115 protein-coding genes, 1 tRNA gene and 1 other RNA gene (2 of these 117 cut by a window edge) are annotated in these 110,856 nt (G+C 66.4%); 44 read left to right on the forward strand and 73 right to left on the reverse strand.

The features are described from left to right. The 3 genes from clpA to aceA form a co-directional block, all read left to right on the forward strand. Positions 1–1,012 carry the end of an ATP-dependent Clp protease ATP-binding subunit ClpA gene (clpA, locus tag P7F68_RS00310; protein ID WP_002938229.1) on the forward strand. It extends 1,262 nt beyond the left edge of the window, so 1,012 of the gene's 2,274 nt are visible here — the last part of the coding sequence; its start codon lies beyond the left edge, outside the window; its stop codon occupies positions 1,010–1,012. Between the two features lie 135 nt (positions 1,013–1,147). Next, complete coding sequence (gene rraA, locus P7F68_RS00315) at positions 1,148–1,627, forward strand: ribonuclease E activity regulator RraA (protein WP_002938230.1); 480 nt, start codon at positions 1,148–1,150, stop codon at positions 1,625–1,627. Positions 1,628–1,955: 328 nt separating this feature from the next. Beyond that, a complete protein-coding gene (aceA, locus tag P7F68_RS00320) occupies positions 1,956–3,269 on the forward strand; it encodes an isocitrate lyase (protein ID WP_002924505.1) in 1,314 nt (437 codons plus the stop codon). A 104-nt stretch (positions 3,270–3,373) separates the two neighbouring features. Here the strand turns inward: aceA and P7F68_RS00325 are convergent, their stop codons facing one another. After that, entirely contained in the window at positions 3,374–3,931 is a 558-nt protein-coding gene (locus P7F68_RS00325) for a Spy/CpxP family protein refolding chaperone (protein WP_277829721.1), read from the reverse strand. 211 nt (positions 3,932–4,142) lie between these two features. On the opposite strand from P7F68_RS00325, the gene P7F68_RS00330 reads away from it, so the two are divergent. Continuing rightward, on the forward strand, positions 4,143–4,907 hold the full coding sequence (locus P7F68_RS00330; RefSeq protein WP_002924509.1) for a response regulator: 765 nt from the start codon (positions 4,143–4,145) through the stop codon (positions 4,905–4,907). Then, a complete protein-coding gene (locus P7F68_RS00335) occupies positions 4,904–6,235 on the forward strand; it encodes an ATP-binding protein (RefSeq protein ID WP_277829725.1) in 1,332 nt (443 codons plus the stop codon). The genes P7F68_RS00330 and P7F68_RS00335 overlap by 4 nt, the downstream gene beginning before the upstream one ends. Here the strand turns inward: P7F68_RS00335 and P7F68_RS00340 are convergent. Together P7F68_RS00340 and glpK are read right to left on the reverse strand one after the other, a co-directional pair. Further along, positions 6,187–7,803: a glycerol-3-phosphate dehydrogenase/oxidase gene (locus P7F68_RS00340; RefSeq protein ID WP_277829726.1), complete on the reverse strand. Its 1,617-nt coding sequence runs from the start codon at positions 7,801–7,803 to the stop codon at positions 6,187–6,189. The two genes, P7F68_RS00335 and P7F68_RS00340, sit on opposite strands and share 49 nt — an antisense overlap. Further along, a complete protein-coding gene (gene glpK / locus P7F68_RS00345; protein ID WP_277829728.1) occupies positions 7,776–9,272 on the reverse strand; it encodes a glycerol kinase GlpK in 1,497 nt (498 codons plus the stop codon). Before glpK ends, P7F68_RS00340 begins: the two co-directional genes overlap by 28 nt. 131 nt (positions 9,273–9,403) lie before the next feature. Between glpK and P7F68_RS00350 the strand changes: the two genes are divergently transcribed. The 3 genes from P7F68_RS00350 (at position 9,404) to P7F68_RS00360 (ending at position 11,588) form a co-directional block, all read left to right on the forward strand. Then, complete coding sequence (locus tag P7F68_RS00350) at positions 9,404–10,246, forward strand: DMT family transporter (protein WP_277829730.1); 843 nt, start codon at positions 9,404–9,406, stop codon at positions 10,244–10,246. Between the two features lie 108 nt (positions 10,247–10,354). Next, complete coding sequence (locus P7F68_RS00355) at positions 10,355–10,723, forward strand: SpoIIAA family protein (protein WP_002924517.1); 369 nt, start codon at positions 10,355–10,357, stop codon at positions 10,721–10,723. A gap of 10 nt (positions 10,724–10,733) precedes the next feature. Next, positions 10,734–11,588, forward strand: a complete 855-nt coding sequence (locus P7F68_RS00360; protein ID WP_277829732.1) for a sulfurtransferase — start codon at positions 10,734–10,736, stop codon at positions 11,586–11,588. 42 nt (positions 11,589–11,630) lie between these two features. On the opposite strand, the gene murI is transcribed toward P7F68_RS00360, so the two are convergent. After that, positions 11,631–12,443 carry a glutamate racemase gene (gene murI / locus P7F68_RS00365; RefSeq protein WP_002938248.1) on the reverse strand — a complete coding sequence of 271 codons (813 nt, stop codon included), beginning with the start codon at positions 12,441–12,443 and terminating at the stop codon, positions 11,631–11,633. A 40-nt stretch (positions 12,444–12,483) separates the two neighbouring features. Further along, a complete protein-coding gene (gene tyrS / locus P7F68_RS00370; RefSeq protein ID WP_277829736.1) occupies positions 12,484–13,683 on the reverse strand; it encodes a tyrosine--tRNA ligase in 1,200 nt (399 codons plus the stop codon). A 90-nt stretch (positions 13,684–13,773) separates the two neighbouring features. Between tyrS and P7F68_RS00375 the strand changes: the two genes are divergently transcribed. After that, positions 13,774–15,096, forward strand: coding sequence for a M23 family metallopeptidase (locus tag P7F68_RS00375; protein ID WP_002938251.1), 1,323 nt, complete (start codon positions 13,774–13,776; stop codon positions 15,094–15,096). A gap of 82 nt (positions 15,097–15,178) precedes the next feature. On the opposite strand, the gene erpA is transcribed toward P7F68_RS00375, so the two are convergent. The 4 genes from erpA to rplM form a co-directional block, all read right to left on the reverse strand. Then, entirely contained in the window at positions 15,179–15,529 is a 351-nt protein-coding gene (gene erpA, locus P7F68_RS00380; RefSeq protein WP_002924524.1) for an iron-sulfur cluster insertion protein ErpA, read from the reverse strand. Positions 15,530–15,622: 93 nt separating this feature from the next. Next, a complete protein-coding gene (gene argC, locus P7F68_RS00385; RefSeq protein WP_277829739.1) occupies positions 15,623–16,660 on the reverse strand; it encodes an N-acetyl-gamma-glutamyl-phosphate reductase in 1,038 nt (345 codons plus the stop codon). Between the two features lie 196 nt (positions 16,661–16,856). After that, the gene (rpsI, locus tag P7F68_RS00390; RefSeq protein WP_002924528.1) at positions 16,857–17,249 is read right to left on the reverse strand and encodes a 30S ribosomal protein S9; all 393 of its coding nucleotides are present in this window, start codon (positions 17,247–17,249) and stop codon (positions 16,857–16,859) included. Positions 17,250–17,260: 11 nt separating this feature from the next. Beyond that, the gene (gene rplM / locus P7F68_RS00395) at positions 17,261–17,689 is read right to left on the reverse strand and encodes a 50S ribosomal protein L13 (RefSeq protein ID WP_002924531.1); all 429 of its coding nucleotides are present in this window, start codon (positions 17,687–17,689) and stop codon (positions 17,261–17,263) included. Between the two features lie 626 nt (positions 17,690–18,315). On the opposite strand from rplM, the gene P7F68_RS00400 reads away from it, so the two are divergent. Continuing rightward, positions 18,316–18,735, forward strand: coding sequence for an OsmC family protein (locus P7F68_RS00400; RefSeq protein ID WP_270068285.1), 420 nt, complete (start codon positions 18,316–18,318; stop codon positions 18,733–18,735). Positions 18,736–18,775: 40 nt separating this feature from the next. Here P7F68_RS00400 and coq7 read toward each other — a convergent pair whose 3' ends face one another. The 3 genes from coq7 to P7F68_RS00415 form a co-directional block, all read right to left on the reverse strand. After that, positions 18,776–19,396, reverse strand: coding sequence for a 2-polyprenyl-3-methyl-6-methoxy-1,4-benzoquinone monooxygenase (gene coq7 / locus P7F68_RS00405; protein WP_277829743.1), 621 nt, complete (start codon positions 19,394–19,396; stop codon positions 18,776–18,778). Continuing rightward, positions 19,396–19,926 (reverse strand): CNP1-like family protein, encoded by a 531-nt coding sequence (locus P7F68_RS00410; RefSeq protein WP_277829744.1) that lies wholly within the window; start codon positions 19,924–19,926, stop codon positions 19,396–19,398. The genes coq7 and P7F68_RS00410 overlap by 1 nt, the downstream gene beginning before the upstream one ends. A gap of 101 nt (positions 19,927–20,027) precedes the next feature. Continuing rightward, complete coding sequence (locus P7F68_RS00415; RefSeq protein ID WP_002938255.1) at positions 20,028–20,594, reverse strand: RNA pyrophosphohydrolase; 567 nt, start codon at positions 20,592–20,594, stop codon at positions 20,028–20,030. Between the two features lie 170 nt (positions 20,595–20,764). Between P7F68_RS00415 and P7F68_RS00420 the strand changes: the two genes are divergently transcribed. After that, on the forward strand, positions 20,765–22,513 hold the full coding sequence (locus P7F68_RS00420; RefSeq protein WP_002938258.1) for a proline--tRNA ligase: 1,749 nt from the start codon (positions 20,765–20,767) through the stop codon (positions 22,511–22,513). A gap of 17 nt (positions 22,514–22,530) precedes the next feature. Next, positions 22,531–23,187 (forward strand): lytic transglycosylase domain-containing protein, encoded by a 657-nt coding sequence (locus P7F68_RS00425; protein ID WP_002938261.1) that lies wholly within the window; start codon positions 22,531–22,533, stop codon positions 23,185–23,187. A gap of 28 nt (positions 23,188–23,215) precedes the next feature. Here P7F68_RS00425 and P7F68_RS00430 read toward each other — a convergent pair whose 3' ends face one another. Beyond that, positions 23,216–23,812 carry a bactofilin family protein gene (locus P7F68_RS00430; protein ID WP_002938264.1) on the reverse strand — a complete coding sequence of 199 codons (597 nt, stop codon included), beginning with the start codon at positions 23,810–23,812 and terminating at the stop codon, positions 23,216–23,218. Positions 23,813–24,183: 371 nt separating this feature from the next. Between P7F68_RS00430 and P7F68_RS00435 the strand changes: the two genes are divergently transcribed. From P7F68_RS00435 to P7F68_RS00450, 4 genes are all read left to right on the forward strand, one after another. Next, a complete protein-coding gene (locus tag P7F68_RS00435; protein WP_277829745.1) occupies positions 24,184–25,599 on the forward strand; it encodes a sensor histidine kinase in 1,416 nt (471 codons plus the stop codon). A gap of 157 nt (positions 25,600–25,756) precedes the next feature. Continuing rightward, a complete protein-coding gene (locus tag P7F68_RS00440; RefSeq protein ID WP_002938272.1) occupies positions 25,757–26,104 on the forward strand; it encodes a hypothetical protein in 348 nt (115 codons plus the stop codon). Beyond that, on the forward strand, positions 26,101–27,522 hold the full coding sequence (locus P7F68_RS00445; protein WP_002938275.1) for a sigma 54-interacting transcriptional regulator: 1,422 nt from the start codon (positions 26,101–26,103) through the stop codon (positions 27,520–27,522). The genes P7F68_RS00440 and P7F68_RS00445 overlap by 4 nt, the downstream gene beginning before the upstream one ends. Next, positions 27,519–27,701, forward strand: coding sequence for a hypothetical protein (locus tag P7F68_RS00450; RefSeq protein WP_002924553.1), 183 nt, complete (start codon positions 27,519–27,521; stop codon positions 27,699–27,701). The genes P7F68_RS00445 and P7F68_RS00450 overlap by 4 nt, the downstream gene beginning before the upstream one ends. A gap of 25 nt (positions 27,702–27,726) precedes the next feature. Here the strand turns inward: P7F68_RS00450 and tldD are convergent, their stop codons facing one another. The 3 genes from tldD to P7F68_RS00465 all read right to left on the reverse strand — a co-directional run bounded on the left by tldD (position 27,727) and on the right by P7F68_RS00465 (position 34,070). Beyond that, on the reverse strand, positions 27,727–29,172 hold the full coding sequence (gene tldD, locus P7F68_RS00455) for a metalloprotease TldD (RefSeq protein WP_002924560.1): 1,446 nt from the start codon (positions 29,170–29,172) through the stop codon (positions 27,727–27,729). Positions 29,173–29,248: 76 nt separating this feature from the next. Continuing rightward, positions 29,249–30,100, reverse strand: a complete 852-nt coding sequence (locus P7F68_RS00460) for a carbon-nitrogen hydrolase family protein (RefSeq protein ID WP_277829746.1) — start codon at positions 30,098–30,100, stop codon at positions 29,249–29,251. Between the two features lie 49 nt (positions 30,101–30,149). Next, positions 30,150–34,070, reverse strand: a complete 3,921-nt coding sequence (locus P7F68_RS00465) for a YhdP family protein (RefSeq protein ID WP_277829747.1) — start codon at positions 34,068–34,070, stop codon at positions 30,150–30,152. A 127-nt stretch (positions 34,071–34,197) separates the two neighbouring features. Here P7F68_RS00465 and glnE point away from each other — a divergent pair, with 127 nt between their 5' ends. The 5 genes from glnE to P7F68_RS00490 all read left to right on the forward strand — a co-directional run bounded on the left by glnE (position 34,198) and on the right by P7F68_RS00490 (position 40,928). Continuing rightward, a complete protein-coding gene (gene glnE, locus P7F68_RS00470; protein ID WP_277829748.1) occupies positions 34,198–36,903 on the forward strand; it encodes a bifunctional [glutamate--ammonia ligase]-adenylyl-L-tyrosine phosphorylase/[glutamate--ammonia-ligase] adenylyltransferase in 2,706 nt (901 codons plus the stop codon). A gap of 140 nt (positions 36,904–37,043) precedes the next feature. Beyond that, entirely contained in the window at positions 37,044–38,573 is a 1,530-nt protein-coding gene (locus P7F68_RS00475) for a CYTH and CHAD domain-containing protein (protein WP_277829749.1), read from the forward strand. Positions 38,574–38,679: 106 nt separating this feature from the next. After that, positions 38,680–39,132 carry a SixA phosphatase family protein gene (locus P7F68_RS00480; RefSeq protein WP_002938286.1) on the forward strand — a complete coding sequence of 151 codons (453 nt, stop codon included), beginning with the start codon at positions 38,680–38,682 and terminating at the stop codon, positions 39,130–39,132. Between the two features lie 187 nt (positions 39,133–39,319). Then, complete coding sequence (locus P7F68_RS00485; RefSeq protein ID WP_002924588.1) at positions 39,320–39,895, forward strand: DUF2062 domain-containing protein; 576 nt, start codon at positions 39,320–39,322, stop codon at positions 39,893–39,895. Positions 39,896–39,947: 52 nt separating this feature from the next. Further along, positions 39,948–40,928, forward strand: a complete 981-nt coding sequence (locus tag P7F68_RS00490; protein WP_002924592.1) for a hypothetical protein — start codon at positions 39,948–39,950, stop codon at positions 40,926–40,928. On the opposite strand, the gene mnmA is transcribed toward P7F68_RS00490, so the two are convergent. From mnmA to P7F68_RS00505, 3 genes are all read right to left on the reverse strand, one after another. Continuing rightward, positions 40,918–42,039, reverse strand: a complete 1,122-nt coding sequence (gene mnmA / locus P7F68_RS00495) for a tRNA 2-thiouridine(34) synthase MnmA (protein WP_269745240.1) — start codon at positions 42,037–42,039, stop codon at positions 40,918–40,920. The two genes, P7F68_RS00490 and mnmA, sit on opposite strands and share 11 nt — an antisense overlap. Next, positions 42,029–42,679, reverse strand: coding sequence for a hypothetical protein (locus P7F68_RS00500; RefSeq protein ID WP_386041711.1), 651 nt, complete (start codon positions 42,677–42,679; stop codon positions 42,029–42,031). Before P7F68_RS00500 ends, mnmA begins: the two co-directional genes overlap by 11 nt. 83 nt (positions 42,680–42,762) lie before the next feature. Continuing rightward, positions 42,763–43,215, reverse strand: coding sequence for an NUDIX hydrolase (locus P7F68_RS00505; protein ID WP_277829755.1), 453 nt, complete (start codon positions 43,213–43,215; stop codon positions 42,763–42,765). 172 nt (positions 43,216–43,387) lie between these two features. On the opposite strand from P7F68_RS00505, the gene P7F68_RS00510 reads away from it, so the two are divergent. The 4 genes from P7F68_RS00510 to P7F68_RS00525 all read left to right on the forward strand — a co-directional run bounded on the left by P7F68_RS00510 (position 43,388) and on the right by P7F68_RS00525 (position 46,162). Continuing rightward, complete coding sequence (locus tag P7F68_RS00510; protein ID WP_002924600.1) at positions 43,388–44,308, forward strand: branched-chain amino acid transaminase; 921 nt, start codon at positions 43,388–43,390, stop codon at positions 44,306–44,308. A gap of 23 nt (positions 44,309–44,331) precedes the next feature. Then, positions 44,332–44,532: a zinc-finger domain-containing protein gene (locus P7F68_RS00515; protein WP_002924602.1), complete on the forward strand. Its 201-nt coding sequence runs from the start codon at positions 44,332–44,334 to the stop codon at positions 44,530–44,532. A 161-nt stretch (positions 44,533–44,693) separates the two neighbouring features. Beyond that, entirely contained in the window at positions 44,694–45,122 is a 429-nt protein-coding gene (locus tag P7F68_RS00520; RefSeq protein WP_277829761.1) for a YybH family protein, read from the forward strand. Beyond that, a complete protein-coding gene (locus tag P7F68_RS00525) occupies positions 45,119–46,162 on the forward strand; it encodes a hydrolase (protein WP_277829763.1) in 1,044 nt (347 codons plus the stop codon). The genes P7F68_RS00520 and P7F68_RS00525 overlap by 4 nt, the downstream gene beginning before the upstream one ends. Here the strand turns inward: P7F68_RS00525 and rfbC are convergent. Next, the gene (gene rfbC, locus P7F68_RS00530; protein WP_002924608.1) at positions 46,153–46,698 is read right to left on the reverse strand and encodes a dTDP-4-dehydrorhamnose 3,5-epimerase; all 546 of its coding nucleotides are present in this window, start codon (positions 46,696–46,698) and stop codon (positions 46,153–46,155) included. The genes P7F68_RS00525 and rfbC overlap by 10 nt on opposite strands. Beyond that, complete coding sequence (gene rfbA, locus P7F68_RS00535; RefSeq protein ID WP_277829766.1) at positions 46,698–47,582, reverse strand: glucose-1-phosphate thymidylyltransferase RfbA; 885 nt, start codon at positions 47,580–47,582, stop codon at positions 46,698–46,700. Before rfbA ends, rfbC begins: the two co-directional genes overlap by 1 nt. Before the next feature lie 124 nt (positions 47,583–47,706). On the opposite strand from rfbA, the gene P7F68_RS00540 reads away from it, so the two are divergent. Next, positions 47,707–49,104 carry a phosphomannomutase/phosphoglucomutase gene (locus P7F68_RS00540; RefSeq protein WP_002938309.1) on the forward strand — a complete coding sequence of 466 codons (1,398 nt, stop codon included), beginning with the start codon at positions 47,707–47,709 and terminating at the stop codon, positions 49,102–49,104. 93 nt (positions 49,105–49,197) lie between these two features. Further along, a complete protein-coding gene (locus P7F68_RS00545; RefSeq protein ID WP_277829771.1) occupies positions 49,198–50,067 on the forward strand; it encodes an HDOD domain-containing protein in 870 nt (289 codons plus the stop codon). A 55-nt stretch (positions 50,068–50,122) separates the two neighbouring features. Here the strand turns inward: P7F68_RS00545 and P7F68_RS00550 are convergent, their stop codons facing one another. Beyond that, positions 50,123–52,345, reverse strand: coding sequence for a UvrD-helicase domain-containing protein (locus P7F68_RS00550; RefSeq protein ID WP_277830543.1), 2,223 nt, complete (start codon positions 52,343–52,345; stop codon positions 50,123–50,125). 317 nt (positions 52,346–52,662) lie between these two features. Between P7F68_RS00550 and P7F68_RS00555 the strand changes: the two genes are divergently transcribed. The 9 genes from P7F68_RS00555 to P7F68_RS00595 all read left to right on the forward strand — a co-directional run bounded on the left by P7F68_RS00555 (position 52,663) and on the right by P7F68_RS00595 (position 61,425). Beyond that, entirely contained in the window at positions 52,663–53,004 is a 342-nt protein-coding gene (locus P7F68_RS00555) for a hypothetical protein (protein ID WP_002938315.1), read from the forward strand. 219 nt (positions 53,005–53,223) lie between these two features. Next, positions 53,224–55,851 carry a leucine--tRNA ligase gene (gene leuS / locus P7F68_RS00560; RefSeq protein WP_277829774.1) on the forward strand — a complete coding sequence of 876 codons (2,628 nt, stop codon included), beginning with the start codon at positions 53,224–53,226 and terminating at the stop codon, positions 55,849–55,851. Between the two features lie 12 nt (positions 55,852–55,863). Beyond that, entirely contained in the window at positions 55,864–56,424 is a 561-nt protein-coding gene (locus P7F68_RS00565; protein WP_277829776.1) for an LPS-assembly lipoprotein LptE, read from the forward strand. A gap of 25 nt (positions 56,425–56,449) precedes the next feature. Continuing rightward, the gene (gene holA, locus P7F68_RS00570) at positions 56,450–57,460 is read left to right on the forward strand and encodes a DNA polymerase III subunit delta (RefSeq protein ID WP_277829779.1); all 1,011 of its coding nucleotides are present in this window, start codon (positions 56,450–56,452) and stop codon (positions 57,458–57,460) included. Positions 57,461–57,559: 99 nt separating this feature from the next. Then, positions 57,560–58,837 (forward strand): glutamate-5-semialdehyde dehydrogenase, encoded by a 1,278-nt coding sequence (locus P7F68_RS00575; RefSeq protein WP_277829781.1) that lies wholly within the window; start codon positions 57,560–57,562, stop codon positions 58,835–58,837. A gap of 32 nt (positions 58,838–58,869) precedes the next feature. Continuing rightward, a complete protein-coding gene (locus P7F68_RS00580; RefSeq protein ID WP_277829783.1) occupies positions 58,870–59,376 on the forward strand; it encodes a methylated-DNA--[protein]-cysteine S-methyltransferase in 507 nt (168 codons plus the stop codon). Beyond that, positions 59,373–60,302, forward strand: coding sequence for a site-specific tyrosine recombinase XerD (xerD, locus tag P7F68_RS00585; protein ID WP_002924631.1), 930 nt, complete (start codon positions 59,373–59,375; stop codon positions 60,300–60,302). The genes P7F68_RS00580 and xerD overlap by 4 nt, the downstream gene beginning before the upstream one ends. 75 nt (positions 60,303–60,377) lie before the next feature. Then, positions 60,378–60,866 carry a Cys-tRNA(Pro) deacylase gene (gene ybaK, locus P7F68_RS00590; RefSeq protein WP_002938325.1) on the forward strand — a complete coding sequence of 163 codons (489 nt, stop codon included), beginning with the start codon at positions 60,378–60,380 and terminating at the stop codon, positions 60,864–60,866. 196 nt (positions 60,867–61,062) lie between these two features. Continuing rightward, positions 61,063–61,425 (forward strand): H-NS histone family protein, encoded by a 363-nt coding sequence (locus P7F68_RS00595; RefSeq protein WP_002924637.1) that lies wholly within the window; start codon positions 61,063–61,065, stop codon positions 61,423–61,425. Between the two features lie 217 nt (positions 61,426–61,642). Here the strand turns inward: P7F68_RS00595 and P7F68_RS00600 are convergent, their stop codons facing one another. Further along, positions 61,643–62,017, reverse strand: a complete 375-nt coding sequence (locus P7F68_RS00600; protein WP_002938326.1) for a dihydroneopterin aldolase — start codon at positions 62,015–62,017, stop codon at positions 61,643–61,645. Between the two features lie 150 nt (positions 62,018–62,167). Between P7F68_RS00600 and plsY the strand changes: the two genes are divergently transcribed. Next, positions 62,168–62,779 (forward strand): glycerol-3-phosphate 1-O-acyltransferase PlsY, encoded by a 612-nt coding sequence (gene plsY, locus P7F68_RS00605; protein WP_198291757.1) that lies wholly within the window; start codon positions 62,168–62,170, stop codon positions 62,777–62,779. Between the two features lie 29 nt (positions 62,780–62,808). Here plsY and tsaD read toward each other — a convergent pair whose 3' ends face one another. Continuing rightward, complete coding sequence (gene tsaD / locus P7F68_RS00610) at positions 62,809–63,843, reverse strand: tRNA (adenosine(37)-N6)-threonylcarbamoyltransferase complex transferase subunit TsaD (RefSeq protein WP_002938328.1); 1,035 nt, start codon at positions 63,841–63,843, stop codon at positions 62,809–62,811. A gap of 135 nt (positions 63,844–63,978) precedes the next feature. Between tsaD and rpsU the strand changes: the two genes are divergently transcribed. From rpsU to P7F68_RS00630, 4 genes are all read left to right on the forward strand, one after another. Beyond that, positions 63,979–64,191 (forward strand): 30S ribosomal protein S21, encoded by a 213-nt coding sequence (gene rpsU, locus P7F68_RS00615; RefSeq protein ID WP_002924646.1) that lies wholly within the window; start codon positions 63,979–63,981, stop codon positions 64,189–64,191. 136 nt (positions 64,192–64,327) lie between these two features. Continuing rightward, positions 64,328–66,193, forward strand: coding sequence for a DNA primase (dnaG, locus tag P7F68_RS00620; RefSeq protein WP_277829796.1), 1,866 nt, complete (start codon positions 64,328–64,330; stop codon positions 66,191–66,193). A 48-nt stretch (positions 66,194–66,241) separates the two neighbouring features. Next, positions 66,242–68,239 (forward strand): RNA polymerase sigma factor RpoD, encoded by a 1,998-nt coding sequence (gene rpoD / locus P7F68_RS00625; RefSeq protein ID WP_002924650.1) that lies wholly within the window; start codon positions 66,242–66,244, stop codon positions 68,237–68,239. 16 nt (positions 68,240–68,255) lie between these two features. Then, positions 68,256–68,334 (forward strand) — tRNA-Ile (locus P7F68_RS00630). Between the two features lie 182 nt (positions 68,335–68,516). Here the strand turns inward: P7F68_RS00630 and P7F68_RS00635 are convergent. The 48 genes from P7F68_RS00635 to P7F68_RS00870 all read right to left on the reverse strand — a co-directional run bounded on the left by P7F68_RS00635 (position 68,517) and on the right by P7F68_RS00870 (position 107,406). Next, positions 68,517–69,095, reverse strand: coding sequence for a hypothetical protein (locus P7F68_RS00635; protein WP_002928450.1), 579 nt, complete (start codon positions 69,093–69,095; stop codon positions 68,517–68,519). 20 nt (positions 69,096–69,115) lie between these two features. Continuing rightward, the gene (locus P7F68_RS00640) at positions 69,116–69,637 is read right to left on the reverse strand and encodes a hypothetical protein (RefSeq protein ID WP_277829804.1); all 522 of its coding nucleotides are present in this window, start codon (positions 69,635–69,637) and stop codon (positions 69,116–69,118) included. Beyond that, positions 69,634–71,622 carry a hypothetical protein gene (locus P7F68_RS00645; protein WP_277829806.1) on the reverse strand — a complete coding sequence of 663 codons (1,989 nt, stop codon included), beginning with the start codon at positions 71,620–71,622 and terminating at the stop codon, positions 69,634–69,636. The genes P7F68_RS00640 and P7F68_RS00645 overlap by 4 nt, the downstream gene beginning before the upstream one ends. 25 nt (positions 71,623–71,647) lie before the next feature. Then, on the reverse strand, positions 71,648–72,034 hold the full coding sequence (locus tag P7F68_RS00650; RefSeq protein ID WP_277829808.1) for a hypothetical protein: 387 nt from the start codon (positions 72,032–72,034) through the stop codon (positions 71,648–71,650). Between the two features lies 1 nt (position 72,035). Further along, positions 72,036–72,293: a hypothetical protein gene (locus P7F68_RS00655; RefSeq protein WP_277829810.1), complete on the reverse strand. Its 258-nt coding sequence runs from the start codon at positions 72,291–72,293 to the stop codon at positions 72,036–72,038. Further along, the gene (locus tag P7F68_RS00660) at positions 72,290–75,742 is read right to left on the reverse strand and encodes a hypothetical protein (RefSeq protein WP_277829812.1); all 3,453 of its coding nucleotides are present in this window, start codon (positions 75,740–75,742) and stop codon (positions 72,290–72,292) included. The genes P7F68_RS00655 and P7F68_RS00660 overlap by 4 nt, the downstream gene beginning before the upstream one ends. Further along, the gene (locus P7F68_RS00665) at positions 75,742–79,284 is read right to left on the reverse strand and encodes a tape measure protein (RefSeq protein WP_277829814.1); all 3,543 of its coding nucleotides are present in this window, start codon (positions 79,282–79,284) and stop codon (positions 75,742–75,744) included. Before P7F68_RS00665 ends, P7F68_RS00660 begins: the two co-directional genes overlap by 1 nt. A gap of 65 nt (positions 79,285–79,349) precedes the next feature. Further along, positions 79,350–80,318: a tyrosine-type recombinase/integrase gene (locus tag P7F68_RS00670; protein ID WP_277829816.1), complete on the reverse strand. Its 969-nt coding sequence runs from the start codon at positions 80,316–80,318 to the stop codon at positions 79,350–79,352. A 33-nt stretch (positions 80,319–80,351) separates the two neighbouring features. Then, positions 80,352–82,772 carry a hypothetical protein gene (locus P7F68_RS00675; protein WP_277829819.1) on the reverse strand — a complete coding sequence of 807 codons (2,421 nt, stop codon included), beginning with the start codon at positions 82,770–82,772 and terminating at the stop codon, positions 80,352–80,354. Positions 82,773–82,786: 14 nt separating this feature from the next. Beyond that, positions 82,787–83,584: a phage tail tube protein gene (locus P7F68_RS00680; RefSeq protein ID WP_002928431.1), complete on the reverse strand. Its 798-nt coding sequence runs from the start codon at positions 83,582–83,584 to the stop codon at positions 82,787–82,789. Between the two features lie 3 nt (positions 83,585–83,587). After that, positions 83,588–83,773 (reverse strand): DUF7210 family protein, encoded by a 186-nt coding sequence (locus P7F68_RS00685; protein WP_277829821.1) that lies wholly within the window; start codon positions 83,771–83,773, stop codon positions 83,588–83,590. Beyond that, positions 83,764–84,249: a phage tail terminator protein gene (locus P7F68_RS00690; protein ID WP_277829822.1), complete on the reverse strand. Its 486-nt coding sequence runs from the start codon at positions 84,247–84,249 to the stop codon at positions 83,764–83,766. Before P7F68_RS00690 ends, P7F68_RS00685 begins: the two co-directional genes overlap by 10 nt. Continuing rightward, complete coding sequence (locus P7F68_RS00695; RefSeq protein ID WP_277829824.1) at positions 84,246–84,668, reverse strand: gp436 family protein; 423 nt, start codon at positions 84,666–84,668, stop codon at positions 84,246–84,248. Before P7F68_RS00695 ends, P7F68_RS00690 begins: the two co-directional genes overlap by 4 nt. A gap of 5 nt (positions 84,669–84,673) precedes the next feature. After that, positions 84,674–85,051: an HI1506-related protein gene (locus P7F68_RS00700; RefSeq protein WP_157354518.1), complete on the reverse strand. Its 378-nt coding sequence runs from the start codon at positions 85,049–85,051 to the stop codon at positions 84,674–84,676. A gap of 5 nt (positions 85,052–85,056) precedes the next feature. Beyond that, positions 85,057–86,076 carry a Mu-like prophage major head subunit gpT family protein gene (locus P7F68_RS00705; protein WP_002928422.1) on the reverse strand — a complete coding sequence of 340 codons (1,020 nt, stop codon included), beginning with the start codon at positions 86,074–86,076 and terminating at the stop codon, positions 85,057–85,059. 25 nt (positions 86,077–86,101) lie between these two features. Beyond that, positions 86,102–86,512, reverse strand: a complete 411-nt coding sequence (locus P7F68_RS00710) for a hypothetical protein (protein WP_277829833.1) — start codon at positions 86,510–86,512, stop codon at positions 86,102–86,104. 1 nt (position 86,513) lies between these two features. Continuing rightward, positions 86,514–87,551, reverse strand: a complete 1,038-nt coding sequence (locus P7F68_RS00715; RefSeq protein WP_277829835.1) for a phage protease — start codon at positions 87,549–87,551, stop codon at positions 86,514–86,516. A 346-nt stretch (positions 87,552–87,897) separates the two neighbouring features. After that, positions 87,898–88,446 carry a phage virion morphogenesis protein gene (locus tag P7F68_RS00720; protein WP_277829836.1) on the reverse strand — a complete coding sequence of 183 codons (549 nt, stop codon included), beginning with the start codon at positions 88,444–88,446 and terminating at the stop codon, positions 87,898–87,900. Positions 88,447–88,550: 104 nt separating this feature from the next. Beyond that, positions 88,551–89,807, reverse strand: a complete 1,257-nt coding sequence (locus tag P7F68_RS00725) for a phage head morphogenesis protein (RefSeq protein ID WP_277829839.1) — start codon at positions 89,805–89,807, stop codon at positions 88,551–88,553. After that, positions 89,807–91,441, reverse strand: a complete 1,635-nt coding sequence (locus P7F68_RS00730; protein WP_277829841.1) for a DUF935 domain-containing protein — start codon at positions 91,439–91,441, stop codon at positions 89,807–89,809. The genes P7F68_RS00725 and P7F68_RS00730 overlap by 1 nt, the downstream gene beginning before the upstream one ends. Then, positions 91,438–91,740: a hypothetical protein gene (locus tag P7F68_RS00735; protein ID WP_277829843.1), complete on the reverse strand. Its 303-nt coding sequence runs from the start codon at positions 91,738–91,740 to the stop codon at positions 91,438–91,440. The genes P7F68_RS00730 and P7F68_RS00735 overlap by 4 nt, the downstream gene beginning before the upstream one ends. Beyond that, positions 91,740–93,389 carry a phage terminase large subunit gene (terL, locus tag P7F68_RS00740; RefSeq protein WP_277829845.1) on the reverse strand — a complete coding sequence of 550 codons (1,650 nt, stop codon included), beginning with the start codon at positions 93,387–93,389 and terminating at the stop codon, positions 91,740–91,742. Before terL ends, P7F68_RS00735 begins: the two co-directional genes overlap by 1 nt. Continuing rightward, positions 93,370–93,840, reverse strand: coding sequence for a hypothetical protein (locus P7F68_RS00745; RefSeq protein WP_277829847.1), 471 nt, complete (start codon positions 93,838–93,840; stop codon positions 93,370–93,372). Before P7F68_RS00745 ends, terL begins: the two co-directional genes overlap by 20 nt. Positions 93,841–93,856: 16 nt before the next feature. Continuing rightward, positions 93,857–94,357: a DUF1804 family protein gene (locus P7F68_RS00750; RefSeq protein WP_277829849.1), complete on the reverse strand. Its 501-nt coding sequence runs from the start codon at positions 94,355–94,357 to the stop codon at positions 93,857–93,859. Further along, positions 94,357–94,632: a hypothetical protein gene (locus P7F68_RS00755; RefSeq protein WP_002930567.1), complete on the reverse strand. Its 276-nt coding sequence runs from the start codon at positions 94,630–94,632 to the stop codon at positions 94,357–94,359. Before P7F68_RS00755 ends, P7F68_RS00750 begins: the two co-directional genes overlap by 1 nt. Further along, positions 94,629–95,027 carry a hypothetical protein gene (locus P7F68_RS00760; RefSeq protein WP_002930566.1) on the reverse strand — a complete coding sequence of 133 codons (399 nt, stop codon included), beginning with the start codon at positions 95,025–95,027 and terminating at the stop codon, positions 94,629–94,631. Before P7F68_RS00760 ends, P7F68_RS00755 begins: the two co-directional genes overlap by 4 nt. Beyond that, entirely contained in the window at positions 95,024–95,554 is a 531-nt protein-coding gene (locus P7F68_RS00765) for a hypothetical protein (RefSeq protein ID WP_277829856.1), read from the reverse strand. The genes P7F68_RS00760 and P7F68_RS00765 overlap by 4 nt, the downstream gene beginning before the upstream one ends. Continuing rightward, positions 95,551–96,066 (reverse strand): glycoside hydrolase family protein, encoded by a 516-nt coding sequence (locus P7F68_RS00770; RefSeq protein WP_002930563.1) that lies wholly within the window; start codon positions 96,064–96,066, stop codon positions 95,551–95,553. The genes P7F68_RS00765 and P7F68_RS00770 overlap by 4 nt, the downstream gene beginning before the upstream one ends. A 293-nt stretch (positions 96,067–96,359) precedes the next feature. Next, entirely contained in the window at positions 96,360–96,569 is a 210-nt protein-coding gene (locus P7F68_RS00775; RefSeq protein ID WP_002930562.1) for a hypothetical protein, read from the reverse strand. A 3-nt stretch (positions 96,570–96,572) separates the two neighbouring features. Next, positions 96,573–97,247 carry a BRO-N domain-containing protein gene (locus P7F68_RS00780; protein WP_277829862.1) on the reverse strand — a complete coding sequence of 225 codons (675 nt, stop codon included), beginning with the start codon at positions 97,245–97,247 and terminating at the stop codon, positions 96,573–96,575. Positions 97,248–97,477: 230 nt separating this feature from the next. Beyond that, positions 97,478–97,930, reverse strand: coding sequence for a DUF4124 domain-containing protein (locus P7F68_RS00785; protein WP_277829864.1), 453 nt, complete (start codon positions 97,928–97,930; stop codon positions 97,478–97,480). Positions 97,931–98,000: 70 nt separating this feature from the next. Continuing rightward, positions 98,001–98,453: a Mor transcription activator family protein gene (locus P7F68_RS00790; protein WP_002930552.1), complete on the reverse strand. Its 453-nt coding sequence runs from the start codon at positions 98,451–98,453 to the stop codon at positions 98,001–98,003. After that, complete coding sequence (locus tag P7F68_RS00795; protein ID WP_277829866.1) at positions 98,453–98,914, reverse strand: phage protein GemA/Gp16 family protein; 462 nt, start codon at positions 98,912–98,914, stop codon at positions 98,453–98,455. The genes P7F68_RS00790 and P7F68_RS00795 overlap by 1 nt, the downstream gene beginning before the upstream one ends. A 163-nt stretch (positions 98,915–99,077) precedes the next feature. After that, the gene (locus P7F68_RS00800; protein WP_277829868.1) at positions 99,078–99,368 is read right to left on the reverse strand and encodes an HU family DNA-binding protein; all 291 of its coding nucleotides are present in this window, start codon (positions 99,366–99,368) and stop codon (positions 99,078–99,080) included. A gap of 135 nt (positions 99,369–99,503) precedes the next feature. After that, positions 99,504–99,740, reverse strand: a complete 237-nt coding sequence (locus P7F68_RS00805) for a hypothetical protein (protein WP_277829870.1) — start codon at positions 99,738–99,740, stop codon at positions 99,504–99,506. After that, positions 99,737–99,874: a hypothetical protein gene (locus P7F68_RS00810; RefSeq protein ID WP_277829872.1), complete on the reverse strand. Its 138-nt coding sequence runs from the start codon at positions 99,872–99,874 to the stop codon at positions 99,737–99,739. Before P7F68_RS00810 ends, P7F68_RS00805 begins: the two co-directional genes overlap by 4 nt. Next, positions 99,874–100,371 carry a host-nuclease inhibitor Gam family protein gene (locus tag P7F68_RS00815; RefSeq protein WP_277829874.1) on the reverse strand — a complete coding sequence of 166 codons (498 nt, stop codon included), beginning with the start codon at positions 100,369–100,371 and terminating at the stop codon, positions 99,874–99,876. Before P7F68_RS00815 ends, P7F68_RS00810 begins: the two co-directional genes overlap by 1 nt. A 1-nt stretch (position 100,372) precedes the next feature. Further along, positions 100,373–100,828: a hypothetical protein gene (locus P7F68_RS00820; protein WP_157354553.1), complete on the reverse strand. Its 456-nt coding sequence runs from the start codon at positions 100,826–100,828 to the stop codon at positions 100,373–100,375. After that, positions 100,825–101,745: a hypothetical protein gene (locus P7F68_RS00825; protein ID WP_277829880.1), complete on the reverse strand. Its 921-nt coding sequence runs from the start codon at positions 101,743–101,745 to the stop codon at positions 100,825–100,827. Before P7F68_RS00825 ends, P7F68_RS00820 begins: the two co-directional genes overlap by 4 nt. Continuing rightward, positions 101,745–101,990, reverse strand: a complete 246-nt coding sequence (locus P7F68_RS00830) for a hypothetical protein (RefSeq protein ID WP_277829882.1) — start codon at positions 101,988–101,990, stop codon at positions 101,745–101,747. Before P7F68_RS00830 ends, P7F68_RS00825 begins: the two co-directional genes overlap by 1 nt. Beyond that, the gene (locus tag P7F68_RS00835; RefSeq protein ID WP_002930532.1) at positions 101,983–102,327 is read right to left on the reverse strand and encodes a transcriptional regulator; all 345 of its coding nucleotides are present in this window, start codon (positions 102,325–102,327) and stop codon (positions 101,983–101,985) included. Before P7F68_RS00835 ends, P7F68_RS00830 begins: the two co-directional genes overlap by 8 nt. Continuing rightward, positions 102,324–102,950: a hypothetical protein gene (locus tag P7F68_RS00840; RefSeq protein ID WP_037984714.1), complete on the reverse strand. Its 627-nt coding sequence runs from the start codon at positions 102,948–102,950 to the stop codon at positions 102,324–102,326. Before P7F68_RS00840 ends, P7F68_RS00835 begins: the two co-directional genes overlap by 4 nt. After that, positions 102,940–103,164 carry a hypothetical protein gene (locus P7F68_RS00845; protein WP_002930528.1) on the reverse strand — a complete coding sequence of 75 codons (225 nt, stop codon included), beginning with the start codon at positions 103,162–103,164 and terminating at the stop codon, positions 102,940–102,942. Before P7F68_RS00845 ends, P7F68_RS00840 begins: the two co-directional genes overlap by 11 nt. Then, the gene (locus P7F68_RS00850; protein WP_157354551.1) at positions 103,164–103,910 is read right to left on the reverse strand and encodes an AAA family ATPase; all 747 of its coding nucleotides are present in this window, start codon (positions 103,908–103,910) and stop codon (positions 103,164–103,166) included. The genes P7F68_RS00845 and P7F68_RS00850 overlap by 1 nt, the downstream gene beginning before the upstream one ends. A 15-nt stretch (positions 103,911–103,925) precedes the next feature. Then, positions 103,926–106,232 carry a DDE-type integrase/transposase/recombinase gene (locus P7F68_RS00855; protein ID WP_277829892.1) on the reverse strand — a complete coding sequence of 769 codons (2,307 nt, stop codon included), beginning with the start codon at positions 106,230–106,232 and terminating at the stop codon, positions 103,926–103,928. Next, positions 106,225–106,548 carry a hypothetical protein gene (locus P7F68_RS00860; RefSeq protein WP_002930525.1) on the reverse strand — a complete coding sequence of 108 codons (324 nt, stop codon included), beginning with the start codon at positions 106,546–106,548 and terminating at the stop codon, positions 106,225–106,227. The genes P7F68_RS00855 and P7F68_RS00860 overlap by 8 nt, the downstream gene beginning before the upstream one ends. Then, positions 106,541–106,987 (reverse strand): hypothetical protein, encoded by a 447-nt coding sequence (locus P7F68_RS00865; RefSeq protein ID WP_002930524.1) that lies wholly within the window; start codon positions 106,985–106,987, stop codon positions 106,541–106,543. The genes P7F68_RS00860 and P7F68_RS00865 overlap by 8 nt, the downstream gene beginning before the upstream one ends. 23 nt (positions 106,988–107,010) lie before the next feature. Continuing rightward, on the reverse strand, positions 107,011–107,406 hold the full coding sequence (locus tag P7F68_RS00870; RefSeq protein WP_277829895.1) for a helix-turn-helix domain-containing protein: 396 nt from the start codon (positions 107,404–107,406) through the stop codon (positions 107,011–107,013). 348 nt (positions 107,407–107,754) lie between these two features. Between P7F68_RS00870 and P7F68_RS00875 the strand changes: the two genes are divergently transcribed. Continuing rightward, complete coding sequence (locus P7F68_RS00875) at positions 107,755–108,297, forward strand: phage repressor protein (RefSeq protein WP_277829897.1); 543 nt, start codon at positions 107,755–107,757, stop codon at positions 108,295–108,297. Positions 108,298–108,622: 325 nt separating this feature from the next. Here P7F68_RS00875 and ssrA read toward each other — a convergent pair. Further along, positions 108,623–108,950, reverse strand: a transfer-messenger RNA (tmRNA) gene (gene ssrA / locus P7F68_RS00880). Between the two features lie 180 nt (positions 108,951–109,130). Between ssrA and P7F68_RS00885 the strand changes: the two genes are divergently transcribed. After that, complete coding sequence (locus P7F68_RS00885) at positions 109,131–110,375, forward strand: nitronate monooxygenase (protein WP_002924652.1); 1,245 nt, start codon at positions 109,131–109,133, stop codon at positions 110,373–110,375. A gap of 86 nt (positions 110,376–110,461) precedes the next feature. Next, positions 110,462–110,856, forward strand: the 5' end (the start) of a protein-coding gene (locus P7F68_RS00890) for an HD domain-containing phosphohydrolase (protein ID WP_002942966.1). The gene runs 685 nt beyond the window's last position; 395 of the gene's 1,080 nt are visible here — the first part of the coding sequence; the start codon lies at positions 110,462–110,464; the stop codon falls past the right edge of the window.

Genomic DNA, 110,856 nt, shown 5'->3' on the forward strand with positions numbered 1-110,856 from the left:
GAAGAAGACCATCGGCAAGAACGAGATCGAGGAGATCGTCGCCAAGATCGCCCGTATTCCGCCCCGAACCGTGTCCAATGACGACAAGACCGCACTCAAGACACTCGAGCGCGACCTCAAGAACGTCGTCTTCGGTCAGAACGCCGCGATCGAGGCGCTCGCCAAGGCGATCAAGATGTCGCGTTCCGGCCTGGGCAACCCTCAGAAGCCCATCGGCTCCTTCCTGTTTTCCGGCCCCACCGGCGTCGGCAAGACCGAGGTTGCCCGTCAGCTCGCCTATACCCTGGGCATCGAGCTGGTGCGCTTCGACATGTCGGAATACATGGAGCGCCACGCAGTCAGTCGCCTGATCGGCGCCCCCCCGGGCTACGTCGGCTTCGACCAGGGCGGCCTGCTCACCGAGCAGATCACCAAGAAACCGCACTGCGTGCTGCTGCTCGACGAGATCGAGAAAGCCCACCCGGACATCTACAACATCCTGCTGCAGGTCATGGACCATGGCACGCTAACCGACAACAACGGCCGCCAGGCGGATTTCCGCAACGTGATCGTCATCATGACCACCAACGCGGGCGCCGAGGCTATGCAGAAATCGGTGATCGGCTTCTCCGCCAAACGTGAGGCGGGCGACGAGATGAACGAGATCAAGCGCATGTTCACGCCGGAGTTCCGTAACCGGCTCGACGCCATGATCTCGTTCAAGGCGCTCGACAACGGCATCATCCTGCGCGTGGTCGACAAGTTCCTGATGCAGCTCGAGGCGCAGTTGCACGAGAAGAAGGTCGAGGCCCACTTCAGCAACGAGCTCAAGGCCTGGCTCGCCGAGAAGGGTTTTGATCCGCTCATGGGCGCACGGCCGATGGCACGCCTCATCCAGGACACGATCCGCTCCGCCCTGGCCGACGAGTTGCTGTTCGGACGCCTGGTCAATGGCGGCAAGGTCACCATCGATCTCGATGACGACGACAAGGTGAAGCTCGTGTTCGAAGAGACCGAGACGGCAACGGCCTGATCGACACCGCCGCCCCCTCGGCAAGGACTGCGAGGCCGCTCCGGTAACGGGGCGGCCTCGCTTTTTTGTATATGATGCCGCCCGGAATGCAGCCTGCGCTGCCTCGCCCACCTGACACTTCTCCCGGGAGCTAGCATGAACATCCAGACAGCCGATCTCTGCGACACCCACGGCGACGCGCTTTCAGTGGTCGCACCGATGTTCTCGTCCTACGGCGGACGAAAGTCGTTCGGCGGCCAGATCGCCACCCTCAAGCTGTTCGAGGACAATTCCTTCGTACGCAAGGCAGTGGACAGCCCCGGCGCCGGCCGCGTCCTCGTTGTAGACGGTGGCGCGTCGATGCGCTGCGCCTTGGTGGGCGACCAGCTCGCCGAGCTTGCGGTGAAGAACGGCTGGGCAGGCATCATCGTGTACGGCTGCATCCGTGACTCGGCCGCGATCGGCCAGATGGATCTCGGCGTATTCGCGCTCGGCACCCACCCGCGCAAGACGGTAAAACGTGACGTCGGCGAGGTCGACGTCCCCGTCACCTTCGGCGGCGTCACCTTCGTACCCGGTCACCATGTCTATGCGGATGAGGACGGAGTCGTCCTGTCGCCAAACGCCCTGCTTTGAGCACTGAGTGAGCCGCCTCCTGACTGAGGCGGCTCACAAGCACCTCGAATCGACTTGCAGCGCAACACAGGACGGACGTGAACCCATTTCACTGTACCGATCTTCTTTTCACATCACGAAACATACATCACAACGCACTGTATTTAAAGTATAAATTTTTTTCTTATGTCTTATATAAGACATATTGCTGCTGCGCAGAATGCCGCCTATACTTCCACTCCATCTGCACGGCCCTTTCTCCCTCGAAGACGCCCGCAGTCCGGATAGGAGCCCGGTGCCTGAGCCGGCCCCCGATGGTTGAACCCTTCTGCTCTCTAAAGGAAGCATCATGACTCTGACCCGCGAACAGCAAATCGCCGCCCTCGAAAAAGACTGGGCTGAAAACCCCCGCTGGAAGGGCGTCAAGCGCGGTTACACCGCCGCCGACGTGGTCCGCCTGCGCGGCAGCCTGCAGCCCGAGTACACCCTGGCCCAGCGTGGCGCCAAGGTGCTGTGGGAGAAGGTCAACGGCGGCGCCAAGAAGGGTTACGTGAACGCCTTCGGTGCCATCACCGCCGGTCAGGCCATGCAGCAGGCCAAGGCTGGCCTGGAAGCCGTGTATCTGTCCGGCTGGCAGGTCGCCGCCGACGGCAACACCTCCGAAACCATGTACCCGGACCAGTCGCTGTACGCCTACGACTCGGTGCCGACCATGGTTCGCCGCATCAACAACACCTTCAAGCGCGCTGACGAGATCCAGTGGTCGCGTGGCATCAACCCGGGCGACGAAGGCTTCATCGACTACTTCCTGCCGATCGTGGCCGACGCCGAAGCCGGTTTCGGCGGCGTGCTGAACGCCTTCGAACTGATGAAGAACATGATCGCCGCGGGTGCCGCAGGCGTTCACTTCGAAGACCAGCTGGCTGCTGCCAAGAAGTGCGGCCACATGGGTGGCAAGGTGCTGGTGCCGACCCGTGAAGCCATCGAGAAGCTGATCTCCGCGCGTTTCGCCGCCGACGTGATGGGTGTGCCCACCCTGATCCTGGCCCGTACCGATGCCGAAGCCGCCAACCTGATCACCTCCGACTACGACGCCAACGACAAGCCCTTCCTCACCGGTGAGCGCACCCAGGAAGGCTTCTACCGCGTCAAGAACGGTCTGGAGCAGTCCATCTCCCGTGGCGTGGCCTACGCCCCCTACGCCGATCTGGTGTGGTGCGAAACCGGCGTGCCCGATATCGGCTTCGCCCGCGAATTCGCCCAGGCCGTGCTGGCTGCCTGCCCGGGCAAGCTGCTGTCGTACAACTGCTCGCCGTCCTTCAACTGGAAGAAGAACCTCAACGACTCGCAGATCGCTTCCTTCCAGGAAGAGCTGTCGGCGCTGGGCTACAAGTACCAGTTCATCACCCTGGCCGGTATCCACGTCAACTGGTACAACACCTTCAAGTTCGCCCACGCTTACGCTCGCGGCGAAGGCATGAAGCACTACGTCGAGATGGTCCAGGAGCCGGAATTCGCTGCTCGCGAAATGGGCTACACCTTCGTGTCCCACCAGCAGGAAGTCGGCACCGGTTACTTCGACGAAGTCACCACCGTGATCCAGGGTGGTTCGTCCTCGGTCAAGGCGCTGACTGGCTCGACCGAAGAAGAGCAGTTCCACTAAAAGGCCGTGCGCGCCCGGCGCCCTCGCGGCTCCGGGCAGGCATGACGAGAAGGCCACCGCACTCGCGGTGGCCTTCTCGCTTCTGCCGCAGGGTGACCGAATCTTCAGCCGCGTCCCGGTCCCATGCCGCTACCGTCACGCGGACCGCCATGCATGCCCCCTTTCATGCCACGCTCGCCCTTGCGCCCCATCTTCTCGAACTCGGCATCGAAAACGGTCTTCTGCGCATCGCTCAGGCTTGCATAGAACGTCTCGACCGACTTGCGCGCTTCGGCCAGTTCGACCTGGCGCAGCTTGCTCATCTCTTCCATGCGCTGCATGCGCTCGATCGCCGTCTTCGGCGGCTCGGTAGCGCGACGCTCTGCCATCTGGCTTGCCATGCGCTCGGCGCGCACCTTCATGTCGTTCTTGAAGGTGACAAATGCCGGCTTTTGCTCTGCGGTGAGTGCAAGTGCAAGCTCAAGACGAGCCATGTGCAGCTCGGCACGCTCGGTCATCCGCGCCTTCATCTGCTCAGGCGCCATCTGTGACCAGCCGGCCTTGCCGCCGCGGGGACCGTCCCCCATGCACTGCCCGCCTCCCCAGGCCAGGGCGGCGGTCGTTCCAAGCGCACCGGTCGCGATGAGGGCAGCGGCAAGCGAGTTCTTGATCCAGGTCTTCATGATTAATCTCCAATCAGGTTCGGGAAGGGACTTGCCCTTCTGAGGGCGCCCATCCGTTCGGGCGACGGAGCCATTACAGCACCCGCGTGTAAGCGGCGTTTGTCCAGGCACCGGGGTTTTGCAGCCTCATGTCTCAGAGGCCGGAGCAGATACGCTGGGATACAAAACGAAGCGCCCGAGACCTTAAGATGCGCGCATTGGAGAAGCCAAGATGAGCCAGCAAGACCATATCCTGATCGTCGACGACGACCGCGACATCCGCCACCTGCTTGCCGATTACCTCGAGAAACAGGGCTTGCGCTGCACCACTGCCGCCGACGGACGCGAGATGAAGGCCGCGCTCGAACAACACCGCATCGACCTCATCGTGCTCGACGTGATGATGCCCGGCGACGACGGCCTGACGCTGTGCCGCAACCTGCGCGCGGGCGGTGGGGCGCATGCCGGCACCCCCATACTGATGCTGACCGCGCGCGGCGAGGACATGGACCGCATCATCGGCCTGGAGATGGGCGCTGACGACTACCTGCCCAAGCCCTTCGTGCCACGCGAACTGCTCGCGCGCGTGCGCTCCGTGCTGCGCCGGACCCGCGCACTGCCGCCCAATCTCGACGCATCGCCTCCCGCCAATGCGCGTGCGCTGCACTTTGCCCACTGGCAACTCGATACGGTCAACCGCCACCTCGTCGACGCTGACGGCACCGTGGTGCCCCTGTCCGGCGCAGAGTACCGGATGCTCAGCGTGTTCCTGTCTCACCCGCAGAAAGTGCTGTCGCGCGACCAACTGATGGAACTTACTCAGGGGAGAGAGGCCGACATCTTCGATCGCTCGATCGACCTGCTGGTAAGCCGGCTACGCCAACGCCTGGGCGACAACGCCCGCGAATCGAGCATCATCAAGACCGTGCGCAACGAAGGCTACGTGCTCGCGACCGAGGTAAGCATCGCCGCCGGCACGACGAGCACAAAGGCATGAAGATGCCTTGGCCGCGCAGCCTCTTCGCCCGCCTGATGCTGATCTGGCTGGTGGGCATGACGCTGGTGCTTGCGGTCAGCCTTGCGCTGTTCGTCGGCGAGCGCGAGCGCATCGGACGCAGCGCCCTGTTCGAGGGCATTGCCCAGGAAATAGCTGCCGCGGCCGACCTGCTCGACCGCATGTCGCCCCCCGAGCGCGAACGCTGGATCGACGAGTTCGGCCGCCGCCGCCTGCGACTGAGCCTGCGGCCCGTCAGCGACGATCGACTGCGGTCACTGGCTACCGACCACCCCTTGCACCTTGCCCTGCGCACGGCCATGCCTGACCGCCCGTTCTCCATCCTCACCGTGTCCAGGGGCGACCGACCGCACCCGATGCTGCTTGTCAGCCTGCAGCTTCGCGACGGCGGCCACGTCCAGGTGCGCCTTCCCAACATCCCCCCCGCGCCGCCGCTCCACACCCCTCAGCCCGGACGCCTGTTCGCAGCCTTGGCTGCGCTCATCGTCGGCGTCGGCCTGCTGACATGGCTTGCCGTCCGTCTCGCAACCCGTCCGCTGTCGCGCATGGCCGCCGCCGCGCGCGCACTCGGCGAAGACCCCGCACGCGCGCCCATGGACACGCGCGGCCCGACCGAGGTGGCGCAGGCGGCCACGGCCTTCAACCAGATGCAGCAGCGCATCGCCGAACACGTTACCGAGCGCACCCGCATTCTTGCAGCCATCTCACACGACCTGCAGACACCGATCACCCGCCTGAGACTGCGCGCGGAGATGGTCGACGACGAGGCCCTGCGCAGCCGCATCCAGTCAGACCTCGACGCGATGCAGGGCCTGGTGCGCGAGGGCCTGGCCTATGCCCGCAGCCTGGACGAACGCGCACCGGCACAAGCCGTCGAACTCCTGCCGCTGCTCCATGCCCTGGCCGAGGACGCCCGGGACATGGGCTGGACGGTCAATGTCCCCGACTCGCCCGGTGTCCGTGTGGAAGCCAACCCTTCGGCCTTGCGTCGGGCGCTGTGGAACTTGATCGAGAACGGTATCAAGTTCGGCGGCACGGTCGACATCGCACTCACCAGACACCCATCAGGCGCCTCTGCCAGAGTCGCCATCGCCATCCGCGACCATGGCCCGGGCTTGCCAGAAGCGGAGCTGGAGAAGGTGTTCGAAGCCTTCTACCGTACAGAGGCCTCGCGCAACCGCGAAACCGGTGGCACCGGACTCGGCTTGGCCATCACCCGCAACCTGCTGCATGGTCAGGGTGGCGAGGTCAGCTTGCACAATCACCCCGATGGCGGGCTGGTCGCCACTGTGGCGCTGCGCGCCCTGTAGCAGGCCGCCAGCGCTTCGAAGGCGCTCCGCTCGGCATCCGTACGGGCCTGGCTCCAGCCCCGCTGCCGCGCCATGACTGCAGCCACGCCGGGCGCGGCACGACGTGCTGCCTCGGCATCCAGGAACAGGCAGCGACTGCGTCGGGCCAGTACGTCCTCCACCCCAAGCGCCAACCCGGCTCGCACGGCATGACGCACCTCTTCGGCAGACGGCACGAAGGGCGATGCGCAGACGCCGTCCTCAGCCCCCAAAGCCGCCTCCCCGTGCATATCTGGCCGCCACAGCCCACCGCTGTCGAGTCTCAGCCTGTCGGTGACGGAGGGTCGATGGGCGAAGCCCGCGACCTCCTCGGCCACGTCTACGGCATGCTCGGCCATGCTGCGGTAAGTCGTCCACTTCCCGCCCAGGACGCTGACCAGCCCGTGCTCCGACACATCGACCCGATGCTCACGCGACAGGCTACCGGTAGCGGCCACGGCACCACCTCCGAGCAGGGGGCGCAGGCCGACGAAAACGCTGCGCACGTCCGCGCGCGTCGGCGCGCGTCGCAGGTAGCGTCCGACCGTCTCGAGCAGGAAGTCGATCTCGCCCGCCATCGGCTCGGGCTCCTCAGGCAGGTCGTCACGCGGGGTGTCGGTGGTGCCGACGAGGACCCTGCCCTGCCAGGGGATGAGGAAGACCACCCGGCCGTCATCGGTATGCGGCAGGAGCACCGCGTCCGCTCCGGACAGGAAGTCCGCGTCGATCACGATATGGACGCCCTGGCTCGGACGCAGCTGCTGCGGCGCATCGGGCCTGAGCATGCGCATCACGTTGTCGGACCACACGCCGGTGGCATTGATCACCGCGCGCGCGCCCAGCCGATACGTTCGCCCGCTCTCCCGCTCACGTACGGTGAGGCCGCCTATCCTGCCGCCATCGAGCGCGAACGATTCGAGCGCGCAGTGATTGAGCACCAGCGCGCCATGCAGGATGGCTGTGCGCGCGAGCGCAACGGCGAGCGCCGCGTCGTCGAACTGCGCGTCCCAGTAAGCAACGCCACCCAGCGCCCGCTCCGCGCGCAAGGTGGGCATGGCCGTGCGGACATCGGCCGCGGACATGAGCCTGCAGCGCCCAAGGCCGTCGGCGCCGGCGAGCAGGTCGTAGAGACCAAGGCCGAGCCCCATCCACGCCCGCTCGCTCCAGCGCTGCGTCGGCACAACGAAACGCAGCGGGTGCACCAGGCCTGCGGCATTGCGCAGCAGGCGCCCGCGCTCGACGAGCGCCTCGCGCACCAGCGCCAGCCTGCCCTGGGCCAGGTAGCGCACGCCGCCATGAATGAGCTTGCTCGACCGCGAACTGGTGCCGGCCGCAAAGTCACGCGCCTCGACAAGCAGGATGGAGTACCCACGCGCGGCCGCGTCCAGTGCACAGCCGAGGCCGCTCGCACCGCCGCCGATGACCACGAAGTCCCAGGTCGACGATGCGTTCATCCTGGCGAGCAATGACGCGCGTACGAAGACCTCTCCGTTTTCGCGCGACTGCGTGTACCCCACCCCGCTCAGCTCCCCGCCCAGCCGCGCGCGCATGTAACCGCGCGCGCCCAGCGCGCACGCGCCGCACCGCGGCGGTCCGCCCCCCAACGCGGCTCGAAGCGACGGTCGAGCCGCCACCCAGCCTCGATCTCGTGGGCATCCGCCCACAGCCCGCAGCCGAGCGCCGCCAGACAGGCTGCACCGTAGGCTGTGGTCTCGAGCAGGCGAGGACGCAGCACCGGTACGCCGAGCAGGTCGGCCTGCATCTGCATGAGCAGGTCGTTGGCCGCCGCCCCGCCATCGACGCGCAGTTCGCACAGGGGCGCGGCACCGTCCCGCGCCATGGCCTCGACCAGGTCGGCGGTCTGCGCGGCAATGGCCTCGAGCGCAGCCCGTGCGATGTGCGCTGCCCCGCTGCCGCGCGTCAGCCCGAGCAGGGTGCCGCGTGCATTCGCATCCCAATACGGCGCCCCCAGGCCGGTGAAGGCCGGCACCATCACCACCCCGCCGCTGTCGGCCACGCTGGCAGCGAGAGCCTCGACCTCGTCCGAGCGGCGTACGATCCCGAGCCCGTCGCGCAGCCACTGCACGATCGCCCCGCCCATGAACACGCTGCCCTCCAGGGCGTAGCAGACCCCGCTCCCCCCGACCCCCGACCAGCCCACCGTGGTCAGCAGGCGGTTGCGCGAGGCCACTGCATGCGCGCCGGTGTTCATCAACAGGAAGCACCCCGTACCGTAGGTGTTCTTGGCCATGCCCGGTGCAAGGCAGCCCTGACCGATCGTCGCCGCCTGCTGGTCACCGGCAATGCCGGCGATCGGGATCGCGGCTCCGAACACGCGGGCATCTGTTTCGCCGCATACGCCACTGCTCGCCACCACCCTGGGCAACAACGGGGCGGGGATGCGGAAGCGCTCGAGCAGCACGGGGTCCCAGTCCAGGGTGTGGATGTTGAACAGCAGCGTGCGCGCGGCATTGCCGGGGTCGGTCAAATGCAGCCGGCCGCCGGTAAGATGCCAGACCAGCCAGCTGTCGATGGTACCGAAGGCCAGCTCACCCCGCTCCGCACGCGCACGCGCGCCGGGCAGCGTATCGAGCAGCCAGGCGAGCTTGGTCGCCGAGAAGTAGGGATCGAGCTCGAGGCCGGTGCGCGCGCGCAGGTCGTCCGCCCAGCCCTGGGCGCGCAGGCGTTCGCACTCGGCGGCCGTGCGCCGGTCCTGCCACACGATTGCCGGCGCCAGTGCGCGGCCACTGGCGCGCTCCCACAGCACGGTCGTCTCGCGCTGGTTGGCGATGCCGATCGCCGCCACCTCGCCGGCCCGGATACCGGCGTTGGCGAGCGCCTCGCGCGCACAGTCGAACTGGGTGCGCAGGATGTCCTGGGCATCGTGTTCGACGCGGTCGGGCGCCGGAAAATGTTGAACGAACTCGGCCTGCGCCACGCCGCGTACCCGGCCCCCCGCATCGAACACCATCGCCCGCGAGCTCGTCGTCCCCTGGTCCAGGGCAAGGAGATATGCCATGTCGCCTCCGCACGCTAGGTTTGCCGTCACCCCTGGCTGACAGACTAACCCCGCTGCGCCAAGGCGACCACCCCGGGAAAGCCACGATATGGTTCAATGCGCCACCGTATCGCTGCAGCGCAACACCCGCCATGCCCGCCATCTGGATGATCGTCTCCTGCTTCCTGTTCGCCTGCATGGGCGTGTGCGTGAAGCTCAGCTCGGGCAGCTTCTCGACCGGCGAGATCGTGTTCTACCGCGGCGCAGTCAGCATGCTGATGATGGTGGCGCTGGCGGCCCTGCAGGGGCAGCGCCTGACCACGCCGCACTGGCGCATGCACCTCTCGCGCAGCCTGTCGGGTTCGCTCGCACTGTGCTGCTACTTCTTCGCCATCGGCTTGCTGCCGCTGGCCACGGCGGTCACGCTCAACTACACCTCGCCGATCTTCGTCGCCCTGTTGCTGGCTGCTTTTTTCGGCGAACGCCTGCGCTGGCCGGTCCTGCTTGCAGTGCTGGTCGGCTTTGCCGGCGTCGTCATCCTGCTGCGCCCCACCCTGCAACCGGCGCAGTGGCTGGGCGCCGCCGCAGGCCTGGGTTCGGGTGCAGTCGCCAGCCTCGCCTACATCAGCGTACGTGAGCTCGGACGCGTGGGCGAACCGGAGGTGCGAACGGTATTCTGGTTCTCACTCACCACCACGCTGATCGGCCTCGGCTGGGCCCTGGCCAGCGGCGTGCACCGCCCTGACGGCATGCAGTTGCTGACCTTGCTCGGCGTCGGCGTGTTCGGCGGCCTTGCCCAGCTGGCAATGACGCGCTCGTACCGCTTCGGCCGCACCGTGGTGTCAGCCAACCTGAGCTACGCAACGGTCGTGTTTGCGAGCCTGTTCGGCATGCTTTTCTGGGGCGAACTGATGCCGCCCTCCTCGTGGCTGGCGATCGCACTGATCATCTCGAGCGCCATACTCATCTCGTTCGCCACCCGCAAGGCGCGCTGAACACGGCAGCGAGACTCGCAAGGCCCCATCCGCGCGCCGTCACGATTGAGCCCGGGCCTGCTCGGGACTATAGTTGAGCCATCCCCGAGCCATAGCAAGGAGGCAGTGATGATCAACACCGAGCATACCGACAAGATGGTGGCAGTCGCCGTCTTCGGCGAATTCACGCTGGCCGACTACAAGGAATTCGAGGAACTGGTCAATTACAAGATCCAGTTCTCCGGCACGGTCGACCTGCTCTTCGACCTGCGTGAGATGGCAGGCTTCACCCTCGACGTGGCCTGGGAGGAGATCAAGTTCTCGCGCCAGCATGCGCACGATTTCCGCCGTATCGCAGTGCTGACCGAGGACCAGTGGCTGACCTGGAGCGCCTGGGTCTCGCAGCTCTTCGTCGATGCCGAGGTGCGTGTCTTCGACGATGAAGGCGAGGCGCGCGCCTGGCTGGAGGCAGATGCAGCCGCAGAAGCGGCTTCCTGACCGCCGTGCAATGAACGCGTCGTATTCGACCCTGATCGGGGCGCTCGACCTGGCTCAACGCCTGCACGACCCTGACTGGGTGGTGTTCGACTGCCGCTTCGACCTTGCCAACCCGGCATTCGGCCACCAGGCCTACCTCGATGGTCATGTGCCGGGAGCCTTCTTCCTCGACCTCGACGACGACCTGTCGAGCACGAAGACCGGACGCAACGGCCGCCACCCCCTGCCAGATCCGGCCCGGCTGGCCGCCAGGCTGGCCGCATGCGGCGTCTCGAACCACAGCCAGGTGGTGGCCTACGATGACGCAGGCGGCATGTTCGCCGCCCGCCTGTGGTGGCTGCTGCGCTGGCTGGGCCACCACCGCGTGGCTGTTCTCGACGGCGGCCTTCAATCCTGGCTGAGCCTCGGCCAGCCCCTGGACAGCACCCTGCCCGAAGCGCAACAGCGTACCTATACCCTGTCGCTGCGCTCGGAGCGCGTGGACGCCGACTACGTCCTCGAACACCTTGGCAGCGCAGATATGGTGCTGATCGACGCGCGCAGCCCGGACCGTTTCCGCGGCGAGAACGAGGCGCTCGATCCGGTGGGAGGCCATATCCCGGGCGCGATCAATCGCTTCTTTCGCGACAACCTCGACAGCAAGGGCTGCTTCAAGCAGCCGTCCGTGCTACGCGAAGAGTTCGGCGCGCTGCTCGGCGCCCACGGACCGCGACAGGTGGTCCACCAATGCGGGTCTGGGGTGACCGCGTGCGTCAATGCTCTCGCAATGGAGGCGGCAGGCCTGCCCGGCTCGCGCCTGTATGCCGGATCGTGGAGCGAGTGGTGTGCGGACCCCAGCCGACCGGTAACGCGCGGCAGCGCTTGATGCCGAAGCCATGCCTGCGCAGGCGGGCGGACATCGCATCTTTCACCAGTCGACCTTCTCCACCGCGCCGAGCGAGCGCCCGAGAAAACGCTCGCCAATGGTCTGGAAGCGCAGCGGCACGTCGCTGACGACAAACCGATACCCCGCGCGCGCGCCGGCACTGCGCATCAGGCCTGCCTGCTGCAGGCGCTCGGCCGCGAGTTCGGCGGTGGTCACCGCCGAATCGATGAGGCGCACCGACGGGCCCGCGACATCTCGCAACAGCGGCTTGAGCAAGGGATAGTGGGTGCAGCCAAGGACCAGGCTGTCGACCTCTTCCGCCAGCACAGGCCGCAGGTACTCCTGCGCCGTCAGCCGCGTCACCTCGTGGTCCAGCCAGCCCTCCTCGACCAGCGGCACGAACAACGGGCAGGCCTGGGAATACACGCGCACCGAACTGTCGAGCTCGTGCATGCGCCGAGCGTAGGCATTGCTGTTGATCGTCGTCGGCGTGCCGATGACGCCGATGCGGCGCCCCGTCGAGCTCGCCACCGCCGCACGCGCGCCGGCCTCGATTACATCCAGCACCGGGACGCTGCCCGCGAGGCGATGCACCACCTCGGCCGCCACCGCCGCCATCGTGTTGCAGGCGATGATCAGCATCTTGACCTCGCGCTGGAGCAGGAACTCGGTGATCTGTGCCGTGAAGTGCTCGATGGTGGCAACCGACTTCACGCCGTAGGGCACGCGCGCCGTATCGCCGAAGTACACGATGCTCTCCAGCGGCAGGCGCTCCATCAAGGCGCGCACCACGGTCAAGCCACCGACCCCGGAGTCGAACACGCCGATCGGACGCGCAGCCTCAGGCTTGCTCAAAAGCGTGCTCCAGCTGCGGCCACGGCGCGGTACGCGCGGCTCACGACAACACGACCGACGCGAACTTGCGCTTGCCGACCTGCAGCACCACCGCTTCTCCCGCACGCAAGACCAGCGCCTTGTCCTCGGCACGCTCACCGTTGATGCGCACCCCGCCCTGGCCGATCATGCGCATCGCTTCGGACGTGGTGGCGGTCAGCCCCGCCTGCTTGAGCACCTGGAACAGCGGCATGCCGTCAGCGCCGACGCTGACATTGACCTGCGGGATGTCGTCGGGGATCGCGTTGCGCTGGAAGCGCGCCTCGAAGTCGGCCAGCGCCTCGTCAGCCGCGCGCTGGCCATGGAAACGAGCGACGAACTCCATCGCCAGCATCACCTTGACGTCACGCGGATTGCGCCCGCCGTCCACGTCGGCGCGCAGTTGCGCGATCTCGGCACTGGAGCGGAAGGACAGCAGATCGTAATACCGCCACATCAGCGTGTCGGAAACCGACATGGTCTTGCCGAAAATCTCCTTCGCCGGTTCGGCAATGCCAATGTAGTTGCCGAGCGACTTCGACATCTTGTTGACGCCGTCCAGGCCCTCGAGCAGCGGCACCATCACCACGCACTGCGGCTCCTGGCCGTAGTGCTTCTGCAGTTCGCGCCCCATCAGCAGGTTGAAGCGCTGGTCGGTTCCGCCCAACTCCACGTCTGCCTTCATCGCCACCGAGTCGTAGCCCTGGCACAGCGGATAGAGGAACTCATGGATCGCGATCGGCTGGTTGTTGCCATAGCGGCGCGCGAAGTCGTCGCGCTCGAGCATGCGCGCCACGGTCTGCTGCGAGGCCAGGCGGATCATGCCTGCAGCGCCGAGATCGTTCATCCACGCCGAATTGAAGCAGATCTCGGTGCGCTCGGGATCGAGGATCTTGAACACCTGGTCCTGATAGGTCCTGGCGTTCTCCATGATCTGCTCACGGGACAGCGGCGGACGCGTGGTGTTCTTGCCGCTGGGGTCGCCGATCATGCCGGTGAAGTCGCCGATCAGGAACTGGACCTGGTGGCCGAGCTCCTGGAAATGGCGCAGCTTGTTGATCAGGACCGTGTGACCAAGATGCAGGTCGGGGGCAGTCGGGTCGAAGCCAGCCTTGACCCTCAGCGGGCGGCCGCTCTTGAGCTTCTCGACCAGCTCGGCCTCGATCAGCAGTGCATCGGTACCGCGCTTGATCAGCTCGATCGCCGCCTGGACATCAGTCATTCAATTTCTCCAAAAATACCTTCCCGAACAAGGGTATTAGTTTGCTAAACTTCGGCAAATTTTTTTCGCCCATTCCAGCGGACAGCGCTCATGAAGGCCAGAAAGACCCGAATTCTAGCCGATCTACCGGCCCAGCTCCTTCTTCGCCCCCGCAGCTGGCTCCTCGCCGGCATCACCGGGGCATCGCTGCTCGGTGTTGTGGCTGCGACCGCAGTTGCACCGGGCAGCGACACGGCCGACATCCAGTTCGCGCGCGTGGTCGAAAGCCTGCCCGCGCCGGTTGCAGTGATCGAAGCGGAGAACGACCTCCCCTTCGTGTACAGCGAGCGCATCCAGGCCGGAGACACCCTGCAGTCCATTTTCAGCCGCCTGCATATCGACGACGCCGAGGCACTCGCACACCTCTCGGCCTCGGCAGAGGGCAAGCAGGCCGTGCGCCAGTTGCGCGCCGGGCGCTCGGTCACCGCCATCGTATCCCCCGATGGCCGCATCGCATCATTCAGCGTGCCGATGGGCAACAGCGGCACGCAGCTGGTGCTCGAGCGCAACGATCAGGGGCTTGCCTTGCGGGAGTCCAGCGGGGAAACCCAGGTCACGATGACGGAGATGCGTTCAGGCACGATCACGCACTCCCTGTTCGGCGCCACCGACGCGGTCGGCCTACCCGACAACGTCGCCACCCAACTGGCGACGATCTTCGGCACCTGGATCGACTTCCATACCGACCTGCGCAAGGGGGATCGCTTCAACGTCATTTACGAAGCGATCTACGAAGAAGGCAACCCTGTTCGCGCTGGCCGCATCGTCGCCGCCGAATTCATCAACAAGGGCGAGCGCCACGCCGTCGTCCTCCACCGCGGCCCGAGCGGCAAGGAGCAGTACTACAGCGACGACGGCCGCAGCCTCCAGCAGGGCTTCCTGCGCTCACCGCTGGAATTCTCGCGCGTGAGCTCGAGCTTCGGCCGCCGCCTGCATCCGATCCACCGCAGCTGGCGAAACCACAACGGCACCGACTTTGCCGCACCGACCGGCACTCCGATCAAAGCCACCTCGGACGGCACCGTCGAGTTTGTCGGCAGCCAGCGCGGCTTTGGCAACCTCATCGTGCTCAAGCACCGCAACGGCATCACCACCCACTACGCCCATCTCAATGGTTTCGCCAAGGGCCTGAGCAAAGGCCAGCCAATCAGCCAGGGCGACCTGATTGGCTATGTCGGCTGCACTGGGTGGTGCACCGGCCCCCACCTTCACTACGAGGTGCACATCAACAAGGTGCCGCAAGATCCGATGACCGTGGCGCTGCCGATGGCAGACACGCTGAATGCGCGCGAACTCGCCGCCTTCAAGCGCGACACCGCGCCGCTGCGCAATCGCTTCGCCCTGCTCAACTACGAGCTTGCCAGCGCTGAATGAATGCTGGATGCAGCCCGCGCGCGGGCTGCAAAATAAAACGGGGCGCCGCGGCGCCCCGTTTTTATTCTGCAGTACCTACGTCTCACGCCGAGAAAGACGAACCACAGCCGCAGGTGCTGGTCGCATTCGGGTTGCGGATGACGAACTGCGAACCTTCAAGACCTTCGGTGTAGTCGATCTCTGCACCGATGAGATACTGATAGCTCATGGCGTCGATCAACAGCATCACGCCGTTCTTCTCATAGGTCGTATCGTCCTCGTTCACTTCCTCGTCGAAAGTGAAGCCGTACTGAAAGCCCGAGCAGCCACCGCCCGAGACGAAGACGCGCAGCTTGAGCTGCGGATTGCCCTCTTCCTCGATCAGCTCGCGGACCTTGTTCGCTGCGCTATCGGTGAAGACCAGGATATCGGGGGTTTCAACTTCTGCGCTCATGTTTTCTCCTCTGTTGGGGGGTGTGCCGCGAATGATGCGCTCTTCGCGACGCTACCGTGCAAATCGGATCGTCGTCCGAATACCAAGTTCCCGTCAAGGGCTGACGGGAACGATGTCCAGGCCGGCGTCCTCGTCGAAGCCGAACATGATGTTGAGGTTCTGCACCGCCTGCCCGGCCGCACCCTTGACCAGGTTATCGATGACCGATAGCACCACCACGGTGTCACCACCCTGCGGCCGATGGACGGCAATCCGACACAGGTTCGACGCACGCACGGAGCGGGTTTCAGGATGGCTGCCCGCCGGCATCACGTCGACGAAAGCCTCGCCCGCATAGCGCCGCTCGTACAGCCCTTGCAGGTCAGATGCATCGACACCCGGCTTGAGCCGCCCGTACAAGGTGGCATGGATGCCACGGATCATCGGCGTCAGATGCGGCACGAAGGTCAGGCCGACCTGCTGCCCAGCCGCGAGCGAGAGGCCCTGACGGATCTCGGGCAGATGGCGATGACCCGGCACGCCGTAGGCCTTGAATGAATCCGCTGCCTCGGGCAGCAGGGTATGCACCTCGGCCTTGCGCCCCGCGCCCGACACGCCCGACTTGGCATCGGCGATCAAGTGACCGATATCGATGAGCCCCGCCTCGACCAGCGGCAGAAAACCCAGCTGGACAGCAGTCGGGTAGCACCCCGGGTTGGCCAGCACGCGCGCACTGCGAATCTGCTCGCGATTGACCTCCGGCAATCCATACACCGCCTCGGCGACGAGTTCAGGCGAGGCATGATCCATCCCGTACCACTTCTGCCACTCGGCAACATCGCGGATACGAAAATCCGCCGCCAGATCGATCACACGCACACCCGCGGCGACGAGCTCCGCAGCCTGCTTCATTGCAATGCCGTTCGGCGTGGCAAAGAAGACCGCATCGCACTTCTCGAGGCCCGCATCCTGCGGCGTGACGAACTTGAGACTCACCCGACGACGCAGACTGGGGAACATGTCCGACACGGCCATGCCGGCCTCGCCACGCGAGGTGATCGCCGTGAGCTCCACCCCTGGATGCCGCGCCAGCAGACGCAGCAGCTCGACGCCGGTATATCCGGTACCGCCAACGACTCCAACCTTGATCATGCTTGCTCCTCGCAACGAAAGACCTCAGGGCCGGATTATCGCACTGCCGGCTGCGGTGCGCGCATGCCTGACGACGTCACAACGTCCGGCCAAGCTCTTCCCGAAGCCCCTTCACCGGACAGGGTCAAGCATGCCGCAGAAAGCACAAAAGCCGCCCCATGGGGCGGCTCCTGCAGACACGGCGACAAAAAGACGATCAGCGCTTCGAGAACTGCTTCGCGCGGCGCGCCTTGCGCAGACCGACCTTCTTACGTTCGACTTCACGAGCATCGCGAGTTACGAAGCCTGCTGCACGCAGATCACCCTTGAGCTCGGCGTTGTAGTCAACCAAGGCACGGGTGATGCCGTGGCGCACAGCACCAGCCTGACCCGACTCGCCACCGCCGGTGACATTCACCATGATGTCGAAACGGCCTTCGTTGCCGGTGAGGATCAGCGGCTGGCGCACGATCATGCGACCGGTTTCACGCGAGAAAAACTCGTCGACCGGCTTGCCATTCACGACGATGTTGCCGGTACCCGGCTTGATGAACACACGAGCGACCGCGGTCTTGCGGCGGCCGGTACCGTAGTTGTAAGTCACAGCCATTGTCGGCTCCTTCAGATCTCGAGAACTTGCGGCTGCTGAGCGGTATGCGGATGCGACGGCCCCGCATAGCACTTCAGCTTCTTCAGCATGGCGTAGCCCAGCGGGCCCTTCGGCAGCATGCCCTTCACCGCCTTTTCGAGCACACGCTCGGGGAAGCGCTGCTGGAGCTTGGTGAAGTTGGTTTCGTAGATACCGCCCGGGTAACCCGAGTGACGGTAGTACTTCTTGTCCTGCGCCTTGTTACCGGTCACGCGCAGCTTGTCGACGTTGACAACGACGATGAAGTCGCCGGTATCGACGTGCGGGGTGTAGATAGCCTTGTGCTTGCCACGGAGGCGACGGGCGACTTCGGCGGCGAGACGGCCAAGCACCTTATCCGTGCCGTCGACAACGAACCAGTCGCGCTTGACCTCGTGCGGCTTGGCGGAAAACGTCTTCATGTGAATCCTCGATCTTTGTCGGGCCCTTGGATTTGGCCGTCAAACGGAAAGCTCGCAATCCTAATGCGAACATGGCCCGCGTGTCAATCTCAACTTGCAGATTGACGCGAGCGCAACAAGCAAAAAAAACGCAGTCCGCTAGGACTGCGTTAAATCCACACCAAAGGAGGAGGGTGGAGGAGACACCATTTGGATCGGCGCGTCGTCTTCGATGCCGCGTCAGCGATCCGACTGAGGCGAATTATGGCGAGACGAACCCCCTCGCGCAAGCAGTTTTTGTGCATTGCACTACAATTGTTTTGATTGTTCGATAGAGCATCCTTATCGCAAAGCAGTATATTGTTTTATATCAAATTTTCACCCCATCCCGGCCTAGCCAAAGCGCTCGAGCCTCTAGTCCATGATTCCAGTGCGGTCTATTTTTGTGCACCGCATGAATACGGTGCCGTACTGGCCACTGGCACGCCCCTGCTCTCCCCGCACCACTCATATCCAAATCACTGACGGAACACGGAACCCCGCTGAGGACCAAGCTCGCCGCGCAAGCCTGCGGCACTGCGATAAAATCGCGGCCCAACTACCGCCAGACAGGACACATCGGGCGCACAGCCCCAGGAGCAAATCGAATGGAATGCACGATCAAATGGCTTGATGGGATGAGCTTCGTCGCCGAGACCGGAACGGGGCACATGGTGACGATGGACGGCGCCCCTGAGGCGGGAGGCCGCAATCTCGCTCCTCGACCGATGGAGCTCATGCTCGCGGGCGCAGGCGGCTGCACGGCCTTCGACGTCGTGCTGATCCTCAAGCGTGGGCGGCACGACGTGCGCGGCTGCACCGTGCGCCTCGAGGCCGAACGCGCAGACACCGACCCCAAGGTATTCACCCGCATCCGCTTCATCTACACCGTGAGCGGGCGCAACCTCAAGCGCGAAAGCGTGGAACGCGCAATCCACCTTTCCGCCGAGAAGTACTGCTCAGCCTCGATCATGCTCGGCAAGACTGCCGAGATCAGTCACGAACTGGAACTCGTCGAGGCCGACTGACCGCCATGGGGTGGACGCTCACCACGCGTCCACAGCGGACTCAAACGCGATAGGTCACGGTGGTCATCAGCCTGGCTGCGAACTTCATGGCCCCCTTCACCGGCGCGGGCAGTTCATGCGCGCCCAGCCGCACGGCCATGTCCGCGTGCTCGGCTTCGTCGACTTTCATCTGCTCCACGATCGCACGCGAACGCGCATCGTCAGCCGGCAGCGTCTCCAGATGCCCCTTGAGATGGCGCTCCACCTGGCGCTCGGTCTCGGCCAGAAAACCGAGGTTCCAGCGATCGCCGAAACGCCCGGCAAGCAGACCAAGGGCGAGCGCCCCGCCGTACCACACCGGATTGAGCAGACTCTTGCGCCCGCCCAACTCTGCAATACGGCGCTCGGTCCAGGCCAGGTGCTCGGTCTCTTCCTGCGAAGCCTGACGCAAGGTGTCGCGGATCGCCGGATCACGCGACATCATGGCCTGCCCTTGATAGAGGGCCTGCGCACAGATCTCGCCAACATGATTGATGCGCATGAGGGCTGCGGCGTGCCGACGCTCGCCGTCGTCAAGCATTGCATCCGGGACTCCCTCACCAGGCACGGGACGCACGCTGCGCGCCGGTGCGAGCACGGTACGCAAAGCCTTGTCGAACTCGATGATGGCACGATCAAGCATTATCTGACTCCGAAGGGCTGAATCACGTCGCGCCGCTGTTGCAGCAGCTGCAAGGCATGCTGCCGACTACGGGGCGCGGCCGGGCCATCGCACAGGTAATCCTGCGCCAGGGCAGCGCGAGGGCGGTTGTACGTGTTATCGGAGATCGGCTGCCAGGCATCGTTCCTCGCCGGCACCCAAGACCCATCCGCGCGGCCTGTGGCGTACAGGCGACGCTCACCGGTCGCGCAGCGGATCCCCTCGAAAGTCACGTTCTGCGCCCCACCGGGCGTGCGTACGACCAGCGTGAAGCGCACCACGCCGTCATCACCAACAGCGAGACTGGCCTCGTCGACGAAAAAAGCATTGGGCGTGGCCGCACTGACGTAGAACGCCCTGAGGCGCGACTCCTCGACGGGCGGAGGCATCACCACCTCGCTCTCTTTCCAGTTCGGGTCGGCATCAAAAAGCAGGCCTGCAGAAACACCCCCCGAAAAGCAACCCAGGGCAAGCAGGCCCGCAGGGGCGATACGACGGAGAATCGAGTTCAAACGTGCAATCTCCACATTGGGACCAAGCAGCCTGCCCCGCATGCAAGCCGGCAGGCGCTACACCCCTTAGGCTTCCCGCAGGCGACGCCTGCATTCAACATCTATGCGCCCGGCCCACCCAAGCCTTGAGGCCCCAACTCTGCCGGCTCTGCAAGGCCCGGCAGACGGTAGGGCTCGGGCAGTTCGAATGCGCGCGAGCGATGGAGAATGCGAGCGAGCTCGATGAGCGCCATCTGGTAGACCTGACGCTTGAATTCGATCACCGCATCGAGCGGCACCCAGTAGTCACTCCAGCGCCAGGCATCGAATTCCGGATGAGAGCTCGCGCGCAGGCACACGTCGGAATCCCGCCCCACCAAACGCAACAGAAACCAGATCTGCTTCTGTCCACGATAGGTGTTGCGCCATTCACGCCGTATCCAGTGCTTCGGCACCTCATAGCGCAGCCAGCCGCGCGTGCGGCCGAGGATCTTGACGTGCTCCGGGCGCAACCCGACTTCCTCGAACAACTCCCGGTACATGGCCTGCTCCGGCGACTCGCCGTGCTTGATGCCGCCTTGCGGAAACTGCCAGGAATGTTCGCGAATGCGCTTGCCCCAGAACACCTCGTTGCGCGAATTGACCAGAATGATGCCGACGTTCGGGCGAAAGCCTTCACGGTCAAGCATGTCGAACCTTCAAATTCGGTTTATTGACGGCAATTTTTTCACACTTGCGCCCCGTTTGAAAGCGCACCATGTCCGTGCATCACCTACGCTGAACGACGAGCGCGCGATCGTCATGCACGCCATGCGCTAGAATCGCGCGCTCGACAACGCCTTCTACGCAAAAGACCCTCATGCGCGCCAGCCAGTTCCACCTGTTCACCCTCAAGGAAGCCCCGTCGGACGCCGAAGTCGTCAGCCAGAAGCTGATGCTGCGCGCCGGCATGATCCGCAAGGTCGCCGCCGGCATCTACAGTTACATGCCGATGGGCCTGCGTGCCATCCGCAAGGTCGAGACCATCATCCGCGAGGAGATGGACCGCGCCGGCGCCATGGAGCTGACCATGCCGATGGTGCAGCCCGCCGAACTGTGGAACGAGACCGGGCGCTGGGACAAGATGGGCGACGAGCTGCTGCGCTTCAAGGACCGCCACGAACGCGATTTCGCGCTGCAGCCCACCTCCGAGGAGGTCGTCACCGACATCGCGCGCCAGGAGCTGAAGAGCTACCGCCAGCTGCCGAAGAACTTCTACCAGATCCAGACCAAGTTCCGCGACGAGCGCCGGCCGCGCTTCGGCGTCATGCGCGGGCGCGAATTCACCATGAAGGACGCCTACTCCTTCGACCGCAGCGAGGAAGCCGCCGGGCGCAGCTACGACATCATGTTCGCCGCCTACAAGCGCATCTTCGACCGCATCGGCCTGGAATACCGGGCGGTGGCCGCCGACACCGGCGCTATCGGCGGCGATCGTTCGCACGAGTTCCAGGTCATCGCCGACACCGGCGAGGACGCCATCGTCTATTGCCCGGACTCCGACTACGCCGCCAACATCGAGCTCGCCGAAGCAGTGTCCTTGATCGCGCGCCGTGCCGAACCTGCCAAGGCGCTGGAGAAGACCCCCACACCCGGCAAGGCCACCTGCGAGGACGTTGCCGAACTGCTCAAGGTGCCGCTGGCCACCACGGTGAAGTCGCTGGTGCTGGCGACCGACGACATCGACGACAAGGGCAAGCCGGCCGGCGTCACCGTGTGGCTGCTGCTGGTGCGCGGCGACCACGCGCTCAACGAGGTCAAGGCCGGCAAGCTTCCGGGCCTCAAGTCCGGCTTCCGCTTCGCCACCGAGGCCGAGATCCTCGAGCACTTCGGCTGCAAGCCGGGCTACCTCGGCCCCATCGGGCTGAAGAAGCCGGTCAAGGTCATCGCCGACCGTACCGTCGCCCACATGGCCGACTTCATCTGCGGTGCCAACGACGCCGACTTCCACTTCACCGGTGTCAACTGGGGCCGCGATCTGCCCGAGCCCGACCTGGTGGCCGACATCCGCAACGTGATCGAGGGCGACCCCAGCCCCGACGGCGGCGGCGTGCTTGCCATCCAGCGCGGCATCGAGGTCGGCCACGTGTTCTATCTCGGCACCAAGTACTCCAAGGCGATGAACGCCACCTTCCTCGACGAGGACGGCAAGCCCAAGCACTTCGAGATGGGCTGCTACGGCATCGGCGTCACCCGCATCCTGGGCGCCGCGATCGAGCAGAACCACGACGCTCGCGGCATCATCTGGCCGCGCGCGATCGCCCCCTTCGAAGTCGTCATCTGCCCCGTCGGCTGGGGCAAGTCGCAGGCGGTGCGCGACGAGGCCCAGAAGCTCTACGACGCGCTCGTCGCCACCGGTGTCGACGCCATCCTCGATGACCGCGACGAGCGTCCCGGCGTGATGTTCGCCGACTGGGAGCTCATCGGCGTGCCGCACCGCGTTACCATCGGCGACCGCGGGCTCAAGGAAGGCGTGGTCGAATACCAGGGCAGGCGCGATGCCGACGCCGCCAAGCTGGCGGTCGGCGAGGTGCTCGGCCACGTGCTCGACCGCCTCAAGCAGGGCTGAGCCTCCGGGAGCCCGCAATGCGCCGCCTGCCCACCCCGCTCCGCCAGCTTGCCGCCGCGTGCCTGCTCGCGCTCGCAGCGGGCGGCGCGCAGGCCGGCGCACAACAGTACGAGCCCATGGCGGCCAGTGTCCGCGCTGCGCTGCACGCCGCGGTGAGCGACGCTGCCGCCCCCATGCTGCCGATTCCGGACGCCGGCGAACGCGCACAGTGGCTCGCCGAGATGTCGCGCCGGCTGGCCAGGCGGATCCCGGACGAGGTCTACCGCACGGAACTCCTCACCAGCATCCACTACGAGGCGACCCGCGCCGGGCTCGACCCCCAGCTGGTGCTCGGCCTGATCCAGGTCGAAAGCGCCTTCCGCAAGTACGCGATCTCCTCGGCGGGCGCACGCGGCTACATGCAGGTGATGCCGTTCTGGATCAAGGTCATCGGCCGCGAGGACGACAACCTCTTCCACATGCGCACCAACCTGCGCTATGGCTGCACCATCCTGCGCCACTACCTCGACATCGAGAAGGGCGACCTGTTCCGCGCGCTGGGCCGCTACAACGGCAGCCTGGGCAAGGCGCAGTATCCCAACCTGGTACGCGCGGCGTGGGAACAGCACTGGAGCTGGAACCCGCAACAACTCGCTGCCGCCGGACAGGATACGGGTACGCCAGCAGTGCGCTGAGCCCCGGACCGGCCGGGGCCTGCCGGCGTCAACCAGCGGCGGCCAAGGGCCGCATATCGGCCGTGCGTTCCACTGCGCGCAGCCCGTCCTTCGCACCCGCAACCAGCGACTGCACGTCGCCCGAGATCTCGCCCCCTTCTTCAATGAGGATCTTGCCGTAGCGGATCTTGCCACTGACACGTCCGGTCGAGTGAATCAGCAATTGCACGCGCGCGGTCAGCTCTCCTTCGAAGTGCCCATGGATCTCGGCAATGTCGATACCAACCGTGCCCTTGTAGGCGCCCGCCTCGGCAATGCGAAGCACGCGGCTGTCCATGGTGGCCTCGACACGCCCCTCGACGACGAGCGTATCGCAATCAAGGATCTCGGCCCCCTTCAGCTTGACGTCGGGGCCGACGATCAAGCGGCTCTCGCCGCTGCGCTCCGTCGGCACTGCCGTCGCCGCCTCGACCGCGTTACCTTGAGCTGCCGAGACCGCCTCGCTTGCGGCGACATCGGCAGCCGCTGGCGTCGCCGGCATCTCCGGGCTCACTGGCCGTGCGCTGACCGCACCACCAAGAGGACGCGGGCTGCGGGCTGCAGGCATCTCGGCTGTCTTGTGAAACAGATTGGGCTTGTTGAACATGCTGACTCCTTGAGGTTGATGCAGTCCTTGTGCTGCCATCGTCAGCCATGAGCATGGAACGTGCCGGGCTCCTCGCCACAGGCACTTTCCGCAGGCAGTTCAATAACCTGCAGCTCATTCCCGAGCCCATTCCCAACCCAGGGCAGCTGCGCTGGCGTCGCTGCAGCCCGACACGATGCCCTCCTGCCAGCGCCATCCCCCTGATTGCGCAACGAATCTCCCTGTCGCTTGCAGGCGACAACCGGCAGGCCTTCCTGCGCCGGACGTTACTTCACCTTGCATTTGCGTCCGCGCCGCCCTCGGCTGACTGACCTACACTCCCGCGTTTGCCGACGGCATCTTCCCCTTCAGCCTCCCGGGACCGCCTGCCCATGTTCCGCCCTTCGTTTCGCAGCATCATGCTCACCGCCTTCCTGCTGATCGCGGGCGTGCTGGCTGCCGCGGCAGTGAGCGGATGGCTGAGTCTGGAGGCGCTTGCGCGCTCGATCCACGACGGCAAGCGCAACGCCCTGGCGCTCACCGCCGCCTCACGCGTACTCGGCGAGCGCTCAGTAGACCTGGAACGCAGCGCCCGCCAGTACCTCGTGCTGGGCGAACCTGCCTTGCGGCAGCGCTTCGACGACGCCCTCAGTGAAGCGCACCTTGCTCTGGACACGCTCGAGGCCAGTGCGCAAGGACTTGCTGCGCCAGTCGGCGAATGGCGTGCCCTGGCAGCCGCCATCGAACGAGGCCTCGAAACCACCCCCGACGGGAGCGGCGCTCAAGCCGCAGCGGACTTCAGCGCCGACTTCCTCGCCCTGAGCCAGGTGAGCGAGGCTGTAGAGCGCACCATCCAGGCGCGTCTTGCGCGTGAGAGCGAGGACCTCCTGGCAGAGCTCGAGTACCGCCGGCACCTGCTCGCCCAGCACATTCTCGCGGCGGTCGCACTTGCGGGCGTACTCGCGGCGCTCACATCATGGTGGCTGCTGCGTCCACTCGCGCGTATGGAACGCGCCATCGCCGCACTCGGCGACAACCATCTCGAATCGCCCATCCGCATCGGCGGACCCGCCGACTTGCGCCAACTCGGCGAGCACCTGGACTGGCTGCGCCAGCGGCTGGCCGAACTCGAAGCCAACCGAAATCGGGTTCTGCGCCACGTCTCGCACGAGCTCAAGACCCCACTCGCGTCCCTACGCGAAGGGGTCGCCCTGCTCAGCGACGGCATCCTCGGTCGACTCAACGCCGAACAGCGCGAAGTTGCCGGCATCCTGGACAGCAGTGCACGCGCACTGCAGGAGCGCATCGAACAGCTCCTGCACTACAACGCCACCCAGTTCGATGCGCGCCGCCTGGACCGCAAGCCAACTGCCCTGCTGCCGCTGCTGTCCGAGGTCGTAAGCGAGCATCAGCTCCTCATCCAGGCGCACAAGCTGGAGGTTCGGATCGAAGGTGACGCGCCGATCCTTTCGGCCGACGTCAGCAAGCTGCGCATCGCCTTGTCGAACCTCATCGCCAACGCAATCCGCTTCAGTCCCGAGCACGGCCGCATCCGCATCGATGTCCAGGTCCAGGAGCCTCAAGTCATCATCGACTGCCGCGACGACGGACCGGGCGTCGCCGAAGAGGAACTTGAGCGGATCTTCGAACCCTTCTTCCGCGGCAGCCGCAGCAGCACCGCAAGCACCAAGGGCAGCGGCATCGGGCTGGCCATCGTGCGCGAGTTCGTCGCCGCGCATGGCGGGTACGCCAGGGCCCTGCCGAGTCCGCAGGGCGCACACTTCCAGCTGGAGCTCCCCCATGCATGATGCACACCCGCACCGACACCCGACTGCGCGCCTACGGCACGCACTCTCACTCGTCCTCGCATGCATTGCCCTTGCTGCCTGCACGAACCTTCCGGGCCGGGACGCACCGCACGCAACAACGGCCACTGAGGAGGCGCCCCCATCCGACCAGGCAGCCATGAATCGGCTGCACGCAGCAGTACAGGCCAGCCAGCCCGACCGCGCGCGGCTCAATGAAGCACGCCGCCAGCTCGAGCACCTGCTGGAGGACGACAGCACCGAGGCGCGCGCCCATCACCCCTTTGCACGCGCTCTGCTCACCCAGATCCGCGAACGCCAACGCCAGGCCGCCCAGCTCGAACGCCTGGAGCGCGAAATCGAAACGCACAAGGGCGAGCTCGCCACGAGCCGCAGGCACGCGGCCGAGTTGCAGCGCAAACTCGACGCCCTGACTGCAATAGAGCGCACGCTGCCTGCGCCCTCGAGCGTTCCACCCTACGGTCAGAATGGCCTCGCTCCGCGATGAGCGCCAGGGCGACAGCTCCGATCCCTGCCGCCGCACGCCTGCTGCTCATCGATGACGACACCGATCTGCTGCGCCTGCTGTCGATGCGGCTCAAGGCCAACGGCTATCGGGTAAGCACGGCATGCAGCATCGCCTCGGCGCACGCGCGCCTGGCCATGGAGACCTTCGACCTCGTCCTCAGCGACGTCCGCCTGCCCGACGGCGACGGCCTCACGCTGTTCGAAGACATCCGGCGCCACCACCCCGCGCTGCCGGTGATCATGATCACCGCACACGGAAGCATCCCGGACGCGGTGGACGCGACGACACGCGGCGTCGCCGACTATCTGACCAAACCGTTCGACGGCCAGGCCCTGCTCGACCGCATTGCCAAAGCGCTCGGAAACGCCTCCTCGACAAGCATTGCCGAAGGCGACCGGGCCGACTGGTGCAAGGCCATCATCAGCCGCAGCAGCCGCATGCGCGCACTGCTCGCCGAGGCGAGACTGGTCGCGGCTTCCGACGCCAGCGTCCTGATCCTGGGTGAGAGCGGCACCGGCAAGGAACTCCTCGCACGCGCAATCCACAACGCCAGCGCGCGCGCGCAAGGCCCCTTCGTAGCGATCAACTGCGGGGCAATCCCGGACCAACTGCTCGAATCCGAACTTTTCGGGCATGTACGCGGGGCGTTTACCGGAGCCACCTCAACCCACGCCGGCCTGATCCAGGCGGCAGACGGCGGCACCCTGTTCCTCGACGAAATCGGCGACATGCCGCCCGCACTGCAGATCAAGCTGCTGCGTGTCCTGCAGGAGCGCGCAGTACGGCCGGTCGGCAGCACGCAGGCGAGTCCGGTAAACCTTCGCATCCTGTCGGCCACGCACCGCAATCTGGAAGACGCGCTGGGCAACGGCCAGTTTCGCGAGGACCTCTACTACCGGATCAATGTCGTCAGCCTAGACCTTCCGCCGCTTGCCGAGCGTCGCGAGGACATCCCGCTGCTCGCCGAGCATTTCCTGCGCACACTGGCCAGGCGCTATGGCAAGGACGTGAATGGATTCGCCGCCGACGCGCTCGAGACACTGGCCATCAGCCAATGGCCGGGCAATGTGCGCCAGCTCCACAACGTGGTCGAGCAGGTCTGTGCCCTCAGCACCACGCCCCTGGTCCCGCGCAGCCTCGTCGAGCGCGCGTTGCGCGCACAACCGATCGAAGCCTTGAGCTATGCCGAGGCCAAACAGCGCTTCGAGCGAAACTACCTGATACAGCTTTTGAAACTTACCGCGGGTAACGTCACCGATGCTGCACGCTTGGCAGATCGCAACCGCACCGAGTTCTACCGGCTGCTGCAGCGCCATGGGCTCAGGCCGGAACCGTTCCGCGCCGAGAACCAGCCAGACGAAGAACAAACCCGCTGCCCTTCAAGGAGACCCGCATGAGCATGCGTCAGACCGTAACCACCATCCTCGCCACCACCGCACTGGCCTGGTCGGTGCATAGCCCCGTGATCGCGGCAGGCCCGCAGGCGGCAGCGCCACAAGTCACCGCCAATAGCTGCGCCGACGACAAGAAGGCCGGCGCCGACGGCAGCACGCCGCAGAAGCCGACCTCGACCTGAACGCTCCAACCGTGGGCGGCCCGCTTCAGGCCGTGCCGCCCACGGTAAGACCGTCGATCCGCAGCGTCGGCTGACCGACGCCCACCGGCACGCTCTGGCCATCCTTGCCGCAGGTGCCGACGCCCGGGTCGAGCATCATGTCGTTACCGATCATCTTGACCTTGGTCAGCGCATCCGGACCGTTGCCGATCAGAGTCGCCCCCTTGACCGGGCGCGTCACCTTGCCGTTCTCGATCAGGTAGGCTTCGGCGGTCGAGAACACGAACTTGCCCGAGGTGATGTCCACCTGGCCGCCGCCAAAGTTTGCGGCATACAGCCCCTTCTTCACCGATCGGATGATCTCTTCGGGGTCCTTGTCGCCATTGAGCATGTAGGTGTTGGTCATGCGCGGCAAGGGCAGATGGGCGAAGGACTCGCGCCTGCCGTTGCCGGTCAGCGGCATGCCCATCAGGCGCGCATTCATCATGTCCTGCATGTAGCCGGTAAGAATGCCGTCCTCGATGAGCACCGTGCGTTCGGTCGGGTTGCCCTCGTCATCGATCGACAGCGAACCGCGCCGGTCCTGCAGCGTGCCGTCATCGACCACGGTAACGCCTTTCGCCGCCACCTGCTGGCCGATCCGCCCCGAGAAGGCCGAGCTACCCTTGCGGTTGAAGTCCCCCTCCAGACCGTGGCCGATGGCCTCGTGCAACAGGATGCCCGGCCAGCCCGGCCCCAGCACCACCGGCATGGTGCCGGCCGGTGCCGGGTCGGCGCCAAGGTTGACGCGGGCCTGATGCACCGCCGCGCGCGCATAGTCGTGCAGGCGATCGTCGCAGAAATAACCGTAATCGTAACGGCCGCCGCCGCCGCCGCTACCCTGCTCGCGGCGACCGTCCTCCTCCATGATGACGGTGATCGACACCCGCACCAGCGGCCGAACGTCCGCAGCCATATGACCATCGCTGCGCGCCACCATCACCACCTCCCACGAGCCGGCAACATGGGCCATGACCTGGGTGACGCGGGGATCCTCCGCACGAGCAAAGCGCTCGAGGCGTTCGAGCAGGCGCACCTTGGCGGTGTCGTCCAGCGAGTCGAGCGGGTCGTCAGCGCGGTAAAGGCGGCGCTTGAGCTTGTGCGCACGCATATCCACCTTGCGCCGCTCGCCTGCGGCGGCGATGGCACGGGTAGCCGTGGCAGCGCCGACCAGGGCATCAAGCGAAATGTCGTCGGAATAGGCGAACGCTGTCTTCTCGCCGCTGATCGCGCGCACACCCACGCCCTGCTCGATGTCGAAACTGCCCGACTTGACGATACCCTCTTCCAGACTCCAGGCCTCCGAGCGCTGATACTGGAAGTACAGGTCGGCAAAGTCGATATCGTGGCGCATCAGCTTGCGGAAGGTCTTCTCGAGCTCGGCCTCGCCCAAGCCATAGGGCGAGAGCAGGTAACGGTCGGCAACCTTGAGTGGATTCTGGGACTTGCTCATTGGAATTCCTTGCAGGTGTCGCCAGCGTTGACCGGCCCCACACCAAAACGATCTTCGGGATTAAAGGAGTGCATGCTCAGCCCAGGCGGCGGTGACGCAGCGCAGGCAGGCTCTCGCGCACCGCAGCGATGCGCGCAGGATCCAGTTCGGAGACAACGACCCCTTCGCCGACCTCGCGACAGGCGAGCACCTCGCCCCAGGGGTCGATGATCATGCTGTGCCCCCAGGTGACGCGCCCGTTGGGGTGGCGACCGCCCTGGGCCGGCGCCATGACGTAGCACTGGTTCTCGATCGCGCGCGCGCGCAACAGAACCTCCCAGTGCGCTCTCCCCGTCGTGTACGTGAAGGCGGCAGGCAGGACGATCAGGTCAAGCTCGCCCATGGCACGAAAAAGCTCGGGGAAGCGCAGGTCGTAGCACACCGACAAGCCCGTGCGTCCAGCTGGAGAGTCGAAGCAGCACGGCGTGCTGCCCGGCTCGATGGTGGCAGCCTCGTCGTAGCGCTCCTCGGCACGCTGAAAGCCGAACAGATGAATCTTGTCATAGCGCGCGGCAAGCCGGCCCTGGGCATCGAACACCAGGGTGCTGTTGCGTACCTTGTCCTGTACCTCGGCCTGCAGCGGGATCGTGCCGCCGACCAGCCAGACCCCATGGCGACGCGCGGCATCGGCCAGAAAGGACTGCAACGGCCCCTCACCCTCGGCTTCACGGATGCGCACCTTGGCCATCTCGTCGCTGCTGATGAGCGGAAAATACTCGGGCAGGGCGACCAGACACGCGCCCTCGGCCGCGGCCTCGGCAATCAACGCATCCACGGCCTTCAGGTTGGCGTCGACATCGGGGCCCGACACGGTCTGCACGGCGGCGATGCGGACGGGCGCCTCAGGCAGGGCGGCTTCGACAGATTCGGCAGGCTTGGTAATGGTCATATAGCGTACTCGAGGACAAGTCGCAGGGCTGGCAGGATCCCCATTCACGTCATTGAGCGGGCGGCAACTCGACGTTGCCACGCTTGGCAACCTGTGGGTCTACCCAACTGCCTGTAACGGCATACTCGAACGCGAACAGCTTCTCGATCGGGTCGCTGAGCACCTTCTGGGCGAGATAGGTGACAACCCCCACAGCCGGATTGAGCAAGCCCGCCGCCGCACCGATGGCGATCGACTCGGACAGCGTCGGCTGTACGATCACGCGCAAGTCCTGGGTCTCGGCAACGAGGTCGGTCGTACCGCTCATCCGCACCCGCGCCGCCGGCCCGCGGATCTCCAGGTCGTCGGTGCGCATCACCCCCGCGGTCACGTCGATGCTACCGGAAATGCGATCGAAGGCGAATCCTTCCGAGAACACGTCGCGAAAATCGAGTGTAATGCGCCGCGGCAAGGATTGCAGGCTGAGAATGCCGAGCAAGCGCCCGACTCCAGGCTCGAGCTTGTTGAATTGGCCGGCCCCGGCCTCAAGCTGCAGACGACCGGCCAGCGACGCGTAGTCGATCGCGGTCGGCGCGCCCTGCCAGCCAAGCTCGCCGCTCAGCGCTGCCTGACCACCGCGTACGACGTCAGGGTAGCCGATACGACGCGAGAAGCGTCCGACGTCGGCGGTATCGAAACTGAACTCCATGCGCGTGCGCTGGCGCCCTGCAGCCAGCCACTGCCCGCTCCCGGACAACCGCCCATCATCATTGGCGATCGCGAAGCGGTCCAGCTCCCATAGACCGCCACGGTTGCGGGCAAGAACCTCGAGGCGACCGAGATCCATCCCACGCAGCTCGAAGCGTTCAGCCACCACGTCCAGGGCAGGCAAACGGCGGGGGGGTGTATCCCCGATCCGGGCCTCCGCAGCCTCGGTGCCACTGGCACGGCTCTGCGCATCCGCCGCACCAATGCGCAGGAAGCGCAGCCGCGCTGCCAGAGCACCACTGCCCGCACTGCGCCAGTCGAGCTCGCCGGCAGCGAGATCGCTGTCGATGCGCGCCTTCCAGCCCCCCTGGTCGGGCACTGCACGCAGGTCCACCGCGCGCAGACGATGACCGAAGGCGGTAAGCTCATCGGCCGCAAGCGCGACGGCGGCCAGCGGCAAGGCCGCCAGGCCATCACCACCACGCTCGGCCACGGCATCGGTCCCGTCATCGTCACCGGCGTCGAGCACACGCCGCCATGCATCCAGATCGAGGCCATCGAGCACGCCCGCGACCGCCACCCCGGAGGACGATCGCGGCACCGCATCAGCCGTCGCACGGCCCAGCGCGACCCCACCGCTCAGGCTCGTCCACTGCCCGTCGGAGCGCTGGAGCTCGGCGCGCACCAGCCCGCCGAGCCCGAGCACGAGCTCACTGTGCGCCTGCCCGGCCGGGTAGCTGACCGCCAGCTTCAGCGGCCAGCTCTCGCTGGCAGGCTTGTTCACCGGCGGCGGCAAGCTGGAGGCTACCCCCAACAGATCGGAGCTCACTTCCAGACGCGTACCGTCCTTGCCGACCAGAACGCTGGTCGACCACGCCGCCGTTCCCGACAGGCCATCGAGCAGGGGAATGTCGTAGGCTGCCCTGAGCGCCGCTGCGTCAGCCTTGCCTGCTGCCTCGAAGCGCACGCTGCCGTCGGTGGCGGTCCGCGCACTCAGGCGTAGCGGATGCCCGAACAACTGCGCGCGCGCCTCGGGAATGGCGAGGCTGTCAGCGGTGAAGCGCACACGCCCGGCCGCGCGTTCGAGCGCCGGCAGGCCCTCGACCAGCGCAATGCGGTTGGCCGCAAAGCGGTACTCGCCCTCCACCGTGGTATCGACCACGCTACGCAACGGCATCACCAGCTTGAGTTCAAGCTCTCCCTTCCCCTCTGCGCGCATGCCGTCGGTGAAACCTCCGATGCGCCGCGACACCGGGCTGGCGGACACGAAGCGCAGGAAATCGGCCGTCGCCCCCCGCGCCTGACCGGTGATGGTCATGAGTTCGGTGGGACGCTGGTCCAGGTCCGGCACGTCGGCCACCACCCCCGCCAAGTCGACGCCGAGGACACGCCCGCGGTCGGCAAGGATGCGCATGCCAGGCCCTTCGAAGCGCACCTCGCCATGAATGCCCTCGATCGACGGCCAGCCAGGTGCATAGTCGAGCAGGGCATCTTCCACCCGAACGCTGACCAGGAAGGTGCCATCACCATCCCGGAAGGGGAAGTCGGCCAGCCGGCCGCGCAGGCGCAGGCGCGCCTCGGGCACCACGGCGGCGCGGATGGCGGTGCGCACCCAGTCATGAGTGTGGCGATTGACCACGCGCGGCAGGTAGCGCCACACCGCCGTGCCCTCGGCACGGCTGAGCCTGGCCTGGAGGTCGATCTCGCCCGCCCCCTCGCGGCCCGGCCAGTACCGCCCGGACGCCGTACCAGCGGCGTCGATGTTGTCGAACTCTGCACCATCGAGTGCGATTTCAAGCCCTCTCTCGCGACGCAGCCAGCTCCCCTCGGCGCGCAAGCGGTCAAACGCCAGGCGGCCCGACTCGAACACATCCGGCAGGTCCAGGTGCGCCGTACGCGCATCGATCCGGTAACGGCCTCCGCGCTGGTCGCCGTCGATCGTGCCCGACACCCCGCCCAGGCCCGGCAAGCCATCGCGCGCGAGCAGGCCGAGCTCGGCAAAGCGCGCCCTCACGCGCCACGCCTGGGGTGCCGAGGAGTCGCCGTCCCAGCTCAGGCTGAGATCGTCGACACGGCCATGGGGAGCCAACCCCGCGAGGCGCGCACGCACGCCCTCATCGACCGGGAGGTAAGCCACAAGCCCTGCCAGTGCGGCGAGATCGAGGTGGCTCGCCGTCACGCTGCCGCCAGCTTGCGCGCCATCGGGCGCCTTTCGCAGCTGCACATCGAAGTCGGTTGGCGCCACGGCAAGGCCCGCCACCGTGCGCAGCGCGAGCTGCTGCCCGCTCAAGCGCAGCAGGCCCAGCTTGCGCTGAAGTGACAGGCGGCCGTCGAGATGGCTCACCGCAAGCTCCGGCAGGCCAGGCGCAAGTGTCGCCACGACGCCATCGAGCACGACGTCTGCGGTCATGTCGAGCGCACCACCGGCCGAGGCCTCGAACCAGGCCCGCACCCCTCCATGCCCGGCAAGCGGAAGCGGGTAATCGATCCAGGCCGTCCATGCACCGAGGTCGGCGCGCTCGAGCTCCATGTACATGCGCGCCTCGAGCTCACCGGCCTGCGCCGCCCCAGGCAGCTCGAGCCGGTCGAGTTCTCCGCGCACGACCAGGGTCGAGGCGAGCGCCTGTTGCGGCCGTGCCTGCAGGGCGAAACGGGCTGGCGAGGCGCGCTGATCAAGGCGGAACTCGAGCTGATCGAGCTCCAGCGCAGGCGCGCCTCGGACCTTGTCGGTCCAGCGCAGTCGCGAATCGTGGATGACGATCTGGCGCTGAGCGAGCAACCACTCGAGCCCCTTGCCCTCCTCGCCCCCGCTCGTGTCCGCCACCAGGCCGGCGACCAGGATCGTTCCATCGGCCTCGCGCCTCACATCGAGCTCTGCCGCGGCGATATCGAGGCGATGGAAGTGGGGCTGCAAACGCAACAGCGAGGACCATGCCAGGGTGGCATCGACCTTTGGCAGCACCAACGCCGGACGCCCATCGGCATCTGCGATGCGAAGGTTCTCGATCAGCAGCCTCGGCCGCCATCCGGCCCAGCGCCCCTCGACGGCCGCAATCGACACCTCGACTCCGAGGCTGGCCGTCACTGCCGCCGCAATGTCGTCGCGGAAATCGCCCACTGCGGGCATCAGCACATGGCGCACCACCAACACCGCCCCGGCGCCCAACAGCCAGGCCAGCATGATCAGCTTGAGACACCACGCGACGAGGCGGCGCCAGCCGGAAGCCGGGGCACGCGGCGTGGGCGGCAAATCGGAACTGCCGGGGGTCAGGGCATCGCTCATGAAAAGGGGTGTTGGCCTGCCGGGCGATAGCCGGCATGGATAGAATGTGTGTCTGCCGCCCCTCGCCTCAGGGCCGACCCAGCGCGCATTTTACCAACGAACACTGCGCCCGCAGCGGAGCTTCGCCATGTTTGCCTCGTCACCCGCCCCCGCGAACGAATACGAAACCGCCGTCGTCGAGGCGCGCAGGTACTCGCGCTATCTCAGCCGCATGCTCGACAGCCAGCCCTGGCTCGCCCCCGCGCTGGCGGAAAGCCTGGGCCAGCCACTCAGGGCCGAGGACATGCAGCGCTTCATCGCCGAGCGCGAAACGGCGTTCAGCGACGCCGAAAGCGCGCTCGGACCGACGCTGCGCCGACTGCGCAGCTGGGTGATGTGCAATCTCATCGTCCGCGACTTGCGCCTGGGCGCTCCCCTTGCCGAGGTCACCGAGACGATGACCGTGCTCGCCGAGGTCGCCGTGCGCCATGCCCACGACGTGTTGCGGGCAGCCCTGGTGCAGCGCTACGGACAGCCGCTGTCGCCTACCGGCTGGGAGCAGGAGCTGCTCGTCATCGGCATGGGCAAGCTGGGAGGGCGGGAGCTCAACGTGTCCTCCGACATCGACCTCATCTTCCTGTACCCCGAGGACGGCGACACCGGCGGTGCCAAGGTGATCAGCAACTTCGAGTTCTTCGAGCGCCTCGGCAAGCAGCTGATCAAGGCACTCGCCGAGGTGACCGAGCACGGCCAGGTTTTCCGCGTCGACATGCGCCTGCGTCCGAACGGCGATTCGGGCCCGCTGGTGGGCAGCCTCGACATGCTGGAGAACTACTTCATCACCCAGGGGCGCGAATGGGAGCGTTACGCCTGGATCAAGGCCCGCGTCATGCTCGGTGAGCGCTGGACCGAGCTCGAGAAGCTCTCCCGCCCCTTCGTGTTCCGCAAGTACCTCGACTTCGGCGCCATCAACGCCATGCGCGACCTGCATGCGCAGATCCGCCGCGAGGTCGCGCGCCGCGACCGCGCGCACAACGTCAAGCTCGGCCCGGGCGGAATCCGCGAGATCGAGTTCATCGCCCAGGTCTTCCAGCTCATCCGCGGCGGCCGCGACAGCGCGCTGCAGGTCCGCCCGACGCAGAAGGTGCTCGCCCTGCTCGCCGAACGCGGCATCCTTGCGACTACCGCGGTGGAGGAACTCGGCGCCGCCTACGTCTTCCTGCGGCGCCTCGAGCACCGCCTGCAGTACCTCGACGACGCACAGACCCACGACCTGCCGCAGAGCGCAGCCGACCAGCAGCTGATCGCCGAGGCCATGGGCTTCGGCAGCCATGCCGAGCTCATGACGGCGCTGGACACACACCGTCGCATCGTCAGCCAGCACTTCGACAGTGTGTTCGGCGACCCCTCGGACGAAGACCACAGCCTGGACGCAACCTGGCAGGGCGCCGAGGATATCGAGACCGTCACCCCGGTGCTTGGCGAACTCGGCTACCGGCACCCGCGCAGCGGCGCCGAGCGCCTTGCATCGATCCATGCCAGCCCACGCTACCGGCAACTGCCCAACAACATCAAGGGCCGCTTCGATGCGCTCATTCCCCGCGTCATCGAAGCCGCAGCCTCCACACCGGGCCCCGACGACACGCTGGCGCGCTGCCTCGACCTGATGGAGGCGATCGGCCGCCGCGGCGCCTATCTGGCGTTGCTGCAGCAATACCCTCAGGCCTTGCGCCGTGTCGCCGACCTGATGAGCGCCTCGCGCTGGGGCGCACAGTTCCTGACCCGGCACCCGATCCTGCTCGACGAGATGCTCGACGCCCGCAACCTCGACACCGCCCCCGACTGGAAAGCCTTCCGCGCCGCGCTCGGCAGCGAACTCGAGGCCCTCGAACCCGACATGGAGCGCCAGATGGACGTGATGCGCGAACAGCACCACGCCCAGGTATTCCGCCTGCTGACGCAGGACATCGCCGGCCTGCTCACGGTGGAGAAGCTCGCCGACCACCTCTCCGAACTGGCGGACATCATGCTGGACCTGACCCTGCCGCTGTGCTGGCGACGGATCAAGATCCGCCACCGCGACACGCCACGCTTCGCCGTGATCAGCTACGGCAAGCTCGGCGGCAAGGAGCTTGGCTACGCCTCGGACCTCGACATCGTGTTCCTCTACGACGACGAAGCCCCCGAGGCGGCGGAGATGTACACCCGGCTCGCGCAACGCACCAACACCTGGCTGTCGAGCCAGACCGCCGCCGGCCAGCTCTTCGACACCGACCTGCGCCTGCGCCCGAACGGCGAGTCGGGGATGATCGCGACCTCGCTGGAGGCCTTCCGCAAGTACCAGCTCGAATCGGCCTGGGTGTGGGAGCACCAGGCCCTTACCCGAGCGCGCTTCTCGGCCGGCGATCGAGCACTCGGCGAGGCCTTCGAGCGCATCCGCTGCGAAGTGCTACGCTTGCCCCGCGACCTCGGCACGCTGCGCGCCGAGGTGCTCGGAATGCGCCACAAGATGCGGGACGCACACTCGGGCAAGAGCGAGCTGTTCGACCTCAAGCACGACCGCGGCGGACTCATCGACGTCGAGTTCCTGATCCAGTATCTCGTGCTCGGCCACGCCCACCGCCACCCCGAACTCACCGGCAACCTCGGCAACATCGCATTGCTGCGCATCGCCGGCGAGCTCGGTCTGATCCCGCCCCCCCTCGCCGCCGCCTGCGCCGACAGCTACCGTGAATTGCGCCGCCTGCAGCACCGCCAGCGCCTCAACGACCGGCCCTCGCGCATCCACCCCGAAGAAGCCGAGACCGCGCGCGAACCCGTACAGGCGCTGTGGCGACACATCTTCGACGAGTGAGGCGAACCCCCTGACCCGGCGCGGCACATGGAGATGAGAGATGAAATATTTCATGTCATGAAAGCAAGCATGACGCACCGCGTCATGGCGACTAGAATCGGCCGGATATCACTTCTCGCCCCGCCAAGGGACTGCACTCGATGAACCAGGAAATCGAACTCAAGCTGACGCTGCCCAAACGGGCACTCGCAGCCCTTCGCCGCCACCCGCTGGTGAGTGAATGCGACAAGCTGGGCAATGCCGTCACCCTCGACAACACCTATTTCGACACCCCCGAACTAAGCCTCAAATCGCGTCGTGTGGCGGTCCGCATCCGGCGCCAGGGGCGACAGCTGCTGCAGACGGTGAAGTGCGCGGCAGTTTCCAGCGGCGGCCTGTCGCAGCGCCCCGAGTGGGAACAAGCCTATTCCGGCGCATTCGATTTTTCTGCGGTCGATGCCCCCGAGGCCGCAAAGCTGCTGCACCGCCACGGCGAAGCCCTGGTGCCCGTATTCACCACCCGCTTCCGCCGCGAGACCCGGCGCTATGCCCCGCGCCCGGGGCTGAGCATCCTGCTCATGATCGACACCGGCGATGTGCTGCTGAGCACTGCCGACGGTGAGCAACGCAGCACCCCTATCTGCGAACTGGAACTCGAGCTCGAGGAGGGGCGCGCCCAGGACTTGCTCGAGCTGGCGTGCACGCTCGCGCAGGATATTCCCCTCATGCCTTCGGACATTTCCAAGGCCGAACGCGGCTACAGGCTGTTCCTCGGCGCCCCGGTTGACGTGGTGCGTTCCGAACCCTCGCCGATCAGGCCCGGACAGAACGTGGTCGAAGCCTTCCGCTGCCTTGCCCAGTCCTGCGTACGCCAGTGGCAGGCCAACGCCGCCGCTGCACTGGCGCACCCGGACCCGGACAGCATCCACCCTGACTTCATCCACCAGCTGCGCGTCTCGCAGCGCCGCCTGCGCGCGCTGCTCAAGTCTTTCGCGCCGGCGCTGCCCACGGATTTCGTAGGCGAGTGGAACGCACGCCTGCGCGACAATGCCAGCCGCTTCGGCGATGCCCGCGACCTCGACGTGTTCTGCACTGAACTGCTCGACGCCGTCAGCGCCGAAGGTCTGGCCGATGCCGCTGCGCTCGCAGCCTTGCTGGACAAGGCTCATCGCGCCCGCGACGAGGCACGCAGCAAGGCGTCCCACAGCCTCGACATGGCCACACAGGGACGCCTGCTGCTCGAGTTCAGCGCCGCGCTGATGCGCCTGCCCACCAACAGCCTTGCCATCGCAGCGGACCTGCGCACCTTCGCCCGGCTGCGCCTGGACCGCCTGCGCAAGCGCGCACGGCGCCAGTTCGAGGCGGCGTCGGCCCTTGTCCCGGAGCGTCTGCACGCGCTGCGCATCGGCTTCAAGCAGTTGCGCTATGGGGTCGAGTTCTTCGGCCCGCTGTTCCAGGCCAAGACGATGGGGCGTTACCTCGAAGGCATGGTTCGGGCGCAAAGCACACTCGGCTTCCTGCAAGACGTCGACACCGCACATCAGCGCCTGCGTCTGTGGGCAGAGGAAACCCCGGCCACGGCCAGCGGCGCGGCCTTCGTACTGGGCTGGCACGCATCCCGTTACGCGCGCCTGCGCCGACGGGTGCTGCAGGACTGCGAGCCCCTGCTGTGGGGCAAGAAACCATGGTGAACGACAGCTGCCCGGCGCGGTGCCGCGCGCAACAGCATGACAAGCCGTCACGCCGCTGCAACATGCCTACGCAATGATGCCGACCCCACCATCCCGGAAGGAAGACATGGATCTCTTGCTGTGGCGTCACGCCGAAGCCGTGGACGGCAGCCCCGACCACACTCGGGAACTCACCGCGCGCGGCCACAAACAGGCGCGCAAGGTCGCTGCCTGGCTGGATGAGCACCGTCCAAAACAACTCAAGATCCTCGTCAGCCCCACCGTGCGCACCCGCCAGACGGCAACCGCTTTCACCGACAGCTTCCAGGTCGTGCCCAGCCTGGGGCCCGATGGCAACGTCGCCGACCTGCTCGCTGCCACGGGCTGGCCGGACGCGAGTGGCGCCGCACTGGTAGTCGGCCACCAACCGGCTCTGGGCCGCCTTGCCGCCTTGTTGCTGGCCGGGCAGGAGGCCGACTGGACGATCAAGAAGGGCGCGCTGTGGTGGTTCACCAACCGCGTCCGCGAGGGCGAAAGCCAGACCGTGCTGAGAGCGGTGATCCCGAGCGATTTCGCTTGACTGCAGCAGCGCCGGTGCCAGCCGACGCAAGTGTACGGCAAGGAGTGAATTCCTCACGGCACCCGCGGTCTGAAGGGTTCAGAATCGTACGACGCCGGAGCATGGCCGCCGCCTGCGCGGCCTGCGGGCGGACGCTTGTGCTTTGCCGCGCAATGCGTAAGATGCCGTCTTCGGCCCGGAACGGAACATGTTCGAACGCTTTTTGCCCTCTCGCGAAGCCATCACGCAAAGCCGCATGCTGCGCTGGCTGGGGCCGCGTATTCATGATCCGCTGCTGTGGCACATCAACCGTCGTGCAGTCGCACGCGGGGTGGCGATGGGGGTGTTCTTCGGCCTGATGATCCCGATCGCGCAGATTCCTGCGGCGGCCATCGCGTCGCTCGTCCTGCGCGGCAATCTCTGGATCGCCGCCGTCTCCACGCTGGTCAGCAACCCGCTCACTTACGGGCCCATCTACTATTTTGCCTACCGCCTCGGCGCAGGCGTCATCGGCACCCGTACGCCGCCCGACCTGACGCCCGAGGATGTCGAGGCGCCCATCCGCATGATCGACTCCCTGGCACAGGCATGGGCCTGGGTATCGGGCATCGGCCAGCCGCTACTGGTAGGCATGGTCATGATGGCAGTCACCGGCTCGCTCATCGCCTACTGGGGCGCGCAGCTGTTCTGGCGCTTCAAGGTCGTCAACAAATGGCGCCGCCTGCATCGCGAACGCCGGGCGCGCGCGGCATCTGCAGCCAGAAGGCCGCTTGGAAGCGCCTGAAGCGCGGCGTATCCTTACCAGCCCGGTCAACCGCAGAGCGAACAGCCCGATCATGGACGAGCCCATCCCCGACGGTACCCTCGCCACTATCGAGGGCGTGCGGCGCATCCACCACGACGGCTACTGGCTGAAGGTCTACGATCCGCCGGCTGATTCCCTGCAAGCCAAGAAGCAGCTCATCCAGGCCCTGACGCGGCGCCTGTTCAATCACGTCGAGCACGGCATCAACATCCCCGGCAAACGCCTGGACGACGCCCGCCGCGCCTACGAAGCCGAGACCGAGCCCGCGCGCAAACGCGTCAAGGGGGCCATGTTCGCCGGCGCCCTGTTCAACCGCGCGACCGACATTTTCACCAAACTGGTCGAGTTGCAGGAACTCGGCATCGAAATCGACACCGACAACGCGCTCATGCGCGAGTGCGGGCTGTGCCTGCAGGAAGCGCTGAACCTTGGACGCCTGGTACTGCATCGCAGCGGGGACGAGGGCATCGACGAGCTCTGGGGCGAGCCTTTCCGCGCCTTCTCGATCCCGGTGGAGGCTTTCTACGAAAGCCGTTACATCAAGATCGCGCAGGCCCTGCGCGAGATAGACCGCATCGCCACCGTCATGGCGGCCACCTTTGCCGGGTCGCCGCTTTTCCAGGGCATAGACCCCCTGGTGCTCGAATTTGCCCGCATCGCGAAGGTCAAATGCGAGACGCTGCGCACCGATCCGGACATCTTCGAGGTCTGGGCCGACTTCGTGGTCGCATCGGAGCGCCTCGGCGCCGTTGCCCCCTGTCTGTCGCCCACCTCCACGCCGGCAGAGCACCAGCTTGCCGCCGACGGCCTTCGCCTGATCCTGCAAGGGCGCAATCTGCTCACCGACATCACGCGGGCACGCGTGACGATGCCCAAGAGTGCGCGTGAGTACATCGAGCGCTGCGAGACCTACGCGGCACTCGCCCAGGCTGCAGCACGGCCCGCGCTGGCAGTGGTCGGCAGTCGCCCGCGCAAGCGCGGGCCGACCGCCCCGGCGGTGCTCAGACGATGATGCCGCCGCCCAGACAGACCTTCGACTCGTAGACGACCACACTCTGCCCCGGCGTCAGCGCCCATTGCGGCTGGGCAAAGGCGATCTCGGCTCGACCATCAGCGATGCGGTCGATCTCGCAGGGCTGGTCGGGCGTGCGGTAACGGGGCTTGGCGGTATAGACCCAGTTCGTGTGGGGGTCGCGGCCGGCGATCCAGTTGAGATCGGTCGCGAGCAAACGCTCCCTGAGCAGCGCGGGATGCGCATGCCCCTGCACTACGTAGAGCACGTTCGCCTTGATGTCCTTGCTGGCGACGTACCAGGCATCGTGCTCGCCCGCCTCATCCTGGTTACCCTTGATGCCGCCGATGTGCAGCCCCTTGCGCTGGCCAATGGTGTGGTACATGAGGCCCTGGTGTTCTCCGAGCAGTCGACCATCGTCAAGCGCACGGATCTCGCCCGGCTGCGTAGGCAGATACCGCATCAGGAACTCGCGGAACGGGCGCTCGCCGATGAAGCAGATGCCAGTGGAGTCCTTCTTCGCCGCCACATGCAGCCCGGCCTGCTCGGCAATCCGGCGCACCTCGCGCTTGTAGAGCGTACCGAGCGGAAACAAGGTTCTTGCCAGTTGTGCCTGACCGAGGCGGTACAGGAAGTAGCTCTGGTCCTTGGTGCCATCCTCGGCCTTGAGAAGCTGGAACTCGGTACGCCCGTCGTTCGTCCACTCGCGCACCTGCGCGTAGTGCCCGGTTGCAATCCGATCTGCGCCCATCTGCATGGCATGATCGAGGAAGCAACGGAACTTGATCTCGGAGTTGCACAGCACGTCCGGATTGGGCGTGCGGCCCGCCTCGTACTCGCGCAGGAAGTCGGCGAACACGCGGTCCTTGTACTCCTTGCTGAAGTTCACGACTTCGAGCTCGATGCCGATCACGTCGCACACCGAAGCGACATCGACGAGATCCTGGCGACTCGAGCAGTACTCGGAGTCGTCGTCATCCTCCCAGTTCTTCATGAACAGCCCGGTAACGTCATAACCCTGCTGCTTGAGCAACAGCGCCGTCACCGACGAATCCACCCCGCCAGACATGCCGACGACCACCTTCATCCCGTTCGGGTCCTTAATGGACATTCGGTCCGCCTCCCTTTAGCCATTCGTCGAGCGGCAGGACCACTGCCGGCTCGCCGTGATCGACGAACCATGCGTCGATCGCAAAACGTTCTCCGGCGACAGTCGCCGGTGCCTGTGCGTGCTCAGGCGCGACATCGTAGCGCGCTGCGCCACGCTCTGCAGCGGCGAGCATGGCAGGCTCGAGGGCGGGCGCATCCGCGGCCGGTTCTTGCGCCAGGACCTCGACCACCGCGCTGAAGTGCTGCAGGATGAAGCGCGTACGCCGTGCCGGCTCGAGCACGCGATGAAAGCGCAGCATGCCGCGCGCCTCTAGCAAGGCCAGCCAGCGCGTACTGGTGGTGGCGTGATCGATGCAGTCCATGCGTCCTTCCACGCCATCGTCCAGAAAGTTGCCGGCGCGGTCGTTGCCGACCGGCGACTGCCGCGCCGCCAGCCGATACAGCTGTGCCAGTACCCTGCTCAACGCCTCCCGCTCGGCGGCGGCATCTGCCGACGCCTGCAGGACGTCATCTATCCACCACAGCGTGCTGGTGTCGATGCGTACGGCAGCCTGCTTGGCACAGCCGTAGTTGTGGCACACCATGACCACGGCCGGGGAATGGCGGACGCCTGCTGAATCGGCCCCGACCACCGGGACCATCCCCGCCAGCAGTCCGGCACACAGCAGCCCGGCCAGCCCCCTGCGGCCGAGCCCGCCCGAAAGCGAGATCCGTCGCACCACGCTCAGGATGCGCTGAGCAGCGCGAGCGGAAAGCGCCGGCCCGCAATCCAGTCTTCCACACACTGCAGGATCAGCGGGCTGCGGTGACGCGCCGTGCTTGCGCGCACCTCGTCGGCCGTCATCCACAGCGCACGCACGATTCCCTGATCCAGCGCCCGCCCCGCCTCCTCGCCCCCCAGCCGGCCACCGAACGCGAACCGCAGGTAGGTGATATCACCCTGCGGGCGCGTCCACTGGTAAATGCCGACGAGGTATTCGGGGGTAAAGCCCCACGCCGTCTCCTCCAGCGTTTCACGCACCGTGGCGTCGACCAGGGTCTCGCCTTCCTCGAGATGGCCCGCCGGCTGGTTCAGCCGCAGACCTTCATCGGTCTCCTCCTCGACCAGCAGGAAGCGGCCATCGCGCTCGACCACCGCGGCAACAGTGACGTTGGGTTTCCAGATGCGTTCCTTCACTTTCAGCTCCACGCCGGTGCAGCCGCGTATTCTACCGCGTGCGGCGGGCAACACCCACGACCGCCCGCCGCGCCCCGCCTTTACGCTAGAATTGTCAGGCTTTGGCCCTTGCTCGGTTACAGCGGGGCCCCACGACTACTCTCGAACACACTTAGAGGCGGAGATCTTCATCATGTCCATGGCTGACCGCGACGGTTTCATCTGGCAGGACGGCAAGCTCATTCCGTGGCGCGAGGCGACCACCCACGTGCTCACCCATTCCCTGCACTACGGTCTCGCCGTGTTCGAGGGCGTGCGCGCCTACAACACCGTCAAGGGCACCGCGATCTTCCGTCTTGCGGAGCACACCCAGCGCCTGATCAACTCCGGCAAGATCTACATGATGGACATCCCGTACTCGAAGGATGAGCTCATGGAGGCCCAGAAGGAGGTGGTGCGCGCGAACAAGCTCGAATCCTGCTACCTGCGTCCGATCGCCTACTATGGCTCGGAGAAGATGGGCATCTCCACCGTGGGCGCGACCGTGCATGTCGCCATCGCCGCCTGGCCCTGGGGCGCCTACCTCGGCGAGGAAGGCCTGGAGAAGGGCATCCGCGTGAAGACCTCGTCCTACACTCGCCACCACGTCAACTCGACGATGCCGCGCGCCAAGGTCGCCGCCACCTACCCGAACTCGATCCTCGCCAACCTCGAAGTGACCCGCATGGGCTATGACGAGGCGCTGCTGCTCGACAACCAGGGCTTCGTTGCCGAAGGGGCGGGCGAGAACCTCTTCATCATCAAGGATGGCAAGATCTACGAGCCGGAGATCGCTTCCGCACTGACCGGCATCACCCGCGACTCGATCCACGCCATCGCCCGCGAGTTCGGCTACGACGTCACCACCAAGCGCATCACCCGTGACGACATCTACCTCGCCGACGAAGCCTTCTTCACCGGCACCGCAGCCGAGGTCACGCCCATCCGCGAACTCGACGATCGCAAGATCGGCGAAGGCAAGCGCGGCCCGCTCACCGAGAAGATCCAGGCCCGCTTCTTCGACGTCGTCAACGGCCGCGCGCCCGAATACGACCAGTGGCTGGCCTACGTCTGATTCCCTGCGAGAGGAAACACGTCATGGTTGAGAACACCGACAAGACCCAGGCCGTCGCGATCAGCGCCAAGGACCTGCCCCTGCACTGCCCGCCACCGGGCGCACCACTGTGGGCACGTCACCCGCGCGTCTTCCTGGACATCCTGAAGACGGGCGAAGCAGTTTGCCCGTACTGCAGCGCGCATTACGTCTTTGCCGGCGAGCGCCCCAAGGGTCACCACTGAACCCAGGCTGTCCGGCGCGGTCTGCCGGTTTGCCGAGTTGCATTCGACGGGGGCTTCGGCCCCCTTCGTCATTGCGCGTGCGCCGTGGCAGCTTAGTCCTTGACCACCTTCAGCATGATCGCCAACGCTGGGCTCATCACTCAACCGATCCGAACGTACCCGTGAGCAAACCTACCTTCACCACTGCGCTCGAAGCCGAGGCCGCCTTCTACCAGGCCCTCGCCCAGGGCGATCTCGACGCCTTGATGGCCGTCTGGTCCGAAGAAGAGGATGTCGTCTGCATCCATCCCGGCGGCCCGCGCATCGTCGGCCTTGCCGCCATCCGCGAGACCTGGCGCCAGATCCTGGCCGGCGGCAACCGGCTGCAGATCGAAGTCAGCCAGCCGGTCATCACCGCCAGCGCGGCGATGGCGATGCACTGCGTGTTCGAACAGGTTGCCCTCGAGAGCCGCGAGCAGCGCTCGGCCACGCTGGCCGTCACCAACGTGTTCACGCGCGGCGCCGACGGTTGGCACATGGTGCTGCACCATGCTTCAGCGGTGCCCGACCTGAGCGATTTCGGCGACCTCTCGCCGCGGGTCGTACATTGACGCCCCCCGCGTTCGAACACTCCCCCGAAAGCCAGGCCGGCACCTCCCTTGCCGCAAGCACCCCCTACCACAGCCCGTGGTGGCTGCCTGGCGGCCACCTGCAGACAATCTGGCCGCTGGCATGCAAGGCTCAGCTACCCCGCTATCGGCGCGAACGCACAAGCACACCCGATGGCGACTTCATCGAGCTCGACTGGGCAGCGAGGCCGACGGCTGGGGCATCGGCGCCGTTGCTGGTCCTGTTCCACGGACTTGAGGGCTCGAGCCGCTCGCACTACGCACGCACGCTGATGGGCGCTGCGGCACAGGCAGGATGGCGCGCGGTGGTGCCGCACTTTCGCGGCTGCGGCGGCGCGCCCAACCGCCTCGCCCGTGCCTACCACTCCGGAGACAGCGCCGAGATCGACTGGATCCTGCGCCACCTCAAGCGCGCTGCTGGCAGCGCGCCGATGCTGGCCGTCGGCGTATCGCTCGGCGGCAATGCCCTGCTGAAGTGGCTGGGCGAACGCGAACACGAAAGCTGCGAACTCGTCGCCGCCTGTGCAGCGATCTGCGCCCCCCTCGACCTGAGCATCTCCGGAAAGGCCCTCGGGCGCGGCTTCAACCGCGTCTATGCCAGGCACTTCCTGGCCACGCTCAGGCGCAAGGCGCTGGCCAAATGCGCGGCCCACCCGGGCGCGTTCGACGCTGCACGGATCGCAGGCGCGCGATCCCTGGAAGCCTTTGATGACGCCTACACCGCCCCCGCCCATGGCTTTGCCGGCGTCGGCGACTACTGGCGACGCGCCTCGGCACGCCCCTGGCTGGGCGGGATCCGTGTGCCGACACTGCTCCTGAACGCGGCCAACGACCCCTTCGTTCCTGCGCCTGCGCTGCCGCGGCCTGCAGAGCTGTCGGCGGCGATTTGCCAGGAGCTGCCCGCCAGCGGCGGCCACGTCGGCTTTCTCGCTCCACCCTGGCCAGGCACGCAGGACTGGCTTGCGCATCGGATCATCACCTGGCTCACCCGCCACGCGGGGCCACACCCCGCTCAGTCGTAGGTCTGCGCGTCTGCGAGCAGAGAACCGCGCGCGTCCTTGTCCGACAGCACCGGAGGCGACGGCAACGGCCACTCGATGCCGATGTCGGGATCGTTCCAGGCAATGCAGCGCTCGTGCTGCGGCGCATAGTAGTCGGTGGTCTTGTAGAGGAAGTCAGCGGACTCGCTGAGCACCAGAAAGCCGTGCCCGAAGCCCGGCGGCACCCAGAGCTGGTGGTGGTTGTGCTCGGACAGCTCGACGCCGACCCACTGGCCGAAGCGCGGCGAACTGCGGCGCAGGTCCACGGCGACGTCGAACACGCGGCCACGCACGACGCGGACAAGCTTGCCCTGCGGCTGTAGCAACTGGTAATGCAAGCCGCGCAGCACCCCTTGAGCGGACCGCGAATGGTTGTCCTGCACGAAATCGACGTCGAGACCGGTCAGCTCGGCGAACTGGCGGGCGTTGTAGCTCTCGAGGAAAAAGCCGCGCTCGTCGCCAAACACGCGGGGTTCGAGCAGCAGGACCTCGGGAAGTGCGCATCGACTGACCTTCATCAGAACACCTTATCCTCGAGCAGACGCAGCAGATACTGGCCGTAGCCGCTCTTGGCGAGCGGCGCCGCGAGCGCACCAAGTTGCTCGTCATCGATCCAGCCCGCACGCCAGGCAATCTCCTCGGGACATGCGATCTTCAGGCCCTGGCGCTTTTCGATGGTCTGGATGAACATCCCTGCCTCGAGCAGGCTTTCATGCGTGCCGGTGTCCAGCCAGGCGTGGCCACGCCCCATTACCTGCACGTCGAGCTCGCCCCACTCGAGGTAGGCGCGGTTGAGATCGGTAATCTCGAGTTCGCCACGCGGACTCGGCTTGAGGCCGCGCGCGATATCGACCGCGCGTTCGTCGTAGAAGTACAGCCCGGTGACCGCGTAACGGCTCTTGGGCCGCGCCGGCTTCTCCTCCAGGCTGATCGCGCGCCCGGCGGCGTCGAACTCGACCACACCATAGCGCTCGGGATCCTGCACCGGATAGGCGAACACCGTTGCACCCGCAGTTGCGCAACTTGCTGCGCGCAACTCGGCCGCCAGGTCATGACCGTAGAACAGGTTATCGCCCAGCACCAGCGCCGAGGGCGCGCCCGCGAGAAAGTCCTCGCCGATCAGGAAGGCCTGGGCCAGCCCGTCGGGACTGGGCTGCACGGCGTAGCTCAACTGCACGCCCCATCGGCTACCGTCACCCAGCAACTGCTCGAAGCGCGGTGTGTCCTGCGGCGTGGAGATGAGCAGGATGTCGCGGATACCCGCCAGCATCAGCGTGCTGAGCGGGTAATAGACCATGGGTTTGTCATAGACCGGAAGCAGCTGCTTGGAGACGGCCAGCGTAGCCGGATGGAGACGGGTGCCGGAGCCCCCGGCGAGAATGATGCCCTTGCGAGTAGTCATGGCGCGATTGCGGTCCTGTTGATGGCGGCCAAACTGGCGTTGCAGCATTGTAGACGCCAGCGCGCCGACATAGAATGTCGGTTTTGCCACCCGTCATTACAGCATTCGCCTACCGGACCGATTCATGACCTACGCCCTGCCCGCCCCAGAGATCTTCAAGGCCTACGACATCCGCGGCATCGTCGACACCGTGCTCACCCCCGACGCCGTGCGCGCAATCGGCCATGCACTCGGTTCCGAGGCCGCAGTCCGCGGCCAGAAGGCGATCGCGATTGGTCGCGACGGACGCCTGTCCGGCCCGGCGCTGGCAGGCGCGCTCGGCGAGGGCATCCGCGCCGCCGGTATCGATGTCATCGACATCGGTTGCGTACCCACTCCACTCACCTACTTCGCCGCCTATCAACTCGGCTGCGACTCCTGCGTATCGGTCACCGGCAGCCACAACCCACCGGACTATAACGGCCTGAAGATGGTACTCGGCGGCCAGACGCTGTTCGGCGAACTGATCCAGGCCCTGCGCCGTCGCATCGCGGAGAACGATCTGGTGCACGGTGACGGCGAACTCCGCCACGCCAGCGTGGATGCTGCCTATCTCGAACGTGTCGTCGGCGACGTCAAGCTCGCGCGACCGATGAAGATCGTCCTCGACTGCGGCAACGGTGTGGCCGGCGGCATCGCCCCGGAGCTCTTCCGCCGCCTGGGCTGCGAAGTCATCGAGCTGTTCTGCGAAGTCGACGGCAACTTCCCCAACCACCACCCCGACCCTTCCAAGCCCGAGAACCTGCAGGACGTCATCCGCGTGCTGCGCGAGACCGACGCCGAACTCGGACTCGCCTTCGACGGTGACGGCGATCGCCTCGGCGTGGTGACCAAGGATGGCGAGATCATCTTCCCCGACCGCCAGCTCATGCTGTTCGCCGAAGACGTGCTCTCCCGCGTACCGGGCGCCGAGATCATCTACGACGTCAAGTGCACGCGCAACCTCGCCACCTGGATCCGTGCGCGCGGCGGCAAGCCGACGATGTGGAACACCGGCCACGCGCTGGTCAAGGCCAAGCTCAAGGAAACCGGCGCCCCACTGGCGGGCGAGATGAGCGGCCACATGTTCTTCAAGGAGCGCTGGTTCGGCTTCGATGACGGCCTGTATTCAGGCGCCCGTCTGCTCGAGATCCTGTCGGCCCGCGCAGATGCCAACGCCGCACTGAAGGCGCTGCCCGATGCGGTCAGCACACCGGAACTCAACATCAAGATGAAGGAGGGCGAGCCCTTCGAGCTCGTCCGCCGCCTCCAGCAGGCCGCACTCGCTACGCCCTCGTGCTTTGCTGACGCAAACGAAGTGATCACCCTCGATGGCGTGCGAGTCGAGTTCGCACGCGGCTTTGGCCTTGCGCGCGCCTCCAACACCACGCCAGTGGTGGTATTGCGCTTCGAAGCCGACGACGCTGCTGCGCTGACCGCCATCCAGAGCGCGTTCAGGCACGCCATCGACGCCGCCTGGCCGGGACTGGCGCTCCCCTTCTGAGGCACGCACGGCAACGGCACAGGGCGCGCAAACGCCCCCGTACCGAGCTGTGCCACTTTCTCGCGCTTGAACCGGTATGAGCTGAGGATACGAATGAAAACAGCCGTGGCAAACGACAAGGATGTCGAACTGGCACTCAAGGGGGTGAGGATTCCGTCCTGCCCGGATATCCTCATGCAGTTGATAACGGAACTGCGTGCCCCCGGAGTCAGCGGCAAGCAGATCTCCACCCTCATCGGCAGGGACGTGGGGCTGGCGGCAGTGGTCGTGCGATCGGCCAATTCGCCCCTCTTCGGCGCGGCACGCAAGCTCGACTCGATCGACGACGCGATTCGCATGCTCGGTTTCGGCTCCCTGACCAACATCGTGCAGGAAGCCATGCTGCGCAACGCGATCCCGGACAGCAGCGCCGCCCTCGAGCGCTTCTGGGACAACTCGCGCTACACCGCTGCGGCCAGCGCCCTGCTCGCGCGCCGCACCGGCGCCGTTCGGGCTGAAACAGCCTATACCTTCGGCCTGTTCCACGACTGCGGCATCCCGCTGCTGGTCAAGCGCTTTCCCGACTACAAGCGCATCCTGGGCGTCGCCAACCAGACGACCGACCGCTGGTTCACCGCCGTCGAGGACGAAGCCTTCAACACCAACCACGCCACGATCGGCTACATCCTTGCCCGCTCCTGGGGCCTGAGCGAAGCGATCACCCAGGCGATCCTGTGCCACCATGACTACTCGGTGCTCGCCGGCGACTCCGGACTCGACCACGAAGCGCGTGCGCTGATCGCGATCAACGTGATCGGCGAGTACGTGGCCGGCACCCACCTGCGCACCCGGCAGGATGCCGAGTGGGACAAGGGCCGCGATGCTGTGGCCTGCTTCCTCGGCATGCCGCTGACGGACATCGAAGACCTCGCCGAGGACGTCCTGCTGGCGCTCGAGAGCCAGCGCAGCGCCGAAACCGCCTGAGCGTCTTGCGCTGCAGGCAGCGTGCATCACCCGACCGGCGGGCGAGGCACGCTGCCTAGGCCGGATCCAGCTTGGCGACACCAAGCAGCAACCACTTCACGCCCGCAGGCCCGAAGTTGATCTGTACCTTGGCATCGGCACCGCTACCCTCCGCGGCAACGATGACCCCCTGGCCGAACTTCGCATGACTGACAGCCTGGCCAATGCGCAGACCGTTAGGCAGCGTGGCGAATGAAGGCCGCGGCGCCCGCGCCACCTGCGCCTTGGCCGACGGATTGAAATAGCCCCCCCCCATGCCGCCAGACGCGCCGCCTTGCACGGAACGCGAGCTTGGCGGCGTCAGCCACTTGGTCAGCTCCGCCGGAATCTCTTCCAGGAAGCGCGAACGCAGGTTGTAGCGCGTCTGCCCATGCAACATGCGACTTTGGGCAAAGCTCAGGTACAAGCGCTCACGCGCCCGCGTGACGGCCACGTACATCAGCCGGCGCTCCTCTTCCAGGCCATCGGTCTCGAGGATGCTGTTCTCGTGCGGAAACAGCCCCTCCTCCAAGCCGGACAGGAAGACGACATTGAATTCCAGCCCCTTGGCCGAATGCACCGTCATCAGCTGCACGGCATCAGCCCCCTGGTCGGCCTGGTGGTCACCCGCCTCGAGCGAGGCATGGGCCAGGAAGTCGGCCAACAGCGCATGCGCCTGGGCGAGCGCATCGCCTGCGCCCGCTTGAGCCTGCGACTCAGCGAGGAAATTGGCCGCAGCGTTGATCAGCTCGTCGAGGTTCTCCAGGCGCTCTCGCCCCTCCTTGTCAGCCTTGTAGTGAGCACGCAGACCACTCAGGTCGAGCACGTGATCGACCAGCTCCGGCAGCGGCAAACCCGCAGTGTCGCGACGCAAGTCCTCGATCAGGCGCACGAACTGGGCGAGCGAAGTGCCTGGCTTGCCGGTCAGATGCGGCACGGTGGCATACAGACTGGTGCTGTAGACGCGCGCGGCGTCGGTCAATACCTCGAGCGAACGCGCGCCAATGCCGCGGGTAGGAAAATTCACCACGCGCGCGAATGAAGTGTCGTCGTCGGCGTTGGCGATCAGGCGCAGGTAGGCGAGCGCGTGCTTGATCTCCTGGCGCTCGAAGAAGCGCAGACCGCCATACACGCGATAGGGAATCGCGGCCGAGAACAGCTGGTGCTCCAGCACCCGCGACTGCGCATTCGAGCGATACAACAGCGCGATCTCGCTGCGCAATGCACCTTCGCGCACCAGGGACTGAATCTCCTCGACAACCCAGCGCGCCTCATCACCGTCCGAGTAGGCCTCGAACACGCGGATCGGCTCGCCGGCCCCCTGGTCGGTCCACAGATTCTTCCCCAGACGGTTGCTGTTGTGGCGGATGATCGCGTTGGCAGCATCCAGGATGTTGCTGTGCGAGCGATAGTTCTGCTCCAGGCGGATCACGTTGTGCACGCGGAACTCGCGCTCGAAGTCACGCATGTTGCCGACCTCGGCGCCACGGAAGCGGTAGATGCTCTGGTCGTCGTCGCCGACGCAGAACATCGCAGCCCCCCCTTCGCGGCCTTCGTCGGCGAAAAGCTTCAACCAGCGATACTGCAGGCGGTTGGTGTCCTGGAATTCGTCGACAAGAATGTGGCGGAAACGGCGCTGGTAATGGCGGCGCAGTGGCTCATTGCGCTCGAGCAACTCATAGCTGCGCAAAAGCAACTCCGCAAAATCCACAACAGACTCGCGCTGGCACTGTGACTCATACTCCTGGTACAGCTGAACGCGCTGGCGGGTGTAGTCGTCCCAGGCCTCCACCGCGTGCGGCCGGTTGCCTGCTTCCTTCTGACCATTGATGAAATGCTGCAACTCACGCGGCGGGAACTTCTCGTCGTCGACGTTGAGCGTCTTCAACAGACGCTTGATGGCGGCGAGCTGATCCCCCGAATCGAGGATCTGGAAAAGTTGAGGTAGCCCGGCATCCCGGTGGTGCGCTCGCAACAAGCGGTTGGCCAGGCCGTGAAAGGTACCGATCCACATGCCGCGCGTACTGACCGGCAACATCGCGGACAGACGGGCAAGCATTTCCTTGGCGGATTTGTTGGTGAATGTAACAGCAAGAATGCCGGCGGGATCGACCTGGCCGGACTGGACGAGCCATGCGATGCGAGTCGTGAGCACCCGGGTCTTGCCTGAGCCTGCACCGGCAAGGATGAGCGCGTGCTGAGGCGGCAGGCTCACAGCCTGCAGTTGTTCGGTATTCAAGTTGTCTAGGAGCGTGGACATCATGGTTCCTCTGCAAGCCCGCATTGTATCGGCGACACCCGGGCGTTGCCCGGAAGCTGCCGCGAAGATGAATGTTGCGCCGCAGCAACAGCACCTTTGCGCAGCGTTTCTTTTGCGCTAGATTTGAATTGTGCATTGCAGCAAACAGCTGACTTACCGTGGAACTTTTCACAGACGTCAGCGCCTAATTTGCGCACAATCAAGGAAAACTACAGGACTGCCCTGCATATTGCACCACAGCATACGAAGCGTGGTGGCGAGCCCAGAAGGCAGGCCATGATTTTTCGAGCCCTACCCGGCCCGACAGGAGAACTGACATGAAGACCCCGAAACTACTGCCCTGGTACGCACGCAAGGCCGGCGTCCCCCTGGAGCGAGCCGAAGCCCTCTGGCGCAAGGCCGTGCGCGAAGCGACCCGCGAAACCGGCTGGGTTGGCAACGCCGAATACTGGGGTGCGGCGATGGATCACTTCCAGCGCCTGCTCAAGGAAGAGCGCAATACCCTGTGCGCACCGCAGATGCTGCCCTACGTCCGTAGCCAGAACCGCATGTGGCGCCTGCCGCTGCTGGCCATGGAGGACATGATTTCGGCCGTGCATGCAAACTGGCAGCGCAATCATGCTGCCTCCAGCGGCAAGAACGCCTGCCGCGTGGCCTGAGCGCACCGCTAGCCCTCCAGGCCACCCCGGCCTCACCGTCTCCCTCCCTCCTTAAATGGAGTTCGGCACTCTGCCCCTCGGGCAGAGTGCCTTTTTTCGAACCGACCGTGCCCCGCACAGCAGCTTGCAGCGCTCGCACCTTGGCTTGGACTCCGCGCTAACGCGCCCTTCAAGGTATACTGGCGTGTTTTCAACGCCCTGAAGCCCGCACGCACGCTCATGCAGGACAAATACCAGCCCGCCGCCGTCGAAACGGCCGCCCAGCAGCACTGGGACTCCACCGACGCCTTCCGTGTGACCGAGGACGCCAGCCGTCCGAAGTACTACTGCCTGTCGATGTTCCCCTACCCCTCGGGCAAGCTGCACATGGGGCACGTGCGCAACTACACCATCGGTGACGTGCTTGCGCGCTTCCACCGCATGAAGGGCTTCAACGTGCTGCAGCCGATGGGCTGGGACGCCTTCGGCATGCCGGCCGAGAACGCCGCGATCCAGAACAACGTGCCGCCGGCAAAGTGGACCTACGCCAACATCGAGTACATGAAGGCGCAACTCAAGCGCCTCGGCTTCGCCATCGACTGGTCGCGCGAGCTCGCCACCTGCACCCCCGAGTATTACCGCTGGGAGCAGTGGCTGTTCACCCGCCTGTTCGAGAAGGGCCTGATCTACAAGCGCCTCGGCACGGTGAACTGGGACCCGGTCGACGAAACCGTACTCGCCAACGAACAGGTCATCGACGGCCGCGGCTGGCGCTCGGGCGCGCTGGTCGAGAAGCGCGAGATCCCCATGTACTACATGAAGATCACCGCCTACGCCGACGAACTGCTGTCCGCGCTCGACGACCTGCCGAACTGGCCCGAGCAGGTCAAGCTGATGCAGAAGAACTGGATCGGCCGCTCTGAAGGCGTGGAGATCAGCTTCCCCTTTGATGTCTCCAGCATCGGCCACGAAGGCACACTGAAGGTGTTTACCACCCGTGCCGATACACTGATGGGCGCGACCTATGTCGCCGTGGCCGCCGAGCACCCGCTCGCCACTCAAGCCGCCACCAGCAACCCGGCACTCGCCGAGTTCATCGAGGAATGCAAGCGCGGCGGCGTCGCCGAAGCCGACATCGCCACGATGGAGAAGAAAGGCATGGCCACCGGCCTGAAGGTGCGCCACCCGCTCACCGACGAGCCGCTCGAAGTCTGGGTCGCCAACTACGTGCTGATGGGCTACGGCGAAGGGGCGGTGATGGCGGTGCCGGCGCACGACGAGCGCGACTTTGCGTTCGCCACCAAGTACGCCCTGCCGATCCGCATGGTGGTGGGCTCGGACGCCTACGCCGACACGGTCGCCCCGTGGCAGGACGCCTACGCCGAGTACGGCCACCTGGTGAATTCGGGCAAATACGACGGCCTGGACTTCCAGGGCGCGATCGATGCGATCGCCGCCGACCTCGCCGCCAAGGGCCTGGGCGCCAAGCGCGTACAGTACCGCCTGCGCGACTGGGGCATCTCGCGCCAGCGCTACTGGGGCTGCCCGATTCCGATGGTCCACTGCGCCGACTGCGGCGACGTGCCGGTGCCGGACGAGCAACTGCCGGTGGTGCTGCCCGAGAACGTCGAGATCACCGGTCGCGGCTCTCCGCTGGCCAAGATGCCCGAATTCTACGAATGCGCCTGCCCCAAGTGCGGCAAGCCGGCCAAGCGCGAAACCGACACCATGGACACCTTCGTCGAGTCGTCCTGGTACTTCCTGCGCTACGCCTGCGCCGACAGCACGACCGCGATGGTGGACGAGCGCGTCAACTACTGGGCGCCGGTCGACCAGTACATCGGCGGTATCGAGCACGCCATCCTGCACCTGCTTTACTCGCGCTTTTTCACCCGCGCGATGCGCGACTGCGGTCTGGTCAATGTCTCCGAGCCCTTCAGCGCCCTGCTCACCCAGGGCATGGTGGTGGCGGAGACCTATTACCGCGAGCTCGACGGCGGCAAGAAGCAGTGGATCAACCCGGCCGACGTGGTGGTCGAGCGTGACGAGCGCGGCCGCATCGTCGCCGCCAAGCTCGACTCCGACGGTCTGCCGGTGGTCATCGGCGGCACCGAGAAGATGTCGAAGTCGAAGAACAACGGCGTCGACCCGCAATCGCTGGTGGACCAGTACGGCGCCGACACCGCGCGCTTGTTCATCATCTTCGCTGCCCCGCCCGACCAGCAGCTCGAATGGTCCGACTCCGGCGTCGAGGGCGCCTCGCGCTTCCTGCGCAGGGTATGGAACTACGGCCACGCCTTTGCCAGCGAGACGCGCGCCGCGCTGCCGGCCGAGCGCAAGCTCGCGGCCAACGCGCTCCCCGCTGCAGCCGCTGATGTACGCCGCGAGATCCACATCCATCTCAAGCAGGCGAGTTACGACTTCGGCAAGCACCAGTTCAACACCGTGGTGTCCGCCGCGATGAAGATCCTCAACGCGCTGGAGAAGGCGCACAAGGATCTGGCCGCCGGCGAGCCGGCCGCGCATGCCGAGGTCGCTGAGGAAGGCTTCTCCATCCTGCTGCGTCTGCTGTCGCCGATCACGCCGCACATCTGCCATGCACTTTGGCAGGACTGCGGCTTCGGCAGCGACATCCTCGTCGCGAACTGGCCGGAGGTCAGCGCCGAGGCACTCAAGCAGGACGAGATCGAGCTCATGGTTCAGGTCAATGGCAAGCTGCGCGGCAGCATCAAGGTTGCCGCAGACGCTGCCAAGGCCGACATCGAGGCGCAAGCGCTGGCCTCGGAAGCTGCACAGAAGTTCATGGAAGGCAGGCCGGCGAAGAAGGTCGTCGTCGTGCCCGGCCGCCTGGTCAACATCGTCGCCTGACGGAACACGCCCATGCAGATCCGCCGCCCAGCAGCAGCCACTGCCCCTCAGGCGAACGCCCAGCACTGCGCGCACAAGCGCCGCAGTCTGCTGCTGGGCGCCTGCGGCATCGTCGCACTTGCAGCATCCGGCTGCGGATTCCGCTTGCGTGGGCCTCAAGCGCTCGGCGTGTCGACGCTGCATGTCAATGCGCCGGCGCAAACCGAGCTTGGCGCCCAGTTGCGTCGCCTCATCGCCACGACTGGCAGCACCACCGTCGTAGACGACGCCGAACAGGCGTCGGCGCGGCTGCAGATCCTTGCAAACAACCGCGGCCGCGAGATCCTCAGCCTGACCGGGGCCGGCAAGGTCCGTGAATACCAGCTCACGCAAAGCCTGCGCTTCCAGATGATCGACCGCGAAGGCCGCACCCTGGTACCGCCGACCACCCTGTCGGCGCGCCGCGAATACACGTTCGACGACTCGCAGGCCCTGGGCAAGGAGCAGGAGGAGGCGCTGCTTTATCGGGACATGCAGGCCGACCTCCTGCAGCAGCTCATGCGCCGCCTGGCTGCCGCCAACCCGGCAGGCTGAAGCGCCCGAACGAGGCGCGTCGCGCGTGAACATCCGGCCCGACCAGCTCGCCGCCAGTCTCGCCAAGCCGCTCGCGCCGCTCTGGCTGCTGCACGGCAACGAGCCCCTTCTGGTCATCGAAGCCGCCGATGCGATCCGCGCCGCGGCGCGCACGCAAGGCTACGACGAGCGCGAAACACTCGTTGTCGGCCAGGGCTTCAAGTGGGATGCGCTGACCCTTGCCGCCGGCAACATGTCGCTGTTCGGGGGCGCCAAGCTGATCGACCTGCGCATTCCTACCGGCAAGCCGGGGCGCGAGGGTGGCGACGCCCTGCAGCGCTACGTGGCCGATCTGCCCGCCCAAACCCTTACCCTGATCACCCTGCCCGAAGTCGACTGGGCGACACGCAAGACGGCCTGGTTCAAGGCCCTCTCCGAATCGGCAGCCACGCTGGAGCTCAACGCCCCCGAGCGCGAACGCCTGCCCGAATGGGTCGGCCACCGGCTCGCTGCGCAGCAGCAGTCGGCAACCCCCGAGGCGCTGGCCTTCATTGCAGAGCATGTCGAAGGCAACCTACTCGCGGCCCATCAGGAGATCCTCAAGCTCGGTCTGCTGCACGGTGCAGGCAGCTTGAGCCTGGAGCAAGTGCAGGACGCGGTGCTGAACGTCGCCCGCTACGACATCGACAAGCTGCGTCTGGCAGTGGTCGAGGGTGATCCGGCACGCTGCGCCCGGCTGCTCGAAGGGCTCAAGGGCGAAGGCGCCGCAGCGCCGCTGGTGCTGTGGGCACTCGCCAACGAGACGCGCACCCTCGCCAGCCTGTGCGCCGCACGCGACACCGGCCAGGCGCTGCCCGCCGTATTCAAGGCCGAGCGCATCTTCGAACCTCGCCGCCAGCAGGCCCTGGGCCGGGCGCTGGGTCGCCTCAGCCAGGGTGGGCTGCGCGCTGCGCTGATGCATGCCGCTCGTATCGACCGCATGATCAAGGGCCTCGCCAGCGGCGACGTGTGGGACGAATTCCTCCAGCTTGCACTGCGCCTCGCGGGTCGACACTGAGTCCCGCCGGGGTTCATGCGCGCGCCATTCGGTGCTTTAATGCGCGCTTGCCCTGCGGCAACCGACATTGCCGCAACCATCGCCGACGAAGAGCCCCAAATGGATATCCAGCACTACATGCAGACTCTGGGCCGCCAGGCCCGCGCCGCTTCGCGCGTGCTCGCCGCCACCTCCACTGAAGCCAAGAACGCCGCCCTGCTGGCGATGGCCGCCGAGATCCGCGCCCGTCGCGCCGAACTCCTGGCCGCCAACGCACAAGACCTCGCCGAGGCACGCGTCGCTGGTCTGGAGCCGGCACTGATCGATCGCCTGACCCTGAACGACAAGGGCGTCGAAGCCATGGCAGTCGGCCTCGAGCAGGTCGCCGCCCTGGCCGACCCGGTGGGCGAGATGACCGACATCAAGCGTCGCCCCTCGGGCATCCAGCTCGGCAAGATGCGGGTCCCCCTGGGCGTCATCGGAATCATCTACGAGGCCCGCCCCAACGTCACCGCGGACGCTGCTGCGCTGTGCCTGAAGTCGGGCAACGCGGCGATCCTGCGTGGCGGCAAGGAAGCTATCAACGCCAATCGCGCCATCGCAGCCTGCGTGCGTGCGGGCCTCATCCAGGCCGGCCTGCCCGAGCACGCGGTACAGGTGGTGGAAACCACCGACCGTGAGGCTGTGGGCGCGCTCATCGCGATGCCCGAGTTCGTCGACGTGATCGTTCCGCGCGGCGGCAAAGGCCTGATCGAGCGCATTGCCAGGGACGCCCGCGTGCCGGTGATCAAGCACCTCGACGGCAACTGCCATGTCTATATCGACGACGAGGCCGACCCCGCCAAGGTCGTGCCGATCGTGGAAAACGCCAAGACCCAGCGCTACGGCACCTGCAATACCGCCGAGTCCCTGCTCGTCGCGCGCGACGTCGCCGACATCTACCTGCCGGAAATCGGCCGCATGCTCGCAGCCAAGGGCGTCGAGATGCGCTGCTGCGCCGAGTCGCTCGCCCTGCTGACGGAAGCGGGCGTCGATGCCGGCAAGCTCGTCGCCGCCACCGAAGCCGACTGGCGCGAGGAATACCTCGCCCCGATCATCGCGGTGAAGGTGGTCGACGGACTGGAGGCGGCGATCGCACACATCAATACCTACAGCTCCGGCCATACCGAGGCCATCGTTACCGAGAACTACAGCCACGCAATGCGCTTCCTGCGCGAGGTGGACTCGTCGTCCGTGATGGTCAATGCCTCCACGCGCTTCGCCGATGGCTTCGAGTACGGGCTGGGTGCGGAGATCGGCATCTCCACCGACAAGATCCACGCCCGCGGCCCGGTAGGTCTCGAGGGCCTGACAAGCCAGAAGTGGATCGTGTTCGGCAACGGCGAGATCCGGCGCTGAGCAACTGCGCCGTGGCCGAGCACGCAGGGACAATGGTGAAGCTCACGTTCGAGGCGGGGGCGCAGGACCTTGCCGCCGACCTGGATGCCGTCATCGCCCTGCCCTTCGGCCCCTTCGGCATCCGCTGTGATGACGGCGCCGTGCGCGAACTGGTGTTCCTGCCCCCCGGCACCGCCCTCGTGACGCCACGAACAGCGATCGCAAGCGCCGCAGCACACGCGCTACGAGCCTGGATCGACGACCCCGAGCTCCCCTTCCCGGTCCCCCTGGCCGACCAAGGGACGCCCTTTCGCCGCCGCGTATGGGCAGAGATCAGCGCGATCCCACGCGGCCAGACCCGCAGCTATGGTGAGCTTGCCGCCCGCCTCGGCAGCGCCCCGCGGGCGGTCGGCCAGGCCTGCGGCGCCAACCCCTTCCCACTCGTCGTGCCCTGTCACCGCGTGACCTCGGCCACCGGGCTGGGTGGATTCGCAAACGCCCGCGGTGGCTGGCTGCTCGATGTCAAACGCTGGCTGCTCGCATTCGAAGGCGCCCGGTGAGCGGGCGCACACCGGCGGTAGAAGCCGGCCTGCTGCCCGAGCACCGACGCGAACTCGACCGCTTCGTCGACGCGCTGTGGCTCGAACACGGCCTTGCCGCCAACACGCTTGCCGGTTATCGCAGCGACCTCGCTCGCTTCGCCGCCTGGCTCGAAGTCCGTGGCCAGCGCCTTCCCGCAGCCGGCCCGCCCGAACTCACCGCCTACATCGGCGAGTTCAGCCGTGGTGCCCGCCCTGCCAGCCAGCGCAGGCTGCTGGCATCCTGCCGGCGCTATTACCGGATGCTGCTCATCAACCGGGAGATCGCCGAGGATCCCACCCTGCTGCTCGACTCGCCACTGGCCGCCGAACGCTTTCCACGGACCTTGAGCGAAGCCCAGGTTGAAGCCCTGCTTGCAGCGCCCGACGACGGCAATCCGCAGGGCGTGCGCGACCGCTGCATGCTCGAGGTGCTCTACGCTGCGGGCCTGCGCGTGTCGGAACTGGTTGGACTCAAGGTCTTCGCAGTCGGCCTCAATGACGGCGTGCTGCGCATCATGGGCAAGGGCAGCAAGGAACGCCTGGTGCCGATGGGCGAGCTTGCCGCAGACTGGCTCCGGCGCTACCTGCTCGAAGCACGGCCAGCACTTCTTGCCGGACGCAGTTGCGACGAGGTCTTCGTGACACGCCTCGGTAGCGGAATGACGCGCCAGATGTTCTGGCGAATCATCAAGCAGTACGCCGTGCATGCAGGCATTCCCAGCGAGCGAATCTCACCGCATACCCTACGCCATGCCTTCGCAACGCACCTGCTCAACCACGGCGCCGACCTCCGTGTGGTGCAGCTATTGCTCGGGCACGCCGACATTTCGACGACGCAGATCTACACACACGTCGCACGGGAGCGCCTGAAGCAATTGCATTCAAAACATCACCCACGTGCCTGAGCAAGGCGCTGCGGAATACAATCAGCGTAACAGCGCAAATATTTGCAACCCGATCCCGAGCAGACGAGTCCGACCATGCATAAACCAGACACCCGCGCACCCGAGACGCCGGCAACCCGGTTCCTGCGCCAGCACGGCATCGCATTCTCGAGCCACCTTTACGAATACGAAGAGCACGGCGGGACCGCCGTATCCTCGCGTGAACTCAATGTGAGCGAACATGCAGTGGTGAAAACCCTCGTCATGGAGGATGAAAACGCCCAACCGCTGATCGTACTGATGCATGGCGATCGCAAGGTATCCACCAAGGAACTCGCGCGCCAGATTCCATGCAAGCATGTCGAAACCTGCAAACCCGAAACCGCCAACCGACACACGGGTTTTCTCGTCGGCGGTACGTCGCCGTTCGGTACTCGCAAGACAATGCCCATTTACATGGAACGCACCATTCTCGATCTACCGCTCGTCTATATCAATGGCGGACGCCGCGGCTTCCTCGTTGGCATTCATCCGCACGACCTGTTGCGCGTGCTCAAGCCGATGCTGGTGCAGGTTGCAAACTGAGCGGATTGACCCAGTCGACAACGTTGTGAAATCCCTCAAGCAATCCCATGTTGGCAATTTCAATTCGCTTCGGTAAATGGCACAATTCGAATTGCACGTGAATCACTCAATGAAGCACAGCCAGAACTGAGCGCCAGTATTTCTCAGCGCTCACTTCAAGGGCCTCGATTCACCATCGAACATATCCGGAGACCTCATGGACCTATCCACCTACACCCTGCCCGAGCTGCGCAAACTCCAAGCAAAGATCGAGGCCGAAATCCGTCGCCGCAGCGATACGACGCGCCGCACCTTGCTCAAGCGCATGCAGAAAATGGCAGCAGACGAAGGCCTGACGCTGGGTGATCTGCTCGAAGCTGCTCCTGCCCCCGCAGCCGAAACCAAACCGGCAGCCAAGCGCGCGGCACGCGGCACGGCCAAGAAGGCCAAGCCAGCTCCCGTGGTCAAGTACCGCAATCCTGCCAACCCGGAACAAGGGTGGAGCGGGCGCGGGCGCAAGCCGCAATGGGCCCTTGACTGGATCGCCCAAGGCAAGCCGCTTGAAGAGCTCGCCGCCTGACGCTTCTCCAGCTCAAGCGGCACAGGCCGCAAGCGTCAATCTGAAGAATGCCGTGATCGCCTGGTCAACACATCCAGGCCATTACGGCATTTTCATGCAGGCCATGCACTACGTTCACTCAGCGCTCATATCCGGGCGCCATCAACAGCGCCCTTCAATAGCCGCCATGCAATGACGCCATTGCCGCTCAGCGGCGAATCAGGACATTGCTGAAGATTCAGGCGGTCGGCGGCACGACGACGCCATCGCGGCTGCGCTGAATGAACACCCCGACGCGCCTCACGTCCTTCATCACCCCGATCTTGGCCAATTTGAGCTTGACCCAGGGAGCGCGAAACTCGTCGAACAGCAGATTCACGATGAACTCACCGAGGCTCTCAATAAGATTGAAATGACGCTCCGCGAGCTCCTGCCGGATACGGGCAGTGACAACCGCATAATCAATCGTGTCGGCAATGTCATCATGCGCCGTCGCGGCCTCCGGAACGCCGAAAGTAAGATTGAGCTCGACAATCTGAGGCCCTGTCTTCTCGCGCTCGTAGATCCCGACCCAGGCCTTGACGCGCAACTCTTCGATGAAGATGAAATCCATGCTGCTTCCCGTTTAGAATCCCTGCAATTCTAGCCTGCCCCCATGTCGGACGGCCGGACCGCATCGCATTTGCCGCCCCGAAGCGCCCACGCGGCGCTCATCCCCCCCAGCAAAGCGGGCGCCCTGTCGTCGCCCATCCGAGGAATCATGATGTCGCTCCTGTTGCTGATCGTCGCAGCCTACCTGCTCGGTTCGATCCCGTTTGCCATCGTCACCAGCAAGCTATTCGGCCTGCAGGATCCTCGCCAGTATGGCTCGGGCAATCCAGGAGCCACCAACGTGCTACGCAGCGGCAACAAGGCTGCGGCCGCACTGACGCTGCTCGGAGACAGCCTTAAAGGCTGGTTTGCGGTATGGCTGGCGATGCGGCTTGGCTTTGAGCCGGGCGAAGCTGCCCTTGCCGGGCTCGCGGCCTTTCTCGGCCATGTGTTTACGATCTTCCTGCGCTTCAATGGCGGCAAAGGCGTCGCCACTGCGCTCGGCGTACTGGCCGGCGTTGACGCCCGGATTGCCATCTTCAGTGCCATCATCTGGCTGATGATCGCCTACACGACGCGCTACTCCTCGGCCGCAGCACTCGCGGCCGCAATCGCGGCGCCGCTGGCCAGCCTGCATTTCGTCGGACCAGGCATGGCGACGGGGGTGCTGGCGGCAATGTCGGCGATGCTCATCTGGCGTCACAAGGAAAACATCGCCCGCCTGCGCGCGGGTACCGAAGGCCGCATCGGCGGCAAAAAAAAGGACGCGGGCAACGCAAACTGAACACCATTGCCGCAACCGCAAGACCCTGCTCAGGCGGCAGACATATTCGGCGGCGCCAGTTCGACCAACGGCCAGCGCGGACGAATCTTCACCGCGCGGGCAACCGCCCCGCGCTCACCCGCAGCCAGGCGCATCGCACCGGCAAACGCAATCATCGCGCCATTGTCGGTACATAGCGCCGGCTCGGGGTAATGAACCCGCCCGCCGCGCCGGGCGAGCGCGGCGTCGAGCGTCTCACGCAGGCAACGGTTGGCACCGACCCCACCAGCCACGACCAGCGTCTTGAGTCCGACCTTCTTGAGCGCTGCGATCGACTTCGCGCACAGGACCTCCACCACAGCCAACTGGAAGTCGGCAGCCAGATCCGCCATGTAAGCCGGCTGCCAGTCAGCCCCCTGGACGACATTGAGCACGGCCGTCTTCAATCCGCTGAAGCTGAAATCCAGATCGCCCGAATGCAGCATCGGGCGCGGCAAACGAAAACGCCCTGACTGCCCCTGCGCGGCGAGCGCAGCAAGCTGCGGCCCGCCCGGATAGCCCAGACCAAGCAATTTTGCAGTCTTGTCGAAGGCCTCGCCCGCGGCGTCATCGACCGACTCCCCCAGCAAGGCGTAGTCACCCACCCCGCGCACGCGCATGAGCTGGGTATGCCCGCCCGACACCAGCAGAGCGACGAATGGAAAGGCCGGCGGATCGGCCGACAACAGCGGCGACAGCAGATGCCCTTCGAGGTGATGCACCGGCAAGGCGGGAATCCCGCGCGCGAGCGCAAACGACTCCGCCACGCTGGCACCGACCAGCAGCGCCCCGGCCAATCCGGGCCCTGCGGTATAAGCCACGGCGTCGATATCACCGAGCCCCAGCCCGGCCTGCCTCACGACCTCCTTCATCAGCAAGGGCAAGCGCCGGATGTGATCGCGCGAGGCGAGCTCGGGCACGACGCCACCATAGGCCGCGTGAAGGTCGATCTGCGAGTGCAGGCAATGCGACAGCAGGCCCGCCTCGGTGTCGTAGATCGCCACACCGGTCTCGTCGCAGGAGGTCTCGATACCGAGCACTTTCATGTCTTGCACCTCAGGGTTCCAGGCCGGCATTCTAACCGCAGTCGACAGCCGATCGAAAAATGCCCCTTGCGACAACGTCCCGAGTCAGTTATATTCGCGGTCTTTCTGCCCACCAGACACCCAAGGAAGTCCGCAATGCCCGGTATCCGCGTCAAGGAAAACGAGCCGTTTGAAGTTGCGATCCGCCGCTTCAAGCGCACCATCGAGAAGACCGGTGTGCTGACCGAACTGCGCTCGCGCGAGTTCTACGAGAAGCCCACCGCCGAGCGCAAGCGCAAGCTGGCCGCCGCAGTGAAGCGCAATCACAAGCGCCTGCGCAGCCAGACGCTGCCGCCGAAGCTGTACTGATTCGTCTCGCACCCGCCCTGCGGGTTGCATGCACGCCGGCCGAAGATCGTCCGATCCTCGCCCGGCGTAGTGCTTTTTCACGTCCGTCGCGACACGGCCACCCGGCCAGGCCTGCACGGACAGGCGCCTACGCTCGATGATCCCCCAGTCCTTCGTCCAGGAACTGCTGTCTCGCATCGACATCGTCGACGTCATCGAGCGCTACCTGCCGCTCAAGAAGAGCGGCGCGAACTACTTCGCCTGCTGCCCTTTTCACGGCGAAAAATCCGCCTCGTTCTCGGTCAGCCCCTCCAAGCAGTTCTATCACTGTTTCGGCTGCGGCGTGCACGGCAGCGCCATCGGCTTCCTGATGGAATACAGCGGGCTCGGCTTCGTCGATGCAGTCAAGGAGCTCGCCAGCCAGGTTGGCCTGCAGGTACCCGACGACGGCCGCAACGCTAGCACCCATGACGACGCCAGCGAGCGCCTGTACGAAGCCGTAGCACTGGCCGCACGTTTCTACCGCGACCAGCTCAAGCCTGCGCGCAACGCGGTCGACTACCTGAAGCGCCGAGGCCTGTCGGGCGAGGTTGCTGCACGCTTCGGCCTGGGCTACGCACCCGACGAATGGCAGGCACTGCAGAAGATCTTCCCCGACTACGACGCCAAGACCCTTGCCGATGCCGGACTCGTCATCGACAACGACCAGGGGCGGCGATATGACCGCTTTCGCGGTCGCATCATCTTCCCGATCCACGACCGCCGTGGGCGCATCATCGCATTTGGCGGGCGCGTGCTCGACAAGGGCGAGCCCAAGTACCTGAACTCGCCGGAAACGCCGCTGTTCGAGAAGGGCCGCGAACTCTACGGCTTCTTCCTCGCACAAAAGGCCATCCGCGACACTGGCTTCGCCGTGGTGGTCGAGGGCTACATGGACGTCGTCGCCCTGGCCCAGTACGGCATCGAGAACGCGGTCGCCACGCTTGGTACGGCAACCACGCCGCAGCACATCCACACCCTGCTCCGCCAGACCGACCGTGTCGTATTCTGCTTCGATGGCGACGCCGCAGGCCGTCGTGCAGCCTGGCGTGCATTGGAGAACGCGCTCGAATCACTGCGCGACGACGCCACCCTTGCCTTCCTGTTCCTGCCAGCCGAGCACGACCCGGACTCCTTCGTGCGCGCCCATGGCGCAGACAGCTTCCGCGCCGCTGCGACCGCGGCCACGCCACTGGCAAGTTTCCTGATCCAGGAGCTTGCCGGCCGCCACCCACTCGACACCGCCGAGGGGCGGGCCGCCTTCGTGCACGAGTCCGCCCCGCTGGTGAACCGGATCGGAGCCCCGCTGCTGCGCCTGCAGGTCGTGAAGTCGGTGGCGGAAACAAGCGGACTGACCCAGGCCGAGGTCGAACTGGCGCTGGGCGAACTGGCGGCGCGCACGCCGCGCCGACGCGCCACACCCGACGCAGCCCCCCAGGCATCGACCACCGCCTCGCCTGACGAGCCGAGCGCTGCACCGCCGCGCCCGCGCCGCAACCCGCAGCCCGCCCAGCGTTCGCGACCGCACGGCCGCCGCAAGCCGCCGTCGACGACGGGAACGCTGCTGCGCCTGGTCCTGCAGCACCCGACCTGGGCCGCTCGCCTGCCCGTGAGCCTGGTACCCGACAGCAGCCCCGAAGGCCTTGCACTGATCGCCATCATCGACATGCTGAGCCTGGGCGAACCCATCCCCGCGGGCGGCCTGGGCGCCCTGATAGAGCGCTTCCGCGACACGCCGCACGCCGAAACCCTCTCCCGCGTCGCGGCGGAACTCGTCGAATCCGAATTTGACGAAGCCGTGGTCGAGACGCTTTTCGAGGACGCATTGCGCAAGCTGCACGCCGACAGCGTCGGCAATGAGATCGCCGCCCTGCTACAAAGAGATCGTGAATCCGGCCTGGACGCCGCCGGGCGCCACCGGCTCGGCGAACTGCTGATCGAGAAACGGAACCTCGCCAGCAGCGGCAAAGTCTCAGATTTATAGTACAATCTCGGGTTTCTCATTTTCTTACACCCTCACCTGAGGAGTGCTATGGCACGCGAAAAAGCCAAGGATCCGCGCAAGGACGGCGCCACGAAGGGCCGCCCCTCGAAGGCGAAGGACAAGGCATCACCGGTCGTCGAAAGCCCCGCAGCCACCCCGTTGGATGCGGAGGTGCGGCGCACGCGCCTGAAGACCCTGATCACGCTCGGCAAGGAACGTGGCTACCTCACCTACGCCGAGATCAGCGACCACCTGCCCGACGACGTCGCCGACGCCGAACAGATCGAAGGCATCATCGCCACGTTCAACAACATGGGCATCCAGGTCTACGACGAGGCTCCGGCCGCGGAAGACCTGCTCATGTCGGACAGCGTCGCGACCAACGTCGACGAGGACGTCGCCGAAGAGGAGGCCGAGCAGGCATTGTCGTCGGTCGACTCCGAGTTCGGCCGCACCACCGACCCAGTGCGCATGTACATGCGCGAGATGGGCACGGTCGAGCTGCTCACCCGCGAGGGCGAAATCGAGATCGCCAAGCGCATCGAGGACGGCCTCAAGCACATGGTGCAGGCCATCTCCGCCTGCCCCACCACGATCGCCGAGATGCTCGAGATCGTCGACCGCATCGCGCGCGACGAAGCCAAGATCGATGAACTCGTCGACGGTCTGATCGACCCCAACGCCAGCAGCGAAGAAGGCGCGGACGACGACGCCGCAGCCAGCGCCGAGGAGGAGGACGAAGACAGCGAAGACGAGGATGGCGCCGACGACAGCGAGGACGAGGAAGACGATGCCGACAGCGCCGAGCGCGCCAACGCTGCCTCGCTGCTCCAGCTCAAGAACGACGCGCTCGCCCGCTTCGACGTCATCCGCGAACTGTATGCCCGCAAGATGACGGTCCTCGACAAGAAGGACTCGCAGGACAAGGCCTACCTCGAGCTCAAGCAGCAGATCTCGGACGAACTGCTCAACATCCGCTTCACCGCCAAGGCCATCGAAAAGCTGTGCGATTCGGTCCGCCACATGGTCGAGCAGGTGCGCAGCCACGAACGCCAGATCCTGCAGTTGTGCGTCGACCGCGCCGGCATGCCGCGCCAGCACTTCATCAAGGTCTTCCCCGGCCAGGAAGTGAACCTCGACTGGCTCAAGGACGAGATTGCCTCCGGCAAGAACTACGCCGAAGGCCTCATGCGAATCCACCCGGCGGTGCTCGAGGAGCAGCAGAAGCTCATCGACCTGCAGGACCGGATCGGCATTCCGCTCAAGGAGTTGAAGGACATCAACCGCCAGATGTCCACCGGCGAAGCCAAGATGCGCCGCGCCAAGCGCGAGATGACCGAGGCCAACCTGCGCCTGGTGATCTCGATCGCCAAGAAGTACACCAACCGCGGCCTGCAGTTCCTCGACCTGATCCAGGAAGGCAACATCGGCCTGATGAAGGCGGTGGACAAGTTCGAATACCGCCGCGGCTACAAGTTCTCGACTTATGCGACGTGGTGGATCCGCCAGGCCATCACGCGCTCGATCGCCGACCAGGCACGCACCATCCGCATCCCGGTGCACATGATCGAGACGATCAACAAGATGAACCGCATCAGCCGCCAGATCCTGCAGGAAACCGGGCAGGAACCGGATCCGGCGACGCTGGCCGAGAAGATGGAGATGCCCGAGGAGAAGATCCGCAAGATCATGAAGATCTCCAAGGAGCCGATCTCCATGGAAACGCCGATCGGCGACGACGACGACTCGCACCTGGGCGACTTCATCGAGGACACCGCCACCCTGGCCCCGGCCGAAGCGGCGATGTACTCCGGCTTGCGCGACGCCACCTGCGAGGTGCTCGACTCGCTGACCCAGCGCGAAGCCAAGGTGCTGCGCATGCGCTTCGGCATCGAGATGAACACCGACCACACGCTGGAAGAAGTGGGCAAGCAGTTCGACGTCACCCGCGAACGCATCCGCCAGATCGAAGCCAAGGCGCTGCGCAAGCTGCGTCACCCGAGCCGCTCGGAGAAGCTGCGCAGCTTCCTCGACAGCGACGCATAGAGGCTCCAGTAGCACCGGGCCTCTAGCTCATGCCTGGTTAGAGCAGCGGACTCATAATCCGTTGGTGCTGGGTTCGACTCCCAGGGGGCCCACCAATCGCATCAAGCACTTACGCCAGCCCTTCGGGGCTGGCGTTTTGCTTTTCGGCGCACCATTGCCTCGTTCGCGCGCAGGGCAAGTGCGCCCGTTCGCAATGCCAGCGCACAGACCTGTTGTAACGGCGCGCTCGTTTTGGCACGGATTTGGACTGCTTTTGTCGTAGCCCGGGCAGGCAGTTCTAGCGCCTGAAAGCGTCTGGTCTAGGTGGTGCTGATATGGTTGCTTGACTGCCGTGTCGCCGCCACCATCGCCCAATACGAGGCATGCTGACGGGCATGCCATGATTGGTTAGCTTGAGGGTCAAGTGCCACTCCGGGGCGATGTGAATGGACGTGATCAGCGTTAGCAGAGGTTCCACCAACCGCCTCCGCATGACGATGACGCCATGAACGTGACACGGGCTGTCGAGGTGGCCCGCTGGATCATAAGGATGCAAGAGCGGCGCTGAGATTGCATTGCCGCGCGGGTCGATTTGCTGCTCGCCAGCGAACGCGAATGGGGCTGTCGGCAGATCGTCCAACAGCGATGCCAGTGCGCCGAACACCGTGGGGTCATAGCGATCGTCGGGGTCCGCGAACGTGACGAACTCGGCTGACCCGGCACGAAATCCTGCTGCACGAGCAGCCCCGATGTTACCTGGCACCCCTGGCAACCAATGCTGATTGACCGCGGCTTGATCGAGGTCGGCCTGCATCAACCTCAACCACTGCGGATTGCTATCGTGCAGCGTCAGAACATGACAATCGATACGGTGCATGCCGGTATACGGGGCGGGGGTTACTCACGCTGCCCAAGTTCGAGCACCAACTCGCCGATGCGGCGGTTACCGCACCATGCGACCGCGGTCAGCGTCGCCAGCCATGACACTTCGTAGCGTCGATAGCCCGGCAGGATCTCGACCAACAGGAGCGTGCCCAGGGTTCGCGTTACGTGCCCTTCCCACCACACGTCGCTGTCCCCGGCGGTGCTGGGGGTCGGCGGGATGCTCCATTCCCACTCCCAGCGCACACCGCACGCCTCGCCCAGAGGTATGCCGATCAATCTGCGGGTGCCGACCCAGTCGGCCAGGTCCATCCCCGCGAAGACCGCCACCGGCACGCCTGAGCTGCCGCCCGGGGACGAGACGCCTCTGCCGATGAACGGGTGACTCACGCCACCATAGGCATCCACGAACCCAAGCCCGGTCCATGCCAAGGCGTCTGCATCACAGGCGCCGCCAATAGCGGGCGCGGGCGGTTCGGGGGAACGTTGTAGCCGGATACCGACAGCCAGGTCCGGCGTGCGCTGAATGACGCTCATACGGTGACATCCATTTGGAAGGGCGCGTAACCATCCATATAGACGGACAATGTGTGTGCCCCGCGGCTGGTGGTGAATTGCACGCGGCCAAAGCGATCGGTATTTCGCATGGCTTGGCCGTCCAGCACCACGGCCGCGCCGGCCAGAGGCATACCTGAATCGTCCGTTACGGTGAAGGTCGCCACGCCGTCCCGGTAAACCACTGCGCTGGGGGCTGCGCGATCAGCCTCGACCATCAGCCCGCGTTGAGCCAGGACGACGCGCGGAGCGCCACCGGCGGGCAACCACGCGGTCAGGTCGAGCATATCGCGAGTGCGGTCTCGTGCAGTGGCGGTAATGAGCGCGGAGCCCCCAGGGATGCGGGGGTGCGCCAGAAAAACGGTATCTCCGGCATCGATCGGTGCATCTGCACCGGCAACGGAGATCTCGATCTGCCACTGCGGGCGGGCCATGTCGGCGAGCCTGGCTGATCCGATCTCGAGCGCGTCGCGGGCAGTGCGCACCGCAGGCATTGCGATATCCACGACCATACGGCCGTACCGCTCAATAGCCTCGGGCGCCTCCACCGTCAGCGTTTCACGTGCGGCGCCGGCCGCCCAGTCGTAGGCGTAGGATATGCGCGCGACGGACGCCAACTCAGCCGCGGCACGGGCGCTGACTCGCTCGGCCGCACTTGCGTCCAGGGTCGCCACGGGATTGCGTGGGCGGCGCGCCCACGCGTCCACACGGGGCGCCGACCACACTGCACCGATCGGCTCGATGACTGCTCCGATTGCATCTCGAAGCGGGACGGGCGCCCCAAACACCATACCCAGAGCCAGGGCCGGGTACGCCTCCCGCAAGCCCTGAAACGCATCTGCCGCAACGACCCAGCCACATTGGCGCAACAGGTCTGCAACGATATCAGCGGGGTGCTCGATCGCCTGGCCTGTCACCGGGTGGCGACGACCCACCACCCGCACCGCGATCGCCCCGCCATCGGCAGGGGGGCGCGTCAATCGCAGCAGCGCCACAGCCTGCCCAGTCGCATCGACCTGCTGCACCAACTGCCAGCCGTCAATCTGCACGCCTGCGACGGTCACACGCTCCACTGCTGTCACCGGGTGATCGGCCACCAGCCAGAGCAGCCCCGCCGAGTCCAAGGGCACGGGCGATATCCAGACTCGGCCATAAACCCACGGGAGCTCACGATTGGTGCGGTAGTGGGGCAGATCGCTGCCTTTGCGCAACGGTAGGGGGTCAGCCAGCAATCGGCCCGGCGCGGGAGCGTAGGCCGGCACAGGCGCAAGGCGAACTCGGCGAACCTGGAGCGTAGGCTGACCAAGGGGCGACGGGACGGCAATGTCTGCGACTGCCGGCTGAGCAGCCACCCCCCCTGGGCGGCCGAGTGCGGAGCGAGCCGATACTCTTGCATCGATCCACGTCATCGCCTGCGCTCTCGGAACCGACAGCGGCGACGTCGCGCGCATCGTTGCCCACGGCCACACCTGGGCATAAGCTCCCGGTACGGCCAAGGGGGCTCGCACGGCGACGGCGACCTCGCTGCCCGCTGGCGGTAGCACTGGGAATCCACTGATCGGCGCAATCCAGGCAGCATCGCTCCCTACACCGCCGGCACCCTCCTTTGTGTAGCTGAAGACCAGCCGAAACTGCCCTGGAGGCAACGTGCCCGCAGAGATCGAGTATTCCGCCCAGCCCTCGTTGCCCGAGATGCCTTCAAACCCCTGCAGATACCGCTCGCCGCTTTCTCTATCCAGATGCACGAGCAGCCAGTCGTAGTAGAGCCTGCTATCGACGCGCCAGGCCCAGGTGATCGTCCCGGCGGTGTTGTCGAACAGACCGGACGCCAGCGATGACGATTCATTCTGCGCGATCGGCGCGGAACGCAGGCTCGGGCGCCCATCGTACGGAACGGCCGTATCCTCGGCCCAGGGCGCAGTGTCGCCGTAGCCGTTATCCCATACGAAGTTACCCCAGCCCGACACGATTACGTCTCGCTTGTCCGCCGGCTCAACCGACCTGCGCGCTCACCATCGACACCGTCCCACCGGCGACGATGTTGGCCGAGCTGATCACCAGGTATCCGGGCAGCGGCGTAGCGCCCTCAACCACCGGGAGCAAAAGCAGCGGCGTTGAGTCTCCCGCCTCCATGACCGCGTATGCCGCAGCACCGCCCGCTGGTGCACTGCTCTCGGGCGCACCCGGCGTCAGCGTCAGTGCCCCCGCTGCGTCGAGCGAGCCGCACGGATGGCTCAGCGCCAGAGTTGCAAGCAAGGTGTCGTCCACGTCGTACACCTTGAAGCGGCCAGGCAGGCCACCCTGGTCAATCCGGTCGCGCAGCGCCGTCTGCACTGGAATTAGCGCAGCGGGTAGCCATTGGTACGCATCGACGTTCATGTCAAATCTCCAGAATCAAAACAGCAACCTCGGCCAGCGCAACGGACTGCACCCGACCCGAAAAAACCGTCGTGCCGCCGCTCACCAAGGTTGCCCTCGCGCGCAGCGGCGGCACGCTCAGCAGCGCAGCCGCCTCACCGCGCGCGTTATCGATGCTCACGCTCATCGTGGGCACCTCACCGCCCAGCGTTGACCGCTGGGTACCGGCCTCGAGCACCTCGAGCACCAATGGCGGAATTGCATGGATGTACAGGATCACGACAGCACAGCGCGGAAGGGCAAATCTACGGACACCACTGCCTGCGCCACACCGCTGGCCTGCCACTCGCTCAACTCACTCAACGCCAGCTCATCGGCATCCAGAATGGCCAGGGCCGCACGGCCTGGGTCGCGCACATCGGGCACCAGACATACCGGCTCGAGGCCGTTGCGTGCCACGTAGTCGACCAGGTCAACAAGCTCATCGGCGTTGGCGCCCAGCAGCGCTGCGCCGCGGTCGATGTCCCACTGCCACCGCCCGCCGGTGCCACGACCGCGGTACAGTGCCGCTGGGTTCAGGCCCTGGCCGCGCGCCAGACCATACTGACGCTGCATTGTCAGCGCCGAGGCCCCCACGCTGGGACGCCAGCCGCGGCCGACGAACAGCCAGCCAATCGCCGCACCCGCGCCTGCATGGGTAACCCGCACCTTCAGGTAGCGCACCCGCGTGCCGGCAGGCAGCATCGCCAGCAGTGGCCCCTCGCGCGCATCGAGAAACACCTCCCAGCTCGGATCATCGGGGTCCCAGACATCCACTCGCGCGCCGGCAGGCAGCGTGTGCAGCCCCAGCATGACGCACTCCACGTCATGCAACGCGCCCAGGTCCAGGTCCAGCGTCACCGTATCGCCCAACCACGCGAAGCCACGCCCCACTCGCGGTTGACGCAGCCGCGACACCCCGTGTGTCGCCAGCGCCCGAAACTGCCAGGAGTCGCCGGCCGCAAAGCTAGGGGCCGCCCCGGGGGCCGCATCGAGCAGCAGGCCGTCGCCCAGATCGAGCGCAGGCCCGAAGATGTCGGCCTCGACCCATGTGCCCCCGTCTCGCCGCCAGCGCAGGCACCCGCCCTCGAGCTCCACCCGAATCGTGTCACCCACCTCCCACGGCAGCGCGCCATCTGCCAGGCGCACGGTCAGCGCCCCTGCCGAATGCGGCGCGCCGTCGCCTGGCGATCTCAGCCAATCGGGCAACACGCCCAGCACCGCACTGCGCACCGACCAGCGCTGGGTATCATCGCCGGCGTCACCGCCACCGAACGCAGCTGCCGCTGCCGCAACAACGGGGATCACGATGCGGTCACCGGCCTGCAGTGACTGCCCGGTCCCGCGGATTCTGATTGTGATCTCATCGCCCTCACGCAAGCGGTGTTCGCACTGCGTTACCACGCCCACGCCCCACTCGCGCGTCGACACCGGGACGCCATCGCGCACGACAGCGGAGACGTACGGGGTGTTGTTGAAGATCGGCAGATACTCGCCGGACTCATCGACCCACCAAAAATCGTGGCCGGGGTCGCGCCAGCAACCGTCCCCGGCTACCGTGTTGTTGCTGGCGTCAGATTTTGGGACGATGCCCGCCGCAGTCAGGACGTGATCCATCTGCGCCGAGTAACGGCGCACGAGCTGTTCGGGCGAATCCACCTTCAGGTTATGCTGAGGCCCATCGTCAGTGCTGCCTGTCAGGCCCGCCGGCGGCGCCCCCAGGTCCGTGTACCACAGCCTCACCCGCAACTGACCACCGCGCGAAGCCGATAGCGGCACAGCACGCTCCAGCATGTGCGACGCCGACGTCGCCCACCCCGCATCCGCGAAGGGCTCAAAGGTTCTGGATTCCCACTCTGTAGGCACGACACCGGTCGTCGTCTCGTAGTAGTAGCCGAACGGCAGCACCAGGCCGGCGGTTGGCTGTTCCCACGGGTACCCCACGCTCACGGCCGGTGAGAACTCCACCTGGCTCAGCTCTAGCCTGTAGTAGCGCTGGTTGGCCGCGTTGTAGTACACGCTGCCCTTCGCACCACCCTGGATAGTCGTCGCCGCAGCGACGATCGCGCGCCAGGCCGTGAGTTCGGTCGAGTCGCCAGCCCCCTCCGGTGCAGGCAGGTAGCCCGCTACGCCATGCAACGTCGCCAGCTCGGACTGCATCGTCACACGGTACGCGTCCCACAGATCGCGGGCACCCGTATCGCCATGCACTTCTGCCAAGGTCCGCGCAAACAGCGCCACCACCTGGTCGGCCATATCCAGGTCCTGCACCACGGCAACGGCATCAGGCCCCGTCGACGTATTGGCTGCTGCAAACGCAGCGCGCCACTGGTACAGCCCCTGCAGCCGACTCTGATACTCCGGCTCCAGCATCATCCCACCTCCATCAGGCTCCAAGCCCAGGCACAGCGCCGGCAAGCGCAGCGCCGGCAAGTTGTCGCAGCGGCAATTCGACTTCGGTCGCCGCGTCCACTTAAAAGTCACCGTCTTGTCGACGGCGCTCACCCCCAGCATCACGGGCTTGAAGCAAACCGCGGGCAGCGCCTCGCCGTCGCTGCGAGGCGCAAAGCGGGCGCGCGCATCGATTCGCGCCCCCAGACTGGCCGACGCCAGCGCCTGAACAGTGAATGACACGGGCCCATGGGCGTAGAGCGTCCCGGTCGCCGCCTGCGGCAACACCCCGCTCACCGACCCCGACACCCGCCACCGCCCAGGTGCCGCAGCACCCAGATACTCCAGCACCAGGTTCTCTGTCGGGGCGGACGGCGACACGCCATGCACCACCACCTGCCCCCCAGACGGCGGCAGGTGGTGCGCATCGGTGCGCAGCGGCATCTCCGTTACCGCCATCCCGCCTGGCGCCGTATCGCGCGCAACCACCCCGCGCACCTCCGCCAGCGTACTGCGCGTATCGACCGCCACCAGGAAGTCATACACCGTCACAACCCCGGCAAACACCTCGCTCTGCACGCCGTCGCTCAGCGTCAGCGTGTAGTCGCCGCTTACCGCCAGCACCCTCGTGTTTGCTGGAATGTCATATGGCGGAACCGGATCCAGACGGAACACAAAGCGCCCCTGATCCCACACCTTCCACGCCCGGTGCACGACCGGAAACCCCTCGAACTGCACCCGCAACGCCCCAGGCGGAATCCCCGCATCCACCGCTGCCGGTTGCGCCCAGTCCCACTGAGCCCCCTCAAGCTGCGGCGTGCCCGCGCTGATCGGCTCCAGCGTCGCGTACGACGTCGGCGTCGCCACCACGTTTCGCGTCACCGTCACAGACAGCGCGTTACCCACCAGGCCCGGCGTACGCGCGGCCAGCGTCACGCCGTAGAACTCAAGCTGCGCCGGCACCGGCGGCGTGCCCTTATCCACCAACGCGAACGTCACAGTATCGGGCACCGCCGTCACATCCACCGACTCCACCGTCAGCGCGCCACTACCCACCCCGCGCACCACCGGCATAGACGCCACCAGCTCGCCACCGGTACCGCTCAGCACCTCGACGTCGATCACGCCATCCTCTGCCCCCAGGTACGGGCCGGACAGCGCCATGCGCCCGCCGCCCCGGCGCGCCTGCGCCTCCAACCGGATGTCGTCACTCGCGCGCTGCGCCGAGGCCGTAATCGTCGCCTCCCGCGCCAGGTTGTCGCGGTTGCACAAAATGCGGCTGGCCGAACTTGACTGCATCACGCCCCCCTGCGCGCCAGCTCGCCCAGCACCGGCCGGATCTTCCGCGTCAGCGCATCGAGCGTGACCGGATCATTCACATCCAGCACCCCCGCAATGTGCACATGCACATCACCCACCGCCGCTGCAGTAGGCGTGCCCGAGGGGGCGCCTGTCTGCGCCACGCGCGCTGCAGACACCTGGCGCTGCTCCGCCTCATGGATCCGGCCCAGCAGGCGCAGCTCCTCATGCAGTGCCGCCACGCGCGCCCGCGCTTGCTCGGCCGCTGCACCGTCGCCGCGCAGCTGTGCCCGCTCGATCTCGATCTCCAGCAGTGCCAGCTGCGCCGCGCGCTCCTCCTTGTCGCGTACATAGCGAGCCTGCGCAACCTGCTCCTGAGTGCCTTCCAGCTCCAGCAGGCGCAACCGCAGATCCGCGACCCCGCGCTGAGCCCCGCCATCGAGCGCACGCTGGCGCGCATCGAGCGCGTCCATCTGCGCCACATAGCCCGCAAAGGCCGCGCGCAGCTCATCGACCGACTTCGTTGCATCGAACACCGCCTGGCGCGCCTCATCGGCATAGCGGCTCGCAGCCATGCGAGCATCGAGCCACGAACCCGCAACGGCCCCCAGCGACGAGTTGTGCGTACGCGCAGCCTGCACCAGCGAAACCGACACCCCCTCGGCCGCCTCGGCCACCCCCTTCATAGCCGTTGCAGATCCCTCGGCCTGCTCGCGCAGCTTCGCAGTCGCCTCGGCCGCCTCCTTCATGCTGCGCACCACCGTCTTGCCCGCCTCATCGGCCTCGATACGCAGCCCATGCTGTGCCGCCTGCACCTGCAACGCCGCCGTGGCAACGCCGCCATTGGCCGCAATGGCCGCCTCTGCATACACCCGGAATGCCTCGGCCTGCTCTCGCACGCTGCCGCCCATGTCGCGCACGGCCTCGTAGGACTCGCGCGCCGCGTCGGCCGCGCGCCGCAACTCAGTGTCCGACACCACGCCCAGCCGCTTCATTGCCTCGGCTGCGCTGTTGATACCGGGCGTCAGTGCATCCGACTTTGACTTGATCTGGTCTAGTGCTGCGGCGACCTGCGCGCCCGACAGCGTCCCCGCGCGGCCCCACGCCTCCACCTTGGCACGCAGCACCTCCAGCGCCTGCGCGCTATCGGCCCGCACCACCGCCTGATCCAGCGCCGCGGCAATCGCCTCGCCCGCCTGCTGCGCCGACGTCCCAGCAGCGGTCAGCGCCGCCACAATGTTCTCTACGCTATCGATGGCATCCTGCGCGGCCGGGCTGACACGCCCCATCGCCTGTGCCGCATTCACCCCCAGGCGCGCAAACGACGCATTGAGCACCTGGTCATTGATGCGCGCCAGGTTCGCGCTTTCGGCCGCCAAGCGCGCCAGCGCATGGCCATGCTCGTCGGCCGACACCTCCCCCTGCGCAAACGCAACGGCCACCGCCTGCGCATCGGCCTGCACCCGCCCCAGCGCCACCTCGGCCTGCAAGGCCAGTTCGCGTAGCCCCTTGGCTGAAAGCTGTGAAAGCCGGTCGCCCAGCGCCTGCTCAATCTGAGCCCCCGTCGCCAGCGCCGAATCCTGCACCAGCTGCAGGTCTGCCAGGATCGCGCGGACCCCATCGGCGCTGCCAAAGTCCGCCTTCGTCAGCGCCTCGCCCAGCGCTTTGCCAACACCCGCAGCATCGCCCGCAACATCGCGCAGCGTCCGCTGCAGCGCTGTAAGCTCGAAGCGCGCAGCCGCTGCATCGGTTGCAACGGTACGCCCCCAGTTGGCGCGTTCGGCGATATCGGCCAGGCGCGCATCCACCGCACCCAGCGCCACGCCGAGTGCCGCGGCCTGCTCACCCCCCGCCCTGAACGCCTCGACCAGGCCATCGCGCAGTGCGGCCAGCTGCTCACCCGACAAGGTCTTGATACGGGCCGACAATGCCTGCTCGACCTGTTCGCCAGAGGCGTCGGCCGCACGGCCAACCTCCTCGAGCTGCTCGACAAAGGCGCCAATACCTTCGGCATCCGAAAAGTCGGCTTTGTCCACCACGCGCTTGACCGCCTCGGCGGCCTGCTCGGCCGCGCTCTTGGCGAACAACAGCTTCGACGCCAACTCGATCACCACCGACACCGCCAGCGTCAGCCCCGTGAAGCGTAGCGCTCCCAACACCTTGCCCAGCGCCCCGGCAGCCAGCCCCTGGCGCCCCATGGCCGCCGCGTGCGCATTCGCCGCGCCGGCCGCCGTTGCCGCCGCCTTGCCGTGCGCGACCGTCGCGGCCGCGGCCGTATCCACGGCCTTGGCCGCAGCCACGGCCGCGGCGGCATAATCCTTCACCGCCCGCAGTGCGCGCGCAGCGAACACCGCCACCAGCACGTTGCCCGCCTTCATGGCGGTGCTCACCAGCGCATCCAGGTTGTAAGTCACTGCATTGATCAAATCGACCACGCGCTGCGTACTGCCGCTGGCACGATTGGCCTCGCCGATATACGCGCCCCACACCGTCGACAGCCGCGTCAGCGCATCGGCCACCGTCGTCGGCATGCTGTCTGCCACCGCCTTGTTCGCCTCAACGGTCTGGCGCAGGCCCTCGTTCAGCTCCTGCACAGCGAGTTTGCCGGTCACGCCCAGCGCGCGGATCTCAGCGGCACTGCGGCCTGTTGCCTTCGCGATCGCATCCACCACGGTGGGCATCGCCGCCATGATCGTTGCCCAAGCATCCGCATCCACCTTGCCGCGCTGGATGCTCTTGCTGTACGCATCCACTGCCGCCGCAGCCTTATCGGCGCTCGCAGCGTTATTCACCAGCAAGTAACTGAACGAATCGGTAATGTCGAGCGACTGCTCGGTCTCGTAACCCATGCTGCGCAGCGCATCCGCCGTGCGGATGTACAACTCCTGCGCCTCAGCCAGAGGCCGGTATGTTGCGCTCGCGGTCGCCAGCAGGCGGGCCTGAACCAGGTCGTACTCTTCGGAGGAACGCGTGGCCATCTCGATGCGGCTGGCCATCTGCCCATAGGCATCGGCCACCGCAATCGCATCACGCGCATAGCCCTGCAGCTTGCCCACGGCAAACACCCCGGCCACCGCCTTGGCCACACCGCTCAGCCGGGTCTGCAAGTCGGCCGCCGCGTTACCGAGTGCGCCGAGCTCGCTCTGAGTATCGCGCGCCTCGCCCCCCATGCGCCCCACGGCCGCCGCGCCCACGTCGGCGCCAGCCTGCAGGGCGCGCAGCTCGCGCGCTGCCTGGGCAAACTGCGGCGCCATCGCGCCACCTTCGGCCGCGAGGCGCTCGAGTTCATCGGCAAAGCGATCCAACCCTACGCGGTCGATATCGGCCGCCAGCGCATCGAGCTCGATCTTGTCCAGCGCGGCCTGAGCCGCCTCGCTCTCATGTGCCACGCGCTGCTGCGCCTCGGCCAGCGCATCGAGCCCCGGCGCCGACGTGCGCGCAGCCTCCGACACGGCCTCTACCGCATCGGCCGCGTCAGTCAGCGGCCGGCGGTCATCGACCTCGATACCAACATGTAGGGAAGTGCGCAGCTTGTTTGCCATACCCGCCATGCTGCGCCTGGCGGGGCGGGGGGATCAGGGTGCGATGCCGCACCCGCTTTTGGGGCTTAGGGGGCGCTTGAGAAGGGCTGGCCCATGGAAACGACCTTCCATCGGCCCTGGCGACGATCGAGCCCGCGATCGTCCTTGTACAACTCTGTCATTGATGCGTGGCTATGCCCCAGCAGCGTCTGCACATCACGCACCCCCTGCGCGTCGTACATGCGCGCCGCAAGGCTGCGGCACTCGTGAAGGCTCGGCGGATCCGCATCGGCCGTAGCCAGCGCGCCCTCGCGCGCCTGCTCGAACCGCCAACTCATGCTCGCACCCACCGGCGGCACACCGGTTGTTTTACGCAAAAGCCAGCCGTCGCTACCACCTTCTCGCGGCGCGTAATCGCGGCACTGCTCCACCGCGTCCGCCACCGTCATCCCCAACGCCTCCAGACGAAGACCTGTTGGGATCGCCACCCGCGTTCCGGTCTTTTGCTGCTCTATGTGAAGGCACGGCACCGCAACCCCGTCGACCAGCTCGGGCCACACGTCTCCGAACCGCATGGATCGCAGGTCCGCACGCCGCTGCCCCGTCACGAGCGCCAGCACTAGCATCCGCGAAACCCACGGCGGGCTATGCCGCTCTGCCCACGCGTGTATTGCAGACCACTGCTCGAACGTCAGTCGCATACGCGCCACGCGAACTCGCGGTGTGCGTATACCCATAGTCGGGTCACGATCCAGCCAGCCGTAATTGACCGCCTCGCGGAACATATCCCGGGTCTCAATCAACATTCGGCGAGCCAGGTGCGGATGATCTGCTGCCACACTACCGATGAACGCCGCGATCTCGTGCGGCCGCACCGCACCGACCCTGCGATCGCCCAACTCGCCGACGATGCGCTTGATGTAACTGTGGCGGTTCTGTTTCGTCTTGAGCTGGATCGGCTTCGCCGCGACGACCTTGCTGTAGACCTCCGCCCACTCGGCCACCGTCCTGAAGCGAGGAACGAGGCGGCCTAGGGTAGCGGAAATGAATGACATAGCAGAGCGCCGGGGTGGCCTGCGCGAGGGGGGTTAGAACGTCGGCGGAATCTCGACCGCGCCGATTGCGGGACGCGCTCGGAACGGGTTGCCGTAGTAGTCCCACGACACCCCGACATTTACCCCCGCAGCAACCAGCCGGGACCACGAAAACGGCTCTAACGTGTCCGGGTTTCGAGCCAGGGCATCAGAAACATTCATCGCCTGCGCCGGAACTTCCGGTCCACTCGGGCGACCGAAATAGTTGTTACCGACCATATCCGGGGTGAGTGTCACAGATGTGCTGTAGTTGAGGACAGGCACCGCAGCCCCAGACCCAGCAAAAACGCATTGCAGTATCTCCGGTGCGGCGGTCACGTTAGCCGCTAACATTACGCCGGCGATCGAATAGTCTGTCATATCGCAGTGCCTCAGCTTGATCACGCCGCCGTTCTCGGCATTGATTCGACCTCCTCTGAATACACATGCGCGCCCGTCGAACGTGCCTGTCGAATTTGGCTGCACGCTCGCCCGCGTCGAACTAATCGGGTTAAGAAACAGCGTTCGATGCGCGAACACGTCAGAGTTTCGGACGTAGATTGAGCGAATTGAACCATCAACCGTGTTGCCGATAATGCAGTCACGCAAAGTCCATTTCGGGCGTCCTGATGTTGCAGTTGATTGGTCGTGCAGTATGTATTGTGCGCCGGCATCAACGTCTAACCACATATGTGTAAATTCGATATTCCACGCCTGATTTGATGCTCCACGCCATCCACCCGGCGCCGAATTGCTGACAATCAGTCGAGCACTATCTCGCGCCGCGCGTGGCCCACTGATCTGCACAGGTCGTGCCGTGTCATGTGCAGCTCTGGCGTTTGCGGAATATGTCGTCTCATTCAGCGCCGGCTCTGTTGTGTTGCTCAGCAAAACCACCCGAGCCCCGTGTGTGACTTTGTTTCCTATAATAGAGTTGCGTAGCGTTTTCCATGCTGTTGCGCGCCCCCATCCGTCTGCGCTGTCAGAGCCGTTAACCGGATCAACAAAATATGCGGGGGCAACGCAGTCCGGTCGGTCATCGATGAATCTCCCCTCCAGCGTGAGCAATGTCGTGGAGACAACACCCTTTCCGGCCTCACCAGACACTGACCACCATACGCGTCCGCGCCGGTCCTCAAAAAAGCCCCGAACAACCTTCGAGACGTTCAACTCTTCCGCGAGCGCTGTGCGAGCAATGGGCCAGTATCGATTGCCGTTGCGGCTAGCATAGATATCCATGTAACGCTGAGACGGCCCAATTGCCGTCCCGCGTGCGTTGTCGCACCAGAGATGCACGCCAGACGAATGCAGCAGAGATGACCAGCCGTCGTGCCCCGATCCGAGCACAGAGTTGTCGACTCGATGGTCGTCCCGGAAATCGGGTCGGATACGCCAGATCCCACCTGTTACCTCCGAGGCATTATCGGTAAATGTCTCGATCCAGTCCTCAGTTACCATGATATCGACTGCCCGCCATCGCTGCGATCCAGTCCGGCAGTCCCATCCAGTGTATGCGCCGCTGGCAATCTGCGCTGGCGTCACGTTTCCGGGGCCGGCTGATTTGCCGTCCCAACGGATAACGGCCGACTCCGCGTCGGTATCGCCCGCCGCGAACCACCAGCACTGTCGCCATTTGTCCCAGCGCGCAGCGTGGAAATGCCGGATTGTGTGCAGCCCCTCCCCTGACTCGAAATTCCAGTTCCAGGTGTTTAGCCGCTGCCACGTCTGACCATCATCAATCGAGTACGCGATATATACCGCGTCTCCAATTGATCCGTCCGTAGCCGCACCATTAACTACAGCAGTGCTGTACGTTGCAAATACCAGCGCAGGCTTATTGTTGACGTATCCACGATCCATGCCATTTGTCAGCAGACCAACCATGGGGCGGTGCGTCTGCGACCCGTTCGGGTCGCGCCCCAGCTCGTGGACTAGCGTGACCGTCGCACCTCCATCCGTTGTCCGCCAGATTGTCCGCGTCTGGTCGTTGTTTTTGTCGAGCACTATCAGCGCGCACCCGAATCCCGGAAAAACAGACATAATCGACGTGCCTGTCGGGAATTCGTGCCCCGTCGTCACTGCCATCGACTCTGTATCTACAGTGACCAGAACTCTGTTGTTAATGCCGTGCCCATACGCGACTCCGCCGACCTCGCAAAACAGCCGATACGGCACCGAGTCGACCGGAAATAGCCGCGGGGGGCGTGCATCAATGTCCGCCTGATCCACGATGTACTGCACAGCATTACGCACGGCAGAAGTGAGCTGGGAGAGGCCGGGGAATTCAACCCCCCCACCCGGCCCCCTCACCGCCGTCACGAGGTCCAGTTCCTCGCCGTCGGCGACGAACACGTCACGCCCACCCGCCCGCCGCTCGCGCCGCAGCAGGCCGATCGAATCGGCGAAGCGGCGCGCAAAGAAGTCACTGACCTTCATCTCGCTCTCCAGCGTCAAGCGTTATCGAACAGCGTCACACGCGCGAAGCCGCCATAGTCGTCGTCGCTCTCGAGCTCGGACACGAACAGCGCCTGCCCCGACAAGGTCAGCGTGGCCTCTTCCTCAGCGATCCAACCGAAGTCGCCGTCCAGCGCCAGCGAGGTACGCGGGATGATCAGGCGTGCGCGCTGCCCGTCCTGGTTCACCCCGTTGAAGATCAGCCCGCGTTCAACGTTCGTCTTACTGAAGGCCCGGATGTTCACCGACTCGCCGTACGCGTAATCCACCGCCAGGGGCTCGACATGGCCAGCCGGGTGGGCCAGCAGGCGCAGGCGCGCGTGTGCCGCATCCTCCACCGCGTAGTGGGTGCCTTCCACATACGTGGCCGGTGTCGGATCGGCCCCATCACTGATCACGATGCTGCTCGCCTTGGGGTAGCGCAGGTTGAAGTAGTCGCCCGCGGCCAGTTGGGGCAACACCTCGCCCGTCACCGTACCCGGCGCTTTCACCAGCGCCTCGCCGAACAGCGCCGCCGCCAGGCTGCGGCCGCTGAACTGGAACATCGACAGCGACACGGCCATCTGCTTGCCGGTCTCGAACTGCTTGAGCGTCATGCGTTGGCCGCTGCACGTCTCGCGCAGGTCTCGCGTCTCGCGTGTCACGTTTGTCGTCAGCGAGCTGTTGCCGCAGCCCACACGATAGACATCCACCAGGTAGGCCTGGTCGGGGCGGCCGCGCACCAGGTCGAACGTGCCAATCTGCACCGGGCCTTGGCCGGTCCAGATCATCGGGGTTCCGGGCGTCATCGCCATGGCTTACTCCTTCTTGCCGGCCTTGGCCGGCTCAGTGTGGGGGATGGGGGCCGGCTCGGGGCTGGCCGGCTCGGCCGCACCGACCGCCACCAGCCATTCGGCCTGGGCAGGGCGCAGCGTCTTGAGCTCCGCGCCGGCCGGGTACTCACGGCCGGCATGGGTATGGGGGCGCAACAGTTTCACGTGCATTGCGTAGTCCTCCGGAATCGGGACGTAAAGGCCAGCGGCACATAGGTGCAGCCGTCCAGGGTTGCCGGGCGTAGCCCGGGGGTCACACTCTTCAAGGGGCCGTAGCCGCAGCCCGGCGCCCAGCCGTCCAGCGCATCGAGCACCGCGTCGCACAACGGGCTGGCGTCTGCCCGCGGCGCCGCGCCGGCGCGGATGTCGCGCACATTGCGCACGGCGGGCACCACGATCCAGGTCTGTTCGATCAGCGCCCAGCCTGCCGGCAGCTGCGCACCGGCCTGTACGACCTGGTGCCCGCCGTAGGCAACGCGCACGCTCGGCTTGGGCAGACTCGCCTCGGTGGCCCCGGCAATGTCAGCCGTGCTCAGCACCGGCACCTGCAGGGCGCTGCGCACCGTCGCCTCGAGGCGTGCCACGATCAGCGGCTCCAGCCCCAGGAAGGTCGGGCGCTGCGGCGTATCGCACGGCGTGCCGCTCATCGCAGCCCCCCATCCGTGCGCCGGCGGAACACCGCGTTGCCGCTGCGCTCGACCATCTGCACCACCTGCGGCACGGTCGGCGTACCCGGGCGCTCGCCCAGGCTCACCGTGCCCTCGGCGATGTGGCGCAGCATGCGCGCCACATCCTCGTAGCGCCGGCGCACCTCCTCCGGCGCGGCGTCGTCGTACAGCCGGTAACGCGCCACATCGCACGCCGCCCGCGTCAGTAACGCCGGCACTGGCGCCAAGGGCAGCGGGTAGCGCGTACCGACGTAGCCGTCGATCTCCGCACTCGCGTCGGCCAGCGCCCGCTCGACACGGTCGGCGTCGATCACCTCGAGCGCAACGCCCTGTGCAATCTGGCCGAGCTCGCGCTCGCCAAAGCGGTCGATCATGTCCTGCAGCGTGGCGTAGGGCATGGCGATTACTCGATCTCGGGCAGCGGTCGGCACACCGACTCCACCACCAGCTCGGGGTCCGCCATCAGGCGCATCAGCTCGGCGTGGTCGAACTCATCAACACTCACCTCCACGCCCGCTGCCGGCCACGCCCGCCCGCAGCGCCGAAACCCGTCCTGCAGTGCGCGCACCCGCAGGTGCGTCACCACGGGCTCGGCCGCCTCCAGCGTCGCCTGATAGAGCTCGCCCGCATCTTCGCCCGGCTGCACAACGGCCTCCGCAGCGCGCGCCAGCGCCTCACGGGCGGGCTCGTCGGCCGCGCCATCGGGGCCTGTGGTGCCGGGGCGACCGCCCCCGGCTGCGGGGGGCTTCGCTTGCCCCTTGCCTTTCGGACTGGCCGTCATCACCATCACTCCAGCCACGGGCTCACGATCAACTGCGCCGAGCCGCGCCAGATGTTGCTCGCACCGGCCACATTGCGCTCAGCCTCGAGCAGCTCGCGCGCCGCGGCCTCGTTGCTGGCCCCCACCACCAGGTGGGTGCCGCGCACGCCCAGCGGGCTGCCATCGGGGCGGAACTGCCCAGCCAAGCGCTGGCGGGCCGCATCGTAGGTGTCGGCGTCGAGGGCCTGGCGGCTGCCGTAGGCCAGCTGATGGAAGCCAAAGCCCGCGTTGTAACGCGCATCGGCGCCATACACGAACTCGTCCATGTCGAACACGCGCGGGTCATCCGGGCGCGTGCGACTCACGAACTGCGGCTTCCTGCGCTCTTGGAAGATCAGCGGCTTCATGTACGCTCGCGACAGGTCCATGAGGAACCACGGTGCCCCCGTGCCGCCACCGGTGTTGCTCCAACTCGTCTCCACGCCGGCGCGGCTGTGGCTCAGGTGGTCGGTGTCGAAGAAGTACTGGCCATCGAAGCCCTTGGTATTGAAGCCCTGCGCCAGCAGCCCCCACACCAGGTCATCCGGGTGGCGCGCCACGATCTCGCCCTGGATTGCGAACAAGTTGGTGTACATCCCCAGCTTGTCGTCTTCGACGTTGTCGCGCTTGACCGCAATCGTGTGCTCCCACTTGCGGTTCTTGAGCTGCGCAACGGTGGCCTCCAGGTTGTTGTACTGGCGCTGACCAATCCACTCGCGCACGCCCGGCAAGTCCTTCAGCCAGCCGTAGTTCTCGGCGTCCGACGTACTCGGCACCACCATCGCCACCTGCTGGTAGGTCGATGCCACCCCCTCGAATCCGCGACGGAAAGCCGCATTGAAGCCCTGGGCGAGCGCGGTCAGCGTGGCGTTGCTCACGATCAGGCCACCGAACCCCAGCAACGCAACCCCTTCGCTCGGACTCGGCGACAAGCCGCAGGCAAAGCCCACGCCAATCGCGGCCAGCGCAAAGGCCCACACATAGGCCAGCTTGATACTCGATTTCATAGCGGTAACTCCGGTAGGTGAAGCGTTACAGGCCCAGGCCGATCTGCACCCACACCCCATCGGGCTCGACGGCGACAACGATGCCGGCGCGCGAACGGGTGTTGGTGGCGCTCGTCCGGGCCACGGTCTGGTCATCGACCACATAGCAGTCGGCCCCCACGTCGGCCTGCGCCACCAGGTCGGCCGCTGCGCTGTTGGCAAACTTGAAGATGCCGCAGCGCACCTCGACGAGCGCATCGCCTGCGGCCACCGCCGTCGCGCTGTGCTCGGCGCGGCCCACGGCCACCAGCCCGGTCGCCACGCGCCCTGGGGCGGCATGGCCGGCATCGAGCACCACCAGGCCGCCCTGATGGATCGTTGTCGCCGCCTTCACCGGGAAGGCGAGCACGTCGCCCACGCGTTGCACGGTATTGCGGGGGGAAGTCAGTGCGGCCATGTCAGGCTCCCAGCTTGGCTTTGTTGAACTCGTCGGCAGACAGGCCGAGCGCCTTGCACACCGCCAGCTGCGCATCGGAGGCCGCGTCCTGGCGCGCCCCAGGCTCGCGGCCCTGGCTCTGCATGCCCTTGAGTGCCGCCAGCGGCGCGGCGCTATCGATCAGCCCCTTGAGCGCGGCCAGATCGACCTGCCCCAGGTCCTCGGCGTAGGCGCGCTGCGCCTCCAGCAGGCGGCCGTCGGCGATGGCAGCCTCGACGAGCCCCTTGACCTCGGATTGCCCGGAGAGCGCCGCCAGGCGCAGTCGCTCGTCGCGCTCGGCCTGGAAGGTTGCGATGGGGACGTACTTGGCCGGGTCGGGCGTGCCGCCGCCCGCCTTCAGCGCGGCCACTTCGGCCGTGGCGCCGTCCACCTGTGTCTTGAGTGCGGCAAGCTCGGCTTGCGCGCCGTCGGCCTTGGTTTTCAGCGCGGCCACGCCGGCCAGCGCGTCGGCCTCGCTCGTCGCCTCGGGCAAGCCGAGGGCGACGAGCAGCTTCTTGAGCAGCTCCATCTGGGAATCCTCCTGGTGTGGGTGTGCGGAGGCAGCGGCCCCTCCGCTGGCATGAACGCGATAACGCGCCGAGAGCGCCGCATAGAGCGGCTCGTCGATCCCGGGGAAATTCGTCAGGGCGATGTGCAGCAGATCCAGCGGCGCGCCGTCGGTGTCATACGGGAACACCGGGGAGAGATAGCGGTACCGGTCCGCCTCGATCATCTCGGGCACGTCGCCCACCCAGGTCACCGCGCCGTAAAGGCCCGGCTCATCACCCTCGCCGCGCCACTCGAGCGAGCGCGGATCGACCCAGCCCGCCGCCGGCACAGGCTTGCCGTTACTCTCGGTCAGCAGCGCCTGGTGTTCGAAGTCGACGAGAATGTCCGCCGACCGGCTGCGGTTGATCGCGATGATGCTGGCGGCCGCCTCGGGCGTCAGCCGCCAGGGGCCCGACCCCTTGAATGCGCCACGCGGCGCGCTGAACTCGCCCGCCGGCATGACGCGAACCATGCGCTGCCCTGGCCGCACGCGCAGGGCGCATGCAGCAATGGCGGGCGAGGCAACAGGGCGGGGCGGGCAGGCGTGTGACATGCCGCCCATGATGGGCGGCTGCGGGCATCAGATCAGGGTGCGGGGCTGCACCAGCGCGCGCCAGGGGCCGGTGGCAACGGCAGGGTGCCACGCGGGAAGGGGCGGGAAGGGGCGCGAAGAGGCGGGCGCAACTGCGGGCGCGCGCGACACATCGTCGCAAACCCCGTTACCACCCCGTTACTCGCCCCGATCGCCTCCGCACCCATACCAGCACCCCACCGCACCCCATCGGCGGCGCTACGGGGCTGTAAACGCGCCGGCCGGGTCAGCCCCCAAGCAACCCAGCCAAGTGGTCGTCCAGGATGTCCAGCACGGCGGCCTCATCATCGGCAGACAGCCCGAGGAAAGGGCGGGCAGGGATGTCGCCCCAGGGGACTGGCGCCCCGCGCGACGTGCGGCCAAACGCCCCTTGCCGGGCGCCGAACTGGTGGGTGCCCGCATACACGAGGTTGCTGCCGATCTCGACGCCGCCCTCGATGAGCTGGTACAGGATCTGATCGCCCATCATGCCGCTGGCCACCAGCGGCCGCTTGGCCATCACCCGCGCGCTGCCGTGTGCGTTGAGCCGGCCGTCGCTGCGGCTGTCCGCGCGCCCCAGCATGCCCAGGTAGGTTGCCTGCGCGTTGGGCGCCCAGCGGCTGCCGTCGGGCGCGGTGCTGGTGGCGAAGCGCCGCTTGGTGGACTCGGCCAGATCCTCGCCGATCTCGCGCAAGGCTGGACGCAAGCCTGCCGGGCCCAGGCCATCGGCCAGGCGGCGCAGGCGCTCGACCACGTCGGCGCCGGTGTATTCGATGGTGATCTTGTCGCTGGCCATGATCAGGCTCCGGTCTATACTGTGCGCATGAGGCGGTTGTTTCCAATGGGAATGGTTAGAGGCAGTCCGCTGCACCTATGATCCGGTTCGAATCCGGCGCCGCCTCATTCCCCCTTTGGCAGCTTCAGGTATTGCGAGCCATCCTGCAGGTTTGCGGCATCCACAACCCCCCCCGTTCGCACGAAGTTCGAAGTCACCCGCGTGCGCTTGTCGCCTACGCGCAGCTTGTCGCGGTAGTTGACGCGCACCAGCACTTTGCCCTGCCCACCGCCGGCATCAAAGGCGTAGACCAGCGCCGGGTCCGCGGTGTCCCAGTAGGGCGTGGCCGTCTCCAGCAGGCGCGGCAGGTCGCGCCAGGTCTGCACGGGCAGCGCGGCTGCGCGCGCCGCCTTGGTGTCGCGCAGCGCGTGCAGCAGCTCTTCGTCGCGCAGCCACACGTCGGCCGTCTCCAGCCCATGCCCCAGCCTGGCCAGCGCCGCGACTGTTGCTGGCGCAACCACCGTTACCAGCGCCGCGCGGCCACCGGCGCGCAGGCTGCCGGCCACGCGGTCGACCAGGTCGGCCAGCGCCAGCCGCTGCTCCACCTGCACAGCCGGGCGCAGGTGCTGCCACATCTGTGCGCCAATCGGCGCGTCCAGGTTCAGCAGCTTCTGCTCCACCAGGTCCAGCAGCGGGGTTGCCGCATTGGCGCCCGGGGCATAGCCCCACCCGCGGTCGATGCCGGCGGGCGCACCCGTGGCCTCGCTGATCGCATCCCAGCCTGCCGGCGGCTCCGTGGCGTCGCCCTCGGCCGGCGCGCGCACCGCCACCACGCGGCATCGGCACCCCCAGCCATTGGGCGGAAAGTGCGTTGCCCAGAACGGGTGGTCGTGCCTCAACGTGAGCCGCATATCCCCCCATCGCTTGTGCAGCGGCCGTGGGCGCAGCACGGTGTCCGAATGCACGTAGCGCCAGTACGGCCGGCGCGCCAGCAGCTCGGGGTCGGTCAGCTGGGCGTAGCGCCCGGCCGCGTAGCTGGTGCGCAGGTTGGTCTCGTAGATGGTGCGCGTGCGCCACGCCTCGCCCCGCGCGCTGCCCTCGCCCGTCCACCCGGTCCAGCCCTGCCGCTGCACGATCGCGCGGAAGTCGCGGCGGAACTCGGCCAGGGTCGTGCCCTGGCTGACCGCCTTGTCCACCGCCCCGCGCAAGTCCTCCAGCAGGTCGGCCTTGGCCGCGCCCGCGACGACAAACGCGCGGTCATGCGCCGCCTGCCAGAGGTCGTCCCAGCGCTCGGTGGGCACGTTCAGCTTGCGCCGGAAGTGCGCAATCTGCTCTGCAAACGGCAGGTGGATCACCCCTTCGAGGGCGCTCGAGCGTGGCATCAGCGCGCCCCATCCGCGTCGGGGTCGAGCTCATCTGCGTTCACATCGTCCATGCCCACGAGCTGGGCCAGCGCATAGCCCTGCGCCATGAGCTCGACGAGCTGTTCGGTGGGCAGGTCGCCATAGAGTGCCAGCAGGCGCTGCTGGATCTCGACAGGCCCCAAGCCCGGGTTGTCTGCCAGCAACTGCTCTGCGCTGGCCACCCAGGCGTCTACCTGCGCCTGCGCCGCGGCCGCCAGCCGTGGCGCAACCTGGTCCGCGGGGTCGGTGTCGGCCACCGCACCCCCTTTTGCACTGAGCGCGGCCACAGCCGCCGCCCGCCAGCGCGCACCCGCCCGCAGCGCCGCCGGGCGCATCGCCGGCGGGGCCACCATATCCGGGCGCGACACCGCCAGCACATCTTCCTTGGCGTCAGGCTCGGGGATGCGCAGCTTGCCGTGCGCCCATGCGCGCGGGATCTTGAAGCCCACCCCCACAAGCTTGGGCAGCGCCTCGGCGTACTGCGCCAGGTCTTCGGATTCGCCCAGGTCAAACACCCAGCGCGGGCAGCGGCGGTAGTTGTCCACGCCAGGGCGGTTGAGCGCGACCAGCGTGTACACCAGGTCGCGCGTCAGCGTGCCCGCCACCTGGCGGGCGTCGCTGCGCAGAATGTCGTGGCGCACCTCGCCATGCAGCGTCGCAATGCCGCTGCCCATGCCGGTGGCCTTTGCCTCGCTACTGGTGGTCTGCCCGAGGATGGCCTTGGACTGGGCGCGGTCGGCCCAGTCGACCATCGCCAGGTGGTGGCTGCCCTCGCCACCGCCCGTCACCTTCTGGATCTCCAGGCTCATGCCCTCGGGCATGATCGCGCGCGCATCGTGCCCCAACGCCGCGACCGCGCGCAGCAGGCTGGCCTTCTCCTCCGGGGTCGCCCCCGCCATGTATTTACCCAGAATGATGGGTAACCCGTAGGTCTCGAGGAACTCCGCAAAGTCGCCCACCGCGTAGCTCTTGTAGAGGAAGGGCCACAGGCAGGCGCGGAACAGCCCCGCGCGCCCGACATAGCCCGTCTTGGTCTTGGCCGGGGTGTGCAGGATCCAGCCGCCGGGCTGCAGCGGCGCACCGTCGCCCGTACCATCGACCAGGCGCAGCTCGCGGCGCAGCAGGTCGGTGGTCAGCCAGGTCTGCGGGCGGGGATGGAAGTTCGGCACCCAGTCGCGCCCCACGCGCTCCCACTCCAGCTCGATGCCAGCGTAGCCGTAGCCGGGTGCGTCCATCATCGCCAGGATCACGTCCTCAAGGTCATCGACCGTATCGCGCAGCACCTCCTCGGCGTAGGCCGCAGCGGCCTTCTCCGCGGCGCTGGCGTTGGTCGGCGGCTCGATGCTCCAGTCCAGCGCCACCGGGGCGCTGCGGCGCTTGTCGTATTCCGCGCGGCAATGGGCGTCGCGATCGAGCATGTCGTCAAACAGCTGCGCCTGGGCGGTCAGGTTGCCCTGGTCCGCGTCGCGCAGGATCCGAGCTGCCCGCGCAGGCGTCAGCCCGTCGAGCTGCGACTCGATCATCTGGTGCTGCAGCACCGCAATGCGGCTCGTCTGCGGCTCGCGCAGCTCGCCGGCCTTGAAGGGGTTGCCGTGGGCGTCGATGATTCTCATGGGGTGTCCTGTTCGTACAGATCCGGGCGCGCTTGGCGCAGTGCCTCTTCGAAACATGCGTTGCGGGCGCTATCACCGACCAGCCTGCTGGCATGCTCAAGTCCTGCCCTCAAGCACTGGGAGATCTCCCTATTGGGCAGCGCAGGCTTGGCGCTGATATCGACGGCCAGGAGCCAGCGGCCATCGATCCAGCCGACCAGGCGCAACAACGCCTGGCCGGCTTGCTGCCGCCAGCCCCGCGGCGAGTTGCAACGAATGCCCCAGGTCCAGGAGACGGAGATGCGCTCGGTACGCTCCATCAAAACATCCTCCGCGAGTCATACCCGCCGATATCGTCATAAGCGTCGTCGCGCCTGCCGTGCCGCCCCAGGCTCTGGAAACCCTCTACACCGCCGCCCATCGTGGTCGCAGCCATCCACAACATCTGCAATGCATCCGGGCCGTCATCGTGGTCCGCTTTCGGGAAGTGGCGCAGCTGGTCGACGAGCGTGGTCTGGCTGGGGTGTAGCTGTATCAGCCCATTGGCCACATGCGGCTGCAAGCTCTCGATGCGCAGCAGCTTGTCGGCAGTGGGCTTCACACCACGCGCCGGCACCGGGCAGCCGGCGGCCGCGCTGCGCTTGACCAGCTCGGTCCGCAAGAACTCCTGGAACTGCACCGTCTCCACCACCCACAAGGCGCATCGGTACTGCCGCTGCAGTGCGATCACGTCTTCGATGATGCGGTCGGGCAGGCGCTTCTTGATCTGCGCCTCGAGCACGTACAGCACGCCGGTGGCACGATCAAGCCCGCCCACCAACAGCGCCGACGGGTCGCGGCTGGCGCCCTGTTTGCCGAGCGACGGGTCACAAGCACCAAAGGTGATCAGCCGGGGTGAGGGCAGCTCGACCCACCACGTGATGGCATTGGCAAATGGCGCGTTGTCGCCGGCGACCGGGTCGTTCTGGTATTCCGAATCAAACGTATCGTGCCCGTCGCGGGCGCGGATCTTCATCAGCGCCAGCAGAGGGCGGGCGGCCCAACTCACCTGCGCCCCTTCTTCCATTGCCGCCTTGTGCGCCTGGTACCAGGCGTCGGCCGCGTCCTCGCCTTCGCTGCGCAGTCGCGCTTCCCACACGTCCCACAAGTGCAGGTTGTGCGGCCACGCGATCAGGGCCTTGAAGCGCGCAGTCCGCCACATCTTGTTAGCCAGCGTGCGCGAGAGCACCGAGTCGTAATGCAGGATGGTGCCGATATACACAACGTCGAATTTGGCCCCGGCGCCCCCCAAGGGCAACACCGTCTTGGTCAGCCAGCTCTGCAGCTTGTCGCGCTGCTCGGGGTTGCGCACCTGCTCGTCGTTTTCGATGTCGTCGAGCACGGCCAGGTCCGGCCGGTACGGGCCGTGGCGCAGGCCGCGCAGCTTCTTCCCGCTGCCGGCGACCTGTACCTTGGCATTGTTGGCCGTGACGATGGTGCCCGCCTGCCACACGCGCCCCTGGCCGGTCGCCTCTGGATAGTCCATGCCCAAGCGCGGATTGAACTCCAGCTCCGCTTTTATCGCCTCCAGCATCGGGTACGCCTGGTCGATGCTGTCCATCACGATCACCGGGTAGCGCTTGCGGCCCGTGACAAGGCACCAGATCACGAAGAGCTGCGACACCAAGGTTGACTTGGCCTCGCCGCGGGGCGCGGCGATCGCATCGGTCTCGCTGTGTTCGCTGGTGACGATGGTCAGTAGGCGCTCGAACAAGTAGCGGTGCAGTGCGCTCTTGTGCGGGCTGCGCACGTAGTGCGGGAAATAGGTGCCGACAAAGAACTCGAAGTCTCCCCACGCACGTTTGCGCCGCTTTTGGCACTCGACGGGGTCCGGATCGAAGCCGGCCACCTCGGCTTCGATCCGCGCGCGGAACGATGCGGCCAGGTTGGCCAGGTCGGAGAGGAAGGATTTACGGGTGCTGGTGGTCATCGGCTGCGCGGTCCAGGCGCTCGATCTCAGCGAGGATGAGCGCGGCGGCCTTCACGAGGTCGCGGCGCGCCGTGGACGGCTTCCACCACGATCCGTCCCAAGGCCAATTTCGGGCGACCTCGCACCCGCATCCCGCAGCATTGAGCGCGTAGCACGCGGCAGCCGCTGCCATTTCGCCAGCGCCATGCTCATCGTCATGCTCCGGCGTCCAGCCCTCGACCTCGATCTGCCGACGGCGCTCCGCAAGTACGTCGCGCGCTGCGTTGGTCTCGGTTCCCGCAGAGGCAATCAAATCGCGAACATACTCAACGATGTCCGCACGATTTGCCTCGAGCACGCCGGGCAAGCTCCCGAAGCGATGACCCGGAGTATTTTCGATGTGATACGCGGACTGGCAGGCCGCCACCCAGTCGAGCAGCTCCGGCTCCCAGCCTGCTTGCTTCGTTTCCATATGTCGCTCCTCGTGGTTACCCGTAGGCACGGGCGATCTCATCGCCGAAGCTCTCCAGCTGCTCGACGAACTCCCCGGCCAGCGCCGGCCGCCGTTTGGCGATGAATTCGCCGAAGCGCTGGATCACATCCATCGCAACGGCCAGCCTGTCCGTCTCGGGCATCAGCCGGCGGTTGCTCACCATCAGCTTCGCGAAGCTGTCCGACAAGCTCGCCAGCAGCTTGGCCCGCTCGGCAGGCGGCAGATCGGTGTCGGCCTGCAGCGCAGTTGTCGTCGCCTGCACCTGCTGGATGAACGCGGCCATCGTCTGGCGGGCGATCTCTTCGATGCCGCCGCCGGCCAACAGCTGCGCTGCCTGGGCCTTGTCCCAGTCGTCACCGGCACGGCGCGCCTCGCCCTTCCACCGCCTGGCGGTGGGTACCGGCACCTGGTGCAGCGCGGCCGACGCCTCGAGCGTGAGCTGGTCAAACACAAAGCTCGCGCGCACGGCGCGGCGGGTGTCGTCGCTGTGGGCCATCACGCCGCCCCAGGCATGGCGCTGCGGTCGAGCACCACGTCGCGCCCGCGTTCGGTCAGCATCGCCGCATCGCCGCTGCCCACCACCAGGCCCACATCGGCAAGCCAGATCAGGTCCGCGCGCACGCGGTCGACCGTGGCCACTTGGCCATGCACCGCCTCGAGCTCGTCGCGCAGCCGCCGCGCCGTCATCGACTGGCCCGGCGCAAAATAGAGCAGGCTCAGAATGCCCTGCCGGCGGATGCGCTCGGCCTCACGCTGGGCGATCGTGCTCATTGCAGCCCCCGCTCGGTAATGCGCGCCATCAAGGTGCGCAGGTTGTCGCTGATGCCCCGCAGCGTGCCCTTCACCTCGGCCAGGTCGGTGGCCGAGGCGTTGATGCGGGCGTAGATCTTCTCCAGGTCCTCATCGGTGGGCACACGGGCAAGCTCGGCATCGAGCCGGCTGAGCCGGCCGGCGTGTCCCTCGAGCGTCTGCTCGATATGCTCCAGGCGCTGGGTGATGTCGGCCTGGCGCGCCTGGCTGTCCTGCCGGTGCGCGGCCAACTGGTCGCGCAGCAGGTTGCCGTACTGCTGCAGCAGGCTGCGCCCGGCCGCCCACAGCACCCCGCCGATTCCAGACAGCACGCCGGCCAGCACGAGCACGGTGAGATAGTTGATTTCGATGATCACGGGGCAGGGTCCTCTTTGGTGTGCCAATCGATCAGGGCGTTGAGGCGGCGGGCGCACTCGGCATACTGCGCGCCGGCTCCGAGCGCCCAGCCGGTGACGTCGGCATCGGTGGCAACGCGGCCGGCATCGGCGCCAGCAGTGCCGCCGGCGGGCTGGGGCACGTGCATTGATAAACCGGGGGCACCGTCGAGCAGGCGCAGAGCAGGCTCGCCGAGGCAAGCGCGGCCATCGGTAACGGTTTGAACATGGCGGGTGCGCTCCTGTGTAAGTTGGTGGGCGGTCTCGCGCGCAGTGGCCAGTTCGCGCGTCAGTGCGTCGCCGCGCTGCTGCGCCTGGTACAACGCCAGGCTGGCGCCCTCCGCGGCGGCAAACAGCGCCTGCGCATGCGCGGTGCGCAGTTCGGCCGTGCCGGCGGCGCCCATGCGGTAGCCCACGCGGCCCGCAGCCAGCGCTAGCAGCAGCGCCGCGCCCGTCAGGACGGTCGCAATACCAAACGGGCGCGCCATCGTGCTCACACCGGGGCTCACTGCGGGTAGCCCTCCATGCACAGCGTGTATTCGGCCTGGCGGGTGCGCCACACGCCACCGCAGAAGCGGCTGTGCTCGGGCAGCGAGCAGTCGCGCCCCTGCACGCGGCGGAAGTCGAGCAGCGTGCGGCACATCTCGGCGTACTCGCCGCGCCTCGCCTTGCCGGGCATGCTCGACCGGCACACCGCCGCCGGGCCCACGTTGTAGGCCAGCTTCACCACCGCGTCCCACTCCCACTGGTGCAGCGTGGCGCCGTCGAAGCAGCGCCGCAGCGCGGGCTCGTCGCGGCCAATGTGGGCCACCGTCAGGCGCACCGCAGCCGGCGGCGTGATGCGGTCGCCCGGCTGCACTGCGGTGCCGTCCGCGCGTACCGTCGAGCCAAAGCCGTAGGTCCAGCGGTCGCCGGGCACCGGCTGTATCGCGTGCCCCGTGTAGCTCTCGTAGCCCACCAGCCCGCCGAGCCCGGCCGCACTCAGCATCAGTGCGCCCACCGCAACGCGCCCGGGCCTCATGCCGCCCGCCAGCGCGCAGGGTGGAAGCGGCAACCAAAACGCACCGCGGGCGACACATAGTGGCCCGTCGCATGGTGCGCGCAGCGCCCGAACCCGGACACCGCCACCAGCCGGTCCGCAGCGGGGCGACTGAAGCGCGCGCAGCTTGCGCAGTGGGCGGGGTGTGCAGTTGGGGCAGCCATGCCGCCATACTGCGTTTTGCGCGCAATTCGATCAGGGTGCGGGGCTGCACCCGCAGTAAAGACAAAGCCCCGCACGGGGCGGGGCTCGGGGGGTGGGGCGGAGTGGGCGGGTCAGGCCGGCGCCGCCTCGGGCGGGTTTTCGGCCTGCGCGGCGCCGATCAGCGCCAGCAGCTCGATGGTGTCGAGCAGGTCATAGACGATCTCGTGCCGGCGCTCTGCCGAGGCGGGCACGCAGCCATCCTGCAGCGCGGTGGCGGCCTCGGCCAGCGAGCGGATGCGGCTGAAGGCGTTGAGGGCGGCAAGGTCCAGGTGGCGCATCATGGCTCAGCCCTCCAGCCCGAGCTCGCCCTGCGCACCCTGCTGCGGGGCGCGGCCGTGGCGGTCGCGGTGCACGATCTGGCGGATGTGGTTGAGCGTCTTGCCGGTGCGCCGGGCAATCTCGTCGCGCGGCACGCCCGCAGCCTCCAGCGTCAGCACCAGCGCCTTGGCCTCTTGCGCGGCCTGGCGCTTGTGGATGCCGGCCAGCGTGGTCAGCGCGCGCACGTGGCCGCGGCGGGCGCCGTCGAGCTGGCCGTACAGGGCCAGGATCATGTTGTTCTGGGTGCGCAGCTCGTCGCGCAGCGCGCCCAGCTCCTGCGCCATGGCCAGCTGCGCGGCGCCCTCGCGCACATAGCCGCCGGTGCGGCGGATGCTGGGCAGGACTTCGGCGGTGATCCATTCCATGAAGGGCTCGGCCTCGGGCTTCTCGCTCCGCAGCACGCCGCGGTACAGCCCCGCCTCGTCGACGACTCGCATCTCCTGCACTCCGCTGGGGGTACTCACCTGGCGAGTACCCCGGTGCGACTCAGGGACCTGGCGGAGAAAGTTCGCCGCATCACGATATCCGAGGGCGCGGGCTACGTCTTTCGCCACGGCCACGAACGATAGGCCATCGTCCGTAGGGAAGACGCGTAGGGAATGGGTGTGAAACTGAAATACAGAGAGGGATTGGTGAGACATGGCTTCGGTTTCCTTATCAGGGAAGTCGCCCCAAAACGGAGGGGCGGCCGGGCGCTGATAACCTGCCGAAGACAGGCGGACTAATTCCCCTGACGGGTGTTTTATTCGTCGCACGCCCGGCCATAGGAAACCTATGGGCGTAAAAAAGCCACGCTTTCGGGCGCAGAGACCGCTTCGGTTAAGGTGTTATCAGCACCGGAGCGGAGTTTGCGCCCGATTTGGCACCAGTGTCAATTCAGCAGCGCGGCGTTGATCTTCAGCAGCCGCGTGCCATCGGGGCTGGTGTAGCAGATCACCGGCTTGGCGCCCACATAGCCCCCCATACGGTTCTTGGCGTTGACGCGCACCAGGTAGGTGCGGGCGGGAATCTTGGCGCCTTCGTAGTCCAGTACATCCATGGTGCCACCCGATGTGGACTCGACGATGGCGCTCGATGGGTCGTAAAGCCCGGAAAGGCTAGGTATGGCCTGGGCCTCGCACAGCTGCCGGCCACGGTCGATCGGCGCACCGCCCAGCCCGTGCGTGGCCTGCTGCGGCACACCGAGGCCGCGCATGGGCTTGGCGTCGGGTGCGCATGGCCTGTCGGCAAACACCGTTTTGCCGTCTTCAACACACTTGTACACCTGCGCGTGCGCGGCCGATGCCGCCAGCAGCCCGGCGGCGAGGAGGATGTGGCGTTTCATGCGGTTCTCCCTGTCATGCAAAAACATGATTCTGCCATTGCCGGGCGGGCGCGGCCTGCGCCGTATGCCCTCAGAACAGCCCCATCTGCCCGCGCAGGTCGGCCTGGCGCGGCGTCTCGGCGGTCGGCTCGTCGGCCTCCTTGAGCACGCTATACACCTGGCGGCGAGACAGCCCGAAGTCGACGCACAGGGCCTCCACGGGCGCGCCCGCGTCAAAGCTCGCGCGCACCGCACGATTGCGCGCGCGGCGCAGGGCCGCCCGGCAGTTGGGCACTTCGAAGGCGGTGCCGGCAATGATCTCGTAGAGCTTTTCTGCGTTGCGCTCGCCCACCAGTTCGGCCACGCGGGCAAAGCGGGCGTCGGCGCGCGCAGACCAGTGCGGACCGCGCATCGGGCTGTAGATGCGCGCGCCCGGCATCTCGCGGATCAGCGCCATGGCGCCGCGCCAGCCCACCCAGCGCACCAGGTCGCGCACGCTGGCGGGCAGGTCGGTCTCGAGGATGGCGAGCGAGGTCCGGCTCATCAGGGCACCCGCTTGGACAGCTCGTGGCGCAGCGTGGTGGCCAGCGCCGCGACCACCTTCTTCAGGTCATCGGTATCGCAAAAATCCAGGCTGGAACGCTTGCACACCCGCCGCGCCACGCCGTCGGCGTAGGACAGGGGCTTTACGGTGCCGGTGACGCGGTGCAGCTCGGCCAGCAACGCGTCGACCTTGCTCAGCAGGGGGGCGCGCTCGGCGCTGGGGGTTACCCGCCGGCGCCCGGCATAGCCCTCGCGGCCGCGGTTGAGGTGGTCGAGGATGGCGTTGAGCTCGGCCAGGCTGCATTGAGACAGGCTCGCGCAGCGCCCGCCCGTCAGCTCGCGCACCATGCGCCCGCGCTCGGCCGCATCGCGCAGGTCGAGCCCGGCCTTGCCAGCGGCCGCAAATATGGCGCGCTTGCGCAGGGCGATGCGCTGTGCGGCGGTGGGGGCGGTGGGGGGCATGACGTCACTCCTCATCAATGGGCATGAGCCACAGCAGCGCGGCGTGCAGCAGGTCGGCGAGGTGTTCGGCGAGGCGTTGCAGCATCATCGGCTCCTGGGCGTGGGGTTACTCGGCTTGATGGAGGGGCCCGCAGTAACGGCGCAGCCCCTCGGGCAAGACGGGTTACGGATTGATCCAGTCTTCCAGCGCCTTACCGGCCACGAACTTGACCGCCATGCGCTCGGGGATCTGGATCGCCTCGCCGGTGGCCGGGTTGCGGCCGGTGCGCGCGGCGCGCAGGGTGGTCTTCAGCTTGCCCAGCCCGGGCAGCGTGACATCGGCGTCGATGCCGGCGTCTGCGCCTGCAAAGTGCTGGGCGACCACGCGGCCGGCGGACTCGAGGACCGATTCGACGACGACCTTCTGCAGGTTGATGTCGGCGGCGATGGCGGCGATCAGTTGTGCTTTGTTCATGCTGCGATGCTCCATTGGTTGTGAGGGGTTGCCGGTTCCCGGCGCCCTTTCGGGTTTCCCCAAGGCGGGCCTTTGCTGTATCCGTGCCGGCTGGTTCCGTTATGTGCCCGACGGTTTCCTGCGGTCATGCCTACGCTAGGTCGTACGGTCCTGCCAGGCGAGCGGCTGCTGTCGCGCATCCAGGCTGTGCAGGGTTGTGCCGTGGTCGTCGGCGATCTTGAAGCTCACCGCGCAGTTGGCGGCCAGGCACAGCTGGAGGGCGGCGTCTTTGATGTTCGCGACCTGCGCGCTGTTGAGGCTGCAGACGTTGGCCCAGCTGCCGCGGCTGTTGGCCTTGAGCTGCAGCGTGGAGGGGGTAGCGGCCGTATTCATTCGTCGGCTTCTTCGACGAGCGCGATAGCTGCCGCGATCTCGCTTCCGGCGCGGCTGACGCTCTCGGCGATCGCGTAAAGGCCGAGCAGGCAGGCGGCGCCGAGGATGACAGCTTCGAGAATCAGGCTGTCCATCACGCCACCTCCGGGATGCATTCGCGCTTGATCTCGTAGCCGAACGCATCCTCCTGCTTCAGCGAGGCGCCCACGGCATGCAGGGTCTCGAGCGGGAGGCCGCGCATGGCCTCCTTGTTCGGGGACTCCTTCACCAGCAGGCAGTCACGCAAGTTGAGGTCCTTGAGCGCTTGTACGGTGTCGGCCACGCGCTTGATGACGACGCTGGTCGAGAGGCGGAATCCCACAGTCCCGAACGTGAGGTCTCGCGTCTTGGCCTTGATGAACTCGGCGCGGTTGGACTCGGCGTACTCTTTGATCGCCATCTCAAGGCCCAGCTTCTTGTTCTGCAGCGGCTCCGCGGCGGCCTTGGTTTTCGTCTTGATGAGGTCGATGCTTTCTTGCTGTGCGGTTTCGAGCAGGGCGAGCTCGCGATCGATGCGGCCGATCTCAGCGAGGCAGCGGTCGACTTCGTCCCAGGATTCGAGGGCGGTGCCGGATAGGCGTTTGCGGGCCATGTCAGTGGTCTCCAGTGGTTGCGGGGGTGGTGTTGGCCTCGCGCATGGCGGCCAGCGCAGCCCGCCCGAGGTCGGTGATGTAGTACGTGGCCGCGCGCCCCATGCCCACTGGGGTATTCGTTCGGCTGGGCAGGGCTCGGCCCAGCCAGCGCCGGTCGTACATGTCCACTGCCAGGCTGGCGACCGCGTTATGGCTGATGTCGGGGTTTGTCCCCGGCACGGGCGCAGAGGCGATTGCGTCGCGCAGCTGGCGCACGGTGCGCGAGCCGCGCGCGGCCAGTTCGGCGAGCATGCATTGGCGGTGCAGCGCGCCTTGGCGCTGGGGTACCGATGAGCTGGGGCCAAATCGGGCGGCGCGGGAGAATGCGGCGCAGGCCTGTGCGCGGGCGGCCGCACTAGCGGCCTGTACCTGCTGCGCCAGCGTTGGGATCCCCTGGGTGGCGGTTGAGTGGATCATGCCGCCACCTCGCATGCATGCGGCACGCCGAGCAGACGGGCGAGCCGGGCTACATCTGCGGGGGCGATCTGCAGCAGCTCGTCGCCGTCGTAGATGGATAAGCCCCCGTCGTCCCACAAGGCGAAGCTGATGCGCGCGGGGTTGGTCTGCGGCGGAGTAGGCGGCGCGGGGTCATCGGGTTCCATGTCGCCGAGGGCGTTGGATACGGAGGCCAGGAAATCGGCGACGCTGGAGAGATCTGCGGGCTCGAGGGTTTGGGCCGGGAGCACCTCGGGTTCCGGCTCGGCGCCCGGCGCTGTGTCGGCGGCCGCGAACGGCTCGCCGGCGGCGACCTCTGCGGTTGGCTGCTCTGCAGCCGGGTCGTAGGCGCGGTGGCCATGGTCTTTCGGCAACTTGCCGAGCGCGACGCGCTGACCGCCGAGCATGCTCTTGATCAGGTGGCGCACGCCTTCGACGCCGATGTCGAGCTCGGCGGCGATCGCCTTCAGGGGCAGCCCTTCGGCGAGGGGGCGGCCGGCGACGAGGTCGGCGATCTTCTGGCGCCGTTGCTGGGTGGCGGTGGGCGATTGCTTCATTTCGATCTCCTGGGCAGCGCGGCGCGCTGCGATGGATTGCGGGAGGCGCTGTGCGGTGAATGTGCGCGTGGGCGAGAAGTGGCCGCGGGCGTTGAGCTCGTGCCACGAGTCCATACGAGCCCGGGCGCCGGTGGGCCAGATGGCGAGCCAGGGCTCGGGGTCGGCGCCGCGCTTGATGTGGGCGCAGTTGATCTGGCTCGTGCCCTTGAGGTGCTCGATGGCGGCCCAGTAGGCGGGCTCGTCGCCCCCGACAAGGGCGGCCACGTCGTCGGCACGCGCCGGGCGCTTGCTGTCGTGCCCGGCGATGCACTTGAGGATCTCGGCGGCGATGGTGAAGGTCATCACGGCTGCACCTCCTGCATGCGTGCCGCCGCCAGCACGGCGGACACCGCGTCCGGGTCGGGCTGGGCGCCGCAGGCAATGCGGGTGTGCTCGACCTGGTCGGCCAGCGACACAACTGCGGCGCGCAGCGTCTCGCGCTCTGTATCGCCCGCCTCCAGGGCGATGACCACGCCGAGGCCAAAGGCGCAGACCATGGGCAGGACGCGCTCGGCGGCGTCGTGCAGCCAGTCGAAAAAATCATTCATCTCGATTCCCCTCGAAGTGCGCGCAGCGGCGGCATGCGTGCCAGTGCGCCAGGCGGAACGGGTTGTGGGTCGGCGGCTCGCAGCGGGCCTGTTCGGCACACAAGGCGCGGGGCTCTTCACGGCCGGTGTGCGGGCAGGCCACTGAATCGAGCACGGTCAAGGCGGCGCGCAGCAACTGGTCGGGGTCGCCGTAGGTGCCGGATAGCAGCCGCGATACAGCCGGGCGCGAATAGCCCAGGCGCATCGCCACGGCCGCCTTGCTGCTGGTGCTAACCTCTTCTCGGATCAGCGAGAGCGCACGCGCACGCGCTTCGTGCGTGAGAGCAGTCAGACTCATGTCTCCTCCCAACTCGGCTCTTCGTGCCACACCACGCGCCCTTGGTTGGGGTCGAACACCACCTTCGTGCGTTGCACCATTGGCGCGCGCGGGCCGGTCTTCATCTCGTGGCGCAACGCGTAACGCGCCGCGATCGGCCTGCTGCCGAGCTTGGCCGGCGCAACCTCGTCCAGGTAGCCGGCGGCATGCAGCGCGCCGATGTAGGCCTTGGCCGTCTCCGGGAACACCGGGTGATCCGGCGTCGAGGCATAGGCCGCCAGCTCACGAAAGTCGAACGTCGGCAGGAAGTGGCGCATTGCGTTCCACATCGCCTCGTTGCCGCGCCCCTGTGTGACTGCGGTGCCGTCTCGGCGTAACCGGGGCGCTTCCAGGCCCACGTCCTTCACCAGCCAGTAACGGTGTGCCGCGCCGAATCGGAGCCGGTCCTCGCGCCGCAGAAAGCCGCCGGCCACCAGTGCCTTCATGTATTCGCTGATCAGCGGCAGGCCGACCTTGCTGGCTCGGGTGAGGTCGGTGGTGGTGAAGCCGCCCTCACGATCGGCCATCGTGCGGATGGCCTCCCACACCCGCTGGCGCGGGCTCTTGCCGCCGGTCATTTCGAGGTGCGCGGGCTTACGAGACACGGTGCCAGCCCTCCGCAACCAACCACACGACGGCCGAACTGTTGTCACGCACGGCATCGTCAATCTCAATGACGCCGCCAGCCTTAACGACCGCGGTTCCAATGCGCATTTCTTTTACCTTCGCAACCCCGAGGCATCGATCCGCCGTCTTGATCTCAACTTGCGCATCGGGCGGCATGCTTGAGAGCTTCTCGATGAGGTCTCTGGCCTTCATCACACCACCCCCTCGCTCTCGTCGGTGTAGATGCCGCGCCCGCCCCACTTGGCCAGCGTCATCTCGTCCTCACCGCTCACCAACGCCTCGTCGCGGATGCGCGCCAGGTTCACGCAGGTGTAGCGCACCGACCCATCGACGCGCGCGACGATCTCCGCCAATAGATCCGGCGCCACCTGCACGCCGGCCGCATACACGGTGGCGAGCTTGACCGCATCCGCCAGGCTCACCGCTGGGGCTTCCACCCACTGGTAAACACGGCTGTGCATCTGCTTCCAGCGCCGCAGGCCCACGCGCAGCTCGTCGGTGCCCACCAGCAGCACCGGCTTCTTGCTGCCCTCGTAGATGTCGCGCACCGTCTCGATCAGGCTGTCGCTGCGGATCAGGTAGTCCGCCTCGTCCAGGATCAGCGGGCGACCGCTCTTGGCCAGCTGCGCGGTGATCAGGTCGAGCAGATCGGCCGTGGTGGCCTTGTTCGGCGCCGCCACACCCATCTCCAGCAGCACCTTCTGCAGCACCACCTTCACGCTCCAAACCCGGCGCACCTGCACGTAGTACGCGCGGTACTGCGCCACCATGGCGCCGGCGGCCATGCTCTTGCCGCGGCCCGGCGGGCCATACAGCACGCCCATGCCGGCCACGTTGGCATGCCGCGTCATCAGCGCTTCCAGCGCCACGCTCACTAGGTCGAGCGAGGCGATCGGCACCACGCCGCCCGGCAGCGCCTTGTTCAAGGGTTCATTCATCTTCATAATCGGGACTCAAGCTCCGTTTGCGGTTCTGACGGGCACGACGGTTGCCGCCGTCGTGCCCGAGTTGTTTCCAGCCGTCTGGTGCCGGCGCATCAGCGCGCCGAACTCCGACGACTGCGGGTACATCCCCCACCATTTCTGCAACTTCGGTTCGTCGATCACCTCTCCCCTTTCTGCAATTGCGTTGATTTCCAGCCACTTGCGGAAGCGCAGCTCCGGCGTCTCCGGGATGTGCACCACCTTCTGTTCGGGCTCGGGCACGGGCTGCGGGTTGTCGCGCTCGGCGCGGCGCGCATCCAGGCGGCGCTGCAGCTCGGGCGCCAGAGGTGCCGCCTCGCGGCCATGGTCGATGCGCCGTGCAGCCTTGCCGGCCTCCTGCAGCCCTTCGCTGCGATGCGCCTCGGCGCCGCGCGCCGGCAGCGTGGCCAGCTTCCCGGCCTCTGCGGCCTTCCGGCGCAGCAGCTCGCCCACCATGCGATCGGGGTCCACCTTCGCCCCGGCACCCATGCGCTTCTTGTCTTCCTTCACGCGCTTGGCCTGGGCGTTGCGCACGTGTGCGGCCAGTTCCTTGCGGCTCACGCCCTTGCGCTCCGGGCAGATCGCCACGCAGATGAACTTGCCGTCCTGGTGCACCACCACGGCGCCGAAGTCCTCGGTCTCGCGCACCGTCACCTCGGTGCCTACTTCCACCAGGGAGAACAGCTCCGGCGCGGCGTACCAGCCCGAATCCACCGCGATGCCCTTCTTCTGCAGGGTGCGCACGCCCGCCAGCGGGGCCAGCAGCACGTCCAGCGCGCGCTCGTCCTCGATGCGGCGCACCTTTCCCGTCCAGGCCGCGGCGCGGGCAAACGGGGTTTCGTTCGTCTCGCCGTGCGGGCGCTGTTCATAGGTGCCCTGCAGCCAGTCATTGATGTGGCCCTGCAGGGTGCTGGGCGTCATGTCCAGCTCGACCACGGTGTCCTTCTGGAACAGGCGCTCGCTGAAGGCCCGGCGCGACTCGATCGCCTGGCGCTCGGCCACGTTGTGCCCGACGAAGTTCGGCAGCAGCTCCAGGATGCTGTGCAGCATCACGCCGATGCCGCGCTCGACATGCGGCTTCTGCCAGGGCGAGAAGGGCGCCGTCACCCGCTGCTTGATGCCCAGCGCCTCGAGCGCCATCTGGAACTCGCGCGCCTTGTAGTCCTGCCCGTTGTCGGTAACGATCTCTTCGGGCACGCCCCACGCCAGTAACGCCAGCCGCAGGCAGAACATGTGCGTCTGCGCTTTCGGCGTGCGGCTCAACACCACCAGCATCCGCCGGCTGTAGATGTCGATCACCACCGAGCAGGTGTAGCGCCGCTTCTGGTTCGTCTCGGGGTCGGTCAGCATCCAGTCGCTGGGCGTGGCGTCCATCTCCCAGCGCTGGTTCAGCCGCACCACGTCCTCGCTGGCGTTGCCCACCGCGCTCATGCAGCGGTTCTTCCACTCGTCCGGGCTGGTCAGCGCGGTCAGCAGCTCCGGGTGTTTCTCCTGCCAGTTCTTCAGGAAACGGTAGGTCGCGTCGTAGCTCGGTGCCTCGAACAGGATCTCACCCGTCTCGGGGTCCACCGCCGCACTGGCCAGCAGCGCGTGCAGGTCGTGGGGCATGATGTTCGGCCGCGCCTTGATCAGCGCCAGGGTGGTTTCATGCAACGTCGGCTGCTTGGTGAAGACGTTCACACCGCGCATCAGCGCGCCGTCCTGCTTGTCGATCAGTCCGGCTAACCCCTCCTTCTTGAACTTGGATTCCCAGCGCGCCAGCGATCGCCCGGAAATCTCTGGGAACGCCTCGCGCACCGCCTCGGTGATCTGCGGCAGCGGAGGCAGCGTGCCGGCGTTGTAGAGGCTGCAGAACACTTCCTGCCCGCGCTTGCGTTTGATCGGCTGGGCCTGCACGAACCACACCTCCCAACCCTGCACGATGCCCCACCGACCATCAAAGCGCTGTTGCTGCCCTTCGGTCAGGCTGGCCGCCAGCGCCTTCAGCGCCTGCTCGCCCTTTTGCCGGCGAATGCGCGCCTCTTCGGCCACGTCTGCGCGCACCTTCGCCACCACGGCGTGCTCGCGCAGGGCGCGTTCGCCGGCGGCGATGATCCCCTCGGCACGGTCGATCAGCTTGGCGATGCGGGGCGGGGGGGCGTATTCGCGGGCGACGCCACCCTTTCCGCCCTTGACCGGCACCTCGCGGAAGGACCAATCCTCGCGGTCAACGAGCTTGCGCCAGCCACGCTCGGACCCTGGCAGATCAGGCAGCCTGAGCTCGGCCAACTCGCGGCAGGCGTAGTGGGTCTTACGCATGATCGCCTCGCCCATTCAGCCACTGCAGCAGCGCTGCCGCCTTGCTCGCGGGCAGCGTCAATGTCAGCGTGACCTCAGTCTCGCGGTGCTTGCGCTTGGTCACACCGATGCACGCTGCCGGCTCACCGGCGATCAGTGCAGCGATGCGCGGAGGAGGGGCGTATTCGCGGCGAACGCCACCGCGGCCACGGCCTTTGCTTTCAATGCACGGCCACCCCTCACGAGAGACGGTGAGCCGCCAACCTTCATCTGTGGTTGGGCAATCAGGCAGCTTGAGCTCGGCCAACTCGCGGCAGGTGTAGTGGGTCTTACGCATCGCCCATCTCCCCCAGTGCGCTCTTGAGTGCGCGGATCTTCTTTCCCGCCTCGTCGCGCACCCGTTCGAGCTTGCCGATCTCGGCATCCAGCGCCGCCTTGCCCACCAGTACGCGGCAGCCGCGGCGGTCCGCCAGCCACTGCGTCAGCAAGTGGGTGTGGCACGCCACCTCCAGCACCGGCGCCAGGTAAAACGGCATGTTGTAGGCCTCACGGCTCTCCGCGCTCCAGGCGTCCAGCATGTACTTGGAAACGTCGCGGCCGGCCAGGCGGCTCATGCGTGCGGCCACATCCGTGCGATCGCAGCCTGCGCCGGCCAGCGCCTGACTCACCAGGTGAGCCACTTCCACCCCATAGCACTGGCTGCCCGGCGTCTGCTCCGCCGGCTGCGGCAACAGCGCAAACAGGTCGCCCGTGTGGATGTCGGCATGGCGTGCCATGGTCATCTCCTCATCCACCCTGCTCATGCGGTGGCGCGGCTGTCAGCGTCGCGGACATTGCGCCCCTTAGCTCTGCCGCTAGAATGTCCTGCAGTAACGCGGGTTTCCGTGTGTTCTGCAGGCGGCGGCAGGAGGGCCGCCGGGTGCCCCACGCTGGCCAGGGCAGCCCGGCGCCAGGGGTTGGCGGCAATGCATTCGGCGGTGTAGCGGCTGGGCCAGATCTGCGCGGGGTCCAGGCCGAGCGCATCGGCGATGAGGCGTTCGTTTTTCGGACTGCTGTTGTAGAGGGCGTGGCGCACCGCACGGCAATTCACGCCTTCGGCGCGCGCCAGGTCGGCAAAGGTGAGGCCTCGGCGGCGCAGCTCGGCGGGGATCGCGTGGCTATCCCAGTCCTTGATTTTTGGGGTCTTTGCGTTCATGTCTATTTCCTTGCGTTTGCGTGTATGTCGGAACTGTAAGGCCCTGTGTGGAACACGTCAACAAGGGAAATACTGTTCCCAGCTCTGCAACTCCACGCAGGGACTGATCTGCGCTACAGCCTCCGCAACTATTTTCTTTATAAACAGATGGATGGGAATGATATGAATAGCTCGGAACAGCCCGCATGCTCGGAACAACTAGGTTCCGAGCAAAAATGGTTTTCGTGTTCCGAGCTGTCGGCAATCAAGCTGCCTGGCGCCGCGCTCACGGATCGCGGCTGGCGCAAGGTTGTCGAGCGCGAGGGTTGGCAGTTCAGAGAAGTCCACGCAAAAGGGGGGAAGGCCGGCGTGAAGCGCGAATATGTGCCGCCGCCTGAGCTGCTCAAGCTGATCCGCCGCCACATGCGTGGTGAGGTCGTAACCGAAGAAGAAGTGAACCGCGCGCGGGCGATCAGGTCGGTGGCGTTCCGCAAAGCACCAGCAGGACTCGCGGACTACCAGCAAGCACCAGGGCGTGGTCAGCGCGTGGGGGCGCCAAACGTGATCGATGCCGACGAGCGCCACTCAGCCAGCGCAGCGCCCTCGCCTTCAGGCGTGGCGGGGCCCGCAGCCGCCGGCGCGCCCACGGTGGCGGCGACGGCAACCCCGGCGCCAGGGGCACGCACGGGCGCCGGCAGGCTCACCGACCCCACCGACGAAGACCGCCTGCAGATGCTCCTCGCCCTGCTGCGCACCATGGAGCACCACCTCAAGGCGCCCGTCAGCGCCGAGGTCGCGGCCCGCATGCTCGAGGTCGTCGAGGCCTGGCACGACTTCGCCGCCCGCCAGCCCGACATCCTCGCCCGCCTCGAGGCCGTCCGCGCCGCAGCCAACCTCTACCTGGTGCGGTGAACGCAAAAAGGGGGCGTGGACTTATCCACACCCCCTCTCATTCCCGCTCACCGCGCCGCCGTTCCGGTGCCAATTTCTGCGCAATCCTGCTCGGCGCTCGCGCGTTCCGCTCAAATTCCGCGCCAACTTGGCCAACCGCTCCCGTCGCCCCGAATCCCGCGCCACGCTTGCCCTTCAGCCTCGCCGCCTCACTTCTCCCCCGGTGCCAAAACGATCACCCCCCCACACCTGTCGTCGTAACCGCGAATAATCGACACGAAGGGCCGTGATGTCGAAGGCGTCGACACATCGGTCGGCGCCGACGCGAAAAGCCGTGTCGTAGACGTGACGATGGGGACCGAAGTCCCCACCGGCTTTTCTTTGGTAACAAGGCTCAAGCAGCCTCGGCATAGACCTTAAGCGGCCAGTGCGAAACGCTCATCGTTGGCGTTTATGGATTTGCGCGGATTACGTCCGTCGCCTCTCGGGTTGCCTGCTCACTTTTGCCCGCCCTGTCGAAACCAGTACACCCCCACCCAAACGCACTCCCGAATGCCCTTGGGTGGAGGTGAGGGGAATCGAACCCCTGTCCAGAACGCCTCCAGATTGCCGGGATTACAACCATGACCGTGATGGTACGCAGTTCGGCTCACGCATTCAATGCCTGAGCCCGCTCAACGCCTCACGCTTTTGTAAGCGGATGCCACACCCCGCCCGCAGCACGGCGGACGCGGGAAACACGGGCTCGCGGCCAAACCGCCGCTACGTCGCGCATCGGAAGCCTCACGCAACGCTGGGCCCGGAGGCCGGGAAGAGCGATAATGGCGGACTTCCGACAAAGCGGACACGATTCGATGAAGCGCGTAGATGACTTTCGCCTGCGACTGGGCGCCGATGAACTGGTACCGATCATGGTGGGCGGCATGGGCGTGGACATTTCCACAGCCGACCTCGCGCTCGAAACAGCCCGGCTAGGTGGCGTCGGTCACATTTCGGACGCGATGCTCCCGACCGTGTCCGATCGTCGCTACAACACCAAGTACGTCAAGAACAAGCTGCAGCAGTACAAGTTCAACGTTGCCAACGCCGACAAGTCGGTGGTGCAGTTCGATCTTGGCCTGATTGCCGAAGCCACCGCCACCCATGTCGCGCGCACCATGGAACGCAAGCGCGGACCTGGCATGGTGTTCATCAACTGCATGGAGAAGCTGACCATGAACGCGCCCAAGGACACCCTCCGGGTGCGCCTGCGCACGGCCATGGACCACGGCATCGACGGCATCACCCTGGCGGCTGGCCTGCATCTGGGGTCCTTTGCGCTGATCGAGGACCATCCCCGCTTCAAGGACGTCAAGCTCGGCATCATCGTCAGCTCGCTGCGCGCGCTGCAGCTGTTCCTGAAGAAGAGCGCACGCACTGGCCGCATGCCCGACTACGTAGTGGTCGAGGGGCCGCTCGCCGGCGGCCACCTCGGCTTTGGCATGGACTGGGCGCAATACGACCTTGCTGCCATCGTCGCCGAGATCACCGACTGGCTGCGCGAGCAGCAGCTCGACATCCCGCTGATCCCGGCCGGCGGCATCTTCACTGGCACGGACGCGGTGAATTTCCTCGAGGCCGGAGCGAGCGCGGTCCAGGTCGCGACTCGCTTCACCGTAACCAAGGAGTGCGGCCTGCCCGACGAGGTCAAGCAGGACTACTTCAAGGCCAAGGAAGACGAGATCGAGGTCAACCAGATCTCGCCCACCGGCTATCCGATGCGTATGCTCAAGAGTAGTCCGGCAATCGGCTCCGGGATCCGCCCCAACTGCGAGGCTTACGGCTACCTGCTCGACTCCAGCGGCAACTGCCAGTACATCGAGGCCTACAACCGCGAGGTGGCTGCTCACCCGGACGCGAAGAAGGTCAAGGTGTTCGACAAGACCTGTCTGTGCACCCACATGCGAAACTTCGACTGCTGGACCTGTGGTCATTACACCTACAGGCTCAAGGACACGTCCTCGCTGGACGACAATGGAGACTACCGCCTGCTCAGTGCCGAGCACGTCTTCAACGACTATCTCTACAGCACTGACAACAGGATCGCGCTGCCGGACTGAGCGTACGCGCGGGCAGTCGCCTCGACGATGCCCGCGGTGCGAACTAATTCCTCGGCGGGACGGCTGTGGAGACCAATACTGCCACCATGGACAGTCGCGAATCCGCTCCGATGAAAGTCGTCGTCGTCGACGACACGCCGCTCAACCTTGTGTTGATGGGCAAGCTCGTCGACCGTCTGCCGGGCACGCAGGCCCACACCTTCGAGCGCCCCATCGAGGCGCTGACCTGGTGCCTCGAGAACGAGGCCGACCTGATCATCGTCGACTACATGATGCCGGCGATGGACGGCGTGGAATTCATCCGCCGCATCCGCGCCAACCGCCGCGCCGACGACCTGCCGATCCTGATGGTCACCGCCAGCCACGAGCGCAGCGTGCGCTACGAAGCGCTCGAATGCGGCGCCAACGACTTTCTCACCAAGCCGATCGACGGGCACGAGTTCGAGCCTCGTGTGCGCAACATGCTCAAGTTGCGCGAGGC

It is taken from the genome of Thauera mechernichensis (genome assembly GCF_029588855.1).
GTDB classification, from domain to species: domain Bacteria; phylum Pseudomonadota; class Gammaproteobacteria; order Burkholderiales; family Rhodocyclaceae; genus Thauera; species Thauera mechernichensis.

Coding starts and splice junctions, on each gene's coding strand:
- rraA (WP_002938230.1), top strand. CDS start 1,148: ATGAACATCCAGACAGCCGATCTCTGCGACACCCACGGCGACGCGCTT.
- aceA (WP_002924505.1), top strand. CDS start 1,956: ATGACTCTGACCCGCGAACAGCAAATCGCCGCCCTCGAAAAAGACTGG.
- P7F68_RS00325 (WP_277829721.1), bottom strand. CDS start 3,931: ATGAAGACCTGGATCAAGAACTCGCTTGCCGCTGCCCTCATCGCGACC.
- P7F68_RS00330 (WP_002924509.1), top strand. CDS start 4,143: ATGAGCCAGCAAGACCATATCCTGATCGTCGACGACGACCGCGACATC.
- P7F68_RS00335 (WP_277829725.1), top strand. CDS start 4,904: ATGAAGATGCCTTGGCCGCGCAGCCTCTTCGCCCGCCTGATGCTGATC.
- P7F68_RS00340 (WP_277829726.1), bottom strand. CDS start 7,803: ATGCGCGCGCGGCTGGGCGGGGAGCTGAGCGGGGTGGGGTACACGCAG.
- glpK (WP_277829728.1), bottom strand. CDS start 9,272: ATGGCATATCTCCTTGCCCTGGACCAGGGGACGACGAGCTCGCGGGCG.
- P7F68_RS00350 (WP_277829730.1), top strand. CDS start 9,404: ATGCCCGCCATCTGGATGATCGTCTCCTGCTTCCTGTTCGCCTGCATG.
- P7F68_RS00355 (WP_002924517.1), top strand. CDS start 10,355: ATGATCAACACCGAGCATACCGACAAGATGGTGGCAGTCGCCGTCTTC.
- P7F68_RS00360 (WP_277829732.1), top strand. CDS start 10,734: ATGAACGCGTCGTATTCGACCCTGATCGGGGCGCTCGACCTGGCTCAA.
- tyrS (WP_277829736.1), bottom strand. CDS start 13,683: ATGACTGATGTCCAGGCGGCGATCGAGCTGATCAAGCGCGGTACCGAT.
- P7F68_RS00375 (WP_002938251.1), top strand. CDS start 13,774: ATGAAGGCCAGAAAGACCCGAATTCTAGCCGATCTACCGGCCCAGCTC.
- erpA (WP_002924524.1), bottom strand. CDS start 15,529: ATGAGCGCAGAAGTTGAAACCCCCGATATCCTGGTCTTCACCGATAGC.
- argC (WP_277829739.1), bottom strand. CDS start 16,660: ATGATCAAGGTTGGAGTCGTTGGCGGTACCGGATATACCGGCGTCGAG.
- rpsI (WP_002924528.1), bottom strand. CDS start 17,249: ATGGCTGTGACTTACAACTACGGTACCGGCCGCCGCAAGACCGCGGTC.
- rplM (WP_002924531.1), bottom strand. CDS start 17,689: ATGAAGACGTTTTCCGCCAAGCCGCACGAGGTCAAGCGCGACTGGTTC.
- P7F68_RS00400 (WP_270068285.1), top strand. CDS start 18,316: ATGGAATGCACGATCAAATGGCTTGATGGGATGAGCTTCGTCGCCGAG.
- coq7 (WP_277829743.1), bottom strand. CDS start 19,396: ATGCTTGATCGTGCCATCATCGAGTTCGACAAGGCTTTGCGTACCGTG.
- P7F68_RS00415 (WP_002938255.1), bottom strand. CDS start 20,594: ATGCTTGACCGTGAAGGCTTTCGCCCGAACGTCGGCATCATTCTGGTC.
- P7F68_RS00420 (WP_002938258.1), top strand. CDS start 20,765: ATGCGCGCCAGCCAGTTCCACCTGTTCACCCTCAAGGAAGCCCCGTCG.
- P7F68_RS00425 (WP_002938261.1), top strand. CDS start 22,531: ATGCGCCGCCTGCCCACCCCGCTCCGCCAGCTTGCCGCCGCGTGCCTG.
- P7F68_RS00430 (WP_002938264.1), bottom strand. CDS start 23,812: ATGTTCAACAAGCCCAATCTGTTTCACAAGACAGCCGAGATGCCTGCA.
- P7F68_RS00435 (WP_277829745.1), top strand. CDS start 24,184: ATGTTCCGCCCTTCGTTTCGCAGCATCATGCTCACCGCCTTCCTGCTG.
- P7F68_RS00440 (WP_002938272.1), top strand. CDS start 25,757: ATGAATCGGCTGCACGCAGCAGTACAGGCCAGCCAGCCCGACCGCGCG.
- P7F68_RS00445 (WP_002938275.1), top strand. CDS start 26,101: ATGAGCGCCAGGGCGACAGCTCCGATCCCTGCCGCCGCACGCCTGCTG.
- P7F68_RS00450 (WP_002924553.1), top strand. CDS start 27,519: ATGAGCATGCGTCAGACCGTAACCACCATCCTCGCCACCACCGCACTG.
- tldD (WP_002924560.1), bottom strand. CDS start 29,172: ATGAGCAAGTCCCAGAATCCACTCAAGGTTGCCGACCGTTACCTGCTC.
- P7F68_RS00460 (WP_277829746.1), bottom strand. CDS start 30,100: ATGACCATTACCAAGCCTGCCGAATCTGTCGAAGCCGCCCTGCCTGAG.
- P7F68_RS00465 (WP_277829747.1), bottom strand. CDS start 34,070: ATGAGCGATGCCCTGACCCCCGGCAGTTCCGATTTGCCGCCCACGCCG.
- glnE (WP_277829748.1), top strand. CDS start 34,198: ATGTTTGCCTCGTCACCCGCCCCCGCGAACGAATACGAAACCGCCGTC.
- P7F68_RS00475 (WP_277829749.1), top strand. CDS start 37,044: ATGAACCAGGAAATCGAACTCAAGCTGACGCTGCCCAAACGGGCACTC.
- P7F68_RS00480 (WP_002938286.1), top strand. CDS start 38,680: ATGGATCTCTTGCTGTGGCGTCACGCCGAAGCCGTGGACGGCAGCCCC.
- P7F68_RS00485 (WP_002924588.1), top strand. CDS start 39,320: ATGTTCGAACGCTTTTTGCCCTCTCGCGAAGCCATCACGCAAAGCCGC.
- P7F68_RS00490 (WP_002924592.1), top strand. CDS start 39,948: ATGGACGAGCCCATCCCCGACGGTACCCTCGCCACTATCGAGGGCGTG.
- mnmA (WP_269745240.1), bottom strand. CDS start 42,039: ATGTCCATTAAGGACCCGAACGGGATGAAGGTGGTCGTCGGCATGTCT.
- P7F68_RS00500 (WP_386041711.1), bottom strand. CDS start 42,679: ATGGTCCCGGTGGTCGGGGCCGATTCAGCAGGCGTCCGCCATTCCCCG.
- P7F68_RS00510 (WP_002924600.1), top strand. CDS start 43,388: ATGTCCATGGCTGACCGCGACGGTTTCATCTGGCAGGACGGCAAGCTC.
- P7F68_RS00515 (WP_002924602.1), top strand. CDS start 44,332: ATGGTTGAGAACACCGACAAGACCCAGGCCGTCGCGATCAGCGCCAAG.
- rfbC (WP_002924608.1), bottom strand. CDS start 46,698: ATGAAGGTCAGTCGATGCGCACTTCCCGAGGTCCTGCTGCTCGAACCC.
- rfbA (WP_277829766.1), bottom strand. CDS start 47,582: ATGACTACTCGCAAGGGCATCATTCTCGCCGGGGGCTCCGGCACCCGT.
- P7F68_RS00540 (WP_002938309.1), top strand. CDS start 47,707: ATGACCTACGCCCTGCCCGCCCCAGAGATCTTCAAGGCCTACGACATC.
- P7F68_RS00545 (WP_277829771.1), top strand. CDS start 49,198: ATGAAAACAGCCGTGGCAAACGACAAGGATGTCGAACTGGCACTCAAG.
- P7F68_RS00550 (WP_277830543.1), bottom strand. CDS start 52,345: ATGTCCACGCTCCTAGACAACTTGAATACCGAACAACTGCAGGCTGTG.
- P7F68_RS00555 (WP_002938315.1), top strand. CDS start 52,663: ATGAAGACCCCGAAACTACTGCCCTGGTACGCACGCAAGGCCGGCGTC.
- leuS (WP_277829774.1), top strand. CDS start 53,224: ATGCAGGACAAATACCAGCCCGCCGCCGTCGAAACGGCCGCCCAGCAG.
- P7F68_RS00565 (WP_277829776.1), top strand. CDS start 55,864: ATGCAGATCCGCCGCCCAGCAGCAGCCACTGCCCCTCAGGCGAACGCC.
- P7F68_RS00575 (WP_277829781.1), top strand. CDS start 57,560: ATGGATATCCAGCACTACATGCAGACTCTGGGCCGCCAGGCCCGCGCC.
- P7F68_RS00580 (WP_277829783.1), top strand. CDS start 58,870: ATGGTGAAGCTCACGTTCGAGGCGGGGGCGCAGGACCTTGCCGCCGAC.
- ybaK (WP_002938325.1), top strand. CDS start 60,378: ATGCATAAACCAGACACCCGCGCACCCGAGACGCCGGCAACCCGGTTC.
- P7F68_RS00595 (WP_002924637.1), top strand. CDS start 61,063: ATGGACCTATCCACCTACACCCTGCCCGAGCTGCGCAAACTCCAAGCA.
- P7F68_RS00600 (WP_002938326.1), bottom strand. CDS start 62,017: ATGGATTTCATCTTCATCGAAGAGTTGCGCGTCAAGGCCTGGGTCGGG.
- plsY (WP_198291757.1), top strand. CDS start 62,168: ATGTCGCTCCTGTTGCTGATCGTCGCAGCCTACCTGCTCGGTTCGATC.
- tsaD (WP_002938328.1), bottom strand. CDS start 63,843: ATGAAAGTGCTCGGTATCGAGACCTCCTGCGACGAGACCGGTGTGGCG.
- rpsU (WP_002924646.1), top strand. CDS start 63,979: ATGCCCGGTATCCGCGTCAAGGAAAACGAGCCGTTTGAAGTTGCGATC.
- dnaG (WP_277829796.1), top strand. CDS start 64,328: ATGATCCCCCAGTCCTTCGTCCAGGAACTGCTGTCTCGCATCGACATC.
- rpoD (WP_002924650.1), top strand. CDS start 66,242: ATGGCACGCGAAAAAGCCAAGGATCCGCGCAAGGACGGCGCCACGAAG.
- P7F68_RS00635 (WP_002928450.1), bottom strand. CDS start 69,095: ATGCACCGTATCGATTGTCATGTTCTGACGCTGCACGATAGCAATCCG.
- P7F68_RS00640 (WP_277829804.1), bottom strand. CDS start 69,637: ATGAGCGTCATTCAGCGCACGCCGGACCTGGCTGTCGGTATCCGGCTA.
- P7F68_RS00650 (WP_277829808.1), bottom strand. CDS start 72,034: ATGAACGTCGATGCGTACCAATGGCTACCCGCTGCGCTAATTCCAGTG.
- P7F68_RS00660 (WP_277829812.1), bottom strand. CDS start 75,742: ATGCAGTCAAGTTCGGCCAGCCGCATTTTGTGCAACCGCGACAACCTG.
- P7F68_RS00665 (WP_277829814.1), bottom strand. CDS start 79,284: ATGGCAAACAAGCTGCGCACTTCCCTACATGTTGGTATCGAGGTCGAT.
- P7F68_RS00670 (WP_277829816.1), bottom strand. CDS start 80,318: ATGTCATTCATTTCCGCTACCCTAGGCCGCCTCGTTCCTCGCTTCAGG.
- P7F68_RS00675 (WP_277829819.1), bottom strand. CDS start 82,772: ATGAAGGTCAGTGACTTCTTTGCGCGCCGCTTCGCCGATTCGATCGGC.
- P7F68_RS00680 (WP_002928431.1), bottom strand. CDS start 83,584: ATGGCGATGACGCCCGGAACCCCGATGATCTGGACCGGCCAAGGCCCG.
- P7F68_RS00685 (WP_277829821.1), bottom strand. CDS start 83,773: ATGCACGTGAAACTGTTGCGCCCCCATACCCATGCCGGCCGTGAGTAC.
- P7F68_RS00690 (WP_277829822.1), bottom strand. CDS start 84,249: ATGAGCGGCACGCCGTGCGATACGCCGCAGCGCCCGACCTTCCTGGGG.
- P7F68_RS00695 (WP_277829824.1), bottom strand. CDS start 84,668: ATGCCCTACGCCACGCTGCAGGACATGATCGACCGCTTTGGCGAGCGC.
- P7F68_RS00700 (WP_157354518.1), bottom strand. CDS start 85,051: ATGACGGCCAGTCCGAAAGGCAAGGGGCAAGCGAAGCCCCCCGCAGCC.
- P7F68_RS00705 (WP_002928422.1), bottom strand. CDS start 86,076: ATGAAATCGAGTATCAAGCTGGCCTATGTGTGGGCCTTTGCGCTGGCC.
- P7F68_RS00710 (WP_277829833.1), bottom strand. CDS start 86,512: ATGGCCGCACTGACTTCCCCCCGCAATACCGTGCAACGCGTGGGCGAC.
- P7F68_RS00715 (WP_277829835.1), bottom strand. CDS start 87,551: ATGGTTCGCGTCATGCCGGCGGGCGAGTTCAGCGCGCCGCGTGGCGCA.
- P7F68_RS00720 (WP_277829836.1), bottom strand. CDS start 88,446: ATGGCCAGCGACAAGATCACCATCGAATACACCGGCGCCGACGTGGTC.
- P7F68_RS00725 (WP_277829839.1), bottom strand. CDS start 89,807: ATGCCACGCTCGAGCGCCCTCGAAGGGGTGATCCACCTGCCGTTTGCA.
- P7F68_RS00730 (WP_277829841.1), bottom strand. CDS start 91,441: ATGAGAATCATCGACGCCCACGGCAACCCCTTCAAGGCCGGCGAGCTG.
- P7F68_RS00735 (WP_277829843.1), bottom strand. CDS start 91,740: ATGGAGCGTACCGAGCGCATCTCCGTCTCCTGGACCTGGGGCATTCGT.
- terL (WP_277829845.1), bottom strand. CDS start 93,389: ATGACCACCAGCACCCGTAAATCCTTCCTCTCCGACCTGGCCAACCTG.
- P7F68_RS00745 (WP_277829847.1), bottom strand. CDS start 93,840: ATGGAAACGAAGCAAGCAGGCTGGGAGCCGGAGCTGCTCGACTGGGTG.
- P7F68_RS00750 (WP_277829849.1), bottom strand. CDS start 94,357: ATGGCCCACAGCGACGACACCCGCCGCGCCGTGCGCGCGAGCTTTGTG.
- P7F68_RS00755 (WP_002930567.1), bottom strand. CDS start 94,632: ATGAGCACGATCGCCCAGCGTGAGGCCGAGCGCATCCGCCGGCAGGGC.
- P7F68_RS00770 (WP_002930563.1), bottom strand. CDS start 96,066: ATGAGGCCCGGGCGCGTTGCGGTGGGCGCACTGATGCTGAGTGCGGCC.
- P7F68_RS00775 (WP_002930562.1), bottom strand. CDS start 96,569: ATGATGCGCCACCTGGACCTTGCCGCCCTCAACGCCTTCAGCCGCATC.
- P7F68_RS00780 (WP_277829862.1), bottom strand. CDS start 97,247: ATGTCTCACCAATCCCTCTCTGTATTTCAGTTTCACACCCATTCCCTA.
- P7F68_RS00785 (WP_277829864.1), bottom strand. CDS start 97,930: ATGAAACGCCACATCCTCCTCGCCGCCGGGCTGCTGGCGGCATCGGCC.
- P7F68_RS00790 (WP_002930552.1), bottom strand. CDS start 98,453: ATGAGCCGGACCTCGCTCGCCATCCTCGAGACCGACCTGCCCGCCAGC.
- P7F68_RS00795 (WP_277829866.1), bottom strand. CDS start 98,914: ATGCCCCCCACCGCCCCCACCGCCGCACAGCGCATCGCCCTGCGCAAG.
- P7F68_RS00800 (WP_277829868.1), bottom strand. CDS start 99,368: ATGAACAAAGCACAACTGATCGCCGCCATCGCCGCCGACATCAACCTG.
- P7F68_RS00805 (WP_277829870.1), bottom strand. CDS start 99,740: ATGAATACGGCCGCTACCCCCTCCACGCTGCAGCTCAAGGCCAACAGC.
- P7F68_RS00810 (WP_277829872.1), bottom strand. CDS start 99,874: ATGGACAGCCTGATTCTCGAAGCTGTCATCCTCGGCGCCGCCTGCCTG.
- P7F68_RS00815 (WP_277829874.1), bottom strand. CDS start 100,371: ATGGCCCGCAAACGCCTATCCGGCACCGCCCTCGAATCCTGGGACGAA.
- P7F68_RS00820 (WP_157354553.1), bottom strand. CDS start 100,828: ATGATCCACTCAACCGCCACCCAGGGGATCCCAACGCTGGCGCAGCAG.
- P7F68_RS00825 (WP_277829880.1), bottom strand. CDS start 101,745: ATGACCTTCACCATCGCCGCCGAGATCCTCAAGTGCATCGCCGGGCAC.
- P7F68_RS00830 (WP_277829882.1), bottom strand. CDS start 101,990: ATGAATGATTTTTTCGACTGGCTGCACGACGCCGCCGAGCGCGTCCTG.
- P7F68_RS00835 (WP_002930532.1), bottom strand. CDS start 102,327: ATGAGTCTGACTGCTCTCACGCACGAAGCGCGTGCGCGTGCGCTCTCG.
- P7F68_RS00845 (WP_002930528.1), bottom strand. CDS start 103,164: ATGAAGGCCAGAGACCTCATCGAGAAGCTCTCAAGCATGCCGCCCGAT.
- P7F68_RS00850 (WP_157354551.1), bottom strand. CDS start 103,910: ATGAATGAACCCTTGAACAAGGCGCTGCCGGGCGGCGTGGTGCCGATC.
- P7F68_RS00855 (WP_277829892.1), bottom strand. CDS start 106,232: ATGCGTAAGACCCACTACGCCTGCCGCGAGTTGGCCGAGCTCAGGCTG.
- P7F68_RS00860 (WP_002930525.1), bottom strand. CDS start 106,548: ATGCGTAAGACCCACTACACCTGCCGCGAGTTGGCCGAGCTCAAGCTG.
- P7F68_RS00865 (WP_002930524.1), bottom strand. CDS start 106,987: ATGGCACGCCATGCCGACATCCACACGGGCGACCTGTTTGCGCTGTTG.
- P7F68_RS00870 (WP_277829895.1), bottom strand. CDS start 107,406: ATGAACGCAAAGACCCCAAAAATCAAGGACTGGGATAGCCACGCGATC.
- P7F68_RS00885 (WP_002924652.1), top strand. CDS start 109,131: ATGAAGCGCGTAGATGACTTTCGCCTGCGACTGGGCGCCGATGAACTG.